The organism is Rossellomorea sp. SC111 (genome assembly GCF_024733565.1).
Classification (GTDB): Bacteria; Bacillota; Bacilli; order Bacillales; family Bacillaceae_B; genus Rossellomorea.
This window is the reverse complement of sequence record NZ_JANIOC010000004.1, coordinates 125,640-238,397: the sequence shown is the minus strand read 5'-3', so window position 1 is coordinate 238,397 and position 112,758 is coordinate 125,640. Positions and strand designations below refer to the sequence as shown.

At 44.4% G+C, this 112,758-nt stretch carries 129 protein-coding genes, 4 pseudogenes and 1 riboswitch (1 of these 134 cut by a window edge); of the genes and pseudogenes, 96 read left to right on the top strand and 37 right to left on the bottom strand.

All coding sequences use genetic code 11. The annotated features are described in order from the left end of the window. The 8 genes from NQ095_RS06935 to NQ095_RS06900 form a co-directional block, all read left to right on the top strand. Window positions 1–827 carry the 3' portion of a glycoside hydrolase family 32 protein gene (locus NQ095_RS06935; RefSeq protein ID WP_258262743.1) on the top strand. 679 nt of this gene lie to the left of the window's left edge, so 827 of the gene's 1,506 nt are visible here — the last part of the coding sequence; its start codon lies beyond the left edge, outside the window; its stop codon occupies window positions 825–827. A 4-nt stretch (window positions 828–831) separates the two neighbouring features. After that, a complete protein-coding gene (locus NQ095_RS06930) occupies window positions 832–1,791 on the top strand; it encodes a carbohydrate kinase family protein (RefSeq protein ID WP_258262742.1) in 960 nt (319 codons plus the stop codon). Between the two features lie 267 nt (window positions 1,792–2,058). Further along, entirely contained in the window at window positions 2,059–2,346 is a 288-nt protein-coding gene (locus NQ095_RS06925) for a hypothetical protein (protein WP_258262741.1), read from the top strand. 510 nt (window positions 2,347–2,856) lie between these two features. Then, the gene (locus tag NQ095_RS06920) at window positions 2,857–3,741 is read left to right on the top strand and encodes an alpha/beta hydrolase (RefSeq protein WP_258262740.1); all 885 of its coding nucleotides are present in this window, start codon (window positions 2,857–2,859) and stop codon (window positions 3,739–3,741) included. 219 nt (window positions 3,742–3,960) lie between these two features. Continuing rightward, window positions 3,961–5,457 (top strand): phytoene desaturase family protein, encoded by a 1,497-nt coding sequence (locus NQ095_RS06915; protein WP_258262739.1) that lies wholly within the window; start codon window positions 3,961–3,963, stop codon window positions 5,455–5,457. A 162-nt stretch (window positions 5,458–5,619) separates the two neighbouring features. After that, window positions 5,620–6,120 carry a glycosyl-4,4'-diaponeurosporenoate acyltransferase CrtO family protein gene (locus NQ095_RS06910; protein ID WP_258262738.1) on the top strand — a complete coding sequence of 167 codons (501 nt, stop codon included), beginning with the start codon at window positions 5,620–5,622 and terminating at the stop codon, window positions 6,118–6,120. 18 nt (window positions 6,121–6,138) lie between these two features. Continuing rightward, entirely contained in the window at window positions 6,139–7,692 is a 1,554-nt protein-coding gene (locus tag NQ095_RS06905; protein ID WP_258262737.1) for a phytoene desaturase family protein, read from the top strand. 33 nt (window positions 7,693–7,725) lie between these two features. Further along, window positions 7,726–8,832 (top strand): glycosyltransferase, encoded by a 1,107-nt coding sequence (locus tag NQ095_RS06900; RefSeq protein WP_258262736.1) that lies wholly within the window; start codon window positions 7,726–7,728, stop codon window positions 8,830–8,832. Window positions 8,833–9,169: 337 nt separating this feature from the next. On the opposite strand, the gene NQ095_RS06895 is transcribed toward NQ095_RS06900, so the two are convergent. The 4 genes from NQ095_RS06895 to NQ095_RS06880 all read right to left on the bottom strand — a co-directional run bounded on the left by NQ095_RS06895 (window position 9,170) and on the right by NQ095_RS06880 (window position 12,821). Further along, on the bottom strand, window positions 9,170–9,451 hold the full coding sequence (locus NQ095_RS06895; RefSeq protein ID WP_258262735.1) for a hypothetical protein: 282 nt from the start codon (window positions 9,449–9,451) through the stop codon (window positions 9,170–9,172). A 273-nt stretch (window positions 9,452–9,724) separates the two neighbouring features. Continuing rightward, the gene (gene menC, locus NQ095_RS06890) at window positions 9,725–10,870 is read right to left on the bottom strand and encodes an o-succinylbenzoate synthase (RefSeq protein WP_258262734.1); all 1,146 of its coding nucleotides are present in this window, start codon (window positions 10,868–10,870) and stop codon (window positions 9,725–9,727) included. Between the two features lie 2 nt (window positions 10,871–10,872). Then, window positions 10,873–12,003: a M20 peptidase aminoacylase family protein gene (locus NQ095_RS06885; RefSeq protein ID WP_258262733.1), complete on the bottom strand. Its 1,131-nt coding sequence runs from the start codon at window positions 12,001–12,003 to the stop codon at window positions 10,873–10,875. A 14-nt stretch (window positions 12,004–12,017) separates the two neighbouring features. Beyond that, a complete protein-coding gene (locus NQ095_RS06880; protein WP_258262732.1) occupies window positions 12,018–12,821 on the bottom strand; it encodes a MurR/RpiR family transcriptional regulator in 804 nt (267 codons plus the stop codon). Between the two features lie 113 nt (window positions 12,822–12,934). Here NQ095_RS06880 and NQ095_RS06875 point away from each other — a divergent pair, with 113 nt between their 5' ends. Continuing rightward, the gene (locus NQ095_RS06875) at window positions 12,935–14,353 is read left to right on the top strand and encodes a YfcC family protein (RefSeq protein WP_258262731.1); all 1,419 of its coding nucleotides are present in this window, start codon (window positions 12,935–12,937) and stop codon (window positions 14,351–14,353) included. Window positions 14,354–14,490: 137 nt separating this feature from the next. Here NQ095_RS06875 and NQ095_RS06870 read toward each other — a convergent pair. Continuing rightward, window positions 14,491–14,607 (bottom strand): annotated as a pseudogene (locus tag NQ095_RS06870) (autoinducer 2 ABC transporter substrate-binding protein LsrB); the annotation flags it as partial. A gap of 277 nt (window positions 14,608–14,884) precedes the next feature. On the opposite strand from NQ095_RS06870, the gene NQ095_RS06865 reads away from it, so the two are divergent. From NQ095_RS06865 to NQ095_RS06850, 4 genes are all read left to right on the top strand, one after another. Next, window positions 14,885–16,246: a right-handed parallel beta-helix repeat-containing protein gene (locus tag NQ095_RS06865; RefSeq protein ID WP_258262730.1), complete on the top strand. Its 1,362-nt coding sequence runs from the start codon at window positions 14,885–14,887 to the stop codon at window positions 16,244–16,246. Window positions 16,247–16,415: 169 nt separating this feature from the next. Continuing rightward, complete coding sequence (locus NQ095_RS06860) at window positions 16,416–16,799, top strand: hypothetical protein (RefSeq protein ID WP_258262729.1); 384 nt, start codon at window positions 16,416–16,418, stop codon at window positions 16,797–16,799. Between the two features lie 26 nt (window positions 16,800–16,825). Beyond that, window positions 16,826–17,920: a sensor histidine kinase gene (locus NQ095_RS06855; RefSeq protein ID WP_258262728.1), complete on the top strand. Its 1,095-nt coding sequence runs from the start codon at window positions 16,826–16,828 to the stop codon at window positions 17,918–17,920. A gap of 4 nt (window positions 17,921–17,924) precedes the next feature. Then, window positions 17,925–18,527 carry a response regulator transcription factor gene (locus NQ095_RS06850; protein WP_258262727.1) on the top strand — a complete coding sequence of 201 codons (603 nt, stop codon included), beginning with the start codon at window positions 17,925–17,927 and terminating at the stop codon, window positions 18,525–18,527. A 407-nt stretch (window positions 18,528–18,934) separates the two neighbouring features. Here the strand turns inward: NQ095_RS06850 and NQ095_RS06840 are convergent, their stop codons facing one another. The 3 genes from NQ095_RS06840 to NQ095_RS06830 all read right to left on the bottom strand — a co-directional run bounded on the left by NQ095_RS06840 (window position 18,935) and on the right by NQ095_RS06830 (window position 21,311). Next, window positions 18,935–19,450 carry a hypothetical protein gene (locus NQ095_RS06840; RefSeq protein WP_309137620.1) on the bottom strand — a complete coding sequence of 172 codons (516 nt, stop codon included), beginning with the start codon at window positions 19,448–19,450 and terminating at the stop codon, window positions 18,935–18,937. Window positions 19,451–19,826: 376 nt separating this feature from the next. Then, window positions 19,827–20,291, bottom strand: coding sequence for a hypothetical protein (locus tag NQ095_RS06835; protein WP_258262726.1), 465 nt, complete (start codon window positions 20,289–20,291; stop codon window positions 19,827–19,829). Window positions 20,292–20,300: 9 nt separating this feature from the next. Beyond that, window positions 20,301–21,311, bottom strand: a complete 1,011-nt coding sequence (locus tag NQ095_RS06830; protein WP_258262725.1) for a DUF3231 family protein — start codon at window positions 21,309–21,311, stop codon at window positions 20,301–20,303. A 90-nt stretch (window positions 21,312–21,401) separates the two neighbouring features. Here NQ095_RS06830 and NQ095_RS06825 point away from each other — a divergent pair, with 90 nt between their 5' ends. The 7 genes from NQ095_RS06825 (at window position 21,402) to NQ095_RS06795 (ending at window position 28,530) form a co-directional block, all read left to right on the top strand. Further along, window positions 21,402–21,743, top strand: coding sequence for a TRAP transporter large permease subunit (locus tag NQ095_RS06825; protein WP_309137619.1), 342 nt, complete (start codon window positions 21,402–21,404; stop codon window positions 21,741–21,743). Window positions 21,744–21,755: 12 nt separating this feature from the next. Then, window positions 21,756–22,061, top strand: a complete 306-nt coding sequence (locus NQ095_RS06820; RefSeq protein WP_258262724.1) for a cupin domain-containing protein — start codon at window positions 21,756–21,758, stop codon at window positions 22,059–22,061. 686 nt (window positions 22,062–22,747) lie between these two features. Next, window positions 22,748–24,229: an Lsa family ABC-F type ribosomal protection protein gene (locus NQ095_RS06815; RefSeq protein WP_258262843.1), complete on the top strand. Its 1,482-nt coding sequence runs from the start codon at window positions 22,748–22,750 to the stop codon at window positions 24,227–24,229. Between the two features lie 179 nt (window positions 24,230–24,408). Continuing rightward, on the top strand, window positions 24,409–25,716 hold the full coding sequence (locus tag NQ095_RS06810) for a spore germination protein (protein WP_258262723.1): 1,308 nt from the start codon (window positions 24,409–24,411) through the stop codon (window positions 25,714–25,716). After that, window positions 25,709–26,782, top strand: a complete 1,074-nt coding sequence (locus NQ095_RS06805; RefSeq protein WP_258262722.1) for a spore germination protein — start codon at window positions 25,709–25,711, stop codon at window positions 26,780–26,782. The genes NQ095_RS06810 and NQ095_RS06805 overlap by 8 nt, the downstream gene beginning before the upstream one ends. Beyond that, window positions 26,779–27,852 (top strand): Ger(x)C family spore germination protein, encoded by a 1,074-nt coding sequence (locus NQ095_RS06800; protein WP_258262721.1) that lies wholly within the window; start codon window positions 26,779–26,781, stop codon window positions 27,850–27,852. The genes NQ095_RS06805 and NQ095_RS06800 overlap by 4 nt, the downstream gene beginning before the upstream one ends. A gap of 225 nt (window positions 27,853–28,077) precedes the next feature. Further along, on the top strand, window positions 28,078–28,530 hold the full coding sequence (locus NQ095_RS06795) for a GNAT family N-acetyltransferase (RefSeq protein WP_258262720.1): 453 nt from the start codon (window positions 28,078–28,080) through the stop codon (window positions 28,528–28,530). A gap of 74 nt (window positions 28,531–28,604) precedes the next feature. On the opposite strand, the gene NQ095_RS06790 is transcribed toward NQ095_RS06795, so the two are convergent. Beyond that, window positions 28,605–29,465 (bottom strand): STAS domain-containing protein, encoded by an 861-nt coding sequence (locus tag NQ095_RS06790; protein ID WP_258262719.1) that lies wholly within the window; start codon window positions 29,463–29,465, stop codon window positions 28,605–28,607. Between the two features lie 15 nt (window positions 29,466–29,480). On the opposite strand from NQ095_RS06790, the gene NQ095_RS06785 reads away from it, so the two are divergent. Continuing rightward, window positions 29,481–29,618, top strand: coding sequence for a hypothetical protein (locus tag NQ095_RS06785; RefSeq protein ID WP_258262718.1), 138 nt, complete (start codon window positions 29,481–29,483; stop codon window positions 29,616–29,618). A gap of 95 nt (window positions 29,619–29,713) precedes the next feature. Then, window positions 29,714–29,813: riboswitch (purine riboswitch) on the top strand. 53 nt (window positions 29,814–29,866) lie between these two features. Next, entirely contained in the window at window positions 29,867–30,883 is a 1,017-nt protein-coding gene (add, locus tag NQ095_RS06780) for an adenosine deaminase (protein ID WP_258262717.1), read from the top strand. A gap of 44 nt (window positions 30,884–30,927) precedes the next feature. Here the strand turns inward: add and NQ095_RS06775 are convergent, their stop codons facing one another. Beyond that, window positions 30,928–31,110 carry a CsbD family protein gene (locus NQ095_RS06775; RefSeq protein WP_258262716.1) on the bottom strand — a complete coding sequence of 61 codons (183 nt, stop codon included), beginning with the start codon at window positions 31,108–31,110 and terminating at the stop codon, window positions 30,928–30,930. 166 nt (window positions 31,111–31,276) lie between these two features. Then, window positions 31,277–31,639, bottom strand: coding sequence for a VOC family protein (locus NQ095_RS06770; protein ID WP_258262715.1), 363 nt, complete (start codon window positions 31,637–31,639; stop codon window positions 31,277–31,279). Between the two features lie 209 nt (window positions 31,640–31,848). Here NQ095_RS06770 and NQ095_RS06765 point away from each other — a divergent pair, with 209 nt between their 5' ends. The 6 genes from NQ095_RS06765 (at window position 31,849) to NQ095_RS06740 (ending at window position 35,800) form a co-directional block, all read left to right on the top strand. Then, window positions 31,849–32,253 carry a DUF4181 domain-containing protein gene (locus NQ095_RS06765; protein ID WP_258262714.1) on the top strand — a complete coding sequence of 135 codons (405 nt, stop codon included), beginning with the start codon at window positions 31,849–31,851 and terminating at the stop codon, window positions 32,251–32,253. Window positions 32,254–32,427: 174 nt separating this feature from the next. Further along, entirely contained in the window at window positions 32,428–32,769 is a 342-nt protein-coding gene (locus NQ095_RS06760; RefSeq protein WP_258262713.1) for a PadR family transcriptional regulator, read from the top strand. Continuing rightward, on the top strand, window positions 32,766–33,752 hold the full coding sequence (locus NQ095_RS06755; RefSeq protein WP_258262712.1) for an HAAS signaling domain-containing protein: 987 nt from the start codon (window positions 32,766–32,768) through the stop codon (window positions 33,750–33,752). Before NQ095_RS06760 ends, NQ095_RS06755 begins: the two co-directional genes overlap by 4 nt. 100 nt (window positions 33,753–33,852) lie before the next feature. Next, entirely contained in the window at window positions 33,853–34,272 is a 420-nt protein-coding gene (locus NQ095_RS06750) for a DUF4181 domain-containing protein (protein ID WP_258262711.1), read from the top strand. 597 nt (window positions 34,273–34,869) lie between these two features. Next, complete coding sequence (locus NQ095_RS06745) at window positions 34,870–35,388, top strand: SRPBCC domain-containing protein (RefSeq protein WP_258262710.1); 519 nt, start codon at window positions 34,870–34,872, stop codon at window positions 35,386–35,388. A gap of 31 nt (window positions 35,389–35,419) precedes the next feature. After that, window positions 35,420–35,800, top strand: coding sequence for a VOC family protein (locus NQ095_RS06740; RefSeq protein ID WP_258262709.1), 381 nt, complete (start codon window positions 35,420–35,422; stop codon window positions 35,798–35,800). A gap of 70 nt (window positions 35,801–35,870) precedes the next feature. On the opposite strand, the gene NQ095_RS06735 is transcribed toward NQ095_RS06740, so the two are convergent. Both NQ095_RS06735 and NQ095_RS06730 read right to left on the bottom strand, forming a co-directional pair. Then, the gene (locus NQ095_RS06735; protein WP_258262708.1) at window positions 35,871–36,113 is read right to left on the bottom strand and encodes a hypothetical protein; all 243 of its coding nucleotides are present in this window, start codon (window positions 36,111–36,113) and stop codon (window positions 35,871–35,873) included. Between the two features lie 106 nt (window positions 36,114–36,219). Continuing rightward, window positions 36,220–36,843: an HNH endonuclease family protein gene (locus tag NQ095_RS06730; RefSeq protein WP_258262707.1), complete on the bottom strand. Its 624-nt coding sequence runs from the start codon at window positions 36,841–36,843 to the stop codon at window positions 36,220–36,222. Window positions 36,844–37,187: 344 nt separating this feature from the next. Here NQ095_RS06730 and NQ095_RS06725 point away from each other — a divergent pair, with 344 nt between their 5' ends. The 4 genes and pseudogenes from NQ095_RS06725 to NQ095_RS06710 all read left to right on the top strand — a co-directional run bounded on the left by NQ095_RS06725 (window position 37,188) and on the right by NQ095_RS06710 (window position 39,187). Then, window positions 37,188–37,580 (top strand): hypothetical protein, encoded by a 393-nt coding sequence (locus tag NQ095_RS06725; protein WP_258262706.1) that lies wholly within the window; start codon window positions 37,188–37,190, stop codon window positions 37,578–37,580. Window positions 37,581–37,596: 16 nt separating this feature from the next. Continuing rightward, window positions 37,597–38,103 (top strand): annotated as a pseudogene (locus NQ095_RS06720) (GNAT family N-acetyltransferase). A 163-nt stretch (window positions 38,104–38,266) separates the two neighbouring features. Continuing rightward, the gene (locus NQ095_RS06715; protein ID WP_258262705.1) at window positions 38,267–38,626 is read left to right on the top strand and encodes a VOC family protein; all 360 of its coding nucleotides are present in this window, start codon (window positions 38,267–38,269) and stop codon (window positions 38,624–38,626) included. A gap of 200 nt (window positions 38,627–38,826) precedes the next feature. Beyond that, a pseudogene (locus tag NQ095_RS06710) lies at window positions 38,827–39,187 on the top strand (Lrp/AsnC family transcriptional regulator). 143 nt (window positions 39,188–39,330) lie between these two features. Here the strand turns inward: NQ095_RS06710 and NQ095_RS06705 are convergent. Continuing rightward, the gene (locus tag NQ095_RS06705) at window positions 39,331–40,344 is read right to left on the bottom strand and encodes a hypothetical protein (RefSeq protein WP_258262704.1); all 1,014 of its coding nucleotides are present in this window, start codon (window positions 40,342–40,344) and stop codon (window positions 39,331–39,333) included. Continuing rightward, window positions 40,337–41,221: an ABC transporter permease subunit gene (locus tag NQ095_RS06700; RefSeq protein ID WP_258262703.1), complete on the bottom strand. Its 885-nt coding sequence runs from the start codon at window positions 41,219–41,221 to the stop codon at window positions 40,337–40,339. Before NQ095_RS06700 ends, NQ095_RS06705 begins: the two co-directional genes overlap by 8 nt. Window positions 41,222–41,335: 114 nt before the next feature. Between NQ095_RS06700 and NQ095_RS06695 the strand changes: the two genes are divergently transcribed. Next, window positions 41,336–42,010, top strand: coding sequence for a hypothetical protein (locus tag NQ095_RS06695; protein WP_258262702.1), 675 nt, complete (start codon window positions 41,336–41,338; stop codon window positions 42,008–42,010). Here NQ095_RS06695 and NQ095_RS06690 read toward each other — a convergent pair. Then, on the bottom strand, window positions 41,958–42,305 hold the full coding sequence (locus NQ095_RS06690; RefSeq protein WP_258262701.1) for a hypothetical protein: 348 nt from the start codon (window positions 42,303–42,305) through the stop codon (window positions 41,958–41,960). The genes NQ095_RS06695 and NQ095_RS06690 overlap by 53 nt on opposite strands. 22 nt (window positions 42,306–42,327) lie before the next feature. Then, window positions 42,328–43,977, bottom strand: a complete 1,650-nt coding sequence (locus NQ095_RS06685) for an ABC transporter substrate-binding protein (protein WP_258262700.1) — start codon at window positions 43,975–43,977, stop codon at window positions 42,328–42,330. Window positions 43,978–44,077: 100 nt separating this feature from the next. On the opposite strand from NQ095_RS06685, the gene NQ095_RS06680 reads away from it, so the two are divergent. Further along, window positions 44,078–45,331, top strand: coding sequence for an MDR family MFS transporter (locus NQ095_RS06680; protein WP_258262699.1), 1,254 nt, complete (start codon window positions 44,078–44,080; stop codon window positions 45,329–45,331). 96 nt (window positions 45,332–45,427) lie between these two features. Next, window positions 45,428–45,760: an NIPSNAP family protein gene (locus NQ095_RS06675; RefSeq protein WP_258262698.1), complete on the top strand. Its 333-nt coding sequence runs from the start codon at window positions 45,428–45,430 to the stop codon at window positions 45,758–45,760. 34 nt (window positions 45,761–45,794) lie between these two features. On the opposite strand, the gene NQ095_RS06670 is transcribed toward NQ095_RS06675, so the two are convergent. From NQ095_RS06670 to NQ095_RS06660, 3 genes are all read right to left on the bottom strand, one after another. Further along, window positions 45,795–46,256, bottom strand: coding sequence for a hypothetical protein (locus NQ095_RS06670; protein ID WP_258262697.1), 462 nt, complete (start codon window positions 46,254–46,256; stop codon window positions 45,795–45,797). 78 nt (window positions 46,257–46,334) lie between these two features. Continuing rightward, on the bottom strand, window positions 46,335–46,808 hold the full coding sequence (locus tag NQ095_RS06665) for a GNAT family N-acetyltransferase (protein WP_258262696.1): 474 nt from the start codon (window positions 46,806–46,808) through the stop codon (window positions 46,335–46,337). A gap of 11 nt (window positions 46,809–46,819) precedes the next feature. Continuing rightward, window positions 46,820–47,065, bottom strand: coding sequence for a hypothetical protein (locus tag NQ095_RS06660; protein ID WP_258262695.1), 246 nt, complete (start codon window positions 47,063–47,065; stop codon window positions 46,820–46,822). A 151-nt stretch (window positions 47,066–47,216) separates the two neighbouring features. Between NQ095_RS06660 and NQ095_RS06655 the strand changes: the two genes are divergently transcribed. The 14 genes from NQ095_RS06655 to NQ095_RS06590 all read left to right on the top strand — a co-directional run bounded on the left by NQ095_RS06655 (window position 47,217) and on the right by NQ095_RS06590 (window position 54,226). Then, window positions 47,217–47,774 carry a class I SAM-dependent methyltransferase gene (locus NQ095_RS06655; protein ID WP_258262694.1) on the top strand — a complete coding sequence of 186 codons (558 nt, stop codon included), beginning with the start codon at window positions 47,217–47,219 and terminating at the stop codon, window positions 47,772–47,774. 16 nt (window positions 47,775–47,790) lie between these two features. Further along, a complete protein-coding gene (locus NQ095_RS06650; RefSeq protein ID WP_258262693.1) occupies window positions 47,791–48,477 on the top strand; it encodes a response regulator transcription factor in 687 nt (228 codons plus the stop codon). Beyond that, complete coding sequence (locus NQ095_RS06645; protein ID WP_258262692.1) at window positions 48,474–49,544, top strand: HAMP domain-containing sensor histidine kinase; 1,071 nt, start codon at window positions 48,474–48,476, stop codon at window positions 49,542–49,544. The genes NQ095_RS06650 and NQ095_RS06645 overlap by 4 nt, the downstream gene beginning before the upstream one ends. A 122-nt stretch (window positions 49,545–49,666) precedes the next feature. Next, window positions 49,667–50,158 (top strand): GNAT family N-acetyltransferase, encoded by a 492-nt coding sequence (locus NQ095_RS06640; protein WP_258262691.1) that lies wholly within the window; start codon window positions 49,667–49,669, stop codon window positions 50,156–50,158. Then, window positions 50,148–50,687 (top strand): GrpB family protein, encoded by a 540-nt coding sequence (locus NQ095_RS06635; protein ID WP_258262690.1) that lies wholly within the window; start codon window positions 50,148–50,150, stop codon window positions 50,685–50,687. The genes NQ095_RS06640 and NQ095_RS06635 overlap by 11 nt, the downstream gene beginning before the upstream one ends. Beyond that, window positions 50,684–51,292 (top strand): hypothetical protein, encoded by a 609-nt coding sequence (locus NQ095_RS06630; RefSeq protein ID WP_258262689.1) that lies wholly within the window; start codon window positions 50,684–50,686, stop codon window positions 51,290–51,292. Before NQ095_RS06635 ends, NQ095_RS06630 begins: the two co-directional genes overlap by 4 nt. Before the next feature lie 10 nt (window positions 51,293–51,302). Then, entirely contained in the window at window positions 51,303–51,584 is a 282-nt protein-coding gene (locus NQ095_RS06625; RefSeq protein ID WP_258262688.1) for a hypothetical protein, read from the top strand. A 175-nt stretch (window positions 51,585–51,759) separates the two neighbouring features. Next, complete coding sequence (locus NQ095_RS06620) at window positions 51,760–52,032, top strand: hypothetical protein (RefSeq protein ID WP_258262687.1); 273 nt, start codon at window positions 51,760–51,762, stop codon at window positions 52,030–52,032. Window positions 52,033–52,089: 57 nt separating this feature from the next. Further along, window positions 52,090–52,263: a hypothetical protein gene (locus tag NQ095_RS06615; protein WP_258262686.1), complete on the top strand. Its 174-nt coding sequence runs from the start codon at window positions 52,090–52,092 to the stop codon at window positions 52,261–52,263. A gap of 17 nt (window positions 52,264–52,280) precedes the next feature. Next, window positions 52,281–52,442, top strand: coding sequence for a hypothetical protein (locus NQ095_RS06610; protein WP_258262685.1), 162 nt, complete (start codon window positions 52,281–52,283; stop codon window positions 52,440–52,442). 72 nt (window positions 52,443–52,514) lie between these two features. Next, complete coding sequence (locus tag NQ095_RS06605; protein ID WP_258262684.1) at window positions 52,515–52,718, top strand: hypothetical protein; 204 nt, start codon at window positions 52,515–52,517, stop codon at window positions 52,716–52,718. Between the two features lie 55 nt (window positions 52,719–52,773). Further along, window positions 52,774–53,121, top strand: coding sequence for a hypothetical protein (locus NQ095_RS06600; RefSeq protein WP_258262683.1), 348 nt, complete (start codon window positions 52,774–52,776; stop codon window positions 53,119–53,121). 192 nt (window positions 53,122–53,313) lie between these two features. Then, window positions 53,314–53,784: a DUF1648 domain-containing protein gene (locus NQ095_RS06595; protein WP_258262682.1), complete on the top strand. Its 471-nt coding sequence runs from the start codon at window positions 53,314–53,316 to the stop codon at window positions 53,782–53,784. 25 nt (window positions 53,785–53,809) lie between these two features. Beyond that, entirely contained in the window at window positions 53,810–54,226 is a 417-nt protein-coding gene (locus tag NQ095_RS06590; RefSeq protein ID WP_258262681.1) for a DUF3021 domain-containing protein, read from the top strand. A 252-nt stretch (window positions 54,227–54,478) separates the two neighbouring features. On the opposite strand, the gene NQ095_RS06585 is transcribed toward NQ095_RS06590, so the two are convergent. After that, on the bottom strand, window positions 54,479–54,769 hold the full coding sequence (locus tag NQ095_RS06585) for a DUF4190 domain-containing protein (RefSeq protein WP_258262680.1): 291 nt from the start codon (window positions 54,767–54,769) through the stop codon (window positions 54,479–54,481). Between the two features lie 211 nt (window positions 54,770–54,980). On the opposite strand from NQ095_RS06585, the gene NQ095_RS06580 reads away from it, so the two are divergent. From NQ095_RS06580 to NQ095_RS06565, 4 genes are all read left to right on the top strand, one after another. Beyond that, a complete protein-coding gene (locus tag NQ095_RS06580; RefSeq protein WP_258262679.1) occupies window positions 54,981–55,451 on the top strand; it encodes a MarR family winged helix-turn-helix transcriptional regulator in 471 nt (156 codons plus the stop codon). Then, window positions 55,448–57,172, top strand: coding sequence for an ABC transporter ATP-binding protein (locus NQ095_RS06575; RefSeq protein ID WP_258262678.1), 1,725 nt, complete (start codon window positions 55,448–55,450; stop codon window positions 57,170–57,172). The genes NQ095_RS06580 and NQ095_RS06575 overlap by 4 nt, the downstream gene beginning before the upstream one ends. Beyond that, window positions 57,169–59,028 (top strand): ABC transporter ATP-binding protein, encoded by a 1,860-nt coding sequence (locus tag NQ095_RS06570; RefSeq protein ID WP_309137618.1) that lies wholly within the window; start codon window positions 57,169–57,171, stop codon window positions 59,026–59,028. Before NQ095_RS06575 ends, NQ095_RS06570 begins: the two co-directional genes overlap by 4 nt. A 246-nt stretch (window positions 59,029–59,274) precedes the next feature. Further along, entirely contained in the window at window positions 59,275–60,648 is a 1,374-nt protein-coding gene (locus NQ095_RS06565; RefSeq protein ID WP_258262677.1) for an MDR family MFS transporter, read from the top strand. Between the two features lie 445 nt (window positions 60,649–61,093). Here NQ095_RS06565 and NQ095_RS06560 read toward each other — a convergent pair whose 3' ends face one another. Together NQ095_RS06560 and NQ095_RS22495 are read right to left on the bottom strand one after the other, a co-directional pair. Beyond that, window positions 61,094–61,495 carry a hypothetical protein gene (locus tag NQ095_RS06560; RefSeq protein WP_258262841.1) on the bottom strand — a complete coding sequence of 134 codons (402 nt, stop codon included), beginning with the start codon at window positions 61,493–61,495 and terminating at the stop codon, window positions 61,094–61,096. After that, the gene (locus tag NQ095_RS22495) at window positions 61,495–61,698 is read right to left on the bottom strand and encodes a hypothetical protein (protein WP_309137617.1); all 204 of its coding nucleotides are present in this window, start codon (window positions 61,696–61,698) and stop codon (window positions 61,495–61,497) included. The genes NQ095_RS06560 and NQ095_RS22495 overlap by 1 nt, the downstream gene beginning before the upstream one ends. 450 nt (window positions 61,699–62,148) lie before the next feature. Here NQ095_RS22495 and NQ095_RS06550 point away from each other — a divergent pair, with 450 nt between their 5' ends. The 3 genes from NQ095_RS06550 (at window position 62,149) to NQ095_RS06540 (ending at window position 64,764) form a co-directional block, all read left to right on the top strand. Continuing rightward, window positions 62,149–62,967 carry an STAS domain-containing protein gene (locus tag NQ095_RS06550; RefSeq protein ID WP_375162821.1) on the top strand — a complete coding sequence of 273 codons (819 nt, stop codon included), beginning with the start codon at window positions 62,149–62,151 and terminating at the stop codon, window positions 62,965–62,967. A gap of 146 nt (window positions 62,968–63,113) precedes the next feature. Beyond that, entirely contained in the window at window positions 63,114–64,355 is a 1,242-nt protein-coding gene (locus NQ095_RS06545; protein WP_258262675.1) for an ATP-binding protein, read from the top strand. A 70-nt stretch (window positions 64,356–64,425) separates the two neighbouring features. Next, window positions 64,426–64,764, top strand: a complete 339-nt coding sequence (locus NQ095_RS06540; RefSeq protein WP_258262674.1) for an avidin-fold protein — start codon at window positions 64,426–64,428, stop codon at window positions 64,762–64,764. 90 nt (window positions 64,765–64,854) lie between these two features. On the opposite strand, the gene NQ095_RS06535 is transcribed toward NQ095_RS06540, so the two are convergent. Beyond that, complete coding sequence (locus tag NQ095_RS06535) at window positions 64,855–65,526, bottom strand: hypothetical protein (protein ID WP_258262673.1); 672 nt, start codon at window positions 65,524–65,526, stop codon at window positions 64,855–64,857. Between the two features lie 104 nt (window positions 65,527–65,630). Beyond that, window positions 65,631–66,260, bottom strand: a complete 630-nt coding sequence (locus tag NQ095_RS06530) for a lysozyme inhibitor LprI family protein (RefSeq protein ID WP_258262672.1) — start codon at window positions 66,258–66,260, stop codon at window positions 65,631–65,633. A 146-nt stretch (window positions 66,261–66,406) separates the two neighbouring features. Between NQ095_RS06530 and NQ095_RS06525 the strand changes: the two genes are divergently transcribed. The 3 genes and pseudogenes from NQ095_RS06525 (at window position 66,407) to NQ095_RS06515 (ending at window position 68,590) form a co-directional block, all read left to right on the top strand. Next, complete coding sequence (locus NQ095_RS06525) at window positions 66,407–66,760, top strand: DUF3862 domain-containing protein (protein ID WP_258262671.1); 354 nt, start codon at window positions 66,407–66,409, stop codon at window positions 66,758–66,760. 39 nt (window positions 66,761–66,799) lie between these two features. After that, a pseudogene (locus tag NQ095_RS06520) lies at window positions 66,800–67,576 on the top strand (aminoglycoside phosphotransferase family protein); the annotation flags it as partial. 141 nt (window positions 67,577–67,717) lie between these two features. Next, complete coding sequence (locus NQ095_RS06515; RefSeq protein ID WP_375162820.1) at window positions 67,718–68,590, top strand: serine/threonine-protein kinase; 873 nt, start codon at window positions 67,718–67,720, stop codon at window positions 68,588–68,590. Window positions 68,591–68,857: 267 nt separating this feature from the next. Here NQ095_RS06515 and NQ095_RS06510 read toward each other — a convergent pair whose 3' ends face one another. Genes NQ095_RS06510 through NQ095_RS06500 form a run of 3 tightly spaced genes read right to left on the bottom strand, consistent with a single transcriptional unit; the run spans window position 68,858 to window position 72,247 of the window. Further along, entirely contained in the window at window positions 68,858–70,261 is a 1,404-nt protein-coding gene (locus tag NQ095_RS06510) for a sensor histidine kinase (RefSeq protein ID WP_258262670.1), read from the bottom strand. Further along, window positions 70,251–70,955, bottom strand: coding sequence for a response regulator transcription factor (locus NQ095_RS06505; protein ID WP_258262669.1), 705 nt, complete (start codon window positions 70,953–70,955; stop codon window positions 70,251–70,253). Before NQ095_RS06505 ends, NQ095_RS06510 begins: the two co-directional genes overlap by 11 nt. 53 nt (window positions 70,956–71,008) lie before the next feature. Continuing rightward, entirely contained in the window at window positions 71,009–72,247 is a 1,239-nt protein-coding gene (locus NQ095_RS06500; protein ID WP_258262668.1) for an FG-GAP repeat domain-containing protein, read from the bottom strand. Between the two features lie 174 nt (window positions 72,248–72,421). Between NQ095_RS06500 and NQ095_RS06495 the strand changes: the two genes are divergently transcribed. Both NQ095_RS06495 and NQ095_RS06490 read left to right on the top strand, forming a co-directional pair. Then, entirely contained in the window at window positions 72,422–73,399 is a 978-nt protein-coding gene (locus tag NQ095_RS06495) for a polysaccharide deacetylase family protein (RefSeq protein WP_258262667.1), read from the top strand. A gap of 20 nt (window positions 73,400–73,419) precedes the next feature. Beyond that, window positions 73,420–74,292, top strand: coding sequence for an LCP family glycopolymer transferase (locus NQ095_RS06490; protein WP_258262666.1), 873 nt, complete (start codon window positions 73,420–73,422; stop codon window positions 74,290–74,292). 185 nt (window positions 74,293–74,477) lie between these two features. Here NQ095_RS06490 and nagZ read toward each other — a convergent pair whose 3' ends face one another. Next, the gene (gene nagZ / locus NQ095_RS06485) at window positions 74,478–76,178 is read right to left on the bottom strand and encodes a beta-N-acetylhexosaminidase (protein WP_258262665.1); all 1,701 of its coding nucleotides are present in this window, start codon (window positions 76,176–76,178) and stop codon (window positions 74,478–74,480) included. Between the two features lie 307 nt (window positions 76,179–76,485). On the opposite strand from nagZ, the gene NQ095_RS06480 reads away from it, so the two are divergent. The 4 genes from NQ095_RS06480 (at window position 76,486) to NQ095_RS06465 (ending at window position 80,714) form a co-directional block, all read left to right on the top strand. After that, complete coding sequence (locus NQ095_RS06480) at window positions 76,486–78,003, top strand: spore germination protein (RefSeq protein ID WP_258262664.1); 1,518 nt, start codon at window positions 76,486–76,488, stop codon at window positions 78,001–78,003. After that, the gene (locus NQ095_RS06475) at window positions 77,996–79,072 is read left to right on the top strand and encodes a Ger(x)C family spore germination protein (RefSeq protein WP_258262663.1); all 1,077 of its coding nucleotides are present in this window, start codon (window positions 77,996–77,998) and stop codon (window positions 79,070–79,072) included. Before NQ095_RS06480 ends, NQ095_RS06475 begins: the two co-directional genes overlap by 8 nt. Next, complete coding sequence (locus NQ095_RS06470; RefSeq protein WP_258262661.1) at window positions 79,069–80,160, top strand: GerAB/ArcD/ProY family transporter; 1,092 nt, start codon at window positions 79,069–79,071, stop codon at window positions 80,158–80,160. Before NQ095_RS06475 ends, NQ095_RS06470 begins: the two co-directional genes overlap by 4 nt. Window positions 80,161–80,228: 68 nt before the next feature. Beyond that, entirely contained in the window at window positions 80,229–80,714 is a 486-nt protein-coding gene (locus NQ095_RS06465; RefSeq protein ID WP_258262660.1) for a CBO0543 family protein, read from the top strand. A gap of 101 nt (window positions 80,715–80,815) precedes the next feature. Here the strand turns inward: NQ095_RS06465 and NQ095_RS06460 are convergent, their stop codons facing one another. Then, entirely contained in the window at window positions 80,816–82,945 is a 2,130-nt protein-coding gene (locus NQ095_RS06460) for a peptidoglycan D,D-transpeptidase FtsI family protein (RefSeq protein ID WP_258262659.1), read from the bottom strand. A gap of 192 nt (window positions 82,946–83,137) precedes the next feature. Here NQ095_RS06460 and NQ095_RS06455 point away from each other — a divergent pair, with 192 nt between their 5' ends. The 5 genes from NQ095_RS06455 to NQ095_RS06435 all read left to right on the top strand — a co-directional run bounded on the left by NQ095_RS06455 (window position 83,138) and on the right by NQ095_RS06435 (window position 88,699). Further along, a complete protein-coding gene (locus NQ095_RS06455) occupies window positions 83,138–84,409 on the top strand; it encodes a S1C family serine protease (protein WP_258262658.1) in 1,272 nt (423 codons plus the stop codon). A gap of 208 nt (window positions 84,410–84,617) precedes the next feature. Beyond that, a complete protein-coding gene (locus NQ095_RS06450) occupies window positions 84,618–85,505 on the top strand; it encodes a peptidylprolyl isomerase (RefSeq protein ID WP_258262657.1) in 888 nt (295 codons plus the stop codon). 85 nt (window positions 85,506–85,590) lie between these two features. Then, complete coding sequence (locus tag NQ095_RS06445) at window positions 85,591–86,448, top strand: hypothetical protein (protein WP_258262656.1); 858 nt, start codon at window positions 85,591–85,593, stop codon at window positions 86,446–86,448. Window positions 86,449–86,598: 150 nt separating this feature from the next. Then, window positions 86,599–87,306 carry a response regulator transcription factor gene (locus NQ095_RS06440; protein ID WP_258262839.1) on the top strand — a complete coding sequence of 236 codons (708 nt, stop codon included), beginning with the start codon at window positions 86,599–86,601 and terminating at the stop codon, window positions 87,304–87,306. Further along, window positions 87,296–88,699: a sensor histidine kinase gene (locus NQ095_RS06435; RefSeq protein WP_258262655.1), complete on the top strand. Its 1,404-nt coding sequence runs from the start codon at window positions 87,296–87,298 to the stop codon at window positions 88,697–88,699. Before NQ095_RS06440 ends, NQ095_RS06435 begins: the two co-directional genes overlap by 11 nt. 74 nt (window positions 88,700–88,773) lie before the next feature. Here the strand turns inward: NQ095_RS06435 and NQ095_RS06430 are convergent, their stop codons facing one another. Beyond that, window positions 88,774–88,974: a hypothetical protein gene (locus NQ095_RS06430; RefSeq protein WP_258262654.1), complete on the bottom strand. Its 201-nt coding sequence runs from the start codon at window positions 88,972–88,974 to the stop codon at window positions 88,774–88,776. Between the two features lie 54 nt (window positions 88,975–89,028). Then, complete coding sequence (locus tag NQ095_RS06425) at window positions 89,029–89,736, bottom strand: DUF421 domain-containing protein (protein WP_258262653.1); 708 nt, start codon at window positions 89,734–89,736, stop codon at window positions 89,029–89,031. A gap of 180 nt (window positions 89,737–89,916) precedes the next feature. Here NQ095_RS06425 and NQ095_RS06420 point away from each other — a divergent pair, with 180 nt between their 5' ends. The 10 genes from NQ095_RS06420 to NQ095_RS06375 all read left to right on the top strand — a co-directional run bounded on the left by NQ095_RS06420 (window position 89,917) and on the right by NQ095_RS06375 (window position 98,502). After that, window positions 89,917–91,239, top strand: a complete 1,323-nt coding sequence (locus NQ095_RS06420) for a HAMP domain-containing histidine kinase (protein ID WP_258262652.1) — start codon at window positions 89,917–89,919, stop codon at window positions 91,237–91,239. Window positions 91,240–91,425: 186 nt separating this feature from the next. Further along, complete coding sequence (locus tag NQ095_RS06415) at window positions 91,426–91,638, top strand: hypothetical protein (RefSeq protein ID WP_258262651.1); 213 nt, start codon at window positions 91,426–91,428, stop codon at window positions 91,636–91,638. 175 nt (window positions 91,639–91,813) lie between these two features. Then, window positions 91,814–92,812: a DUF1835 domain-containing protein gene (locus NQ095_RS06410; protein WP_258262650.1), complete on the top strand. Its 999-nt coding sequence runs from the start codon at window positions 91,814–91,816 to the stop codon at window positions 92,810–92,812. Between the two features lie 227 nt (window positions 92,813–93,039). Continuing rightward, window positions 93,040–93,384 (top strand): hypothetical protein, encoded by a 345-nt coding sequence (locus tag NQ095_RS06405; RefSeq protein WP_258262649.1) that lies wholly within the window; start codon window positions 93,040–93,042, stop codon window positions 93,382–93,384. Between the two features lie 237 nt (window positions 93,385–93,621). Continuing rightward, window positions 93,622–93,786 carry a hypothetical protein gene (locus NQ095_RS06400; RefSeq protein ID WP_258262648.1) on the top strand — a complete coding sequence of 55 codons (165 nt, stop codon included), beginning with the start codon at window positions 93,622–93,624 and terminating at the stop codon, window positions 93,784–93,786. A 189-nt stretch (window positions 93,787–93,975) separates the two neighbouring features. After that, a complete protein-coding gene (locus NQ095_RS06395; RefSeq protein ID WP_258262647.1) occupies window positions 93,976–94,365 on the top strand; it encodes a VOC family protein in 390 nt (129 codons plus the stop codon). Between the two features lie 230 nt (window positions 94,366–94,595). After that, window positions 94,596–95,789, top strand: a complete 1,194-nt coding sequence (locus tag NQ095_RS06390) for an MFS transporter (protein ID WP_258262838.1) — start codon at window positions 94,596–94,598, stop codon at window positions 95,787–95,789. Continuing rightward, window positions 95,786–96,625, top strand: a complete 840-nt coding sequence (locus NQ095_RS06385) for an MBL fold metallo-hydrolase (RefSeq protein WP_258262646.1) — start codon at window positions 95,786–95,788, stop codon at window positions 96,623–96,625. The genes NQ095_RS06390 and NQ095_RS06385 overlap by 4 nt, the downstream gene beginning before the upstream one ends. A gap of 107 nt (window positions 96,626–96,732) precedes the next feature. Continuing rightward, the gene (locus NQ095_RS06380; protein ID WP_258262645.1) at window positions 96,733–97,356 is read left to right on the top strand and encodes a DUF421 domain-containing protein; all 624 of its coding nucleotides are present in this window, start codon (window positions 96,733–96,735) and stop codon (window positions 97,354–97,356) included. A 12-nt stretch (window positions 97,357–97,368) separates the two neighbouring features. Continuing rightward, window positions 97,369–98,502: a zinc-dependent alcohol dehydrogenase gene (locus tag NQ095_RS06375; protein ID WP_258262644.1), complete on the top strand. Its 1,134-nt coding sequence runs from the start codon at window positions 97,369–97,371 to the stop codon at window positions 98,500–98,502. A 119-nt stretch (window positions 98,503–98,621) separates the two neighbouring features. Here the strand turns inward: NQ095_RS06375 and NQ095_RS06370 are convergent, their stop codons facing one another. Further along, the gene (locus tag NQ095_RS06370; protein ID WP_258262643.1) at window positions 98,622–99,137 is read right to left on the bottom strand and encodes a DUF3231 family protein; all 516 of its coding nucleotides are present in this window, start codon (window positions 99,135–99,137) and stop codon (window positions 98,622–98,624) included. Between the two features lie 170 nt (window positions 99,138–99,307). Continuing rightward, window positions 99,308–100,012: a DUF421 domain-containing protein gene (locus NQ095_RS06365; protein ID WP_258262642.1), complete on the bottom strand. Its 705-nt coding sequence runs from the start codon at window positions 100,010–100,012 to the stop codon at window positions 99,308–99,310. Window positions 100,013–100,154: 142 nt separating this feature from the next. Here NQ095_RS06365 and NQ095_RS06360 point away from each other — a divergent pair, with 142 nt between their 5' ends. From NQ095_RS06360 to NQ095_RS06290, 15 genes are all read left to right on the top strand, one after another. Beyond that, the gene (locus NQ095_RS06360) at window positions 100,155–100,382 is read left to right on the top strand and encodes a spore coat associated protein CotJA (RefSeq protein WP_258262641.1); all 228 of its coding nucleotides are present in this window, start codon (window positions 100,155–100,157) and stop codon (window positions 100,380–100,382) included. Beyond that, entirely contained in the window at window positions 100,382–100,642 is a 261-nt protein-coding gene (locus NQ095_RS06355) for a spore coat protein CotJB (protein ID WP_258262837.1), read from the top strand. Before NQ095_RS06360 ends, NQ095_RS06355 begins: the two co-directional genes overlap by 1 nt. 27 nt (window positions 100,643–100,669) lie before the next feature. After that, window positions 100,670–101,239, top strand: a complete 570-nt coding sequence (locus NQ095_RS06350) for a manganese catalase family protein (protein WP_258262640.1) — start codon at window positions 100,670–100,672, stop codon at window positions 101,237–101,239. A 421-nt stretch (window positions 101,240–101,660) separates the two neighbouring features. After that, window positions 101,661–102,527, top strand: coding sequence for an ABC transporter permease subunit (locus NQ095_RS06345; RefSeq protein ID WP_258262639.1), 867 nt, complete (start codon window positions 101,661–101,663; stop codon window positions 102,525–102,527). Next, window positions 102,524–103,534, top strand: coding sequence for an ABC transporter permease (locus NQ095_RS06340; protein WP_258262638.1), 1,011 nt, complete (start codon window positions 102,524–102,526; stop codon window positions 103,532–103,534). The genes NQ095_RS06345 and NQ095_RS06340 overlap by 4 nt, the downstream gene beginning before the upstream one ends. Before the next feature lie 82 nt (window positions 103,535–103,616). Further along, on the top strand, window positions 103,617–104,552 hold the full coding sequence (locus NQ095_RS06335) for an alpha/beta hydrolase family protein (RefSeq protein WP_258262637.1): 936 nt from the start codon (window positions 103,617–103,619) through the stop codon (window positions 104,550–104,552). Between the two features lie 120 nt (window positions 104,553–104,672). Beyond that, window positions 104,673–105,080, top strand: coding sequence for a YbaN family protein (locus NQ095_RS06330; RefSeq protein ID WP_258262636.1), 408 nt, complete (start codon window positions 104,673–104,675; stop codon window positions 105,078–105,080). 19 nt (window positions 105,081–105,099) lie between these two features. Continuing rightward, on the top strand, window positions 105,100–105,279 hold the full coding sequence (locus NQ095_RS06325) for a hypothetical protein (protein WP_258262635.1): 180 nt from the start codon (window positions 105,100–105,102) through the stop codon (window positions 105,277–105,279). Between the two features lie 139 nt (window positions 105,280–105,418). Then, window positions 105,419–105,622, top strand: coding sequence for a helix-turn-helix transcriptional regulator (locus NQ095_RS06320; protein ID WP_258262634.1), 204 nt, complete (start codon window positions 105,419–105,421; stop codon window positions 105,620–105,622). Between the two features lies 1 nt (window position 105,623). Then, a complete protein-coding gene (locus NQ095_RS06315) occupies window positions 105,624–106,043 on the top strand; it encodes a hypothetical protein (RefSeq protein ID WP_258262633.1) in 420 nt (139 codons plus the stop codon). Window positions 106,044–106,214: 171 nt separating this feature from the next. Further along, window positions 106,215–106,538, top strand: a complete 324-nt coding sequence (locus tag NQ095_RS06310; protein ID WP_258262632.1) for a PadR family transcriptional regulator — start codon at window positions 106,215–106,217, stop codon at window positions 106,536–106,538. A 2-nt stretch (window positions 106,539–106,540) separates the two neighbouring features. Then, window positions 106,541–107,311 (top strand): HAAS domain-containing protein, encoded by a 771-nt coding sequence (locus NQ095_RS06305; protein WP_258262631.1) that lies wholly within the window; start codon window positions 106,541–106,543, stop codon window positions 107,309–107,311. A gap of 213 nt (window positions 107,312–107,524) precedes the next feature. Further along, entirely contained in the window at window positions 107,525–108,175 is a 651-nt protein-coding gene (locus tag NQ095_RS06300; protein WP_258262630.1) for a lysoplasmalogenase, read from the top strand. Between the two features lie 154 nt (window positions 108,176–108,329). Beyond that, window positions 108,330–108,869, top strand: a complete 540-nt coding sequence (locus NQ095_RS06295; protein WP_258262629.1) for a sigma-70 family RNA polymerase sigma factor — start codon at window positions 108,330–108,332, stop codon at window positions 108,867–108,869. Continuing rightward, window positions 108,862–109,500 carry a hypothetical protein gene (locus NQ095_RS06290; RefSeq protein ID WP_258262628.1) on the top strand — a complete coding sequence of 213 codons (639 nt, stop codon included), beginning with the start codon at window positions 108,862–108,864 and terminating at the stop codon, window positions 109,498–109,500. The genes NQ095_RS06295 and NQ095_RS06290 overlap by 8 nt, the downstream gene beginning before the upstream one ends. 41 nt (window positions 109,501–109,541) lie before the next feature. On the opposite strand, the gene NQ095_RS06285 is transcribed toward NQ095_RS06290, so the two are convergent. Further along, window positions 109,542–109,733, bottom strand: coding sequence for a hypothetical protein (locus NQ095_RS06285; protein ID WP_258262627.1), 192 nt, complete (start codon window positions 109,731–109,733; stop codon window positions 109,542–109,544). Window positions 109,734–110,406: 673 nt separating this feature from the next. On the opposite strand from NQ095_RS06285, the gene NQ095_RS06280 reads away from it, so the two are divergent. Next, on the top strand, window positions 110,407–111,060 hold the full coding sequence (locus NQ095_RS06280) for a hypothetical protein (protein WP_258262626.1): 654 nt from the start codon (window positions 110,407–110,409) through the stop codon (window positions 111,058–111,060). A 400-nt stretch (window positions 111,061–111,460) separates the two neighbouring features. Here the strand turns inward: NQ095_RS06280 and NQ095_RS06275 are convergent, their stop codons facing one another. Together NQ095_RS06275 and NQ095_RS06270 are read right to left on the bottom strand one after the other, a co-directional pair. After that, window positions 111,461–111,784: a hypothetical protein gene (locus tag NQ095_RS06275; RefSeq protein WP_258262625.1), complete on the bottom strand. Its 324-nt coding sequence runs from the start codon at window positions 111,782–111,784 to the stop codon at window positions 111,461–111,463. 111 nt (window positions 111,785–111,895) lie between these two features. Beyond that, window positions 111,896–112,036, bottom strand: coding sequence for a hypothetical protein (locus NQ095_RS06270; RefSeq protein WP_258262624.1), 141 nt, complete (start codon window positions 112,034–112,036; stop codon window positions 111,896–111,898). Window positions 112,037–112,758: the final 722 nt, after the last annotated feature.

The following is a 112,758-nucleotide window of genomic DNA, read 5'->3' as shown; positions in this document are numbered from 1 at the left end:
TGAAATGGGTGATGCTGGTGAGCATTGGTGACAATCCCGATTTCAAGGAAGGGTCGAGGACACAGTACTTTATTGGGGACTTTGACGGCAAGACGTTCATTAACCATCACGGTGAGGACACCATTCTCTGGCTTGATCACGGGAGGGACAATTATGCCGGAGTGAGCTGGTCCGATATTCCTGAAAAGGACGGGAGACGCATCTATATTGGGTGGATGAACAACTGGAGATATGCAAACCAGGTTCCGACTGAAACGTGGAGAGGAGCCATGACGCTGCCTCGGGAATTGACCTTGATTTCTACTAGAGATGGTGTTCATCTTTTACAAAAGCCCGTAACCGAGTTGAATGGAATCAGAAAAGAATCAAAGGTCACGAAAGCGATAGAGCTGACGGAAGATGCATACGTAATGGATGTGAATCATGAATTAGTGGAAGTAAACCTGGCTGTAACGTTGAAAGAGGCAGAGGAGTTCAGTCTGACGATCCACCATTCATCCGATGAGAAAACGAGTATCCGGTACAATCGAATCAACCACTTGTTATCAGTTGATCGGACTCAGTCAGGAAAACATCAGTTTTCGGATTCATTTCCGGCAACTTCCAAATGTCCTGTGGCATTATTGGACGATACAATCAGTCTTCAATTATTCTTGGACTCGTGTTCCTTAGAGATATTCGCACAGGGAGGACGGGGAGCATTAACCAACCTGATTTTCCCACAGGGAACGAATCACACCCTTTCCCTCACTTCCCTTGGCGGGGGTGCCAAGGTAGAAGATCTCTCGGTTACCGAGCTTTCATCTATCTGGGGAAAGGAAGTTTGAGCATATGAATGAACCGTCAATCCTGTGCATCGGTGAACTGCTCATCGATTTCTTTTGTACCGATATTAATACAGACCTAGCTCAGGGACAACATTTTTCCAAGCAAGCAGGAGGGGCTCCCGCCAATGTGTGTGCCACCATTACCACACTTGGGGGGCGCGCCAGATTCCTGAGCAAAGTAGGAAATGACCCGTTCGGCCATTTCCTAAAAAAGACCATGAAAGATCTTACCATTGATGATTCTTCCATTCTTCTTGATGAGCATCATCCTACGACTCTGGCATTTGTATCATTGAAAGGAGATGGGGAAAGGGATTTCGTGTTTAATCGTGGGGCGGACGCCTATCTGAACAAGGAAGAGCTTCATGAAAGCAGCTGGAGGGAATCTTCCATCATTCACTTTGGATCGGCTACCGCCTTACTGGATGATCCCTTTAAATCCGCGTACGTATCCTTCATCCAAACGGTCAAAGAAGCAGGGAAATTCGTCTCCTTTGACCCGAACTTTCGAAGCGATTTATGGAAAGGGAGAGAGGTGGACTTCATAGGGGTGACGGAGCAGTGCATCAATCAAGCAGACTTCGTCAAAGTAAGCGAAGAGGAATGTAAGATCATTTCTGGTTCCGCCCATCTATCAGATGGAGTCGAACGTTTTCATAGACTGGGAGCAAATACAGTTGCCGTCACCCTTGGGAAGGATGGAACACTCGTTTCAAATGGAAAAAAATCGTGTATCGTCCCAAGCATTCCCGTTCATTCCATTGATTCAACGGGAGCAGGAGACGCATTCGTTGGGGCGACACTGCATCAACTCAATCACTATCCAGATCCGAAAGCCCTCCTGGAGGATTTCAAACAATTAAAGAACGTCATTTCAACCAGCAATCGCGTAGGAGCAACTGTCTGTACAAAAATAGGAGCGATCAGCGCAATAAGAGAATTAGAGGGACGGACCTCTAATTGATGATAGCTATACATTAGTGCACTAGATTGGTGCCTGATGCCCAGCATGGTAAAGTTTTAGCGTGCTGGGGGTCAGGCACCTTTATTTGTTGGGTGTGGTGGAGGATGGGGGATTGATTGGGAGGGAGAGGGTTAGTGGGGGGAGTTGGGTAAGGATTTAAATGGATGAAATGGAAGCAGGAGAACCGTCCCTGTGCTTCTCATTAATTTTTGAATCAAGGGAGGAGATTTCTCCTCCCTTGTGAAATAGTTAGAAAGGGGTGATGAAGTGGTTAAACGATTCTTAAAATTCAATTTGAAATTATCTCCAGCTTACTTGGTTCTGGCTATTGTTTTTGTTGTGGGTATAATGCTTACTGGGGATGCAGAAACCTATCTAAGAGACATGATTGCGATAATAGCACAAATTACGCTAATACTTTTCATCCCTAACATAATCTATATGTTTAAACACAGAAAAAGGGAGGGGAGTGTATTGGGTTTATTAAGTACGATTCCGTTAATTCCAATCCCGTTTGCTCTTATTGCGGTAATTATGAAAGTGATTTATTTGTAATACACTTCTTTATTTATTCCTTTTTCGGTTGTAAAACTGTTTGGGGTTTTCCTACCAAAGCAAGTCCTCGTGGTTTCCTTCATATTTCTTTATCCATTTTACTAGGTCAGTTCAACAGTTTCTCTTCTTTAGGCGTGTATCCCGGACTGGAAAGAGTGGGTACAGTGTCCACTCATCTCTTCACCTATTCCTAAGAGATGAATCATCTAAAACAAAAGTCTTCACCCAAGACGTGTGTCACCGAACCTATCAGAAAATAGGATAAGAACTGTCCCCAGCTCGTTCATAAAAAAGGGTTATGCCACTTTTTGTTGAATTCTACATAACAGAATGCCTAACGATCCTTCTCTTTTTATATGCGAATCTCTACAAACTGTAATATCGATCCTTCCTAGTTTTTCCGGGAAACAAACGGGGAATAGTGAAAAGAGTGTAATAGACAGAAGAAAGACGGACTTGCTCTGTTTAGTAGAATGCTAGATACTCTATTCATAAAGAGAGGTTACGTTTATGTTCCCCACCATTATCGCAAAATTACTGCGCCTCTATTCTAATCAATCAAATAAAACACCTATGATCCCCCGGCAGAAAGTAAAAATGAAAAAAGATATGTTAGTAGAAACATCTGTCGGACCCACTTCCGTTTCCTTCTATTATCCTTTGGCAGCAAACCAGAAAAAACGCCCTGTCTATATCAACTTCCATGGCGGAGCGTTCATTATGAATGACAAGGAGCTGGATGATCCCTATTGCCGCTATCTTGCGAATCAGGCAGAGTGTATTGTTCTGAATGTCGAATATGGCAAAGCACCCGAGCATCCTTTTCCGAAAGCCATTGAACAGGGCTATGAAATTATTCAATGGGTGAAGGGGAGAGCGGAGGAATTGGGGATTGATGCAGAAAAGGTCATGGTTGGCGGACAAAGCTCAGGTGGGAATATTGCCGCAGCCCTTTGTCTCTATCTTGAAGAGAAAGGGGAGCGTCAGCCGCTGCTCCAAGTGCTATCGTGCCCGATGCTTGATTTTGTCACCCCTCATGCGGAGAAGCCGGAGCCGGGCAAGTGGCGTTCGCGCTTTCCCAGAGTAGCCCATTTTATCCATAGGTGCTACGTCCCAGTCAAGGGACAAGCGGGGCATCTTCTCGCTTCCCCTGTCCGTGCCGAGGTTAGTGGCCGCTTAGCCTCAGCCCTGGTTCTCATAGCTGAGTCCGATGCATTCAGGCCGGAAGCCGAATGTTACGCGGAGAAATTAAAAGCAGCAGGGGTGAACGTTCAAGAGGAGTTATTCAGGGACTGTTCCCATGCGTTTACCCATCTGGGACCAAAAGAAAGAGCCGAAAAGGCCTGGCAATTGATCGCAGGGAAAATCAAGGCTGTGGCTGAAGACCCCCACTAGTGAACATTGATCAGCACATCCAACGTTTCCCTTTAGAGGGCGCAAGGGTATAAGATAAGGAAGAAGGGTACAGACTTGATTCATTGGAAGTAAGTCTGGCCCCACCTAAGTTCAAAGACCCAGAAAGGGAACTGCCACGAAGGACAGGCGGATGTTGAATGTGTTTTAGAAAACATACATGCTCCAAACAAGATTTCGGAACGGGAGGAACGGTAACCATTGAAAAATAAAACGGTACTTATCATTGGAGGCGGGCTCGGCGGGGTGTCGGCTGCCATAACACTCGCACAGGCGGGGTACGATGTATCCTTATATGAAAAAAACGATCACATTGGTGGAAAGTTGAACCGGCTGGATCAGGATGGTTTTGGTTTTGATCTTGGGCCGTCCATTTTGACGATGCCGCAGATTTTTGAGAAATTGTTCGCGGCCAGCGGAAAATCCATGAAGGATTATGTCCCGATTGAGAAGCTGGATCATCAATGGCGTTCCTTTTTCCCCGATGGAAATGTCATAGACTTATATGAAGATGTGAACGACATGCGAGAGAAGAACAGGTCTCTCAGTGAAAAGGACATTCGTGAATATCAGAGTCTGCTGGATTATTCGAAAACCCTCTATGATATGACGGATAAAACATTATTTAAGCATGGGGTTGATTCGACGAGAGGAATGATGAAGCATACGGGACTGTTCTCGGCCTTGAAGAACTTTGACCTGTTATCTACTGTACATAGATCCCTCGATAAGCGGATCAGCAATGAGCAGTTCCGCGATATGCTCTCCTATTTTATCAAGTACGTGGGTTCGTCCCCTTATGATGCGCCGGCCGTGATGAATATGATGATCTACATGCAGCATGACCAGGGAGTATGGTATGTTCCCGGCGGTTTACACAAGCTCGCGGACGGTCTCGTGAAGCTGGCGGAAGAAGTGGGGGTAACTTTCCACCTTGGAAGGCCGATCGTCAAACTTGAAAAGAAGGATGGCGAAATTACCGGAGCCGTTTTGGAAGACGGGACACGCCTCACGGCAGATTACTTTGTTTCCAATATGGAAGTCATACCGGTATACGAGCGATTGCTGGAGGAAGACAGCCACTATATTAAAAAATTAAAAAAGAAATTCGAACCGGCGAGTTCCGGTCTCGTCATGCATCTCGGCGTGAAGAAGAGTTATCCGCAGCTGCGCCATCATAATTTCTTTTTCGCCGAAAATATGAAGCAGCAAATGCAATCGATTTTCCATCGCCGTGAATTGCCTGAAGACCCGGTCATTTATCTCGTGAACGTCAATAAGACCGATTCGACACAGGCGCCTGAAGGACATGAAAATATTAAAGTGCTGCCTCATATTCCCTTCATCCGGGATGAAAATCCGTATACTCAAGCCGATTATGAACAATTCGCTGAGCGGGTCCTGATCAAATTGGAGAAAATGGGCCTCGATGGCTTGCGTGACAACATTGTCACTCGTGATATGTGGACACCGGAAGATATCAGACGCACGTATGGCTCCGACCGCGGTGCGATTTATGGGACCGTCTCGGACAAAAAGAAGAATAAAGGGTTCAAGCATCCGAAACAGAGTGAACGCTATGACAATCTCTATTTTGTCGGGGGGACGGTGAACCCGGGAGGCGGAATGCCTATGGTTACCTTAAGCGGGCAGCTTGTAGGCGAGCAAATCGTGGAGAGGGATTCATCCCTTGCCTGAAGGTGATCATGCCTTTCTGGAGACTTTGCCGGAAAGGCTGGTTTTCTTCGATTACAGAGCGTATCTACGTTCATGTTCAGGGGAAGTTCCCGCCGTCTTCGAAAGCATTTAAGGAAGTGGCTATTTTAAACCATTGTACCTTTTAAAATAAGGAGTTATGTCATGATCGTATCACTGCCTGTCCATTGGATCATTATCATAGATGTGCTTGCCTGGATGTTCTTTCATCTCGCCATTTCGGCCTTCTGTTTGAGACTGCCTTTGAGCTGGTTTATGAAAGACCACTTCTGGTTTCAGACGTTCCCTTTTGAACAATCGGGAAAGTTGTGGCAGCGGTTATTCCGGGTGAAGACGTGGAAGGGATTGATCCTGGATGGCACGATTTTTTTCAAAAAGGGATACAGTAAAAAGGGGTTGCATGGGACGAAGTCGAGGGAGTTGCTGGTCTTTGCGGCGGAAACGAAACGCGCGGAACTCACTCACTTGCTCTCCATTCTCCCTGCCCCTCTGTTCTTCATATGGAATCCAGCATGGGCAGGATGGGTGATGATCCTGTATGCCCTTGTCTTCAACCTTCCGATTATCGTGGTTCAACGGTACAATCGCGGGCGAATATCGGCGATGATGTCAGGACTTGGCAGGAAATCAAGCAGACTATTGTAAGGAAACGAGGGAATGCACATGAGTAAGAAGGTGATTGTCGTGGGGGCAGGTGTTGCGGGGCTTGCCAGTGCCATACGGCTTCAGCACGCAGGGTACCAGGTGGAGTTATTTGAAAAAGGACCCACCCCCGGGGGCAAAATGAATCGAATTGAACTGGACGGCTACACATTTGATCTGGGGCCAAGCATCGTCATGATGCCGGAGCTGTACCGGGAATTGTTCGAATTATGCGGCCGTGATCCGGATGATTATATTCCGATGGAAAAGTTGGATCCGATTTACCGGGCTTATTTCAGTGATATTCCCGACAAGCCTTTTGATATCTCGACAGATCTTATCCAAATGACAAAGACGATTGAATCGATCAGCGAAGAGGATACGGAAGGGTTCTTCCTCTATCTGCATGAAATTTACAAACGTTTTGTCATCGCGAAGCAGCATATTCTTCAAAGACCATTCCGCAAGAGGTCTGATTTTTATAATTTCCCCCTATTGAAGGAAGTGTTGAAACTGAAACCATACGACACGGCCGACTCTTTTATGGGGAAATTCATTAAGAATGAAAGGCTGAAGCAGTTAATCAGCTTTCAAACGTTGTACATAGGCATTTCCCCTCTTAAAAGTCCATCTTTCTATACGATGATCCCGATGATTCAATTTTTATATGGCGTGTGGTTCATCAAAGGCGGTATGTATACGATGGCCTTGGCCATGGAGAGGCTCTTCAAGGAACTGGGAGGAACGATTCATTACAATAAGGCTGTAGAGGAAATTTCCATTCGAAATCGTAAGGCGGAAGGGATTATCGTGGACGGCCAGAAAGTTCCTGCGGATTACGTGGTCTGTAATGCAGACTTCCCTTATGCCATGAAACACTTGGTAAAGGAAAAGACTGCTAAGGGCAAATTTACGGATAAAAAGATCGAGAGCATGCACTACTCCTGTTCGTGTTTCCTGATGTATCTCGGGATGGACAGGAAGTATGAAGAGGTCGATCATGTACATACATTTATTTTTAACGAAAAGCTGAATCAGAACCTGGAGGATATTTTTGATGGGAAGAAATTGACGAATGCCTCCTTTTATGTGTACATCGCTTCCAAGAAGGATCCATCCCTTGCACCTGAGGGGAAGGACGGCCTGTACATTCTGATGCCGGTTTCCAATGTAGCGGCAGCCGATTATACATGGGACGAGGAAACCATTTCTTATTATCGAAGCTACATTTTAAATGAATTAAAGAAGATCCGCGGCTTTGAAAATGTCGAAGATGAGATTGTCACCGAAACGTATACGACACCACTGGATTTCGAGTCGAAATTCAATGCCTATCGCGGGGCCACATTCGGCTTGCAGCCAACGCTGGATCAAAGCAACCACAAACGTCCACAGAGCAAGGCGAGCCACTGTGAGAATTTGTATTTTACCGGAAGCAGCACACATCCCGGCGCCGGTGTCCCGATCGTGCTGTTATCAGCGAGGATCACCGCACAGGAACTGATCCAGGATGATACAGGCAATCTGTACGATTATTCAGCTAATATAAAGCCTGAACGGGGATTGTCACATTAGTGAAGTCACCCGTAGAGGAAGGAGGCAGGTTACATGGCAGCTTCAGAAGTGATCAATCTCATCCTGGGTGCCCTGGGGGTTACGATTGGCATCATCGTGTTTTGGTCATTGCCGGTCCCAGGATTCACCTCCAAAAATACAGCGGGGTTGCCGTTTCTGTCCATCATTATCCCTGCCAGGAATGAAGAAGGCAGGATCACTCCGTTATTGAAGTCCTTGCAGGAGCAGCGATTCAAATCGTTTGAAATTCTGCTGGTGGATGACGACTCAACGGATCAAACCGTGGCTGTTGCTGAAAGCTACGGTGCAACGGTCCTTGAGAATAACGGGGCAGGAAAATCGTCTGCCTGTTGGCGCGGTGCCAAGGAGGCAAAAGGAGCCTGGTTACTATTCCTGGATGCCGATACCAAATTCACCAGCGTGGATGGATTACGTAATCTTCTCCATTACTACCAGGGAAAAGGAGCCAGGGGGATCCTTGCCTTGCAGCCCTATCACACAGTAGTGCGTGTGTATGAGCATCTCTCCATTATCTTTAACATCATCGTCGTGGTGGGTATGAATCTATTCACTGTCTGGGGATCACGGTTCAAAGCGGCGGGCTCGTTCGGTCCATGCATTCTATGCAATCGAGACGATTACTTCTTATCCGGAGGGCATGAAAAAATCGAAGGGGCCATCATGGATGATCTGGCACTGGGAGAGGCCTTTCTTGACCAGAACCTTCCCGTTCGCTGCCTTGGCGGCAAGGGGATCATTTCGTTCCGTATGTATCCGGAAGGCTTCGGTAGCCTTATCGAAGGCTGGTGCAAAAGTTTCGCCGTTGGTTCGAAGTCCACTCATCCAGTGGTCATGTTGATGGTCATCCTCTGGATTACCGGCAGTTTAACCACCGCGTCTGCATTGATCTCTTCGATTATCGAGGAAAGAACCGCCGCTATGATCGTCAGCGGGGCATTGTATATCCTCTATGCGGTTCAAACGGCATGGTTTGCCCGCAGGGTCGGGGATTTCAGATGGTGGTATTTCCCTTTTTACCCTTTGTTCTTTTTATTCTTCGCCGTGATTTTCCTTTATTCTTTTGTTCGGGTGAATGTTTTTCATTCTGTGAAATGGAAAGGGCGGAAGATAAAGGTGTGAGGGGATTGGACCATGGGGATTTTCCCCTGGCATTCGCATTTATTTTAGGTCATGAATAATCCCTTCTTACATAGTGAGTGGGGGTTTTTTTATATTGGTAGATTGGAATTTCATTGCTATTCACCGTCATGTAACAATACGAGTTTACTAGAATGAACAATGGTTGAATGAGTCGTGAAAAGAAGATGACAGACCCCAGTAGGTCAGACACTTTTCTGTTTGAAGATGGAATGGTCTAACAAAAGAAAAATCGAAGAAATGAAATGTGGATCATGGTGAGAGGGAACGGAGAGTAGGTGTAAGAAAATCGCCATAAAGTTATATTGAGAAATGACGATTACCCTTCAGCTCGATTCTCAAGGGTGAAAACCCGTTTATCAATATCAGTGATTCTTGTGTTCAGATAATGAAAGTCTGTTACAGAACGTTGCTTGCCTACTTTAAACATAGCAATGACATCTTCTCTCTGCGATGTATCAATTCTATTGACCGTTTCCTTTACCTCTTTCAAATCATTTCCGAATTTTTTCAGTTTATGATCGAACTCTTTCATGTTACTATCTAAATCCTTAACGTTCTGTTGAATATCGGATAACATGTTCACGATTTGTTTGTCCATATTTCTCACCTCCTGCCTACTATTATAGTGGAAATGAATTGATGATACTACGGTGTTATTGTGTGTGAACTGGGATGGAGAGGGAGAAGGTACCGCGGCTTTCTTCGTTTTGGGAAAATAGTGGAGGTATCAGTCTCTTGTTTTTTACTGAAGCTCTTTAAATAATGAAGCGAGCTCGTCCTGGTGTTGGATGAGCTCGTTTTTTTGTTAATTGGTACTACGGTCAAAAGGACGGGTTTCGTGGCTCTTGATGGTTTGGACACAGTCTAACTTTTAAACTGGAATCGGATGTGCAGAGTAGGCACTTTGAAAGGATTCCCTGTGAATGAGTTTCTCTTTCAGGGAGGTTCTGCAGACTACTGAACCAATACCATCCCCTTTAGGAATACTTATGTACCCTTCGTCCATTGCGATATCTTCCGTAATAATGTCTTCTTCCCAATAGTGGGAGGAGGGGGCAGTGTCGCCGGGAATCGTAAAATTTGAAAGGGTAGTCATGTGAAGGTTATGAGACCTCCCGACACCGGTTTCAAGCATTCCTCCACACCAGACAGGTATCTTGTGTTCTTTGCACAAGTCATGAATTCTGATGGATTCATGAAGTCCACCGACACGGCCGATTTTGATATTGATGATTTTACAGCTGCCCAGTTCAATTGCTTTTCTGGCGTCATCATATGTGTGAATACTTTCATCAAGACAGATCGGCGTTGATAATTCTTTCTGAAGAATACTGTGGTCAATGATGTCATCGTGAGCAAGTGGCTGTTCAATCATGAGTAAATGAAATTGATCCAGTTGTTTCAAATGCTTCGTGTCTTTTAGTGTATAGGCAGAGTTGGCATCTGCCATTAGGTTGATATCGGGGAATTCTTCTCTGACTTTCCTGATATAGTCGAAGTCTGCACCTGGGGCAATTTTAATTTTAATTTTTTGAAAGCCCTCGTTTACATATTGAGCGACTTTTGAAACCAATTCTTCAGGGGACTTCTGAATGCCAATACTTTTTCCTACAGCAATGGGCTTCTTTTCTCCCCCCAATAGTTCATATAGCGGTTTATGGTTCTTTTTACTGAAGGCATCCCAAATCGCTGTTTCGATTGCTGATTTGGCGATGTGATTCCTGCGTACGAAGGAAAGCATAGGGTGAACTTCCTTCGGGTGGCTGATTTCTTTCTTGATCAATTTAGGAATAAGGAAGTCTTTCAGGATATACCTTGCCGTTTCGGTGGTTTCTTCATTGTAATATGGTTCATCGCTTGTGACGGTTTCTCCCCATCCGGATATACCGGAATCATCTATTACTTCTACCAGGCATACCTCCTTTGTCTGAAGGGTTCCGAAGCTTGTTGTAAAAGGTGATTTTAGAGAGACATTGATTGTATGAAGAATGACTTCTTTAATAAAAACAGGTTTCATTCTTATCCATCCTTCCTTGAATGAAGATTCACAATTTCAGTCAAAATCTCAATGCCATTAAACAATGAATCCTTCTCAAACTCCATATCGGGATGATGGAGACCGGGTTGTAAATCACAGCCAAGCCCTACCATAGTGGCTTTAAGATGTGGTTTCTTAATGGTATAAAAATGGAAGTCGTCCCCGCCGGGCGTCACGAGTGGAGGGTTTGCTTTCTCTTCACCCAGGACATTCACGATGGCCTGATGTGCATAAGCCTGTGCGTCTTCACTTACCTCAGCCGCAGCTATACCGTAATCCTTCGTTACTTCAATGGGCACTCCATATAATTCACTGGTGGTATGAAGGATCTCGGTTACCCTCTCATGCAGTTCCTCCATGAGTTCATTGGTCTGGGAACGCAGGTCAAGACCGATGGAAGCACTGCCTGGAATGATGTTCAGGTTCTTTCCTCCCGCATGAAATTTCGTCACTTTGATTGAGTGGGCAATGCTTGGGTTTAAATGAATCGTATTTAAAGCATTCAGGATGTGATTCCCGATCTCAATGGCATTGTGAGTCAGGTGAGGACGGGCTCCATGGGCATCATCCCCTCGTATTTCAAAAGCCAATGAACCTGTTGCACCGTGGAGGATCGAGGGAGTAGCGAAGCCATTCACCGTCTCCTGAATCGGACGCAGATGAATCCCGTATAGGTAGTCGATGTCATCTGCAGCTCCCTTTTCGACCATTTTCAGTGCGCCAGCCCCTACTTCTTCAGCAGGTTGAAAGATAAAGCGGATGCCAATCTTGTCTTTTAAATCTTTATCCCCCTGAATGTTCCACAGGACCCCAAGTACCATGGTCATATGGGCGTCATGTCCGCAGGAGTGATTGGCCTGCAGCTCGCCGTCGACCTTCTGCCATAGGGCATCGATATCTGCCCTGATGCCAATGATCGGAACGTTTCCACTAAAGTTTCCATAATCCCCGATTACCCCGGTACAGTCTTCGAATGTTTGTACGCGGCAACCGGCTTTTTTAAGGGTGTTTTGGATATAGATGGTGGTATTCGTTTCCTCCCAGCTTATTTCAGGATGTGTATGCAGGTAATCAAAGGTATTCTGGATCTTCTCTTTAAATGGTGCTTTCATTATGCTTTCTCCTCTCACTTTATATAATAGGTGTTGGCTGGATTGACAAAGTCCATTTTTCCTGTCTTCTGAGCAATGTGCAGAAGCAATGCGTTTAACACTGAAAACGTGATGGGGCCTTTCTCAAGTATTGATTTCTTTGCCGAATGAATAGTGAGGACATAATCACCATATTCAACTATGGGGGAGAGCTTGGAATCGGTGATGATGACGATCGTATTCCCTTTTTCTTTTGCCTCCTTTGCAAGTCGAATCCCTTCTAAGGCATACCGGTAGTAAGAAAAGATGATCACCGTATGTTCGCTTCCTTTATTCGTGAAGCCAATATCCGTTTCCGGTCGGTAAAGTGATGTGTTATCTATTAAATGATGCAGAAGGAAATAGAACCAGTGCGCATAGGAAAAAGAGTGGTAATAGCCGACTATGCTGGTGGACTTGGATTGAACGAGACAATCGACAATTTGTCTGGCAACTTCCCAATCTATGTTGAGAGAGGCGTTATGGATGTTTTCTTCATCCGATTGCATGATCCGTTCAAATGAATTTACTTGATCGTGTCCGTTTTCCCTTTTGGGCGGTTTTAATGATAAAAGACTTTGTTGGACATCCTTTTGCAATTCCCCATATCCTGCGTATCCAATTGCTTTGCAAAAGCGGATGACCATTGTTTCACTAACATCAATGATTTCCGCTGTTTTTTTCGCAGGATGGGTGGCGAACAGAACAGGATTTGTACGTAAAGATTCTGCCACCTTTTTAAGACCTTTCGTTAAGTGGTGATAGTTTTTCTGAGTGTTTTCTAAATAAGCCATCATCATATCTCCATTAAAATAAAGTATTTAATTTATTGTTGTTAAATTAAATTGTATGATTTATTATGGTGATAGTCAACAGAATATTCAGAAGATTAAAAAGAAGGAGGCAGAAAACGATGGAAGTTCAAACAGTCACGTCAAAAGAGAAGAAACGGAAGTGGGGAATCCCGGATGCTTATGTTATCTTGTTCGGGATCCTCGTATTGATTGCAATCATGACTTACATAATCCCTGCTGGAGAGTTCGCGAGAGAAGAAGTGGACGGCATTACGATGGTAGTTCCGGATAGTTATCAGAAAGTGGATTCATCTCCTGCTACCTTGATGGATGTATTCTTGGCCATTCAAGAAGGGATGATCAGCTCTGCGCCGCTGATTTTCTTGGTACTGATCATTGGAGGAGCCTTCGCTGTCATCGAATCAACTGGAGCGATTGATGCCCTTATTTTTAAAACCATTGAGAAGACGAGGAATAAAGAATTACTATTGATTGCGGGTGTCAGTATATTATTCTCTGTCTTTGGAGCGCTCGGTATCATCGTTAATGCAGTTATTGCGTTCATACCCATTGGAATCATCCTTGCCCGTTCCATGAAGCTTGATGCCATTGTCGGGGTGGCCATTATCTATTTAGGAGCATATGCAGGTTTCAACACTGCTTTCTTAGATCCTCTGACTACAGGAACAGCTCAACAAATTGCCCAGCTTCCATTGTTTTCTGGTATCGGCTATCGAATTGTCATTTACCTTGCTATCTTGATTTCAACAGTAACGTATGTGGCTTGGTACGCTAAGAGAATTAAAAATGATCCTTCCAAAAGTGTGTTAGGGAAGAAGCCATTTCCGAAAATTGATGAACAGGAAGAAGTTTCGGAGAAGCAGGAAATAACGGTACTTCATAAACTTGTCCTGGCATGGTTGGTTGTAGGAATTGGCATTTATGTTTTCGGTGTGTTTCAGTATAAATGGTCATTAAATGAAATGGCAGCCATCTTCCTGATTATTGCAGCCGGTACAGCCATTCTTACGAAAATGACTCCAAATAAACTCGTATCTGAATTCTTTGAGGGTGCGAAAGGATTAGTATACGGGGCATTGATTATCGGGATGGCCCGCTCCATCGTTGTCATCCTGGAAGACGGAAGGATTCTTGATACCGTCGTTGAAGGGATGGCCACCATGATGACCCCTTTCACAAGCGTAATGGGAGCATTGGTCATGTTCGTAGCCAATTTAATCTTTAATATTCTCGTTTCCTCAGGGAGTGGCCAAGCTGTGATCGTCATGCCGATTATGACACCTCTTGCAGACTTAATGGAAATCCCCCGCCAAGTAGCCGTTCAAGCTTACAAAATGGGTGACGGATTCACGAATACGATTACACCAACCTCTGGAATCCTTATGGCAAATCTGGCGATAGCCGGAATCTCCTGGACTAAGTGGATTCGCTTTATGATGCCTTTGTTGTTGATATGGATTGTGCTTGGTTCTATTTTTCTAACCATTGGGGTTATGATGGACTGGGGGCCGTTTTAGGGGCATGACAATTTAATCATTTTGTGTTGTTTAAAGTTGAAAGGTAAAGATACAATGATTATAAAAAGGTTTGATAGAGTGCCAGTAGGCAAAAACTATCAAACCTTTTCTTAATCCAATTAAGATACGTACCTGTATTAAAAATCATACTCATCAATATGATCCTTCGTAAACACCACACGCTCAGGCAATAGAATAATCCCACTATCTTGAGCTTCATAATCATACCGCAGAATGCTATATGGCTCGATTTTTTACCTTGCCGATTTCAAACCAGTCATGAAAGGAGATTTTGTTGGAGTCATAGTATGAGCACTGATCATGTCCTTATACGATTAAATATTACAGATTATCATATAGGAGAGAAGAGTGGAATTATTTCTGCTCTTTTTTTTTTGTGGATGTAGTCGAATGGAAGCTGTCATTCGTTCACTGCAAGTGCCCCTCTGGTAGATTACTGGTCTTTTAGTCCAAGCATTGGTGAAAATTCAACATACAATTACATTAAAGATTGTTTATAGGGGTGAAAAAATGTTTAATAACAAGCGAATTCAGTGTGATCTTAAAAATATACTACCGCCTAAGGGGTGTGACTTTTACCCACCTCCGCCAGGGCCACCGGGACCACCGGGACCACCAGGACCACCGGGACCCCAAGGACCAGCAGGACCACCGGGACCGGCTGGGCCACAGGGACCGGCTGGACCTCAAGGACCTGAGGGACCACAGGGACCAGCCGGCACTCCCGTTTTGACAGGGGTGGGATCGCCAACCTGTGACATCGGCAATGATGGAGATCTTTACATTGATCTCTCCACGGGGAATCTTTATTACAAGGAACAACAACCTGTTCCCCCGACCACAAGGACGGTCCCTTCTCCAACAGGAAATACCCTGCTTGTAGGCTCCACTCGGACCTTTACGACGATTCAGGCTGCTTTGACTGCGGCAGGAAACGGGGACAGGTTATTACTCGATGCCGAAACCTTTATCATTAACGCCAGCTTGATTGTAAACAAGTCGGTCACAATAGAAGGGCAAGGGAAGGGGGCAACGACGGTCATTACGTCGAATAATGCTGTCACGTTCTTGTTCAATGTCACGGTATCAAATGTTGTTTTCCAGAACATGACCCTCGTTCAAAATTTCCCATCCATCGCATCTACTGAATCGGTCATTCGAGTGGGGAATTTATCAGCCACTGGCATTTATGTGGATAATTGTGAGATCACTGTATGCGAATTCGGTGTATCACTGATCGCCACTGAATTCCAAATTACCAATTGCGACTTTAATTATGCCACTGGGGCAGCGGCAAACAATAACTATCGGTATATTAGTATTTCGTCTACTTCAGGGCAGAGTATCATTGACACCAATACGTTTGTCTCGGATTCAGGGCCAGTCAGGTGCAGCTTCATCATCATCACGAATGTAGCAGCCAGTTCTGGTACGCTGAAGGGAGATTTAGTCGTAAGAAATAATACACAATTAACCTCTCCTTTTACGCTGCGCCATCTTCTTCTCATGGAAGAATTCACAGGTGCCAATTTTGGTTTGTATATCATCGATAATACGACGATTAGCGAAGGGAATGTCCCTGTTTTATTTAATGTTGCCAATTTTAATATTTTTAAATTTATCGCTTTTTATGGTAATACGGTTCAAAATACGGCTGGAAAAGGACTCTCTGGCATTGATACGAGCTATATAGGAACGACAGACATCTTCAGCACTGATAATACCATCGTCAATGAATCGTTCACCGCAGGATGGGCATCTGCCACAAATCCGGCAAGTTTTATCGTGGGATACAATACAACCGTTATTCCAGTACCGCCTAATCTGCCGCTAAATCCTTGCTATTGGTTATTGTTGAGTGATTTTATTTAGAAAGGGACTGCTTCTTGGTTCCTTTCTTTTTTTGGGGGAGGAAAGGAAGGGAACGGAAGCAGGAGAACCGTCCCCACGCTTCCAAACAAATGATATTTATCACTATTTCCACCTATTCCCACATGCTACGATGTAAGCAGATTTTCAGTTAATGAGAGTAGGTGCATGTATGAAGAATAGTGTAAAGGTTGGATGTATGGTGGGGGCGATTTCCGGGGTGGCCGCAATCGTGGTGTATTACTTGCTATGCTTTGTGTTAGACGTTACATTTGAGAAGATAACGCCGGTGTCGATTTTCTTGGTGTCGATTGCCGTGAATATGATCGGGGCCTTAATTTATGCGAAGTTAAAGAAGCATAGTACGAGACCGCGATGGGTGTATGCGTTCATCACGATTGGGGTGGCATTGGCCCTTTCCCTATTTGATTGGGCGTTCCCTGCAGAGCCGGGTATCGCAGGTGTAGCGAATACGTTACATGGATTTGTGGCGACTCTTTCCATTGCATGGCTTCCGGGCTGGATGGATCGGACGGTCAGAAGAACAAAATCTTGAGATTTGTAGAGGGAGGGGGATGACAGATGCCGACAATCGCAAAGTTTCCTTGGTGGAGGCTGCTCATCATTCCTTCTTTCTATATGCTGCTCCTGCCTTTTGGAGATAAGTGGTATGGGTATGTTCTTTTTCTGTTGCTTGCCCTTGCCTTTTGGGGAAGTACGTCACACGTGAAATATCGTGAACCAGGCATTGCGATGCAGCATATGTGTGTGATGGGATTGATCGTCCTCTTTAATCCATGGAATATCTGGTTCGGTCTGTACCCTGCTATTGTGACCGGATTCCTTCCTTCGTTTAGAAGGATCACGGTCTATACTGGATCGATGGTCGCCTTGTATATCGCGTCTGTATGGTATCATGTGGAATTGGACTTAGGAACACAGGATTTGTCCTGGATACCGATCCTCATTCTTCTCATTGGGTTGCCGTATTTCCTCCGTAATCAACAGATTTCAAATCAAATCAAATCAGAGCTTTTCGGTGCGAATGAAGAAATAGCCCGCCTTATCAAAATCGAGGAAAGAGAACGGATTGCGAGAGACCTACATGATACGCTCGGACATACTTTGTCCCTTTTAACGTTGAAGGGGGAGCTGGTGGAACAGCTCGTCCGGCGAAATCCTGATGAGGCGATTCAGGAGGTCCGCGAGCTGCAGGACATTTCCCGGAATACTTTGATGCAAGTGCGGAAATTGGTCAGTGACATGCAGTCTGTCAGACTATCAGAAGAAGTGGTTCAGGCATCGCAATTCCTTCAATCAGCAGGTATAGATGCACATCTGAATTCGTTGGATTTGGAGAAAATACCCCTCGTGAATGGCAAAATACTCGGTTTGTGCCTTCGGGAATGTGTGACAAATATCGTGAGGCACAGTCAAGCTGAAAATTGTTGGATGACCATTTATGAAAATAGCGGTTCTTTCATCCTGGAGATTGAAGATGATGGAGTAGGCATGGAGAGTGCGAATAGAACTCATGATGGGAGCGGTTTGATGGGGATGAAAGAGCGGCTCCGCATGATTGAAGGGACGTTAGAATGGACATCTAATGCCGGTAGAGGAATGAACATAACCATTTCAGTACCAAAAATTGAGAAGCCAATAAGTGAAAAGAGGTGAGAGTATGAGAATCATCATCGCAGAAGATCAAGGGATGGTGAGAGGGGCGATTGGGAAGCTCTTGTCCTTAGAACCGGATATTGAACTGGTGGGCGAAGCGGAAAATGGTGAAGAAGCCTTGCTTCTCATCCACCAGACTTCACCCGACATCGCCATCCTGGATATAGAAATGCCCATCGTAAGCGGCCTTGAAGTAGCGGAGACATTGAAAGATGAGGCGCACCCCTGCCGCATTGTGATCGTGACAACCTTCGCACGAAGCGGCTACTTGCAGCGCGCCATCCAGGCGGGAGTCTATGGCTATCTCCTGAAGGATTCCCCCGTTTCCCAATTGGCTGTGCATTTACGAACCATTCTGACAGGTCAAAAAGTATTCAGTCCGCAACTCTCCCATTCTATGTTCGAAGAATTGAATCCGCTTACGAAAAGGGAACAAAACATCCTCACCCATCTTGAAGAAGGCTACTCCGTAAACGAAATGAGTAAACTCTTATTTCTCTCTCCTCCGACCATACGAAATTACATTTCAGAAATCATCCAGAAAGTAGAAGCGAAAAACCGTCTCGATGCCGTGAAGATTGCGAGGGTGAAGGGGTGGCTTAATTGAAGATGACATGAATTACCCATGACAGGAAGAGCAATGATTTGGATCTTCTTTTTATTATTTCTTTCAAAATAGTGATCTATGTAGAATTTTGCTTATATGGTGATGAGTGCGTTGGCTTGGATCTTATAATGGTCTGATGGCGGATCAGGTGAACAGTTACCTTCTGCCACTCTTTATATGTGGTAAATGAGCCATTTGTTTTTCTTCTAGCTGATCTGGACAATGCACCATGGGCTGCTATATTCGGAATGGTCCCTGTATTTGCCTCCATGGTAATCGCAGGTAATCGCAATCTTTGCCGCTGTTCTGCAATTTAACTTCTTGATGATAAAAAAAAGATAATCTAAACAAATGCCCTCTACTTAAAGGTAGGGGGCAATTTCAAAGCCTCAAATCATTGTAGCTTATTAACCAGCTGTAGCAATGGCACTAAAACTTTCAGGGCCCCTTCTGACAGTTCCAACGGCCGTAGCGCTAATCAATGCAGAGTAGACCAGTGGTCCACTAACAGGCTTTGGTGGGTTGAAGTCTGCCCCAGAAAAGGTAATGAGTTGAGGGCCAAGAATGGATAACTCTAATGCTTCTTCTGCTGAATAAACCGTAGTGAATCCCGTTTGCTCTGTTCCACGAACAATTCGAATATTAATACTGGTTGCAAGAGGTACAAGAGGTAATTGCACTGCAACAGTCCCATTAAATTGTACTCGGATCTGCCCCACTGTGGCTTTGGTTACATCAAGTCCAATAATCCCAAATAATTCTTCACTCCCGACAAGGATTGGAGTGGTGATGCTATTCGCTAAGCTAGCATTTTGTGAGGTCCTTCCGTCTAAATAAATACCCAAGGTTTTTTCCTCCTTTCTGTTTTGATATTTCATTTTATGCATAATATGGTAGATTGCTTGTACTACCGCACAATTCATAGTAATAAAATGGTAGAAGAGGGCTTTTGAGTGAATTTACTTCTTTATTAAGACCAGTCACGTCGGTGTAAGTTCACTTTTTGAGAATAGAGTTTTTGTAAAGGTACAAAATTTGATGAAACGTATACCCGTATCCTTTTAAGAATGAAAAACGTTCTATTGTATGACTGGAACTATTGGAAGCGATTAAAATGAATGGAGGATAAGTATGAATACATTAATACTGGGGGGCGTTTTTGGTGGGGATTGGAAATTGTTGAGTGGCGAAGGTTATGATATTGTTAGTTGATTAATTATTGAGTAAGGTTTTTCTGTTCACCTGCTTTTCGTTGTCCTAATAGGAAGCACAAGAACCGTCCCTATGCTTCCGCTCAATCTATCTATGCTTTTTGTTTAATATTATTTTTAAAGAAAATCCAATTATCAATCCAGGAATGACACATAACATGGGAAACCACACCGACCCCAATACTATTCCGAAGATTTTGGCTTGTGCTGAATACATAATTCCTACTGTCACAAGGAATGCGGAACTGACGAATGGAAGATAGGAATAAGGTTCTTCCCCGCCACCTGCGTCCTTAAAGGCATCCCACATCGCGAAGAAGTATAAACAAGGATAAAACATAAGCCACTGATAATTTGTATGTGAGACGACATCCTCTATATTTCCAATGAAACTCAAGCGGATCATTTCATTAAAGTTTGCCATGACGTTTACCATAATCTCCAAACCCACAAAGAGAATTCCTTTTATAAGCCGGCCATTTAATAATTGAGAAAATCCAGGCAGGGCGATACTCCATACTATACTCTCAATGATTTTATCTTTTTTTTCCATCACTCTACATCATTTATTTTTTGCCAAGGCTTTATGATCTGTTGCCAGAGGAGGCTGTTCCATCCACTCATTTTCTATTAGTAGATTCATGCCGTCTTCACCTAACAGTCCAATTTCTGCAATCATTTTAGCATAACTCACCGCTAAATCCCTTCGTTGGCTTATCGACATTGCTTCACCGTAATAACCAATGGCAGAAGAGAGTAGAGTAGTTACATGAAACAACATAAGCTTGTCTGAAAAAGGAGGAGTGGTTGAATCAGTCACCTCCGTCTCATATGTCCTGGGGATGTGTAAATTATCTTCAATTAACATAGAAGATAGTACTTTAAAGTGATCGTTACAGAGCTGCCTGGCCCGTTCCATGTAATTCCTGACTTCTTTAGATTTAGCAACTTGACTGAAGCCTAATTCAAGGACTGTCTTCACCATTGTTTTCTGCAAATTCAGATAGGTGCCGCTTATTTCTACTGCATTTATCGGTCTGCGTTTTCCAAGCCAACCTGTTAAGAAATTTTGTTTCTTTATAAACTCAACTTTTTGGTGATTGTTCAAACTAGGTGGTTTGCTAATAATACCTTTATGTGTAAGGACTTTAGTAGACCTATCATACAATTCCAACGTTTCCTTGATAACTCCAATAAAATAGTTCCTCTGATCTTCCCGAGTGACATTGCCAATTGCACCTGCATATCTAGTGAGCCCGTGAATCGCCATGATATGTAGATAAACAATGATATAGCTGTCTGTAAATAATGGGGGTGCATCTACGGTAACATCTTCATCTGTAAATCCTTTTGGTATTGGATACCCTTCTATTGTTAAAAATTCTTCAACCTTTTGAAGGTGTCTTTCCGTTAGCTCAAAGGCATATTCAAGAACCTGAATAATATCTGTATCTTGAACATGATGAAGGAAATAACGAAACATACAGCGTGCTAAGCTATCATTCACATATTGTGTCCAAAGGTTTGCGAGTTCTGATGCACTTATCTTAGGGTGGTGATTACTAAATTCCATTTAAATACCTCCTGTCATTGGTCTAAAATAGTTTATCCCAATGGATCTTGTTTATGAGTACATAAATCGGGAAGCATGGGGACGGTCATCTTGATCATCATTGCATTCTTCCTGTTCGTCGGTACGTTCATGGACGCAATCCCGGCCATGATCTTATTCGTACCGGTCATCCTGCCGACAGCCAATCTATTCGGAATGGAGCCAGTGCATCTTGGACTGATCGTGGTCATGACGCTCGCCATCGGACTCGTCACCCCACCTTACGGGTTATGTCTCCTGTTGGCAGCGAAGATCGGTAAGCTCAGCATCGAGAAATCCTTCTCTGCTGTCATGCCGTATATCTTGATTGTCCTCGTCGTGTTATTATTCGTCGCATTTTTACCGGAAGTGGCATTTTATCTTCCGAAATTAATAAACCCAAGCCTATTCTGAGGAATCAGCTAGATGGAAAAAGGAGAGTCGATCGCAATGGTAAAAAGAGAAGTGTTAAGCAGTGAAGGTTCCATGATGCTCGTGAAGGTGGAGCTCTCGGAAGGATTCGTCGGTGATATCGATCAGCATCCGGAAGAGCAATTGAGCTTTATTGAAAAAGGACAAGTAGAATTCGAAGTCGATGGAGAAAAACGAATCCTGAAGCAAGGGGATACGCAATATATTCCTTCGAGCATCCAGCATCGGGTGAAGGTGCTCGAGGAGTGCGTGATCTTGGATATGTTTTCGCCGATTCGGAAGGATTTGCTGCAGGGATAAAAAAGAGCTTCACCCCATTATTCTGGGTGTGAAGCTCTTTTTTTATTGTAAACTGGTTTTCGATGCTTTTTCCTTTTAAATGGGTGCCAAGGTGCCTGTCCCCTTAGGTCCTGAGTGGGGTGTTACGTTGGATAAGTGAAAAGGAAGCACGAGAACCGTCCCCGTGCTTCCCAGGCAGGGAACATTCGTGATATACTTAAGTTCGAAAAATGAATGTTTCATTTTTCTCTGAGACGTGGATAGATGATGATACTTTAAATCAATACGAGAGAGCTGATGAATGAACAATGATTAACTAATCTATATTTTGTGTGAATCGAATAAAAGTTCGAACATGTAAGTATAGGATTAGTCTGTTCATTTTTATAAACTTGTTTATGTCTTATTGGTTATGGAGATCATTTCCATCCCATGAAAGACGTATCCAATATGAGTGTATGACAATCCTTCCAATAACTATGGGGGGATTTTTTTATTCTCTCATTGATGCGAAGTATACTTTTCATCATTCTATCCACACTCTAATTGGTAAAGGAGAGATGAGATGAGTACCGACACAAGTGTTGTGCATGATCCACTCCGTATAAGTCGTTCCTGTCCATCAAACTTATACGGAGTAAAATAGAATCGATGGATAAGTCGACTTTGTATATCAGGAACATGCAATATACAAAGGAGGAATTATGATGTCAATGATTCAAGTGCAAAACCTGACTTTTTCTTATCCAAGCAGTTTTGATCCTATATTCGAAAATGTAAACTTTCAAATAGATACAGATTGGAAGCTTGGGTTTATCGGACGAAATGGAAGAGGGAAGACCACATTTTTTCATTTGTTATTAGGAAATTATGAGTATAGCGGGAAAATCAATTCTTCGGTTGAATTTAATTATTTTCCTTATCCGGTAGCCGATAAAAGCAAATACACTCATGAAATTTTAGAAAGCATATGCCCTCAAGCAGAAGACTGGCAGTTCCTTCGGGAGATTTCGTATTTACATGTCGACGCCGAGGTAATGTACCGTCCATTTGAGACGTTATCCAATGGGGAACAAACGAAGGTGTTGCTTGCTGCACTTTTCTTAAATGAAGGTCAATTTCTGTTAATCGATGAGCCAACCAATCATTTAGATACGAATGCCCGAAAGATGGTTGCAGACTATTTAAGCAAGAAAAAAGGATTTATCTTAATTTCACATGATAGGCATTTTGTGGACGGGTGCGTTGATCACATTTTGTCTATCAATAAAACAAATATAGAAGTTCAAAGTGGAAATTATTCTTCCTGGAAGCTGAATTTTGATAGACAACAGGAACATGAAGAAGCCACAAACGAACGCCTGCAGAAAGACATCGGGCGGCTACAACAGTCTTCGAAACGGTCAGCGGGTTGGTCAAATCACGTGGAAGCGTCCAAAAGAGGAACCACGAATTCTGGTTCTAAATTGGACAAGGGTTTTGTAGGTCATAAAGCAGCGAAGATGATGAAACGATCTAAAAACCTCGAAACAAGACAGCAAAAAGCCATTGAGGAAAAATCAAATTTGCTGAAAAATGTAGAAAAAACAGAGGCATTAAAAATAGAGCCATTGGAACTTCATTCGAAAGAATTGGTGAGTCTGACGGATGTGTCCGTTATGTACGATGGTAAAATCGTGAATAAACCGATCAGCTTTAACCTGGAACAAGGAGATCGCGTCATCCTTGATGGGAAGAATGGAAGTGGGAAAAGTAGTATTTTGAAACTGATCTTAGGAGAGCCCCTTCAGTACAGAGGGACAATGAAGGTAAGTTCGGCTCTTGTTATATCGTATGTACATCAAGACACTTCTCATTTGAAAGGCATGTTATCTGACTTTATTGACGAGCACCTGATTGATGAGACGTTGTTTAAATCCATTCTACGGAAGATGGACTTTGACCGGATTCAGTTTGAAAAGGACATTTCTCATTATTCTGGTGGACAAAAGAAAAAATTGCTTATAGCGAAAAGCTTATGTGAGAAAGCCCATTTGTACATTTGGGATGAGCCATTAAACTTTATTGATATTTATTCACGCATGCAGATTGAAGAGCTTATCCATAGCTTCAACCCAACCATGCTTATGGTGGAGCATGATCAGGCATTTCAACAAAATGTTGCCACGAAAAAAATATCTATGGAGTGAGGTACATTATAAAAGTAGATTTGATTCTATATGAGTACGATGAAAAGCGGTGACCGGATTTCCCGGTCACCGTTTTTGTGTGGAAGGAAGCAACAGAACCGTCCCCGCGCTTCCTGAATAAAATATCCACGATATGGATAAGTTGTTTTTAATGATGTATTTAGAGGAGCTTCCCTTATATGGATTCTATTTTAAAGGAAATCAAGGATGTGCTTGGTAGTAACGATGACTTTTTCATGCTGGAGCAAATCATTGATCATAAACACTTTGTATTGCTTGGTCTGGATAGCCTCATCGATATGCCCAAAACGATACAGGCTCTCGAGAAACATTTTCATCTGAGTGGTGAAGGGGAGTTTTTACATCAAATTGAAGAGAAGAAAGAGCAAAGCGATCTTATTCAAACAATAGTAGAAGGCAAACTGCTTATTTATATAAAGAGTCAAAATGCTGTGATTCCTTTTGTTGACACGGTCGGCAGGGAATTGAGCCGGGGAATCGAGCCACCTACGAATGACAATATTCTACAAGGTCCTTTACTTGCTTTCACTGAGGATCTGACCACGAATATCGGCGTGATCCGCAAAGAGATTAATTCCGTTAATTTGAATGTGACGGCCTATTCATTTGGTAAGGAGCAAAAGAAGAACGTTTCGCTCCTATTTCGTACGGATAAAGTCAATGCGAAGCTGAAGGATGAAATCATTTCCAGAATGGAAAGAAATAAGCACTTAGAGTTAAACAACTTACAAGATATCTCGAACATGCTGGGATTTCCAAAAAGAAATGTGATCTCGAGTTTTAAAACGACTGAAATTCCTTTAGAGGTTTATAGAAGCCTGGAAAGAGGGAAGATTGTATTACTTTTAGACAGATTCCCATTCGCTCTAATCCTTCCCAATGTATTTTCAGATCTGTTTTTTCTGGAGAATGACCGAAACTATTCATATCCGATCATGTTCGCCATGAGACTGCTTAGAATAACGGGAGCTCTTATTGCCGTGATTCTTCCTGGATTATATGTAGCATTGGTTTCAGTGAATCCGGAAATGCTCAGAATAGAATTAGCATTATCTGTTGCCCAGTCTCGAGAAGGGGTACCATATCCTGCGTTTATAGAAACGATGTTAATGCTCCTTATTCTGGAGTTAATATTGGAGGCGAGTTTAAGACTTCCAAAAAGCGTTGGCCCAACGATTACCATGGTAGGAGGGATCATCTTGGGACAGGCGGTTGTAGAGGCAAGATTAGTCAGTAATCTGCTAATCATCATTTTAGCTGCGACAACGATCGCCAATTCGACCATCATTGGTTTCGCCAATTCCCTATTCATTCGAATCTTTAAGTATCTCCTATTGATACTTTCCGCCATATTTGGTGTATTTGGATTATTTGCAGGCATATTTTTTGTTTCTGCCTATCTAGCCGGTTTTAACACGTTAGGGATGCCTTATATTACGATGAAAGGAGAAAATAATAGTGGATAGAAGCCTGTATGTCAGTATATTGTACATATTAACTCATGTGGGACTCATCCTTTTCTTGTATCCGGCCAATATTATAATGAGTACAACTCAAGGACACTGGATTCCGATTATGATTGGAGTCACTATCCATTTCATCTTACTCTATTTATTGTTGAAGGGGATCAGTCGTTTTCCTGACAAAGACATCATTACCATTTACAAGGACAAAGGGAAGGTTCTCACATTTATTTTTCTTGCGCCAACCTTTATTTACTTTCTAATGGCAAACATCATTTCTGTGCGAGCCTATTCCGAGATTGTTTCCATCGTATTCCTTTCAAAAACACCTCTATGGGCTATTATGGCTCTTATCATGACGGTTGCATGCTACTTAGCACTTAAGGGGATTGAAGGGATAATCAGAACCGGCTACTTAATTTTCCTGCTATTGTTTCCTATCCTTTGTTTTATTATGATTTCCTCTTTTCAAAATGTGGATTGGCGCTATATCTATCCCCTATTTCCCCATGATTTCTCCTTCTTAACCAAAGCTTCTTATTTAAAAAGCTACTTTGCCATTGGTGGCTCTTTTCTGTTTCTGGGCTTTATTCACCCATTGGTTCCGTTCAAAGGAAGAAAGATTATGTGGACAGGAATTGTTCTTATACCAATCTTCCTGTTATCTGTTTATGTACCTGTTCTTACTTTCGGACAAGCAACGACTTCCCATTTCATATTTCCGTTTGTCATGACGGTAGACGCTATTCATTTGACCTGGATTATGTTTGATAGGTTAACGGTGTTCTTCTTACTTAGCGTTGTCATTTTCACCCTCCTGTACATTTCATTAGTATTATGGATGCTTGAGAGAATCATTCGCATGTGTCTATGGCCAAGTGCCAAGTCGTCATTGCTTATTATTGGACTATCTATATTTATCTATTTGGTGTGCTTATGGATTGATAATTGGGAAGGTGTGGAGATGCTGTTCAAATGGAATACGATCATACGATTCATCGTCATACTTGGTGTCCCAACCTCAATCTATTTCCTTGGTGTGAATGAAAGAAAGGGGGAGAATGTGTGAGCAAGAAGAACGTAAGGAAGGGGATTTCCCTCTTGTTAACCGTTGTATTATTAAGCGGATGCTGGGATAACAGGGATATTAACCATCGGGTCATGCCAGTTGTGTTGGGAGTTTCGAAAGAGATGGAAAAATATAAAGTCTACTTGCAAATCCCAGAACCTCAAAATGGCACGATTATGACCCGGGTGGTGATCGGGTATGGTGAAACAATCAATGAAGCAGTGGAGAAGATAAGTACCAACATAGAACAAGATGTCGATTTATTACATGTAAAGGTTATTGTATTGGAGAGAAGATTAGCGGAAGAAGGGGTAGAAGATCTGATTTCTGGAATTATGAGATCAAGAGATATCTCTGCCAAAGCACTCGTTGCCATATGTGATGACAATATAGGGGATTTCTTTGCCAGCATGGAAAAGGATACTCCTCCCAGTGGCACCAGTCTCTTCGGTTTTTTTGAGAAAAATGCTGGATGGGATCCGGAGATTGCTTTAACAAGGGTGTGGCAAATCTACAGGAGTATCCATTCCTATACAAGAGATGTTGCCGTACCTCTTCTTCGACGTGGAGAGACTACCCTGGTAGAGTACAAAGGGGCGGGGGTAATCAAAAACGGAAGAATGGTAGAAGAAATCAGTCCCGATGAAACGTTATTATATAATGCATTTAATGGGGAAAGCACTCAAGGGAAAGTAGAAGTAACCAATGTAGGAAGTGTATTAATTCTTGACGACTCAATGTCTCATAAGAGTACCTTCATTCATGATCGGCCATCTTTAGTAACCAACATGAACTTTGTTATCATGGTATTAGAAACAAAAGGGAACCCTTCAGAAAAAGCAATAAAAGAGGATTTCGAAAAAATTGTGACGAACAGGTTTGAACAGATGGTCACCAAACTACAAAAATCCGAAGCCGATATTTGGGGACTGGGTCAACTGTTTCGAAAAGAAATACCCCGCCAAAACTTAAAAGACTGGCGTTCAAAGTATTACCCTGAATTGAATGCATCATTTATCATCAAAGTAGAAATTCAAAACACAGGGAATTTGAAACTGACCAATGAATAGGGAAGCATGGGGACGGTTCTGCTGCTTTGTTTTTGACTAACTAGGAAGCACGGGAACCGTCCCTGTGCTTCCTTCAAAACTGCTATAATAATCTCATTGAATCTTATCATCTATGTCAATAAGCCACGGAGACAGGCGACTTTCTTGCCCGTTTTAGGAAAACTGGCCAAGGTCCCTGTGCTCTTTTAAATACTAACAATATAGATAGTAGAGGTGTCCTATACCATGAGCTGGAAGGTGAAAAGCTTTAATGAACTATCAACCCATGAACTATACGAAATTTTACAAGTAAGGACCCAGGTCTTTGTAGTGGAACAGGAGTGTCCGTATCTCGAAGTCGATGGGAAGGATCTGCACGCCCATCATCTTTATAAAGAAGAAAGCGGTGAGGTGGTCGCTTATGCGAGACTCTTGCCTGCTGGTATTTCTTATAATGAACCGTCCATTGGGAGAGTTCTCGTGAAGGAAACCTATCGCGGGAAAGGGTTTGCAAGCGAGCTGGTTAAAAGAGGATTGAGTTTCATCCATGATGAGTGGGGGGAAGAAACGGTGAAGATCCAGGCTCAGGAATATTTGCGGGAGTTCTATGGGTCATTTGGATTCAGGGCGATAACGGAAACCTATCTGGATGATGGGATCCCCCACATCGATATGGTGTTGCAGAACCCTACACGTTAAAACGTGCTAAACAAGCCATGTGGACAGATCCCGTGGCTTGTTTAAGTTGCCGATATGGGAGCATGAGAACCGCCCTATGCTTCTAAAAATTTCTCCAATGCCGTATGAAGGCTGGAGGTTACGGCGATGTTGGAAGAATCGATTCCGAGGTTGGTCATCGTCTGGGCGATCTCTGGTCTAATTCCGGATAGGGTGGTTTCGATTCCGATCAGGGATAAGGCATCCACTACCTTGAAGATGCGGTCTGCCACCATCGTATCGATGATCGGAACGCCGGATAGGTCAATCACCATGTACTCAAGAGATAATTCGTTCCCTTTTGAAAGTGCTTTATCCATCAGTTCCTGAGCTCTTTCTGTGTCAATGTCACCGATTAAAGGGAGAACTCCCACTTGCTTCGTTATTTTGATCACCGGGATGGATAACTCCAAGGCTGTCGCTTCTGCCGCATTGATCCGTGTATAAAATCTTCTAGAATACGACAGTGTCAGCCAATGCACGGCCCTGTCCACCACTGCATCAAATTCAGAGATCAGGTTATAAAATTGATCAAATGACATTTCGAATTTTGAAGCTTCCTCTTTAATGATTTGCCCGATTAAATTCCGGTAATCCCTCACTTCATCCAGGGCGACTTCCAAAGGAAGATTGAAGTTAACGAGTGTATCGACAGCTTCCGATCCCCACTCCTGTAACTGTCCGAAGGCCGTGTCCAGGCCACTCTCAAACGATTTCGCATAAATGTCGATGATATCCTCACGCCAGCTATGAAGCTTCGATTCTAAGTTGCGGTACTCGCTTGACCGTAGATTATCCTTTTGAACAATCAGCTCTTGCTTTTGGCTCAATACTTTATCACAGATTGCTTTCGTATACGTTTGTCTGCCTTGATCGATCATGGTACGTAACGCCTCTCCTTTCAATGTGGTTTCCAAATATATTTTAACATAATGGATGGTGAGCAGTGGAGTGGGAACGTCTGGGGTGGGGGAGGGGCCAAGCACGGGAATTGGGCTGATAGCAGGGATATCAAAGAGATCCGTGAAGTAATGTGGCTGATTTGCCACGTATCCTTGCCCGTTAAGTAGGGCTATTCCACCCTTGGTTCATCAGGAAAGTGGGGTGGGAACCGTCCCCGCGCTTCCCTTGACATTCAACCGGAATTTTATTATCTTTATAAAAAACCGAATACGTTTTTCACATTCGTATAACTCCAATAATATGGTTTGGAGGTCTCTACCAGGAACCGAAAAATCCTGATTACGAAGAAGATACTTTCACTTGTATTTTCTTCGTAATCAGGATTTTTTTTTATTGAAAATTGAGGAGGTACAACATGAATTATTCTACAATGCCAAAGATTGAACTGCACTGCCATCTGGATGGGAGTGTCAGACCTGAGACGATTATTGATTTAGCAAAGAAGGACGGTATCGATATTCCTTCCTTTGATAGAGGAGAGATGAGAGGGGAACTCATTGCCCCGTTGGATTGCGAATCATTGGATGAATACTTGGAGAAATTCTCGATCCCTAATGACGTGATGCAGTCGAAAGAAAATCTAAAGAGAATCACCTTTGAGCTTTATGAAGATGCAGCGGGGGAAAACGTGAAATATATGGAGGTACGGTTCGCCCCGCTGCTTCATACACGGAAAGGATTATCGGTCGAAGAGATCATTGGAAGTGTCATTGAGGGAATGAAAGAAGCGGAAGAACAATACGATATTAAAGGGAATATCATTCTGTGCTGTATGAGAACGATGTCTCCGGAAAGTGCCTTTGAGGTTGTGGAAAAGGGGAAGGGTTTCCTGGGAAGAGGCGTCGTCGCTATCGATTTATGTGCGTCGGAAGAGGAAGGGTTCTGCGGGAAATTCATCAAACCGATCGCATTGGCGAGAGAATATGGATACAGAGTCACGATCCACGCAGGTGAAACGGGAGTCGGAAGAAATGTACTCGAGGCGGTTGAATGGCTCGGGGCAGAACGAATCGGACACGGCGTCTATATTACAGAATGTCCGGAAGCGTATCAGGTTGTAAAGGATAAGGGGATCGTGCTTGAAATCTGCCCGACGAGTAATGTCCAAACGAAAGCCGTTAAAGAGTTCCGCGATCACCCGCTCTACGATTTTCACAGGGACGGAATCAAGATCACGATCAATACTGACAACAGAACGGTATCTGATACCACGATGACGAAGGAATGTGAGTTAGTGTGGGGTGAATTTGCCATGAGTGAGGAAGACTATCGAGAAATTTATATGAACAGTGTGGAAGCAGCTTTCGTAACTGAAGAGGTGAAGGAAGAGTTGAGGGGGAAGCATGGGGACGGTTCTGCTGCTTCCATATGACGTGAAAGGAAGCGCGGGAAAAGATCCCGCGCTTCCGGACTGCGTTACCAACTCTTTTTAACGGATTCCTTCACATCTCCAACTTTTTCTTGAATCTTCCCTTTATCTTTGTCGCGTTCGCCTTCTGCAATCGTAGAGTCGTCGTTTGTCAATTTCCCTAAACCTTTCTTCAAATCGCCCTTTGCCTGGTTTCGCTTTCCCTTTACTTGATCATGATTTTCGCTCATTTTTCACTACCTCATTTCTATAGTTTTAAATCTTATTATTCAATATCCAATGGGAGTGAAAATAAACCAAAAGGCAGTCGGGAAATAGTGGGAATTTGGTGATTGGGTACGGTTACGATTTAACTTTTTATAAAAAAAGCGGAGGAAATGGTTCTCCCCCTGCTTCTCAAACTGCTTGGATCATTTCCACCCGATTTCCGAAAGGGTCCCTGAATTCAAACCGTTCGAATCCGGGTATCGGTATCCCTTCAAGGATTTCAATGTTATGCTTCTCCAACATGTTTCTCCAAGTTGAAATATCATCGACCTGGTAAGCTAAATGGGCTTTCGTTTTGGAACGGTCGACCCCGTTTTCCGTGCCGACGTGAACATCTCTATCTCCAACCTTCAGCCAAAATCCACCCCGGCCTTTTAATGAGCCGGGTTTATCCACTTCAGGTAATCCGAGAATGCCGCAATAGAAGTCCTTCCCTTCTTTTTCAGAACCTTTTGGAATGGTGATCTGGACGTGGTGTAAACCTAGAATCATCGAATCTCCCCCTAATGTGAGTCGAACTTATACCGGTGAATATAACCTTAATCCAATCCTAGCTCTCCCATTTTAATAAGTAAATGACGATTACTTTATGATGTGTGATAAGATTTACTTATTATGGATAAATATGCTATTTGGAAAGGAAGGTCATTGAAAACTTCATTATTTGAAAATCGTCAAATAGATAAACAGGGGTGTGCTGAATGTTTTGGTTGAAATTTGTCTTCATTATGATAATTATGTTTGCACTTATTTCATTTGTTACATTCATTCTACGAAAAACGTTTAAGATTGAGAAAGTAAAGAAGGAGTTCTTTTCTAATCATTATATTAATGAGTTGCATCGTAAAGTAGACAAATGGGTGAGGCGTACGACCGGGATCTCCCTCGTTATACTCATTTTCGTTCAGATTGAAAATGAGGCTTTTGATTACTTGTTGATACTGGGAATGATTTTTTCCGCCATGTTGGAATATGGTGTGAAAGCATTCTTTGAGTATAGATATAGTGAAATCCCTAAGCAGGCGATCTTAACGTTAACTGAACTGTTCCTAGTGCTGACAGCCGTAGTTACAGTTGTTCAAATGGGATTGCTGGGTTCTTTTTAGGAAGCACGGGGACGGTTCTGTTGCTTCTTTTTTTATCAAAAAGGAAGCACGAGAACCGTCCCTTTGCTTCCTTGAAAAAATATCTTTCTTTTTTGCACGTCCATAGTGTATGATACATAGTATAAAGCATATAGTGTACGACACATAGTATAGATCAATCAAAGAGGTGAATATATGGATAAGTCACTGCTGACATCCTTGACGACGGAGCTGCGGAGGGGGACATTGACCCTGGCCGTATTAAGTCAATTGCGGACACCGCAGTATGGATATTCACTCGTCCAACTACTGGAGAAAAGCGGAATTTCGATGGAGCAGAGTACACTTTATCCACTGCTGCGCCGGTTGGAGAAACAGGAACTGGTCACAAGCAGCTGGGACCGTACGGAAAGCAGGCCGAGGAGATATTATGTGCTGAGCGAATACGGCACTGAGATCTTAGGACAGTTACAGACCGAATGGGAAAAGATGTCCGGGGAATTGGCCAGTTTATTAAAAGGGGATGAGGAAGGATGAAGCTTGTTGAACTCTATATTCAAGAAGTGATGAGAAGGCTGCCGGAGAAGAACCGGGACGATATTGCCTTGGAGTTGAAATCCACGATTGAAGATATGTTGCCGGAGGATTATACAGAGGATGATGTCAGAGAGGTCCTGACTTCACTCGGGAATCCGGCTGTGCTTGCCTCGAATTATCAAGACAGGCCGATGCACCTGATCGGGCCAAGATATTATGACCTGTATGTGACGCTCTTGAAGATCATTCTCCCGATTTCTGTAGCGATTACGTTCATTGTGTTCGCCGTTTCATCTGTCCTGGGCTATTCAGGGGAATCAAGTCCCATCGAGGTCTTCTTGTCTATCGCAGGAAATGGGCTGGGCGAGGCAATCGGAACAGCCATGCAGGTCTTCTTTTGGGTGACCCTCACCTTTGCCGTCATCGAGCGGACCGTTTCAACCCACAGTCAGCTTCCCATCACTATGAAAGGGAAAGAGTGGACGCCTGATGACTTGAAAGACATCCCGTATATCCCGAAAGAAAAACGAATTTCCAAGTTTGAGATTTTCGGGGGCTTGGCCTGGACGATCATTTGGTCAACCGGTTACTTTAAAGCGTCAAGTATCGTCGGATTGTATGAAAAGACTGACAGCGGAAGAGAATTCACTCCGCTCTTTAATCAGGAAGTGCTCATCGGGTATTGGCCGTTGATCGTGTTCCTGATCGGCTTGGAACTTCACCTGCTTTTTAGAAAATGGACAGTGGGGGTCTGGACCAGGAAGCTTGCGATCGTGAATGCAGTCTATCAGTTCATTCCTGTTCTAGCCTTTATGTTCATGTTCAGAAATATGGAGTTGCTGAATGCCGGATTCACAGATCGAATACAGGAACTGTTCAACGGCTCCTTCAACTTCCAGTGGCTCTACCTGACCATATCTGTTGGGTTACTAGTCGCAGCGGTGATCAACAGTTACGATGGATTTAAAAAAGCCTATAAATGAGCATGGGGACGGTTCTGTTGCTTCTTTTTCTGCAGCGGACATACCAACGTAACGTCTAGTGTATGGTTTTAAAAAATCTTTTTCAGAAAGGGGGAGGAAGATGGGACTCTTCTTCCTGAAAATAATTCTCATCATACTGATATACCTATTATTGATGTACACATTCCACCGCGGGATAAGCAGTTGGCTCGGAGTGAGCAAAAGGAAAATATTTTCCCATCATATCATCAATGAACCACATGAAAAAGCGGATACCATGCACAGGAGAATCATGATGGTCGCCTTGTTCTCTTGTGTTATTATCGATGTATTTTTTGATTTTAAGCACTGGTACCAAAATCCTTACTCATACATGCTGCTCCTTCTCATCAGCGGTTCATTCTTGAAAGCCTATATGGAATGGAAATATGTTGAGGATAAACGTGAATATAAATATACCGTAATGGAAACAAGTTTCGGTTTTGGTCTATTAATCTTGTTATTATCAGTGGGAATTAGTTTTTTAAACCATTCATTCTAAGAGCATAGGGACGGTTCTGCTGCTTCTTTTTTATTGAAAAAGGAAGCACGAGAACCGTCCCTTTGCTTCCCTTAAAGATTGTCTGTACTAATCCTTGGGGCTTCGGGTTCCAGTGAGGCAGCGGCTCTGGCGTTATCATTGTGTCGCTCGGTTTTATCGGGTTTTTCGGTTTCTTTGGATGGTTTCTTTTTGTCGGGCATCCTATCACCTCCTATGGATAATATGCTCAATTTCTACTGGAAAGATGAATATGGCAAGCCCATGAGGATTAAATGTGGTTCAATCCGGATCAATTCCGCAGCCGACTGAATTCCTTTTAGGTATTTCACTCCACATCCGGCAGCCGACACCCGTCTTTTTCTGGTGAAAAGCAGATGAAAGTGGGACAAATAAGCTGAGGGACCTGTCACCATGGCTCCTTCTCAATTAAAAATGGAAGCATGAGAACCGTCCCCTTGCTTCCCGAGAATCGGAATCAAGGAAGAAGGAGTTAGAGATTCTATGAAGAATACTACAATCAAATGCTTTTTTTAAAAAGGGCTTACCCACGTCTTCACATACGGTCATTCAACGTATAAAAAATGAGGAGGAAACGACATGTCCAACAACAATAAAATGCTTTCCAGAGTGGAAGATAACCGGGTACTTGTGCTGGAGAGAGTCTTCGATGCACCGCGTGATCTGGTGTTTAACATGTTCAAAGAACCCGAGCATCTTAAGACTTGGTGGGGACCAAGAGGCTGGGAGCTCCCAGTGTGCAATATGGATTTCCGGCCTGGAGGTGTCTGGCATTACTGTATGAAGTGCGCGGACCGGGGACAGGGACAATTCTACGGGATGGAATCCTGGGGGAAAGGGATGTATAAAGAAATCATCGAACCGGAGAAAATCGTCTACGTGGATGTTTTCTCAGATGCGGAAGGCCATACGAATGAAGACATGCCGGCAACGGATGTGACGATGGAATTCATCGACATGGGAAGTCAGACGAAGCTGATCAGCCGTTCTGAATATTCATCTGAAGAAGCCCTTAAGACCGTGATGGATATGGGGATGGAACAAGGGATCACGGAAACGTGGGATCGCTTGGAAGAATCTCTTCAGTTGCTAAAATAACATGAACGAATGTTAGAGGAGTGGAGAATCAATGATTACTAAAGTCGGTCAAATTATGTTGTATGTGAATAACCAAGATGAGGCAGTGGACTTTTGGACGGAAACAGTAGGATTTACAGTTAAGGCTGAGGAAGATAACGGCCAAGGAATGAGATGGATTGAAGTGGCACCAACGAAGGATGCCGAAACAAGCATCGTTCTGCACAATAAGGAATTCGTGGCGAAGATGTCACCCGGCCTCAATCTGGGCACACCTTCCTTAATGTTTTTCACCCATCAGTTTGATGAATTATATACCGGTTTATCCAATAAAAAGATCAAGGTAGGGGAGATCGTTGAAATGCCCGGGGGAAGGGTATTCAACTTTGCCGATCACGAAGAAAATTATTTTGCGGTGATGGAGAAAAAGTAGGCACGGGGACGGTTCTGTTGCTTCATCTCATCCGAAAAAGGAAGCACGGGAACCGTCCCCGTGCTTCTTTTTATGGCCGCTCCAACACAGCAGCAAGCATCTTATGCACAACCTCATGATCCCGCACATCATGCAGGCGATACTCCTCACCGGGCAGTGAATACCATTCCTCCGCCCCGACGTATGTGATCGATAGCGTAAGTGCACCATCCTCGTCACAAGTCGTCACCAGCTCAAGTTCTCCACTGATCACCCCGACTTCAGACGTCATGACTCCGTGGGTTGCAGTAAAAACAGTTGATTTCTTTTCCATATGTATCCCTCCGTTTTTGTGATAGTTGGAAGCACGGGGACGGTTCTTCTGCTTCCTATTGAGCAAAAAAGGAAGCACGAGAACCGTCCCCGTGCTTCCCTCTCATTCAGTAAATGCAGCTGTTGAGCATGCCTTGAAGGGCGGTTTTTTCTGAAGATTGGAGGCTTAGGCCCCATTTGTATTTCGTGCTGATCCACCATTTCGAGTAACCGCAGGCTGCGGCAGTACGCGGTGGCTGCCATGTGGATGGGTCCTGGTCTCCTTTGGAGCGGTTGGAGCTTGCGCTGACGGCAATCAGTTGTGGACCGCTCAAATCGTTGGCGAAGTCTTCGCGCTTTGCCGTCGTCCAGCTGCTGGCTCCGGAGCGCCATGCTTCCGCAAGAGGAACAACGTGATCGATATCAAGATCGGATGGATCGGTGAATGTGACCCCGTCGTAATAACTGTACCATGAACCGGATGTCACAGGGCAGCTGCCACTGTAGCTATCAGCGTCACGCTGCAAGACGAGCTGGCGTGCATCACATCCGCTCCCCTGGCCGATCCAATGGGGGAACTTATCACGGGAGTAGCCGGTCATAGAACCTTCCGTTTTCACCGTCAACGCGTTCAACTGTGATTGGGCCGTGGACTTGGACGGTGTGCCGGGTGGGAATGCCAGTGCAGAGGGCAGGAATAAAGCGAACGAGAGAAGTAGTGCAACAACAAACAACATGGATTTCTTTAGCATGGGAATGCCTCCTGTATGTATTTTTTTATATCAACATATCATTCCCTGGGAGAATGATATGTTAATAGCAAAACAATGTAGGCAGTGAGAAATGATTTTGACATGAGGACTTGGCATGAGTTGTGTTCGCTTCTACTTAAAATGATAGGGGATGGAATAAGCTTCTAACAAGTTAATATTTTGTAAATCAGGGTCTCATTAGAAAGATGAATCTTTATGCCTGTACCTTCAGAATCATATCTTCATCAGGAGTGAGAGATTTGTGTTACGTAATGACTAGTTGAAGAAATGTGTAGATATAATAGAGGTAATTTGAAATAATTGGATAATGGGAGGGGGGTACAATGAAAAGAATCTGTCTGCCTGTCCTTTTTGTCATTGTATTTGGGTGGATAAGTTATTCCGTGTTGTACAACGGTTTTTCCGGCGTGAAGAGTATGACCATACAAGAATATGATAGAACATTTGACGATGCTGAAAAGGTTACCGACCATGAAGTCATCTCAACCGTCACTGGAATTCTTAATCGATCGAATAAAATATCCAATTTGCATTATAAACTGGCAGTAGAGCCTACATACAAAATTAAATTGGAATATAAAGAGACGGAGGAAATTTTATACCTTCACGAAGGATTCGATATAAATAAAACGTTGATTTCAAGTGATAGCAGTGAACATTATTTTAAGGTCAATCAGAAACAAACGGATACAATCATTCAGCTTTTATCAAAGTGAAAATGGAGGATGAACCTTGATACATATCCAGAAAGCTAACCAGAGCCATGTAAAAGGGATAAAAAAAGTCTGTTCCGATGGGAATTGGGCAACATACCGCGATATATATGCAAAAGAATATATTGAGTGAGTGATAGAAGAATTTTATAACGAAGAACGAATCCTGAAAGAAGTGACCACATCGGACCGGGAGTGGGGTGGCTATTTTGTCGCGATTGAAAACGATGAGGTCATTGGTGCTGGTGGAGGCGGGATGATTAATGATACTGAGGGAGAACTGTATGTCTTATACCTGGATCCTTTGAGGCGCAATGAAGGGATTGGTACCCGATTGCTGGATGCCATCACCCAGCAGCAGAAGGAAGAATTCCATGCTGGGAAGCAGTGGGTGTCTGTACAAAAAGGGAACGAGAAAGGGATTCCTTTCTATGAAGCGAGAGGGTTTGTATATGAAAGCGAGCAGCCTGTTTATGGGAATGAGGAGGGGGAGTATCGGTCGTTGAGGTATGTCCGTTTCATTTGAGGGAGCATGGGGACGGTTCTGCTGCTTCTTCTTTACTCAAAAAAGGAGCACTAGAACCGTCCCCATGCTTACCTGTCTTTCCATGTCAAAAAAAGACAGGCTCCACATAGTGTCATTCTATATAATAAGCCTATAATCGAATGATGATTGAGGGGGAACTGCTATGTGGAAAAGAATCGAATGCCTTGCCATTTATACCGAGAATCTAGAGAAGTCCGTGACATTCTATCAATCGATGGGTCTCACCAAAGCTTGGGAAACCTATCAAGACGAGCAAGAAAAATGGAAATTGGTAGGAATGAGGTTTCCTGGTGGGGATGCAGAGCTGGTTTTAAAGAACAATCCGAATGTAACATTCGCTGAAACAGAGATCATGGTGGAAGATGTGAGGGATTTTTATGAAAGATTCAGAAGTAATCCAGAAATAAAGTGGATTCGCACGCCATTTCCAAATGCTTTAGGAGGGCACGTAGCCGTCATGAAAAGCCCGGAGGACACTATCTTTGTGATCCTTGGAAGCTAATGTCTTACATATAGGGAAGGTTGCCTGACCCCACTTTCGTAGCAGGGAACAAGTAACCAACCCCCTTTTCACTATGACTTACTATTATCTTATTGAAAAAAAGACCCTGTTTACAGGCTATTTCTTAGGGGTTTTAACTGTTTTTCTTAAATTATTAAGGAAATGATGGGTGTTTACATTAAGTCTGAAGGTGGAGAATCGTGGATAACATAAACCTTCATATATTGGACGTTTTACAAGTGAACGGAAGGATATCAATGACTGAATTGGGGGAAGGAAATCTCTATTTCCGTTCCTGCCGTCACAGAGAGAGTAAGGAAGCTGGAAGAGCAGGGAGTCATAGAGGGGTACAAAGCCATCATTAATCCCGAAAAGGTGAACAAACCGGTTAAAGCTTTTGTATTAATGAAAACCCATCGGTGTAAAGCCTTCAGAGCCTTTTGCAAAGAGCATCCACACGTTGTGGAATGTCACAGGCTTACTGGGGAATACAGCTACCTTATGAAGGTGATCACTGAAGATAATCGGTTGTTGGAAGCATTTATTGATGCATCCATGTAGTACGGAAAACCGTATACGATGATGAATCTTTCTTCATCGGTGAGAGGGAAGATTATCTGAACATGAAAAGGCAATGGCTGAATTTTTGGCCATTGCCTTTTCAGAGTATTAGAAGATAGGTTTAAACAATGCTTCCCCATGCTTCACCCCTTAAACGTAAACAATTCCTCAGAACGAACTGCTCGTTCGGTTGATTTCTTCTCTTCTTTTATCTTTTGTTTCAATGGCAGATCACTATCAATCAACGCCTTCTTTAACGTAGAGCTGATGGAATTAATGCTCAGGATCAGGATAGAGAACAGGATCAACGGCACAACCACGAGCATGGGGGTGGAGAACACTTGCTGGATGTTCATGCTGATGGTGGCAGCCCATTCGTTGGTTTCCGAAAAATAGACCGGGTTGCTTGGTTCAAATGGACCGATGGCGAATTCCGCCACTTTCATTCCGCCAAGGGCCATTAAGATGATGCCGAGCTGAATGAGCAGGGATAGGGCTTGTGATACCTGCTCGGAAAACAACACGATCGAGTGTCGAAGAAATTGGGGCAGGAGATGTTTTCGTATGAGATGAAAACGGCTTGCTCCCATGGTCTTCGAGACATCGACAAATTCCTGCTTCATAAAGAGCTTCATTTCTTCCCCCAGATAGATTCCGAGAGACGGGATGGTGATGACTGCGATCCCGGCAAGCTGGATGATGAAGTAGCGGCCGGAGGGAAGTGCTCCTACTTGAAAAGCTCCTTCTATCGGTGCCAGCAGTCCAAACACCACAATCGCAAGGGGAAGGTACTGAAACGATTCTCCCAACCCTTTCAATGGGCGTGTGAATGAACCCGGCAGAAACGTGTAAAGAAGGGCGAATCCAAATCCAAAGATCATCCTGAGGGCAGCAATGACAAGGGCTGCGAAAATCGTGAATTTCGCACCGGCCATCAGGAGTAAGAGGAAGTTCCTGCCCAATCGATCACTGCCGAGAAGCGGCATTTCTTCAGGCGTGAAAGGCGGTGCGGCTATTACCTTATTGTTTTCATCCGATAAATATTGGGTGATTTCCTCATAATCAGGATTCAGAACGGGAATCAGGAAGCTTGCCACAAGCAGACCCACAATGATCAACACGGGGAAAGCCAGTCGTTTGATGAGCGGCTTAGACATGGTATTCTCCCCCTTTCAGCCATTTTTTCAACAGTAAGGAACCGATCGTAAATACGATGTAGAACGGGACGAAGATCAGAAGCATCCCAATGAAAAAGGCAGGCGATGACGATGTGGCCGTTTCGAGCAGGACCGTCATGAAGCCTTTGATATTAAATAAAATCTCAATGACAAGAAGATTCGAAAGCATGAGCAGAAAGATCGGCTTCAAATGCAGGAAGAAGTGAATCCACACATTTCGGAATACATGAAACCAGATCGTATAGCTCTTTTTGAACCCTTTTGAATAGGAGAATTCTACATAAGGTTTATTTTCTTCTTCCTTCAGCTGGAATAAGAATTGTTTTACTAAAAACACCACGGGAAGGAACGAAAGGCAAATGACTGGCAGCGTATAGATCTTTTCCTCCCCGGTCGTATAGATGTCAAATAAGAGGAAGTCCGTTTTTTTGAACAACCAAATGATAAACAGCTGGAATAATACGACGAGGAATACATCCGGGATTCCATCAAGAACGTTGACCACTTTTTCTGAAGCACGGTAAAGCTTTCTTGGCATGAGCATCATCAGGTAACTTGTGATAACCGAAATCAGGATGGCGGCCACAAAAGAGATGAACAGGATGGTGAACGAATAGGGATAGGTGCTGAAAAAAATGTCGAACATCCCGTATTGTTTATTATCGACCCCCCATTGGACCATGATGGAAGAAGGGGAAGTGAGTTCGAGAATCGTCTGCCATAATCGTAACCCATATGCTCCCACATTGATGACGAGCTCTGTATCATAATCTAATAAAGCGCTGATTCCGCTGAGTAAAAACAAACCGATGAACACGATCACAAAATGAACAGGCGTGCGTAATACTTTATTCATAGAAATTCCCCTGCCTTATTCTAGAAAAATTACAATTTTTACTATATAAATGGTACAATAAAGAAATTCAATAGTAAACACTATTCAGAAAATATTGTCGAAGGTGATCTAAAAATGTATCGTAATCTTTTTGTTTTTATACTATTCATTTCATCCTGTCTGTTCCTTTCCGGCTGCAGGGTAGTCTTTGATCCATTCGCCCAAAACGCGGAGCAAAAGGAAATCCAAAAAGAACACCGTCAAAAAGCGGACGTGCAGGAGCAGGAGGAAGTCGTGCAGGAAGAGCCTGAAGAACCTGCGTTCAAGATTGATGCGACTCTAACATTGGATGGGGAGAATATGGTGTTATCAGGGAAAACGGACCTTCCGCCTGATACATATTTAAAGATTAATTTAATTCCATATAAGGGAAATGCAACGGCGGAAGAAATTAAGGAAAAAACCGCTGGGACTCTGAATGAAGTGCCTGCGAACACGGTGGGGATCGGACCTTCGGTTGAAGAAGACGGATCGCTCAAGGAGAAAACATACTACAGACCTGATTTATCGACCCGCTACCGATTTGAATTGACCTTTGAGCCAGAAGGACAAGAGGAAAAGATCAAGCAGCAATTGATCGAACAAGCGGGCAGTCTGGATGAACTGGCCGGACTCCAGGTGATAAAGGAAGCCGATCCCGATGCCTCCATGGTACATGGGGATGACCCGGTAAAGGGATACATCCAAACCGTCAACATCATGAAAGCCGATGAAAAGAATGGGGACGGAGTGACGTTGGAGTTTGAGTGAGCATGGGGACGGTTCTCGTGCTTCCAAATATAAAAGGAATGCTATCACTCTCAGCATTCCTTTTTTGTTTGTCCGGTTTCTGTATCATGGCATACGCAACATATCCGATCATTCCGATGAATACACCGTTTCCGCCGAAAATATAGATCATCGTAAATATCTTACCGAATGTGGTTTGAGGTTCAAAAGAAAGAGGGCAGATGAACTCTAATACTTCGAGCCGGTGAAACATGTTCTTGAAAATAAGCCACGGGACCCGTCCCCATGGCTTACCTCCGGCTGAAAAGCGAAGCACAAGAACCGTCCCCCCGCTTCCCTCACACCTCCGGCCGCACCCACAGTTTCGAAAAGTCTACATAGCCGAAATGCTTGATTTCGATATTCATAATGTCGGTGGAAAAAGGGATGTAGCGTTTCTCATAATAAAGTGGGATCATGATCGACTCTTTCATCAGCTTATTCTCCAGCTTCATATTCAACTCGGTCCAGTCCGCAAATGGTGTGTGACGAAATTCCTCTAAATGCGCTTTCCACTCTTCTTTTTCAAAAAGGGAATAGAGAGGTGAATATCCGTTTTTCAAAAAATGATAGAACGAGAAAGCCTGGTTGGATTCGAAAATCTCCCCATGAACGAACAGGTCTACATGCAAGGTCTCCGGCTGCCTCGTCAGTGTATCTGCGAAGGAGAACCACTGAAGTTCGACGGGAATACCTTCTTTTTCAAACATCTCCACGAGCCATTCGGTTGTTTTCGCTGTATGGTTGGCACAGCGGATCACGATCGGTTCGGTGAACAGGGGACGTTCAATCTCATTAATAACCATAGCCTGATCCTGGCCGATAAGGACGCTCTTCCCATTCGGTGTAAGACGTGGATCGAGGTCACGAAGACTGTGGCGGTTCTTCGCGATTACCCAGTGCAGATAATCACGTACGTTTTTTCTCTGAATCTGTGAATCCCGTCCAGGGACGGCGTTGATGACAACAATCCCGAATCCCGAGTCACTCTCGACTTCAACGGAAGACGATTGATTTTCCTCAATATGAGAATGGTAGATTCCTTTGAAGTCTTTCGGGACCTGGACGAATTCGACGGCATCTAATAGAGGTCTTTCCTGGAAGTGTTCTTTAAAAGCAACAAGAGTCGTCTTGGAATCGGTGTTTTCTTCAAGTGCAAAGCATCCTGTCCCGAAGGTCCGTCCCTTATTTTCTTTATAGATGCTCGCGCACATCATGGTGAGCATGGGGAGGATGTAGCTGCAGCCTCCAGGGTGGTGGATGTCGATGATGAGTGGTGCCTTGACTTCGATTCTTTCGATTGGTTCCCATAGTTCGTGATAATGATGGCAGGTCCTGAGTTGTTCGAGACAGTGGACGACATCTTTGGCGGTGAGGATGGAGCCGTCGTGGAACCGGACATCCTTTTTTAAATAAAGTCGCAGTCTACTAGAGGAAGCATCCCAGCTGTGTGCAAGTTCCGGGAGGATATCCCCTTTATCCGTGATGGAGACGAGGCGGTTAAAGACGTTCGCCACCAAATGGGCGCTCATGACGTCCGCCGCCTCCAACGGGTGGATCGAGAAAAAGGGATACCGCTTCGGCACGATCAGCTTATCCTTGGATTCCTTCACGAACCCGAGCTTACTGTGAAAATGATTCATCAGCCTCATCTTGCTGTCAGTGGACCAGTTGTACATGAGATACTTGCTGCTCTCATCAATCGGTTCTTTATCCATCAGCTTCACGACTTCTTCTTCAAACTCTTCCTCTACATCTTTCTTCCACTGGAGGGTCGAGACATTCCCACGTCCGCGGCCGGGGGTGAAGGCGATCCAGCCTTCTTCATTCCATTTTTTCAAATAGCGGGTTGTCTGTTTATGGCTTAATTGAAGGGTCTCAGAGATCTCCTCCACGCGGATGCTGCCGGAGGGATAGTACCTCCAAAGGGTAAGTAATTTGTTCTCCATAATGGTTCTCCTCCTAAAAGGGGACATCAATTTGAAAAGTGTCTATTTTTATAATGTTCCGTCTAGTTTACTATACAGTAAATAGAGGAGGGGGAACAACATGAAGTGGAAGGAATTACCTCAAAATATAAAAGTACGGATGATCACGTCATTCTTTAATCGTGCTGTTTCATCCGCCGTCATGCCATTCATGGCACTGTTCTTTGCACAGGAACTGAATAAAATCTGGGCAGGGATCTTCCTCATCGCCACCGTGGTGATCGGATTTTGTGTCAATCTGGTCGGGGGATATATTTCCGACCGCTTTCCACGGAAAAAGGTTCTGCTGACGACGTCGTGGTTAAACGCGTTGTTCTTTTTCATTATGACGGCCAGTCTTTTTCCGGAAGATAATTTGATCCTGCTGTTCGCAGGTGCGTATATTGGATTTATTATCACAAGCAGCCTTGGCCGTCCGGCGATGCATGCGATCATCATCGACTCGACGACGCCGGAGAACCGGAAAGCGGTGTATGCTCTGGATTACTGGCTCGTCAATCTGTCCATGGCGATCGGTGCGGCACTCGGTGGACTGCTGTACTTGAATCACCAAACCGAATTGTTCATGATGCTGACCTTCACGTCGACGACGATTCCCGTTGCGTATGGCATCTGGCTTCAGGACAATTTCAAGGACCAGCTTCAGAAAAAGCACGAGAATGTGTTCATCGATCTCGTCAACAATTACCGGATTGCCTTCAGGGATTCGGCATTCGTAAAAGTGGTGGCCGGTTCCACCTTCATCTTCGCGGCGGAATTTTCCCTGAACAGCTATATCGGAATCCGCCTGGCAGAAACATTCAAGGCAGTGAACATCGGAAGTTTTGAAATTGTCGGGGTGAGAATGCTCAGTATCCTGAACATCGAGAACATGATGCTCGTCGTATGCCTCACGTTCATCATTAACCGCTACACCGATCGCCTGAACAAGAAGAACGCTCTCCTGATCGGGCTCATCCTGTACGGCATCGGCTATGTGACTGTCACATCCGCCAACACATGGTACGTCCTGATCGCTTTCAACCTGATTGCGACAATGGGGGAGCTGATCTACTCCCCGATCCGCAACGCAGAACAGGCGAACATGATCCCAAGCGACAAACGTGGCTCTTACTCCGCTTTCTCCAACCTGTCCTTCAGCGGAGCGGACCTCGTGGCACGATCCACCATCATCATCGGAGCCTTCCTGATGCCGACCATGATGAGTGTCTATATCGGCTTCATCGTCATGCTGGGTACCGTTCTGGTTTACACGGGACTATTTGGCGGAAGCTGGGTGAAAGCGAAAGTATTGGGTGTAAGTGAAGGGAAGTAAGAGGGACGGACCTCCAAATCTTGAAATCGTTCCATCCAAAGCGAGGGGTGGAAGGTCCGTCCCTCAGTCTAAAAAAGGAAAAGGAGAGGAAGATTCATGATCTACCGCAGAAAAATGTACCGGGTTTCCCCGCGTATTATAGACGATTTCAACCTGCATTTTAACAAAACGCTGTTACCGACCCAGCTGAAATACGGTTCCAGATTGGTGGGAAGATGGATGACGCAACATGCCGATGAAGTCGAAGTGTTTGCGATATGGGAATATGATAGCTATGAAGAGTATGAGAGAATCGAAGCCAACGTCAGAGGTGACGAAGCACACGTGAAACGGGTGCAGGATTGGTTCGGAAAATGGGGAGGAAGAGAAAACCTGAAAGAACACTTTTATCACATCGATCAGGATTTTATTGATTCTACTGTGACGTGAGGAAATGGGGGCAGGCTTTGTGGCTGCCCCCCTTCTAAAACTCAATTTCCAGCAACTGCTTCAAGTCATCAAGCAGTTCTTCATGCCGTTCAACTGACATCCTTGGTTCTTGAGGGGAATTAAATTCACTATAGGAAAAAAAGAATGTCCCATCTTCCAACACATTAAATGCGAATGGTGCTGCTTTACCCAATTCTGTTTCATTACTTTCAGAAAAGACGAACATATACGTGTTGGATGACCTCATTTTATCCATCATTTGTTCCGAACGGATTTTTTTTACTTTAAGACCTTCTATCTTCCTCAATACCTCTTTGATTTGATCTTGATCAAGTACATCCTTGGTCAACTCTTCGGTGGAAGTATTGTTTTCGATTTTTTGAATGAATAGGGCAGTTGCTTTTTCTTTATGATCAATTGTAGCCACTCGCTCACTATCAGAACAGCCAGTTAGTCCAGATAGAAGGAAGACGAGACTTGCCAGTAGGCTTTTCACTATAATCGTAACCTCATTTCTTATTCCGTTTCCTTTTCCTTATTTCACCTTCAGGAGTGGACTTTGTATAGACTCACCTTACTCCCATTTCTTCGCCATAATGATAAAACGGTAGGTCTGCCCCCTGATATCGTTCTTGAATTCATCTCTCTTCCAGAATCCCTCTTTCTCATACACCCGGATCGCCCGTTCATTAAAATCCGCAACGGCCAATTCCAAGTGAGTGAACTTCAGCCGTTCACGTCCCTGTTCGATGATCGCTTTCACAAAGGCTGAACCGTTTCCCTTACCTGTCATGGCAGGGTTCATCTGAACGCCGAGGACCAGTATGTTTTTCCCGTCTTCTTCTACATCATAAAACTCACAATTTCCTACAAGATTTTCATTCTCATCCACGACTGAAAAGGCTCGTTCCAAATGGACGCTTTCTTTCAAGCCGTCGATTTTTTCTTTTTGGCTATTGTTATCATAAAACGAATAGATTCCGTCATACGTCCACGTTATGAATTCGTTGATGTCTTCCTGGTTTCTTCTTCTGATTGTCAGTTCCATGGTTTTCCCCCTTAGGATTCCTGCTTCTCGAGCCATGCTTTCATTTTTTCGCTAGTCCCATAGATTTCATGGACTTCAAACTGCTTTTCTGTGCCGTAGTAGGAGGTGGTGTTCTTTTGGACGATATACTGAGGAATCACGTCATCGATCTGCTGTGTCACCTGTTTATCTCCATCCGTCAGATTCATCTCTTTTCCATTACAGGCAGAAAGGAAGATTGCGATTGTGAGAAATAGAAATATTCGTACCTTTGTCAAAATGGTCATGGCTCCTTATATAAGATTTGATTTAATATTACCATATAATTCCTTGTTATTTCTTAAGAAACCTTAAGAAATACTACCCCTGATTCTTAAGATTTCACGACTATTCTACTTATAGAGCATCATAATAAGGAGTGAATGGCATATGAAATCTACCACGTTTTTTCTTCAATATCTGTTATTTCCCAGAAAGACTGGGGCTGTGCTGCCGAGTTCTGACTATCTGGCTGAGAAGATGGTGGAATCCGTCGATTTCCAAACCGCCCGATGTATCGTGGAGTATGGGGCAGGTACGGGTGTGTTTACAGATAAAATCCTGAAGTACAGGAAGCCGGATACCGTCATCCTTGTATTCGAGAGTAATCAAGCGTTTTATGACTTGTTAAAAGAAAAGTATCAAAAAGAGCCGAATCTACTTATCCTGAACGATACGGCAGAGAAGGTCGATCACTACTTGAAAACCTATGGGATCCAGTCTATCGACTATGTCATCTCCGGATTGCCTTTTGCCAGTTTGCCCAAGCCTGTTTCGAATGCTATCTTAAATAAAACAAGGAAATGGTTGAAAGCAGAAGGGCTCTTTATTACGTTTCAGTACAGCCTTCTGAAAAGGACGCTGTTTGATCAATATTTCGGGTACATGGACGTGAAGCTTGAATACCGGAACGTTCCGCCTGCTTATGTGTTATGCTGCCGAAAATAAAGGTGAGGGGATAAAGATGAACACAAAAATCTTAGTTGTGGATGATGATCCAGACATCCGAAATCTGATCTCTGTCTATTTAGAGAACGAAGGGATCAAAACCGTTCAGGCTGAATATGCGGTGGATGCCTTGAAATTACTTTCTACAGAGGATGTGGACCTGGTCATTCTCGATGTGATGATGCCGCAAATGAGTGGCATAGAAGCCTGCATGAAGATCAGGGAAGAGCGTCATATGCCGATCATTATGCTGTCGGCAAAATCAGAGGATATGGACAAGATCCAGGGGCTCGCTTCCGGTGCGGATGATTATTTGACGAAACCTTTTAACCCCCTTGAGCTCACCGCACGCGTGAAGTCCCAGCTCAGGCGCTACAGAAGATACAATGGTGGTGCGGAACGAAATCAAAGCACGATGGAGATTGGGAATCTGACTGTAGACACGGGGACACGTCAAGTGTTCGCAGGGGAGAAAGAGATAAGACTAACCCCGAAAGAATTCGCGATTTTGGAGCTCCTTGCGAGGAACAGGGGCAAGGTGTTGAGTGTCAGTCAAATCTACGAAGGCGTCTGGAAGGAAGCGTTCTTCAAATCGGATAACACGGTCATGGTCCACATCACCAATATCCGTGAGAAGATAGAGGAAGACCCAAAACGTCCGGTGTATATCAAAACCGTGTGGGGAGTGGGCTATAAACTATGAAGAAAACGGGTGTCCGGTTGAAGAATTCGTTATTCGTCAAGCTGCTTGCGGCAGTGGGGATCAGTTTTCTGTTAGCTTATGGGGTGCTGGTCCTTATTTCCATGGGTCTTTTTCATTTTTATAATCAAAACTATTTAACGGAATTCAGTGTGGCAGGCTACAACTTTGCCTTGATTCTTGTGGTTGTCATATTTGTCATGACATTCTTATTACTCGTGCGGAAAAGAATGATCTACCTGAAACAGATTACAGATTCTGTCCATGAGATGGCCAATGGGAAGCTGGGACTCACCATTGATATACAAGGGCGTGATGAATTAAGTAAACTTGCTCAGAATATCAATTATCTGTCAACGGAGCTTGAAAGCAAGTTTGAGTATGAACGTCAGTTGGAGCTGTCGAAGAATGAACTGATCACGAATGTTTCTCACGATTTGCGTTCGCCTTTGACGTCCATCATCGGTTATTTGGATCTATTGAGAAAGGGGAACTATTCGGATGATCAGCTTATAGACTATCTTGACACGTCGTACGGTAAATCCAAGCGTCTCGAATCCCTTATTAATGAACTCTTCGAATACACCCACTTATCAAGTCCGGACGTTCAGTTGGATGTTCAGGAAACGGAGTTAACCGGCCTGCTTGAGCAGTTCATTGGAGAGTCCATTCCCATGTTTGAAAAAGAACGGTTAACCGTCGTAACGTCCATTCCATCTAAAGAAATACCAGTCAGAATGGATGTTGAAAAAATGGTGCGTGTGTATGAGAATCTGCTGATGAACGCCCTGAAATACAGCTTGAGACCTTCTGACATCCATATTTCATTGAAAGCGGAGGATTCACTGGCCATCTTGAAGATTTCAAACCGGACAGAATTTCCTCCAGAGACCGATCCGGAAGCGTGGTTTGAACGATTTTATACGGGGGACAAGGCAAGAAGGAATCACCGGGGCACTGGCCTTGGCCTTGCAATCTCAAAGAGGATTGTGGAATTACACGGCGGGCACATCCGTGCAGAATATAAGGGAGGATGGATCACATTCAGCGTGGAACATCCGGTAACATAACGGCTTGTGGATTGGATTCCATAAGCCGTTTTTTTTGCTCGATGAATTCTTGTTTTTTCCTTTTTTTACAATTAAATCTATGGTATCTTCCAATAGAGTGCCTGGAAAAGGGGAGAGGATGAATGAAGATTGTATCATTGGGGGAATTACCGAAACAGCTGATCACCGATTTTTTTCACCGTCATTGGGGAAGCACGAAGATGGTCATTTCAAGTGGAGTTTATGAGTGTGACACGTTAGACGGCTTTGCTGTTTTAAATGAAACCAGCGAAATTACAGGTTTGATTACATATATGTTGAAGGGCACAGAATGCGAGATTATCTCACTTGATAGTTTGGAAGAAAAGAAGGGGATCGGCACCACTTTAATGAAAGAAGTAGAAAAGGTGGCAGCCGAGAACGGGTGCACACGCATCACGTTAATTACGACGAATGATAATTTGCTTGCGCTGAAGTTTTATCAAAAGAGGGGCTTTAGGATATCGATCATCCACCGGGATGCCGTGGAGAAAGCAAGGCGTATAAAGCCGGAGATTCCGTTGATCGGGAATGACGGGATACCAATCAGGGATGAGATTGAATTGGAGAAGGGAATGACGGGGAATGGAAAATAGTGATTGGCCGAAATGGGCTGTGGAGTCGATAGAGGTCGTGCCTCCAAATCCGAAATGGATCGAGGCGGGAAGAGCGGAGGTGAAGGAACTCATGCAGCATTTGAGTCCCTTTGGAGTCGAGGAAGTCGAGCATGTTGGAAGCACTTCGATCTGCGATCTTCCTGCAAAGCCGATCCTTGATGTGATGGCAAAGATTCCGTCCTATGCTGAAGTGGACGAGATCGCGGGAAAATTTGCGGGGGATCAATGGCATTATGTCCCGACGGAGCTTGACAATCGGCCGTGGAGAAGGTTTTTCATAAAGGTGGAGAATGATAAGAGAGTTGCCCATCTGCATCTCATGTTGGAAGGGGAACCGCGGTGGGAACAGCAGAGGATATTCAGGGACCGGTTGAACGGGGACCCTTCTTTGAGGGAAGAATACGCAGAACTGAAAAAAAGTCTGGCAAACCAATTTCCTGACGACCGGGAAGCGTATTCGGAAGGGAAAGCAACATTTATAGAAAGAGTACTGGGGGAAGGGAAATGAAGAAACGTATACTGATAATCATGATACTCGCGATAGGATTTCTTTTAATGGCCTGCAGCGCTGGAAAACAACAGGTGGTGGAACAGGCACAGCCTGACCAGGAAAGCGAAAGCGGGGATGTTGCATCAGGAGAGACGGAAGAAGAAGTCGATTCGGTGGATTTGGCAGAGGCAACTTCTCAAGATCAAGGTCAAGAAGAATCGGGCGCCACGGAGGATCCACTTGCTGCCTATCCTTCAGAAAAAATCGAGTATGCCCGTGTCTGGCTCCAGGTCATCGGGAATGGAGACGTTGAAGAATTGAACGTCAAACATATTTCAGCCGGTGAGCAGCTGAATCCTTATGATGACAAGAGCGTCGCGTATCCGGAAGACGTCATCGTATTAAGCGGCAAAGCGATGGTAGATGGATTTGTTACCTATAGTGGCAATGGGGACGGCACCATCAATGTGTATGATGTTCCATCTCACTGGCCGACGAGTGAACAGATAGAGGAGTCGATGGAAGAGTATACGAAGGGGATTGTGGAAGGTACGGAGAAGGTATCGGTTGATACGGGGGATGAGGAAGAGGTTGTGGAGTTGATTGGGAAGATTAGTGGATAGGGGGATCATATTGAAGAGAGAAGCTTCAACAAAAATGTGGAATACGCTGCGGAACACCACTCTGGTTATCATCTTCTTCATTTTTATAAGGTATTTATTTGATGAGGATCCTTATAATGACCGCATTGGATGGTCTGTAATGATTGTTTTTTGGATTTCTAAGGGTTTGTTTGATGCGATGGAAGATAAAAAGAAGGGGAATAAGAAGTCAATGGTTGCCAATATTGTCTTTGTCATTGCTGGCTTTGGGATCCTCTGTTGGCAGGGGCTGCAAATGATCTCTAGATCCTGAGGGACGGACCTCGACACACAGATGCAGGGGGAAAGCACGTGAAATATTAAGTGATTTTTCCAATGAGAATAGAGTGTATGATGAAAAGATGTGCATTCATGACCCTACATTCTGGTGCTGCAGTTTTATATAAGCCTGTGTACCTGTCCCCATGGGCTCGCGGAAGGAGGACAAAATGAAGAACGAAAAGTCATCAAAGCAAAGAAAAATTCTTCGAAACGCTCCCCTTGTGATCCTTCTCCTTATTTCCACAAAGTATGTATTTGATAAAGATCCGTTTAATAACCATAAAGGCTGGTTTGTGATGATCGGGTTCTATATGTATATGGGCTTGTTTGATTTAATCATAGCAATCCGAAATAGAAACACGGTTTCGATGTTTTGGAATAGTATCTTCGTTGTCGCTGGATTAGGAATCCTTTTTTTATACATGACTGAATATGATTAAACTGAAACTTCTTTCGCACACGTTTCGTATATAGTAAAAAAGAAAGGAGCTGATAGGATGTCTACAGGAATCCTTTCCTTGCTGACCACCCTGATTTGGCTGGCGGCGATCCAAGAGTTTTTGAAACCGGACAATAACCAGAGCAATCGGAAAATAATGATTTTCACGTCAGCAGGCACCGTGTTGACGTTGGTTTTGACAGTTTCTCTCTTTCAAAGTCTCTACTCATGAAGACAGGGGATGGTAAGATGAAAAGGGGACTCATCTTTACAGGAGCCCTGATTTTAACTGGATTCGGGACCGCCTTTCTCATTCGGTTCCTGCGGGATGGTGATGTGTACCTTGCAGAATGGGGTATGAAAGTGATTGGTGTCGGCATATGTATGAAAATAAGTGGGATTTTCAAGTGATGCAAGGGCTAGCCTATTGGTATGATAAAATAAAAGGAATACATATACCTGCATAAAAGGAGCGAATGCAAATTGGCCATCATCACCTTTCTACTCATCGCATGGATCCTCACTTGGTTTAAGTTCCAACACTTATTCATTCAAGCCTTCAAAGAACTCTTTAAACGGGAGATCACGAGTGCGAGTTATTATTTTGTTTTCTTCTGTATCGGTTTGTTCGGGGACCTTATTTTGTTTATTCAAGGTTCTTATGAAATGATCTTGATTGACGGATGATTCTCATACAGATGGGGGATTCTTCTTAATAGGAACGGAAGGTAGGAGTGGACGTATGAAATTAGACGATAAGAGGTTAAAAGATAAGGCACGTGCAGCCATGCATAAGTTGAAGGATAATGTGAAAGGGACGTACTATTCGATGGCAGATATCCCGTCATCTTCCGTACAGGAGCTTGCGGTTTTTATTCAGCTGCATCCTGAGTCCCACGTAACGAAGAAGAATCTGCTTGGGAACGCATTTTCACTTTTTAGACTGAATCTGAATAGGTATGATTTCTACCTGGAAACCAGGTCTGGCCGTATTTTGCAGCTGGACGGGTCTAAAGACGGAAAGAGATTCGTTTCCTATAGGTCCTACCGGGATGCTGATGATTTACACTCCCCGGTGAAATTGAGTTGAGGATTGAATGGAGGGCTTTCTTATTGAAGAGGGCCTATTTTTTATTTGATAAAGAGAAAAAAGAACGAAAACCTACTTACCCTTGCTGCTGCCGCCGAAAAAAATGAAACGAACACCTTAAGTTAATCGTATCTTTTCTATATACAAAAATTTGAAATGGATAAAGCTGTTGAATCAATGGGGGCAGATTGAATGAGAAATGAGCTTCTTAAGTGTACTCTTATCATTATCTCAATTACTATTCTTTTTTATCATATCGTTCATTTGTTTTCTCTGTGGTCAGAGGTTCCAAGGACAATCCCTATCCATTTTAGTAAAGGAGAACCTGATCAATGGGGTTCAAAATATTTGCTATTCATCATGCCGGTTGTAAGTATATTAATCTGGTTTTTTATGGGTTTGTTAGCCAAAAGACCAGAGAAGTTGAACTATGTTAATTTAACAGAGGAAAACAAACACAGACAATATGTAAAAGCTGAAAAGGGAATGGTGGTCATTCAGTACCTTAGCTTGATGATTTTTGAGTTTGCGAATGAAGCATTTTTGAGAAATGCAGTTGGGATGGATTCAAGTTTGCCTTTTTCAATCGCACTCGCATTAATGGCCATTTGTTTTTTGGCACCAATTTACCATTTATTTTGGGCGGCAAGGTTGAAAAAGTAGAAGGTATATAGAGAGGGATTATACAATGATTCTAGCAAAAAAAGGACTCACTAGAGGCGTCATCCCATTACTGTTTTTCTCCATCCTATTGCTTTTATGGACTCAATTTAAAGGGGAATCAGCGATTTCAAACACTCTCTTATTTTACGGTGTGATCGCTTTTTTCCTGGGTGTGGCGAGCGTCATTTATGAAATGGAACGATGGCGCTTCATCCAACAAATTATCGTTCATTATCTGGTCATGCTGGTGACGGTTTTCCCAACGTTGCTCCTGAGCGGTATTTATCCAATTGATTCGTTTAGGGATGTAATGAATGTTTATTTCCTTTTTAATAAAATGGGGATGATCTTGTTTTTGGCTACATACTTTATTTTCAAATGGCGAAATCGGGGTTATGTGAAAGCACAGGAAGAAAATTCGACACCCAGGCATGATTATTGAATTTCCCGCATGAATCTTCTTTATCCCGCATGATTCCTGCTGGAGGGGCATGATTATTCCCTTTCCCGCACGAAAATCGCATGAATCTTACGTATATCCCAATTTCAGAACTTGAGCTTAAAGGGTTGAACCCTTGATAATGGATAGAAAACGTCCCGTGTGGCATATCATGGGACGTTTTTTTGACGTGATGGACAGGTTTAGGGAAAAAAAGCCGCAGTACCTGTCCCTATGGCACGTAATAAATGTACGTCAAGAAGATACAGTGCTCGTAAAAGTCATATAAGACATGACCACCCACATAATCGAGAATGAAATCCCCATCAGACTGAAAATGATCCCAGTGATGGCGAGATTTCTCCCCTCCCGGTTATCACGCTTGACTTCTTTCAGTCCCATCATCCCCAGTATGGAACCGACCACCCCCAGAATAAAGCCGACAAACGGAATGATCACAATCACAATGGACATGTTACCTAAAAGAAGAGAGGAGACCGCTTTTCCATTCAAACCTTTCCTCTCTGTCCGGTGTTCTTGATTCATTGGTAAATCCCCCTTTTGACATACTATATGTGTCTATCTTCATAAAGCTCCTCATAAAATGGACGTTTTTCCTCCTTTCATCAAGAGACGTTCTCCCACTATGCATGTTGTCGAAACCATCCCTTTGACTATCCCCCACAAAAGGAATACACTAAGATAGTTCCATTACGAACAGTTCATTATATTAACCATTAGAAATGAGGGCATATCAATGGAAAATCAGCAGATCACTCCTGCGCTGCAATTATTGCGTTCATTTTCAAGAGTGAATAAGACGATGATGCGGTTTGTCCAGAAAACGGCGGCAGATAATGGATTATCTGTCCCGCAATATACGATATTAGTGACGATTGCCCCTGAGAAAGAGTTGACTCAGAAGACAATCGGAGAAAGGACATTTCTTCCGAAAAGCACGTTGAGTCAGGCCGTGGATGGGTTGGTTCAGGCAGGATTCCTTCACCGGCAGCAAGTGGAAGACAATCGTCGGGAAATGCTTCTCTCCCTCAGCAGTAAAGGGGAGATGATGTTAAAAGGGATTCATAAACAGGAAGGCAGCATTCATCAGCTGACGGCAGGGGCTGTCGAGACTTTAACAGAAGAAGAGTTTGCCGGTCTCCTGCAGGTACATGAGCAGATTGCCGACTTCTTTGATCAGAAAGCGAATGAGGAGGATGCCACATGATCAAGCTCTTAAAACACTTATCGGCGTATAAATGGATGGTTGTCGGGATCTTCGTGCTGATCTTCATTCAGTCCATGTCGACCCTCTATTTACCTACGCTCATGTCTGACATCATCGACAAAGGGGTCGTCGCCGGGGACATCCCGTATATATGGAAGATTGGCGGATTCATGCTGGTCGTTTCCGCTTTCGGTGCGGTGGCTTCCATCATTGCAAGCTTCTATTCTTCTAAAGCAGCCATCGGATTGGGACGCGATGTCCGCCGGAAACTTTTCTATCATATTGAGAAATTCTCGTTGCAGGAATTCGATGAAGTGGGGACCGCTTCACTGATTACGAGAACGACAAACGATATCACGCAGGTGCAGCAGGTCGTGATCATGCTGCTAAGGATGATCATCAGTGCACCGATCATGCTGGTCGGCGGGATCATCATGGCGGTTTTGATGGATGCGAAGCTATCCCTGGTCATTATCCTGACAATGCCGGTATTGGTCGGATCGATCCTGCTGATTCTCTATAAAGGGATTCCGTTGTTTCAAACCGTCCAGAAAAAGCTGGATCAATTGAATCTTGTCCTGCGTGAGAACTTGACCGGTATCCGGGTCATCCGTGCGTTCAACCGGGAACCGGAAGAGAAGGAACGTCTGAAACGGACGAATCAGGAACTGACGGATGTGTCGATTAAAGTAAATAAAATCATGGCCTTTATGATGCCGGTCATGATGCTTGTCATGAATATGACGGTTGTGGCCGTGATTTGGTTCGGTGGGATCCGGATCGATAACGGCGGAATGCAGATCGGGGACTTAATGGCATTCATTCAATATGTCATGCAGATTATGTTTGCCCTGGTCATGGCGTCCATGATGTTCGTCATGGTCCCACGTGCCGATGTATCGGCGAAACGGATCAACAAGGTACTCGAAATGAAGCCTTCTTTTGACGATAAAGGGACGAAAGCAGCAGCCGTTAAGCAAGGGACGCTGGAATTTGATTCTGTCACCTTTCACTATCCTGGTGCCGAAGAGCCTGCACTGTCTGATATCAGTTTTACCGCGAATCCCGGAGAAACGACAGCCATCATTGGCGGTACCGGATCAGGGAAAACAACGCTTATCAACTTGATCCCACGATTTTATGAAATCGCGAGCGGTACCATCCGGGTCAATGGTGTGGATATCAGGGAAGCTTCCCAGGAAGAAGTCAGGTCGAAGCTTGGACTCATCCCACAGAAGGCGACCCTTTTCACAGGAACCATTGCAGAGAATATCCGTTTTGGAAAAGAAGATGCCAGTGATGAAGAAGTGGCGGAGGCTGCCCGGATCGCTCAGGCGGAGGAATTCGTCAGCCGGATGGACGGGGGATTCCAGGCGGAAATCGAACAGGGCGGATCGAATCTCTCCGGAGGTCAGAAACAACGATTGTCGATCGCAAGAGCCCTTGTGCGGAAACCGGATATTTATTTATTTGACGACAGTTTCTCAGCCCTCGATTACAAAACGGACGCCAGACTCCGTGCCACTTTGAAAAAAGAAACCGGTGATGCCACGGTGCTCATCGTTGCCCAAAGGGTCAGCACGGTCGTCGATGCCGACCGGATCATTGTGCTCGAGAAAGGAAGGGTCGCCGGGATCGGTACCCATCAGGAGCTGCTTGAAACGAATGAAGTGTATCAGGAAATCGTCGCATCACAGCTTTCAGAGGAGGAATCGGCATGAGTAAGGAACGAAAACCTCAAAGAGGCGGAGGTCATGGAGGATTCGGACCGGGCGGCGGCAACATGATGATGATGGGGCAGAAGCCGAAGAATTTCAAGGCGACGTTAAAGCGCCTGCTTGGTTATCTTAAGCCGCGCCGCGGACAGTTGATCGCTGTTCTGTTTGCCGCGATCTTAAGTACGGTGTTTGCCATCATCGGTCCGAAAATCATGGGGAATGCCATCACGGAATTATTCGAAGGTGCCTATGCAAAATTTAAAGGAGTGCCCGGTGCCGGGATCGACTTTGGGAAAATTGGTGAGATCCTGTTGCTGCTTGCAGGGTTATATGTGTTCAGCAGCATCTTTAATTTTATCCAGCAATACATCATGTCGAGCGTCGCCCAGCTGACGGCGTATGATTTAAGGGAAGATGTGAATCAAAAGATCGAGAAGCTTCCCCTGAAGTATTATGACGGCCGACCGAACGGGGAGACCCTGAGCAGGATGACGAATGATATCGATACAATCAGCAGTACACTGCAACAGAGTCTGACTCAGTTCATCACGTCGATTGTGACGATTGTCGGGATCATCATCATGATGCTATCGATCAGTCCTTTGTTGACGCTGATTTCGGTTGTCAGCTTACCTGTTTCTGTGTTTGCGATCCGTCCGATCCTGAAGAGGTCCCAGAAACACTTTGCCGATCAGCAGCGGACGCTTGGGCAGCTGAATGGACACATCGAGGAAATGTTCACGGGACATCAGGTCGTGAAAGCCTTCGGTCATGAAAAGAAGGCAGGCGTGGAGTTCGATTCGGTGAACGACGAATTGTATGAAGCGGGAAGCAAAGCCCAGTTCATCTCCGGGATCATCATGCCGATCATGATGTTCATCGGAAACATCAGCTATGTGCTGATCAGTGTCGTCGGAGGGATCCTCGTTACAAACCGGGCGATTTCCATTGGGGATATTCAAGCTTTCATCACCTATACTCGCCAGTTCACCCAGCCGATCACCCAGACGGCGAACATCGCGAACATCGTTCAGTCAACGGTGGCAGCGGCGGAACGGGTATTTGAGCTTCTGGATGAGGAAGAAGAAGTGAAGGAAGAAACCGTGGCTCACCTTTCCCGTCAACAAGGCGAGGTTGTGTTTGAACATGTGGACTTCGGATATGGCGAACAGCTGTTGATCAACGATATGAATATTAACGTGAAGCCCGGCCAGACGGTTGCCATCGTTGGACCGACCGGAGCGGGGAAAACGACTCTGATCAATCTGCTCATGCGTTTTTACGAATTGAATGATGGAAAAATCATGATCGACGGCATCGATACGAGGTCCGTCCCTCGAAGTGAATTGAGAAAAAGCTTCGGTATGGTGCTGCAGGAAACGTGGCTCTTTAAGGGGACGATCAGGGAAAATATTGCGTACGGGAAGACGGGTGCGACGGAAGAGGAGATCATGGAGGCGTCCGAGATGGCCCATGCCGATCATTTCATTCGCACGCTGCCCGACGGCTATGACACCGTCCTGAATGAGGAAGCATCGAATATCTCACAAGGTCAGAAACAGCTTATGACCATCGCGAGGGCGATCCTTTCCGATCCACCGATCATGATCCTGGATGAAGCGACCTCAAGTGTTGATACCCGGACCGAGCTTTTGATCCAGCAGGCCATGAACCGCTTGATGGAAGGGCGAACAAGCTTCGTCATCGCCCATAGACTTTCGACGATTAAGGATGCAGATTTGATTCTCGTCATGGACCAGGGATCTGTCATCGAACAGGGATCTCATGCAGAATTGCTGAGAGAGAACGGTTTTTATGCGGATCTGTATAATAGTCAGTTTGGGGAAGTGGCTGGATAGGGGTCAGCCGCTTTCTGGATATGGGTGCCGGACCCTTTGATAGACTTATCGGGGTTCCGGGACCTTTTTCTATTTGCATTAAAGGGGAAGCAAGGGGACGGTTCTCCTGCTTCCAAAAGTAAGGGTGTCCCTCCCTCGAATTCTATCGTCTGCCTCTCCGTCATTTAAGTGGTAAGATAGAGAGTGAGATTTTCAGCTATTAGTCTAGTATTTCCGGAATATAGATATAAGAAAGGGTCAGACAAAATGAATCAAGAAACCAAACAAAAGTCTGTTGTTTTTGCACTATTGATTGCCACGTTTCTCACGGCTATAGAAGGAACGATCGTCAGTACGGCGATGCCGAAGATTGTAGAGGATTTGGGAGGAAGCGAGCTGTATACGTGGGTCATCTCAGTCTATCTATTAGCCATTGTGATCAGTACACCAGTGTTTGGGAAGCTGGCTGATTTATTCGGAAGAAGGATTATGTTTACGATCGGTGTCAGCATCTTTTTAGCAGGTTCCATGCTCTCAGGATTATCGCAGTCTATGGAGCAGCTCGTCCTGTTCCGCTTGATTCAGGGTATTGGAGCAGGGGCATTGACGACGCTGCCGTTTACGATCATCGGCGATGTGTTTACATTTGAAATGAGGGCCAAAATGCAAGGATGGATGAGCAGTGTCTGGGGGATCGCCGGAATAACAGGGCCGCTTGCAGGCGGTTTTATTGTCGATACGATTTCATGGCATTGGATCTTCTATATGAATCTTCCCTTTGGTATTCTATCACTCTTCCTATTATGGACGTCATTAAAGGAGAATATCGAAAAGAAGAAACACAGAATCGACTACGCCGGGATTTTTACTTTTGCCGTCAGCATAACCGCTTTTCTGTATGCTTTGACGTTATTAAAGGAAGAAGAACACGTGACGAGCGGTATTCTGTCTTTACTGATTGTGGCGGCCATTGGGATCAGTCTGTTCATCTGGATTGAATCGAAGGCCGATGAGCCCATGCTTCCACTCACATTATTCAAGAATCGCTTTATTACGATTTCCACGATTGCCGGTTTTCTCCTTGGTTTCATACTGGTAGCCGTAACATTCTATATCCCTTTATGGGTCCAGGGTGTCACCGGTTTGAATGCCACCATGTCCGGTGTGACGATGCTGCCGATGTCCATTACCTGGCCGTTCGCTGCAGTGCTGTCAGGGAAGTTGATGGCGAAAACCTCCATTGGACGAATCACTGTGATGGGGATATCCGTCATTACAGCGGGATGTCTCGGATTGGTTTTATTTACGGAACATACGATCGTTCCGTTGATGATGGTGGTCACGGCCATCATCGGCTTTGGTTTCGGCTTATCCCTTACTGCCTTCACCGTGGCTGTTCAGTCATCTGTTGAATGGAAGGTCCGGGGAGCCGCCATGGGTACGTTCAATTTAATGCGAAACCTGGGACAGTCCATCGGAATCGCGGTGTCAGGCCTGTGGCTGAGCGATCAGTTAAGCGGTCACGTGTTAGAGACAAGCCTTCACACAGTGTTTATCATCTTGATAGTATTAGCCCTATGCGCCATCGTGACAGCGGGAATGCTCCTGGGTGAAAAGGGGAGACAACTTTCACTGAATTAGAAATTCCCGTACCTGGCATGATGATTAAGGTGGTATGATGACTTTGTGACTATACCAACTGATGTCCAGTTAACTCTAGTGTTAAAGAGGGTATAGATGAAATATCTAAAGAAGAGCTAGAAGAGGTACAAGAGCTAAGGGGATTAGAGCATCATTAGATATAGAGGAAAAGCATAGATATAAAGAATAGTGAAAAAAATTGATCCGATTTTCAGAGTGCTAAAGGAAAAGCCCACAAGTCAACAGGTGGCTACCGGATGCTTCAATTGATATGCTTCTATGTAAAGAGCCTTACCCTCTGTGATGGGTGTGAGGCTCTTTCTTTTGTATCATGTCATACAATGGACTCAGGAATCTTCATACCCAAGCTTAAGATATTCTTTTTAAACTTAATTAATAGAAAATGATCTAAGATTTGGTCTAAAGGAACGAATTTTCCTTTCGTCTATTGGAGACGAGTGATAACCAGGTGGGCAGAAACAGGCTCTGTCCCACCAGCGACAGGAGTAATGGTTAACGCCGTGGGATTATCAGCAGGGTTTCGAACCGTGAGTATTGAATTTACGACTGTTGTTTCAACGATGGCAATTCCTACAATTTGAGACGTACCCGTTGCTCGACCAACTACTGTATAGGCGAGTTCAATTGCTCCTCCTCCTGAATCAAGGGTTAAAACCAGCTGACCTGCTTCGTCGACACTTACCTGAAACAAAACCTGATAAAAGCCAATTGCAGACAAGTTAAACGTATCGGCACCAGTACGGAAGATTCCACCACTTTGAGGTCCATCCTGCGGGAAATCCACATCGCCACCTGGTGGAACTGGTGCAGCATTATCAGGAGGCATCAAAGCAAAGAAATCTGCAAATTCAGAGACTCCTGCAGGACCTGGAGGCCCCTGTGCCCCGGTTTCGCCCTGAATACCCTGTGGGCCCTGTGCCCCGGTTTCACCTTGAACACCCTGAGGACCTTGAGGGCCAGTATCACCTTGAGGCCCTTGTGGCCCAGGAGGACCCGGAGGACCTGGAGGACAATCACAATCACAATCACATTGAATCGGGAAAAAAGAGCATTGTTTCGGTGGTAATACATCATTAAAACAAATTTCTAAGTCTGTTTTTTCTTTTGACCCTCCTAAGCCCTGCGGCTTCCTCAACCTGGAGTTCCTGAGTTTTTTATTGTATTGGTTCCATTTATTTATATCCATATTTTCACCCCCATTTAGTTGTCCTTATAGAATATAAAATAATGGATTGAATTGTGCTTGTCCTCTTCGTCCACTTCAAGAATAGGCTTCATTTGGAAGCAGTTACAGAACTCTACCCAAACGATTTAATTAAGATTCTTCCTTTAGTCAATTTTCATTGGAATCACTGAATCTGACTATTCACTTTTCAAAATGTCCATTAATGAAAATGGAATTTCATTTCCTCAATAGAAGGATTTTCATTCATAGAATCGAATAAGGGATATATTCAGATGAAAAAGGAGCGAATCATGATGAGTAACAATTACCTTGAATGTGTAACGGATTTCCTTAAGGTTAATAGAGAGGATTTTCAGCAGAGACTCTTATCTGAAGCTGTAAATGTCAGCAGCAAAATCAATGATATTCTTGAAAAAGGAAACATTGATTTGTTAAAGAATGCAGAAATGGTCGCCCACTATATCGTTGAAAACAGAGAAGAAGAGCTGATTGAATTTGCGAAAGTGGAGGGGGTTGCCTGGGCACAGCATTCTCTTACACTTGCATTCAAGCTGGAATGGGTCCATGCCATAAGGAGAACACTATGGCACTTCCTTTATCAATTTGATAAGCAGAATGAAGAGACTGAATCTCAACGAAAGACATTCTTTGACTTGGAAAAAAGAATTAATGACAATGTGGATCAATTCCTGAATAATTTCTTTATCCGTTACTCGGATTACAAAGATGCACAGCTTTTGTCGCAGAAAAAACTGGTGGAAAATCTATCAGCACCGATCATCCCGATCGATGACTCCATTGCAGTGCTGCCTTTAATAGGAATGATTGATTCTTACCGCATCAATGCATTGGAAGAGAAAGTGTTGATGGAAATCAGTTCGAAGAAGATCCAAACCATTATTATCGATTTATCGGGTGCTGCCGAAATGGAAGTGGATGTCATTTTTCAATTTAAAAAGATTCTATACGGAATCAATATGATGGGGTGCAAAGCGATCCTCACAGGGCTGCGGATACAAATTGTCAGAAATATAGTGGATTCAGGCGTCGGATTTGACAATTTGGTAGAGATAAAGGGTACATTACAGCAAACGCTGAAAGAACATTTGTAAAAGCAGAGGGACGGACCTCGTGCTTCCAAAAGGGAAGCACAGGAAACGTCCCTCTGCTTCTTGTCGAACCTCCACGTCATAGAGAGGATTTCCCGGGAAAGTGTCGAAGAATTAGAGTAGATATTTTTTCCAGAAGGAGATTCTGTATGGTAGAGACTGTCCATCATTTAATTCTACATGTGGTATTTATCCTGTTTACGATTCTTCTTTTTCAAATGTTCACGAGTGAATCGGATAGGGATAATAAAGTGTTTCCCGTCCCTTTTTTTCTGATGAATCTCATTGTTTTAGTGGTTACGATGGCATTTCCGGAGGTTTATTCAAGGGGATATGTGTACGATTTTAAAGTGATCCCTGTGATTCTTGCCTTTCTCTATGGAGGGAAGAGGGTGGGATTCAGTACGTTCTTCGCCATGCTCGTCATTGGCTGGTTTACAGACCATGTGTGGATATTTTTAGTGGTGAATTATGGAATTTACAGTCTGTTACTGATTCCATTATCTACGTGGTATAAGAGATTGGCATGGAAGAATAAAATGCTCCTGATTTCCGGTTTTTATTTGTTCATTCCCGTTACAAGGTCCCTTTATTTACTCACGCATCATGAACCGGAACAGCTTCTGTTTATGGTAAGCTCCACATTCATCATATGGATCACATTGATCCTTTCGATTTATCTGATTGAAAATCAGCTGGAACAGGTCAGGGTCAAAAAAGAGCTCATCAAGGCGGAAAAGTTTAACGTGGTGAGCGAACTCGCAGCATCTGTTGCCCACGAAATCCGGAATCCGATGACGACGGTAAGGGGGTTCATGCAGCTTCTGCAGAGAGAAACGTTAACGGATCAGCAAAAGAGCTTTATCGATATTTCCATCCAGGAACTCGATCACGCCCAGGACGTCATCAATCAATACCTTTCCCTGGCAAAGCCCCAGACGGAAGAATACGAGGTGTTCAGTCTCACCGCCACCATGAATGAATCCGTTGACGTCATGTCTACGTATGCCGTGATGAACAGTATAAAAATCAATAAAGATATTGAAGAAAACATGATGATCAGGGGAATGAAGTTAGAGGTGAAACAGGTCCTCCTCAATCTTCTGAAAAATGCCATCGAGGCAATAAAGGAAAACGGGGAAATCACGGTAGCTGCGAGTCGCCATCCTGACGGCCGAATGATGATCATCGTTCAGGACAACGGAACCGGCATGCCTCCGGAACAACTTAAAGTACTAGGGAGGCCCTATTATTCCACGAAAGAAAAAGGGACGGGACTCGGGCTGACGGTGAGTTATCAGATTGTGAAGAGGATGAAGGGTGAGATCAAAGTGGAAAGCGAGCCAGGTGTGGGAACGACATTCAGGGTCTTTTTTCCAGGTAGTACATAAGAGGGACGGACCTTGCTTCTTCTAGGCAAGGTCCGTCCCTCTCCAAACATTCCATAAGGAGGAATAGTTGATGATCAATTATGACGGGCGTACATTCGTTTCCATTGAAAATACGGCAAATGGGGAGGTGTCTTCAAAGACCGTGTTTGATTATAAGCAGGAAGGGCAGATTCTTTCAGCCACGTACAGTGGGGGAGATATCCTGAAAGGAACTCTGATTGGCATTGTGAAAGACGATGGCAGCTTAGTGTTTAGATATAATCATGTGAACGTGAATCATGAAATCAGGGGAGGGCAATGTACCTCTGTACCAGAAAAGCTGGATGGCGGCAGAATCAGATTACATGAAAAATGGAGATGGATGGACCGTGATGAAAGCGAAGGGGAATCGATTGTAGAGGAGTGTTGAGGGGAGGAGCAAAGGGTAGGTTCTCGTGCTTTTAGAAGAGAAGCATGAGAACCGTCCCCTTGCTCCCTGCCCTTGCTCCCTGAGAGTTCCTCAGTCATTCATCTGTTTTCCAATGAGCGATTGAATCTCTTCTACTGAAGGGACCGGTTCGATTTGTGACACCGGAAATCTTACGTCACTTTTCGAAGCTTCTTGGTTTGTCTTATTTTTATAGAGGGAGGGGTAAGCTGTGGATCTGAATATTATCACGGTTTCTAGCTCATTTCCCGTCTTTTCAAGATTCTCCTTCACCTTTTCAATGACTGGAATGGCATCGTGAAAACGCTTGGCGTCCGATGCGGCCATCCCTTGATCCAGGTACAAAAAAAGAGCCGTATTTAAATCGTGCAATTTCCTCTCATCGGTCCCGTAATAATGGGTCACATGAGAATGGTGAAATCCCAGTTTATCGAGTGTCTGATATTCTTCTGAAACGGCCAGCTGTTCATTGAAGTCATGAAGGATTTCCGCTTCAACGTAATTATCGCTTTCTTCATTGGAGGAGACAAACTCGATGGTGAACACATCTTCCGGTCTGTCTTCCCGTTTGACGAGGTACTCAGTGGAAGGAGCGTCTTTATCATCGATGATTTCTACATGAAAGCCATATTTTTCATTGGTGTATTCATTGAGCCCCTTTTCGGGATCCGCTTCAAGACAACCAGTCAGCCATAAGGTGGATCCCAATAATACAGCGGTAACAAGCAATCGTCGTTTTGTCACAACGAGCACCCCTTATTCGAATGATGACTATAAACTATACTCTTAACAAGAAGCATGAGAACCGTCCCCGCGCTTCCTGGACGGCCTACCCGTATTTCTAACTCTTATTCTGTCATATACTCCTCCACCAACTCATAACACCGTTCCTTCGTCGACTCATATAACGAGATGTACCACGCAACATTTTCGAACGTGCCGCCTTCATATTTCAGTCTTTCTTTCTCTGCTTTCGCTTCTTTTTCCTCGATCCATTTCACCTGCTCCGCCTTTAGCTCTGCCATGACTTCTGGAGACAGCTCTTTTTTCAACAGGGCATAAATCTCATTCAAGGCGTCGTCATACTTTTCATAAGACACTCCGTAGTAGCTTTTCATCGCGTTGGTGACGCCTTTATCTGAATCCTTCTTTTCCGGCATGGCATCGAGTTCTTTTTGGATGTTATCCAATTTTTCTATGTACGCCTGTTTTCCTTCTACCTTTGTGACGGCAGGATCTTGTTCCGGACTATCAGGACTAGTTTCTTCAACAGTTGTTTCATCTGACTGATCCATCTCATTTTCGTCGGAGGCAGCAGAATCTTCCGCCTGTGAATCATCCGAATCTGTATTTGCTGCAGTCGCCTCGGATTCAGGCTTTTTAGCGGCATCCTCATCCGAATCTTGACTACAGGCGGATAATCCCATGAATAACGCAGTGGATAAAGTCGTGACGATCAACCAATTCCTTTTCTTCATTGTGACAGCTCCAATCTTTTATTAAAAATCGTTCACTTGGATTATTTTAACATACCCAGATATATCCTTCTAACTTACTTTCCCTGGTATGAAAATGAAACTTTTTCCAGTTTGGTCCGTATATGTTAAAAAAGGGGGAAGGGTATATGAGGATAAAAAAAGTCAGTATCATCCTGTTACTCGTTGTGGGTTTTTCTACAGTCATTCTGTGTGGCTGCCGAATTGGGGGGCCAACAAATGAAGCAAAAGAAACCATTGTAGAAGAGGAGCAGGAGGAAACGCCAGTGGCCACACTGGAAAAGTATAATCAACTGGAAAAAGGGATGAGTTATGAAGAAGCAACAGATATCTTGGGCTTTCCTGGCAATCCCATGTCTGATGAGAGTAGTGATAGTAACCATAAAACCTATGCATGGGACGGAGAGCAGCCAAAATCCTTTCTTACGGTTACCTTCTTGAAAGGAAAGTTGTCAACGAAGCAACAGGTAGGGTTGCAGTAGTATTCCCATTTCAAACCATCTTCTGGTAAAATCAGGTGTATGAATCTAGTAAACTTAAATGGTGCCAAGGGACCTGTCCCCATGGCTCACTGGAGGTGCCACATGTTTGATATCAAAATGGATTACGTGTTTAAAAAGATCGACCTGATCTCGAAAGGCTGGTCGAGTGATAAGAAATATTTTGTGGAAACGGAGACGGGGGAAAGGCTGCTGCTCAGAACGGCGGATCGTTCTGAGTATGAGAGTAAGAGAGACGAGTTCGAGGCGATGAAACGGTTGGCAGAGCAGGGGATTCCGATGTCCAAGCCCCTTGAGTTCGGAATGAGTGACGATGGCTCTAGTGTGTATACGCTCTTTACGTGGTGTGAAGGGGAAGATGCTGCTGACGTGCTGCCTAAGCTGACGGAGACGGAACAATATGTGCTCGGCATGAAGTCGGGGCGTTATCTCCGGGAAATCCATTCCACTCCTGCATCGCCTGATGAAGAGAAGTGGGAAACGAAGTTCAATCGCAAGGTGGACAAGAAGATTCAGCAGTATCAGGATTGTCCGATTAAGATCGAAGCCGGCGATCTCATCTTAGAATACATAGAGAGAAACAGGCATCTTCTGAACGGACGTCCCCAAACATTCCATCACGGTGACTACCACGTAGGGAATATGGTCATTTCAAATGAAGGGGAGCTTTCCGTCATCGACTTCAACCGCCATGATTTCGGGGATCCGTGGGAAGAGTTCAACCGCATCGCCTTCAGTGCGTCGGCGAGTCCCCATTTTGCCACGGGACAGCTCAATGGCTATTTCAACGGCAGGCCACCGGAGGATTTCTTCAAGCTCATGGCCTTTTACATTAGCAGTAACATGCTGTCGTCCATCCCATGGGCCATGAAGTTCGGTGAAGAGGAAATCGGCGTCATGAAGAAGCAGGCGAAGGAAGTACTTGGCTGGTTCGACGGGATGAAGAATCCGGTGCCGACGTGGTATGTGGAGGACTTTTATATTCAGTACACCGATGGGCTTACGTATAAATTGAAGTCTCCGTTCGATTTTTCTTTTTTACAGAAGTACGGAGAGGTCTTCAAGGTTTATGACGATCAAGACTCGGGCAATATCTGTTTCGGGGTCAGAGACGATGACGAGAAACTTTTTATCAAATTCGCTGGTGCTAACACCGCGCGATATGATGGCAAACCGGAAGAGGCGATCGCCGGGTTGAAGTCTGCCGTGAAAGTGTATGAAGATCTGCGCCATTCAAACCTGGTCAATTTGATCCGTGCGGAGGAAGTCGGTGGTGGGTTTGCTGCCATCTTTGAATGGACCGACGGGGAATGCATGGGGAAGATGTATCCCTTGTCCAGGGGGAAATTCATGCAGCTTCCGGACAGTACAAGGGTTGGCGTCTTCCGTGATATCCTCGACTTTCACATCCATGCAGCGGAACAGGGATATGTGGCCATCGATTTCTATGACGGAAGTATCCTTTATGATTTTTCAAAAAAAGAGACGTTGATCTGCGATATCGACCTTTATGCTAAACGGCCCTATATTAATACGATGGGCAGGATGTGGGGTTCGTCACGCTTCATGGCGCCGGAGGAATTCCAGAAGGGCGCCGTGATTGATGAAATCACGAATGTGTTTGTGATGGGGGCAACCGCCTTTGCCTTGTTTGGTGGGGAGAAGGATCGTTCTAGGGGAAAATGGAGATTGAGCGACGGGTTATATGAAGTGGCGCTGAAAGCTGTGAGTGATGACAGGGAGGAGCGTCAGGCGTCTTTGGTGGAGTTGAAGAGAGGGTGGGACAGGGCGACAGGTTCAGTGTCCTGGTGATGAGCCAGGGGGTCTGGCATCCATTATCCATTTAATTAGGATAAATACACATTTCGAACTTCATCATATTCGAGGGATAGTCGTTTGTAAAAGTCCAACGTGTTCAAGGAAATCCCTTCTTTATTCGTCTATCTTTCTATTTTAATTGTTAACATTAATTAACAAATTAGAGAGGTGCGTTGTCCACGTCTTCAAAGGATCATGAGCCAAGGTACATGTCCCCCTGGTTACCACAATTAAAGGCAGACCCATTCAGAGCCTGCCTCTTCACTGCCCATCAATCTTTCCCACATTCAGCGGCATCGTAAACCCAACCCTCGTCCCTTTCTGTTTGTTACTACTAATCAATAGCTGACCATGATGGTGTTCGATAATTTGTTTGCAAATCGCCAATCCAAGTCCGACGCCGTCTGTGTTCTCGTTGGCTTTATAAAACAGGGTGGACACATGCTGGAGGTGCTCTTCTTCAATTCCCTCGCCCTCATCTTCGACTTCAAACGTCAGATCATGTTCTCCCTTCTCATATCGAACGGTGATGGTGCTGTTTCGACCAGAATACTTGATGGCATTCTCGATAAGGTTGAGGAGTACCTGACGGATTCTGTTTTGATCAGCCACCAGTTTCAGGGGTTCATCATGGATCACGATGACTTCCTGTTCTTTTTGCCGGCGCTTTTTATCCAGCTGCAACACGACTTCCTTCACAAGCTGGTCAAAATGAAAAGGGGACGGGTTGATTTCAAATGTACCGTTCTGATAGCGGGAGAAGTCCAGCAGCTCCTCGACCATGTCGATCAGTCTGTCTGTTTCTTTCGTGATGATGGAGAGTCCTGTTTTGGTTTCTTCCACATTCTCCGGGTCCCCTGTTTGCAATGTCTCGCTCCAGCCCTTGATGGAGGTGAGGGGGGTCCTCAGTTCATGGGAGACGGAAGAGATGAATTCATTTTTCATTTTTTCCGTTTGGAGGAGTTCTTTCCCCATATTGTTAAATGTCTGGCTAAGGGTGTGGAATTCATCTTTATAATGTCCATCCACCCTCGCTTCAAGATCGCCTTCTGCCATGCGGTTTGAGACGTTCGTCAATTCGATGACGGGTTCCGTGATGATCCGGGAGAAAAAGGTACTGACCACAAAGACAATCGCGAGGATCCCGATCCCAATCGCGGACAGGGCGATCAGGATCGTTTGAAAGTTATTATCTAGGCCTTCAAGTGATGTGACGAAGCGGAGGATACCGATCGTTTTATCACTGGATTCCAATGGGACCGAGACGGCGAGGATACGTTCGCCTGTTGCGGGATTGGTGCCGAACCAGGTCCCTTTTCCTTTTGAGAAAGCATCCTTCACATCGGGATATTCCATTTTCCCCCCTGGAATGAATCCGGTGGAAGACGATAAGATTCTCCCGCTTCCACTCAAAATTTGTGTTTCTGCCTGATCGATGGAGAAGTTGCTTTGAAGATCCTGCAGATTCTCCCTCAGGTTGTAGGTCGATAAATGGCTGTAGCGCTTCGCGAATGAGGCCGAGTTCTGTGCATGATTTTGCAAAATTTCAGCCGTACCGTTGTAATAATAATGATAGATGCCGGAAGTGACGATGCCGAGAAACAATAGGATCGTCATGGTGATCAGCGTCAGATTCTGTATGAGTAGCCGTCTTCTAATTCCCATTATGCTTTCCTTCCCCGGATTCATCCCAGCGATATCCGTACCCCCATATGGTTAACAAATAACGGGGGGAGGAGGGGTCTGCTTCAATTTTACGCCGGATCCGCCTGATATTAACATCGACGATTTTCGGGTCCCCCATATAATTGATCCCCCACACCTGGTCCAAGAGGTCGTGGCGGCTGATGGCTTTCCCGTTTGCTTTCAGGATGGTGCTGATCAGCTCATATTCCACCGGGGACAAATCGACTTCCTTTCCCTTCAACTTAAGGAGGCGCCTGCTTTCATCTAAATAGATCGATGGAGCAGGCTTTTCAGGTTCAACAGGACGGATCCTTCTCAGCAACGCTTCAATCCTTGCGATCAATTCATTCGGACTGAAAGGCTTCGAAATATAATCATCGGCCCCGTTCATCAATCCATGAACTTTATCCATCTCCTGCACTTTCGCCGTCAACATGATGATGCCGATGGACCGGTTCCATTCCCGGATCTCTTTGCACGCTTCAAACCCGTTCATTCCGGGCAGCATCACATCGAGAAGGACGATGTCGACAGTCGTCTTCTCCTGCTTCAACTGCTCGATGCCGGACTCTGCATTGTCCGCCTGCAGCACACTGTATCCATATCGCTTTAAATTGATTTCAATGAAGCCCCTGATAGATTCTTCATCTTCAATGATCATGATTCGTTTCAATCTTAACACCTGCATTTCATCTTGTTAAAAGTAAGGTCGGTCCCGATACTCTATTAAGAAGACAACAAATGAACATATTTCTTGAATTCCGACACCGGTGATTTTGTCAAGTATACGAACTGATTACTTTCCATCAGGACATTCCATCCTTCGAGTGAATCCTTATCGTCTTTGTCCGCGACATACACATCAAAAAGGAGGGAGCCATCATCTTCTGAGAGGAATTTGACATATCTCCGTCCGTCGGATGCTTCGATGATGATATCAGGCCAATCTTCCGGCAGCACCAGTTCATACTGATACGGATAGTTCTGATAGGAACGCAGGGTGAACTGCGGTTGGCCGTCATCGGATAATTGATAGTATTCATGTATGAATGGCATGTCCACATACGGTTTGTCCGGGTTCGCCTCGATTAGGAGTGGAAACTCCAGGATTCCGTCCCCGTTTTTGTCTTCGCTGTTGGCGGATGTTGCCCGAAATAATTGATCTTTGAATTCTTTTGGGACGAGTTCCACGAGTTTCTTATTTCTCACACCGACGATGAACGAAGTCGAGGAATGGGCACCTACAGTGGAATCGAATATCGCCCCTTTGACGGACGGGGTGACATAGCCCGATGCCGAGTTATAGTAAGGATAAACATATGGATCGAGCTCCAGTTCATCCACCTTCTCCGATTTTCCTTTTGGAAAGGCATAAAGGGAGACCGTATGCTCCTGATTCGGTATCAAGGAAGAAAGCAGCAGCTCGGCCTTGCCGTCTTCATTGTAATCATCCGCGAAGAATGCGCTGTATTGGGACTCGAAAAGTTTAGCAGGCTTTTTCCCTTCCAAATCATAAATGACGAGAGCGGAGTCAGACGCTTCTGCAGCATAGGAAAAGCCGATCAGGAGTTCCTTCGTTCCGTCCCCGTTTAAATCAGAGGCTTCCACCTTCATCAATTCCCTCCCGATATCTTTGATTCCGGCCACCTTCGTCCATTTTCCATCTTTATTCTCAAGGATGATTCCTTCCATTTGAGAGGTTTCTTCTGGGAGGCGGTAGAAGACGATCAACTCTTCTTCCCCGTCTCCATCGAGATCCGTCTCTTGGATGGTGTCTGCCGTTTTATCTTCGTTTGGAGAGAGCCACTCCGCCTGAGGAGGGACGAATGCTTGAATGGCATGCTTCAGTTCTTGCTGTTCGACAGGAAGCTCCGGAGGCTTCATTAAAGAAGAATTGGACTGAAATAACGAACAGCCGCTTGTGACAAACAGGATCCCGATTAAGAGAAAGATCATTTTTTTCATCTATTGTTCACATCCTAGCCTTTGCTTTCAATAGTATAGTGTAAATCCATTCGACAAAAGTAACAAGAAAGTAACAAATTTCGCCGTCTCATTGTAACCGCCTAGTAACCCTTTTCAAGCATTTTTCTCTTACGATAAATATAGAACAAAACAGCCGGAGGAAAGGTGAAAAGCATGCGGAGAATGAAAAGACGATTAAAGAAAAGTGTGCGGGTGACATTCGCAGTGATGTCAGCCCTCTTCATCCTAGTATCGACCATTTGGGTGATGGATATAGGGGAAGCGAAAAGTAATGAAGGACAGGAAAACTTAGAAAAGGTAATGGCAAAAGAAACCGGAGAACAGCAGCCTGTCAAAAAGCAAACCGATGAAGTGAAAGAGAAATCGTCAGAGGAAAGCGGCGATCTTCCTGATCAAGAGGGTCAGGAAGATGAACCAGTCGATTCTGTAACGGTTGATGCGCCGCTTCCACAAGAGGAATCGACGGTTGATCAGCCTGGAGTGGATGCTTCATCCGAGGATAAACAAGCTCAGGAAGAACAAACCGTTCAAGATGAACAACAGTCCGTTTACCTCACATTTGATGACGGCCCGAATGAAAACACAGAAGGCATCCTGAACGTCCTCGAGCGCTACGATGCCAAGGCGACATTCTTTATGCTTGAGCCGAATATGAGAAGATTTAAAGATTCCGTAAAGGATATGGCGGCAGAAGGTCATGCAGTCGGCATGCACGGTGTGACCCATGATGCGGCGGCATTCTATCAATCTAGTCAATCGGTTGTGGGTGAAATGAAAAAGGGACAAGAGACCCTGGAGTCGATCACCGGAATTCACAGCAATCTGATCAGGGTCCCTTACGGATCGGTGCCGAATATGAAACCAAGCTACCGAAAAGCTGTTGATCAAGCAGGATTCCATATGTGGGACTGGAACATCGACAGTGAAGACTGGCGGCTCTTGAGCCAGGAATATGTTCCGAATGTGATGGAACAGATCAACGCGTTTCCTTATAAACATTCACCGAAAATCATTCTGCTTCATGAGAAAGATGTGACCCTTGAATATTTGGAAGAGCTTCTCATCGACTTGACCGAAAAGGGATACCGCATGAAGGCGCTGACAGACCAGATGGATCCAGTAACATTTTAACGAAAGAGGAGCTGTAAAGGATGAATAAGAAATGGAAAGTAGGCATCACCGTCCTGATTGGATTGGTGGTCTTATCAGGTGGACTTCTGTTCTTTGTTTTTTCAAAAGTGGGGGCGTTCTTCGATGAGACGTATGAGCCGATTGACGTTCCTGACGCAGGAGAAGAAGAGAAAGAACCTGCCCCAGACGATAAAATCCACATCCTGCTGATGGGAGTCGATGAACGGCCACATGATAAGGGAAGGCCGGATGTCATGATGGTAGTGGAAATTGATCCGAAGTCTGACAAAACCAAGGTCGTCAGCCTGCCCAGGGATACCAGAGTATCCATCACGGGACGTGATGAAAGCACCAAACTGAATCATACGTACACATATGGAGGGACCACCCTCACCGTACAGACCGTCCAACAGCTATTGGACATCAACATTGACTACTATGCGAAAGTAAATATGAACGGATTTGAAGAAGTCATAGAAGAAGTCGGTGAACTGACCATTGATAATGAATTGGACTTCACGTTTGATGGATACCACTTTGCACAAGGAGAATTGACGTTATCTCCGGACGAAGCACTCGCTTATGTCCGAATGAGAAAACAGGACCCCATGGGCGATGAGGGCCGGAACGAACGGCAGCGGAAAGTGATCAAGGCATCCGTCGAGAAGCTACTGAAACAGAACAATTACGGCAAAATCCTTGAGATGCTCGATACGGTCTCTCCCTATCTCCAATGGAATATACAAGAGAAGGACTTAAAGGAGTTATACATCCATTACTCACACGCCATGAAACAGATGGAATCGTCGGAACTGCCGGGTGAAGGAAGGCTTGCAGAAGATGGATTATGGTATTTCATTGCTGATCATCCGGAGGAGATATTTGCGGACTGAACTAAATTAAACAAAAAAGTAAGAGCATTGAAAACACTTCAATGCTCTTATTGCTGTTCACGCATATCCTTTTCAGGAGATCCCTACATCTTTATTTGTCTTTCCAGTTGGTATTGAGTGAATGGGTAAGGAGTTTAATGGAACAATCAAAGGGAAAGGGGCATTCCCTTTAAAGAAAATATTCATTAGTGTAGCCGTCCCGAGTTTAACTGAGTAATTGATTCATTAAGTTTAGTTATGTTAGGGTCATCGGACTGTAAATCAGCTAAATGGTATTGTTGTTTTAAATGAATGATTCTTTTAACACTTTCATTGATTCGGTTTTCCGAAATTTCTCCGCTGCGTACAGCTTCCTTTAAAGAATTAATCGCCTCAATTGCATTGTTCTCATCATGAGCCACTAATATAAGATCACAACCAGCTTTGACCGATTGTACTGAAGCTTTGCCAATGCCGTAATGGTCTGTTATGGCTTTCATCGTCATGTCGTCCGTTATGACGGCTCCGTTGTAATCCATATTCTTTCTTAGAAGATCTGTAATAATACTTTTGGACATGGAGGCAGGGTAGGAACGATCCAATTTAGGTAGTAAAATATGCGCAACCATCACTAAATCGGCTTCATTTTTGATCGCTTGTTGAAACGGTAAAAGCTCCAGTTCTTCAAGGGTGTCAAGGTCTTTATTCACAACAGGCAGCTCTAAATGGGAATCAACATCTGTATCTCCATGTCCGGGGAAATGCTTTACAGTGGATATAATCCCCTGGGATTGAATACCTTCCATCGTTTGAATGCCCAAATGACTGACGATTTCAGGGTCACTTGAATAAGACCTATCCCCGATCACGGGATTATTTGGGTTGCTATTTACATCAAGTACTGGCGCAAAATCCAGGTTGAATCCAAATTCTTTTAATTCTCTTCCAAGAAGGACTCCTTCTTCATAAGAGTACCCCGGTGAGTTGAATTTCCCTATCTCTTCATTGGAAGGGAAGTTAATCAGTCCTCCAGGCAGTCTTGTCACTCTTCCACCTTCTTGATCAGTGCTTAAAAAGAGGGGGAAAGGATTATTGTTATTTGCTGACTTCATTCTATTAAGGAACTGAACGGTTTGAGGGGCATCGGTCATATTATTTGAGAAAAAAATGAATCCCCCGATTTTATACTTTTGAATTAAATCTTTGGTGGATTGACTAAATGTGGTACCGCTGACACCCGCTATGACCATTTGGCCAATTTTGTCCTCTAAGCTCATTTGAGAAAGGATTTTGGATGCACCTTTATCTACGACGTGAATTCCACCTTCTTGGTCTATATTAGATTTATCCAGGGCAAGGACAGCGATATGATCCACTTTGGGATTGGTATTATCCGTCGTTGCTTTTGGGAATATCCATTTTAGTTGATACAGTGAATTGACGTTATAAATCAGAATAATTTGATCATGTGTCTTATCTTGATAGTATTTTACTTCATCTGGATCTCCGCTAAATCCTTTAACCTGATTTAGGTGGATTTCTTGTATACCAGGGTCAAATGATCTCACATCATATACGGTGTTTTCTGAGACTCCAACTGTCACTCCATGGTGTATGAAATCATGGTAGCTGTCATTCTGTATTTGAACCGAATGATCAGGATTCCCCCACATCTCTGTTACCTCTTCCATTCTAGTTTGACCTGAGACGATAGGTACATTAGGAACCCTTCCTTCCTTTGCACTTGAAATTACATTATGAATGGATTCCTTTTGCGTAGAGGGAATATCAGCAGGTTGAACGGTTTGATCTGATGAAGTGATGCCGGTTTGGGTTTTGTTATCACTGGATTGACCGGGGTTCAGGTGTTTATTAAATACTATAAAGCTTAATAACGTTAAAGACATTACGAGGAAAATAATGAAAAAAGTTCTCTTTATCATGCTTAGGTTCCTTTCTATTCAGTCTCTTGTTGATGCCGCTTACATTTCCTTTAACAAACTTAACATTTCGTGAAGCGAAATAAAAGGCTTTCCTGTTATGCAATCATTTCATAATTAGTCTTTCCTTCCCATTCTCGCTAATCACGATCTTTAGTTAAAAGCTGCTTCATTCCTGCTCATTCATCTTTCAATCCTCATAATTTTGAATAAACCGGAGAGATGTACACCATCATAACAGTACATCATCAATACGCCTTTAGGGAGTCGCTCTATGTTCAAAGAAGACATGATAGATAAAAGTATGCTCATTCATCACACGACCTATGAACAACTCATTGATTCTGCGAAAAAGTCAAAAGACTTCGTGGAGAGCAAAAGAGAAGTAAGCACATGTGACATTATCATTCAGTATTTCACTACGTTAATCGACCACGACACGATGCAGAGATCGTTGCTTACGCCTTTAAGTAATGTTGACCCCAATATGGTGATTAGATCATTACGCGATATTGAAGCCTGCATTCCCATAGAGGGGATTACGATTACCGGTGAAGTGAAAGAGATTGAAGACAAATTATATAACGGGTTCGTAGTGTTATCCCTTGGAAACGAAAAAAGTGAATATATGTTGTTAAACATGAGCAACTCCCAAGCGGGATTAAGGCAATTTAATGAATCAGAAAATGAGTTCAGTGTGATTGGACCTAAGATGGGCTTTGTAGAAAGTTTAGATATTAACATGTATTTATTGCGCCGGAAAATTAAATCCCCTGCATTGGTGATTGAAGAATTATCTATGGGATCCATGTCCAAAACCAAGGTCATCATTGCCTATTTAGATGGGATAACGAGTGACAAGCATATTAATAGCATGAGACAGAGATTATCGGATGTGGATTTTGATATTGTGTGGGATACAACGGCGCTGGAGCAGATCATCAGTGATCAATCTAATTCTCCTTTTCCATTATTCTTATCAACCGAACGAATCGACAGAGTGGCTTATGCACTAGTTAGCGGCCAGGTAGCTGTTATGTCAGATGGATCACCCTATGTGATGTCCGGTCCTTCTACATTACTGGATTTCTTTATTTCACCTGAGGATTACTACTATAACTGGGTACTGGGCTCTTTTTTTCGATTGGTACGATTGATGGGAGTATTCTTCTCTATCTTTTCTTCTTCTTTATACGTTTCGGTCATGACCTATCATTATGAGGTTATACCTATGGAGTTATTAGAACCATTGTTGGAATCAAGAGCCAATGTTCCCTTTCCGCCTTTCATGGAAGTGATCTTTCTAGAGATTACGATTGAATTATTAAGAGAGGCCGGGGCACGTCTCCCTACTAAAGTGGGCCAGACATTGGGTATTGTAGGGGGGATCGTAATAGGCCAAGCAGCCGTATCTGCAGCATTAACCAGTAATGTCTTATTAATTATTGTTGCTTTATCTGCTCTGGCTTCTTTTACCACACCTATCGTGACGATGTCGAATACGATTCGATTATTAAGGTTCCCATTTATCTTGATGGCTTCTTTTTTAGGAGGACTGGGGATTATGATTGGATTTGTTTGTCTCTTATGTCACCTGTTTAACTTGAAATCGTTAGGTACCCCATATGTTGTGCCTCTTTACCCATTTAGAAAAGAGTCCTTTGCTGATAGCTTTGTTCGCTTACCATTTAGATTGATTAATAAAAGACCTCTCTATCTTGATACGAAACAGCGATTGAAATTTAATCCAGGAAAGGAGAAGAGAGGGCGAGGGGAATTGACGGATGAATAAGAGATCTCTATATTTATTTTTACTATTTCCTGTTTTTCTCACTGGATGCATTGAACAGAAAGTTGTAGATGAAATAGGTATCATTCATAACGTTGGATTTGACTACGAAGATGGAGGGTTGTTGGAAACTGCAGTGCTTCCAGAATATACGGATACAGACCGGACAAACTTGATAAGCGCAGAGGAACACAGCCCCATTCAACTTAAATCAAGCTTAAGTAAAGCCTCGCAATATGATATTCAATATGGTCAGATAAGGGTTCTAGTGTTAGGAAAGGAATTAAGTGAAAAAGGTATTACTGAAATCATCGAATCCATTTGTAAAGAACCTTCATTAGGAAACGTGAGAATTGCTACCGCAAACGAACGTGCAGCAGACATTCTGAAGGCAACCGTTTCTCTCCGTCCCCTTTACCTTATGGAATTGGTGGATAATGGTGTATTAAGGGAGGGGGTGCCTGACACCTCACTACACACACTGTTAGATCAATTCTATGGACAGGGGCTTGACGTATATATTCCTAATTTAAAGGTGGATTCCTCTGGAATACTTAAAATCGACGGGCTCAGCATCTTCAAAGGAGATAAGTTAAAGCTAGCGATATCAAACCAAGAAATGTATTTATTCAAGCTTATGAATGAAAAAAACAAGAAAGGTACATATGAATTCACATTAGAAAAAGAGGGGAAGGAACAAATAATTGGAATTGAATCGTTATACGGAAAACATGACATCGTACTTAAAAGAAAGAATGAGGGAGTGGTTGCCACCATCAATCTTAAGTTGGATTTAGAATTAAATGGATTACCGACCTGGATGGATATAAAGAAAGGGGAAGATAGGGAATATCTGAAGAATTATATAGAACGTACCTATTCTAAAGAAATTCATGAGTTGTTGACCAAGTTCCAGACAAACCAAGTGGATCCCCTCGGATTGGGCATCATCTTCCGTGCAGGTGAAAAAGGGTGGTCTGAACATGATTTCTATCAAAACGTCTATCCTGATATGAAGTTCAAAGTGAATACGGATGTTATTATCCGTCAAAGTGGGGCTGGTAAGTCTTGAGCAAGCTAGTAAAAGATCAATACCTTGTTTCTTCCTTTTTTACTTTTTTCTTAATACACTCATCCCAAATTGGTGCAGGTATACTTGGATTTCAAACCTATATCAGCAAGGATGCAAGACAAGATGCCTGGATTCCTCTGCTCGTAGCGGGAGGGACGATCCATCTTATTATCTGGCTGTTATATAAGACGCTGGATGAGGAACATATTGATTTGATTGCCATCCATCACTATTGTTTCGGAAAAATCATTGGCAATCTTTTTTCCATTTTTGTCATGATTTTTTTTCTGTTTGAGACGCTCACTGTGTTCCGGACGTATATCGAAATCATTCAAGTATGGGTATACCCTTACGTGAAGACCTGGCAACTAGGCATTATTTTTGCCTTGGTGATGTACTATTTCGTCTCCAGTGGTTTCAGAGTATTGACCGGCTTCAGTTTTTGGGGAGTCATTTTGCCGTCCATTCTTTTGATCACGCTTTATTTTCCTCTTCAACATGCAAAGCCTTTGTATCTGTTTCCTATGTTTGAACATTCCATGAAAGATCTATTTCTTTCGTTTAAAGCTTCGACCTACTTATTTTTAGGGTTTGAATGGATTCTACTGTACTACCCATTTATCAAAGACCGCGAAAGAAGCAGTAAGTATGCACACTTTGGAAATCTGTATTCAACGATTCTCTATCTTATCGCCGCTTTGGTTTCCTTTGTTTATTTCAATCAAGAAGTGTTACAGGAAATACCATGGGCTACGCTTCAAATGGTTAAAATTGTTATGTTTCCCTTCATTGAACGATTTGAATATATTTTTATTTTCCTTTGGCTCCTGGTTATCATTTCTCCCCTATGTATATCAATATGGTCATGTACGAGAATAGTAAAGAGAATCACCCCGGTTCACCCTAAAGTGATTCTGATTACTCTTCTATGTATTGTCTTGGTATCCGCAAGCGGGATAAAAGATTGGGATGAGGTAGAAATGTTGGGGGGGATTACCTCTGCGACAGGATTTTATTTCATTTACCTGTATATCCCCTTATTATTTTTAATCAAACAATTAAAGAAGGGGGTAAGTAGAGCCAGATGAGGGATAATGTATGTAAAAATAGGAAACGGTATGTGTATAGTAAAATCTCTTTAGAAAGGACCCGTTGCATGGAGAAAAAGATGTTGAACAGTCTGCAAATGCTGTGTATCGTTTCATTGCCACTGTTATTTAAAGGCTCCAAGATGAAAGAAAATGTATTGATTTTTTTTGCAAAAGGGCTTTTGGCCCTTCTTGTTGACGCCTATGTAGTAGGAACGAAGCGAATCGAGTATCCCATTAGACCTTTCCCAAAAATCTTCAAAACCAATATCATTTACGATGTATTGTTCTTTCCACTATTAAGTGTCATTTGGGTCAGAACCACTTATAACGACCGTTTAATAAAAATGGTACTGAAAAGTTGTATATTCAGTGTACCAATGAGCTGTGCTCAATGGTATTTAGAAAGGAACACTAAACTATTCAAGTGGAAAAAATGGTCTCCCCTACACACATTTGTAAGCGTCAATTTCACCTTGTTTACAGTCAGGGGACTCGTAGGACTGTTGAAGCTACTTGATAAAAAGAAGAAAGAAACAACCAGTGAACGTTAACCTCACCTCACTTCTTAAGGGTTATGTATGCGAATTACATACTTATGATCAAAAAAAGAGGCCGCCAAGTAGCACATTCTACTTAGGGGCCTCTCTTTCATTTATTCGCTCTCTTCCTTCTTCAATTCAAAATATTTATCCATCACCCGTTTGGAAATGACTTTATTGATGTAAGGATCATGTTCCTGATGGGACCATGGGACGACGGTCGAGAAGGCGATTTCCGGATTGTTGAATGGTGCGTATCCGATAAGGGTCGTGTTATAGGTTGGCTTCGCACTTTCCATGTCCGGTCCTTTGTAAAATGCCTCTGCTGTTCCTGATTTCCCGGCTGCATTGTACGGTGCATCTTTAAACAGATTGGCCGTACCTTCTGGACCGTGAAAGACCCGGTAGAATCCTTTCTGAACGTGTTCGATCTCTTCCCGTGATGCATCGATCCGGTTCAGTACCTCTGGTTCCTGCTTGTACACGACACTGCCTAACCGGTGTGACTGGTTGGAAGGTTCACGTACTTCTTTCAACAGATGGGGCTGAACGCGTTTTCCTCCGTTGGCGATACTGGATACGTATTGAGCCAGCTGCATCGGTGTGTAGGTGTCGTATTGTCCGATGGCAAAGTCGAGGAGCAGTCCCGGATGTTCAGCGGTTCCCTGATATCCAGGAGACTCCCCGGGAAGATCGATTCCCGTTGGCACACCAAGTCCCATCTGGGCGAAATGCTCCCTGAAGGTACGGAAGGCGTCACCTTTCAGCTCAATCGGTGCGTGAGGGACGTAGCGGTTACCGGCAATACGGAGAGCCACTTTCCACATATACGCGTTAGAGGATTTCTCCAGGGCATAGAGATCACTGATCGGACCCGTTTGATTACCCCATACGTTGAACCAGGACGTTTTCTTCGGCGTTCCTTTAATATAGAGGGGTTCATCCACAATCCTTTCCCCTGGTTCGATATGATCCGTCATATAACCGGTCAGGAGGGTGGCGCCTTTGACAACGGAGCCCGATTCATAGGACGTCGTGTATGTCCCTAATGAATAATCTTCGAATTCGATTTCCCCGTTCGGATGGATTTCCTTCACTTTCTGGCCGACCATCGCTTCGATTTCCCCTGTGTGAGGATCCATCATGACGACAAAGGCACGGTCCAGATAAGGAGATCCTTTTGTACCGATGTGTTTCGACAGTTCTTCCTGGACGATTTTCTCGATCGCTTTTTGCAATTCGACATCAATGCCGAGTACGAGATCTTTCCCGCTCTGACCCTGCTGGATGACCTTTGTACCAACGACCTGGCCGTCTTGTATGATGTTTTTTACCTTCTTTTTCTGACCGTTCAACAGGTCTTCATACTTTAATTCCAGGTAGCTTGTTCCAACCCGGTCATTTCGGTTATACCCTTCTGCCAGATATTCCTGGAGCAGATCTTTCGGGATCCCTTCCCTGGTCGACGACACGTCTCCAAGCACGGAACGGAGACTGTGGTCAAGGGGATATGACCTGGTCCAATCCGTAGTCACGTTCACCCCGGGCAGTTGATCGAGATGTGCGCTCACCTGTGCATATTCCGTGATGGTCACCCCTTTATTCTTCACGGTTTGAGGGGATAGGGCGTACCCTTTGGAAATAGTTTGGTAGATGGCGAGTATTTCATATTCTTCTTCTGAAAAAGAAGACCATTCCTTTTCACTGATGCGTTCTAGCTTCAGTTGATAAATCTTCTGATCGGCTTCTTTGGTTGAGAGAGCCTTCTCTCCCTGAATGCGTTTGATTTCTGACGCGGAGACCTTCTTCTCTGCCTTGGAAGGATTCATCAGGATCCAGAAATCCTTTTTATCCCGTGTGGTGAGTGAATCGGTCTCGACGTCAATCATGTCTGCGAGCTTCCTCGCCACCTTCAGCAATTCCTTCTGAGTGGAATCCGACGTCCGGGTGTAAGTGATGGCCCTCTGTGGTTTATTATCGACAATCAGCTTCCCGTTGCGGTCATATATGCTTCCCCGCGGCACGGGTGAATCCACCGTCAGGCTTTCCTTCTTCTCCACCGCCTTCTCATAAGACTGTCCATTCGCAATCTGAACCATCCCGAGCCTGACAATCAGCATGCTGAATAAGAGAAACACTGTGACAAAGAGAATCTTCATGCGCTTAGGCAGGACCATTTTTCTGGTTCGCTGTGTTCTGTTTTTTTCTTTCATATCATCACCATTTATTAGATTTGACTTCATTACAATTAAAACAAAGCCATGACAAAAACCCAAGAGATAAGAAAAATCTTTCACGAAATCGTTTCATTCAACCCTTATTCTAAAAAACTTCCCATCCTGTACACAGATTGTTAATAGTTTCGTAACATTTACCTTCTAAGATGAAATCAACAGCAAAGTTCAACAGGCAAAATCAATCGAGGAGGAAATAACATGTTTGAACATAACAATCAAAATGAAGAAATGAATCATACGGAAACAAACGATACAGACGTCACACCAAAAGAAGAGGTGCAGCGGACGCAGAAGCAGAAGAAGCCGTTTAAAGGAAGAGGCTTCCTGAATACCGTGGGCGCAGGGATCATCGGTTCGGTCCTGACGCTGACGGTGCTGCCTCAAACGGACTACTATCAGAACATCGCTCAGCCACGCGTCGAGCAGTCGGCAGACAACGGACAGACGAACAATTCGGGGAATTCAGGGATCACCCCAACGTCGGTTTCAACCAATGCCGGCGGAGATGTAGCGAATATTGTGGAGGATGCCTCTGAATCGATCGTCGGAATCGTCAACTATCAGAGTCAAAGCCGAATGGGAGCGGCAGAGGCCACTCCGGCAGGAACAGGTTCCGGCGTTCTTTTTAAAAAAGAAGGGGACAGTGCTTTCATCATTACGAACAACCATGTGATTGAAGGTGCGTCGAAGATTGAGGTCTCTCTCTATGATGGAGAAAAGACCGAGGGCGAGCTGATCGGAGCGGACCCCCTGACGGATCTTGCTGTCGTGAAGATTGACGGTAAATATGCAGACAACCTGTTGGAAGTCGGTGACTCCAGTGCCCTGCGCGCCGGTGAACAGGTCATCGCCATCGGGAACCCCCTTGGACTTGACCTTTCACGGACGGTGACACAGGGAATTGTCAGCGCCGTCGACCGGACGATTCCTGTTCAGACATCTGAAGGGGAGTCTGAACTCAACGTCATCCAGACCGACGCCGCCATCAACCCTGGTAACAGTGGTGGAGCGCTCCTGAATTCCAAGGGTGAACTGGTCGGGATCAACAGCGCGAAGATTTCAAACTCCGGTGTTGAAGGACTCGGGTTCGCGATTCCAAGCAAGGACTTCATGCCGATCGTCAGCGAAATCATTAAAACAGGGAAGGTAGAACGTCCCTATATCGGAATCGGGATGAAGAACCTCTCTGATATTCCACGTTCGTACTTACCGAATCTGCCTCAATCCGTTGAATCGGGTGTAGTCGTTGCCAACATCGACCCGACATCTGCAGCAGCGGACGCAGGTATCAAAGAAGGCGATGCGATCACCGAGATGAACGGAAAGTCTGTCGGAAGTGTCGCCGATCTGAGAAGGCAGCTGTACGGTGACCTGAAAGTCGGGGACAAAATCGACCTGACCGTCTACCGTGACGGCAAAAAGATGACGGTGAGCCTGAAGCTTACCAGTAATGCGATGATGAATGGGTAAGGGTTAGGTGGAGGTGGTGCCTGGTACAAAGTGAGTGAAAAGTACCAGGCACCAAACGAATGGAATGTACCAGGTACAAACAGTGTGAGTTGTAACCCAAACTGTACCAGGCACACACAGTACGAACTGTACCAGGGACAAACAGTAAAAAATATACCTGGCACCAAAACACCAGCCAAATAAATGAACAAAAAAGGAGTACGGGTTAGTGACTAAGAAAAAACAATCAATCACATTATGGAGCCTCATTGGAGGGGTCGTCCTCATCGGATCGCTGCTTGCGGTGTTTGGATTTTCGAAAGAAGATGCAGTCGCCAAAGTGGGAAGCGAGACCATCAGTAAAGAGGATCTTTATACGACGCTTGTGGATCAGTACGGGGATGGCGCCCTGGACACATTGATTGCCGAGAAGATCGTGAAGCTTGAGAGTGAGAAGAAAGATCTCACGGTGAAGGATAGTGAGATCAAGAAAGAATTGGAGAAGATCAAAGGACAGTATGACAGTGAAGAGGCATTCAATGAGGCACTCGCTTCAAGCGGGTCGGACCTCGATAGTGTCAAAGAAAATATCAAGACGTACTTGTTGACGGAGAAGTTGCTGAAGGATCGGATCAAGATCACGGATGACCAGATCAAGGAATACTTTGAAGCGAATAAGGATACGTTCGCCCAGGAAGAGCAGGTTGAGGCCAGTCATATCCTCGTGGACGATGAAAAAACGGCACAAGAAGTGAAGAAGAAACTCGATGAGGGCGGAGATTTTGCCGAGCTTGCGAAAGAATATTCCACGGATACCTCGAATGCCGAGTCAGGCGGAGAGCTTGGTTATTTTGGCAAAGGGGAAATGGTGGCAGAGTTTGATGATAAGGCGTTTTCTATGAAGAAGGGTGAAATCAGTGACCCGGTCAAGACGGAATTCGGCTATCACATCATCAAGGTGACGGGCAAGAAAGAAGCGAAAGAGGCTGTTCTTGCCGATCATAAAGATGAAATCAAAGATATCCTGTTTGATCAGGCGCTTCAGACGGAGTATGGCACGTGGCTTAGTGAGAAGAAAAAAGAGTATAAGATCGAAAATACATTGAAAGATTCATAAACCGGTCATGGTTTGTTCATGATTTGGCCATAATTTCTGGAAATAATGATAGAGCAGCTGCAACTTATAAAAAGGAGGACATCAAATGAAGAATAAGAGAGCACTGGCACTTGCAGGTGTATTAGCAATCGGGATCGCTGGATCACTTCCGGCATTCGCTGCTGAAGAGGAGGCAGGAAAAACAAATGACTCGGCAGTTGTCAGCAAAAAGACGGAAGGGTTATTTGGCGGCCATCACAGAGGGCCCGGGAAGTTCCACTTGAACGAAGATCAGCTGAAGAAAAAAGCCGATGAACTTGGAATCGACACCACCGATAAGGACACACGTGAACTCGCCAAAGAAATCATGGTTGCCGAACTTGAGAAAAGAGCGGAAGCATTGGGAATCGATACCGATGGGAAAAACCCCCGTGCTGTCATGGATGAAATCCGCCAGGCGGAGCTGAACAAGAAAGCGAAGGAACTCGGAATCGCAACGGATGGAAAAGACCAGGAGAAATTGGCTCAAGAAGTGAGAGAAGCCCTGGTGAAACAACAAGCCAAAGAACTTGGAGTCGAGACCGAGGGCAAGGATTTGAACGCACTGGCTGTTGAAGTCAGACAAGCAGCCCTTACGAAACAGGCGAATGACCTTGGCATTGAGACAGAGGGAAAAGATCATCATGATTTGCAGCAGGAAGTATTCGAGGCATCCATCCAGAAAGCCGCCAAAGAATTAGGCATTGAAACGGAAGGCAAAACGCCGAAGCAACTGATGAAAGAAATCATGACGGAACATGCCGAGGAAGCGAAGAAACTGGATTTCTTCCCTTTCAATAAGGAAGAGGGATTATTTTTCCTTATGGGTGGTAAGAGGGATCACGGTCCCGGGCAAGGAAAAGGGCCTCATGAAGCTCCTCAGAGTGATCAATCGATGGACAAATCTCAAAGTGAATCATTATAAGAACGGAAATCCCCGCCATATGAGCGGGGGTTTTTCAATTGCAGGATATTAATAGAAGGAATTGGTCAAAACGACTATAATTTAGATAGAGAGAAATCAAGAAGGGATGCGGGGGTGTCTGTCCCCGTGGCTCGGAAAGGAGCGATGGTCATGAACGTGTTGGTCGTAGAAGACAATCAAAGCGTCACAAGCATGCTTGAGATGTTTTTTTCAAAAGAAGATATAAAGGGTGAGTTTGTCCATGACGGAGCGGAAGGGTATCGTCGATATCAGGAAGGCAAGTGGGATCTTGTTATCCTTGACTGGATGCTGCCCGGGATGGACGGCGTGACGATTTGCCGGAAGATCAGGGAGGAAGGGTCGCAGGTTCCGGTCATCATGCTGACGGCGAAGGACAGTGAGTCCGATCAGGTACTCGGTCTGGAACTCGGTGCCGATGATTATGTGACGAAGCCTTTTTCACCTCTTGCCCTGATGGCGAGGATCCGGGCGGTGACCCGTCGCTACCAGGGTCAAGGGGAAAAGAAAAGTACGGGGACTCAGGATGTTGACACGTCCGATTTCCGGATCAGCAAGGAAACCCGTGAAGTTTTCCTGAAAGGCGTACCCCTTACGAATTTGACGCCGAAAGAGTTTGAACTTCTGTATTATCTTTCAAAGCATCCCCGTCAGGTGTTCTCGAGGGAGCAGCTTTTGGAACGGGTATGGGGCTATGATTTCTACGGGGATGAGCGGACGGTGGATGTGCATATCAAGCGGCTCCGGAACAAGATCGGAAGCAAGGACAAGCCTTACCTTCATACAGTATGGGGAGTAGGATATAAATTCGATGAGGCGGCGGCAGGGGATGAAGTTTAGGTATCTGTATCAGCTGCTGCTCAGTCATACAAGTGTCCTCATCATTGCCTTCGTAATCCTCGGCCTCCTGTTTTCCCATTATGTCGAAAACCTGGTGTATGAAAATAAGGTGACGGAGCTCCGGACGTACGGGGATAAGATTTTATCGGATCTTGAGAGGCCAAGTCCGAGACGTCCTCTTTATTTGGACGAATACAGTAACCTGCTTCATGCCCGGAATATTGATGTGATCACATTCAATCGTCAGGGGGAAGTATCTTTTTCAAGTGGAGGGGTCTATCCGCGTATCGAGCTCTCGAAAGAAGAATGGCAACAAATCGAGAGCGGTGAAACCGTGCCTTTGAAAAAAGATTTCGGACGCTTTGACCAGGCAGTATCCCTTGTCATCATGCCCCGGGTGGTCAATGAACAGCTGACGGGGGGACTGATCCTGATTTCCCCGATCAGCGGTTCAAGGGAGATGTTGAGTGAGATCAATCATTATTTGCTGTACATCGTCTTGCTGGCACTCGCCATCTCTGTGCTCGTCAGCTTATTCTTATCGAAGCTCCATGTGAAACGGATCCAGCGGATGAGGGATGCCACGTCAAAGGTATCGTCGGGAGATTACGATGTACATGTCCCAAGTTCCAACTTCGATGAAATCGGAGATCTTGCCGAAGACTTTAACGAAATGGTGACGAAACTCCGGGCATCGAAAGAGGAAATCGACGCCCTGGAAAACAGGAGACGACAGTTCATGGCGGATGTGTCCCACGAGCTGAGGACCCCGCTGACGACGATCCGCGGAGTTATCGAAGGGATCCGAAACGACATGATCCCCGAGGAACAGAAAGAGAAAAGCTTCGGACTTGTCAGTCAGGAAACGAAGCGGCTCATCCGCCTCGTGAATGAAAATCTGGATTATGAAAAAATCCGTTCCAATCAGGTGGTCCTCTCGAAAGTGACCCTGCCGTTACTCGATATTTTCGAAGTCATCAAGGATCAGCTCGATCTGCAGGCAGAAGAAAAAGGGAACACCATCACGGTTCTTGCCGATACGGATGCAGAGGTTCATGCCGACTATGACCGCCTCGTCCAAATCCTGATCAACATCACAAAAAACAGCATCCAGTTCACCACCGGCGGAACGATCACGTTGAGGGGATCTTCTTCAGGAAACGAAACGGTCATTGAAATCCAAGACAACGGAATCGGCATGGACCCCGAGGAAATCAAGTCCATTTGGCGCCGTTTTTATAAAGCGGACCTGTCCCGGACGAATAATCCATACGGTGAATTCGGCATCGGACTCTCCATCGTGAAGCAATTGGTCCTCATGCACGAAGGATCGATTGATGTATTCAGTGAGAAGGGTGATGGGACGAAGTTCGTGATCCGGCTACCGCTTTGACGGGAGAAAGGCACGGGGACAGGCACCTTCGCATTTTGAGAGGAGGCATCTGTCCCTTATTTTTCATCGGCCCACTACGGCTTGATCCCAAGGTATCTTTCAATGCGCTCGACCCTTTCCAGCAGTCGCTGCATTTTTCGATTCAACTGGGAATAGTGTGCTTCGATCATGTGCACATGGGTATCATACCCTCCTGTATACTGTCTGTGATGAAGATAGCACCTGGTATCAGGTGGATAGACAAAGTGATTCCCGGGTTTTCGGTAATGGAACATACAGTCACTCTCCCATTTCATTGGTACGTTCGGACGTACAGATACTATATGCTCTTATCTGTCCATTCGTTCACTGGAGAAATGATCTTTATAAAGGTCGATGAACAGGGTCCCATTGCTGTTGATCACGGCATAATAAATGTCATTCAATGTGATTCCTCTCTTTTTCGCTTCGGATTCCAGCCATTGTAACGTGTAGGGAGGGGTCAGATTATTTGAAATCGGCTTTCCCTCCATCATTAATTCGATGGGAATGGAAGCAGAGGGGGAAGGGTCCATCTTCATGTCTGCCTTGGTGAGTGGAAGGAAACGGTTTTTCTTTTTGATGGACAGAACCCCGCTCACTTCTAACAGGGCATATTCCACCTCGTTAATGTCAAACACACCAAGTTCCCGGAGATGCTGATTCAAGTCATCCATCGTAAACTTTAATTTCTTCATATTCTCTTCTAAAATTTTGCCCTCTTCCATCAGAATCGTGGGACGGCCTGTTAACCATTTTCTCAAAAGCCGGTTTTTCGAGGACAGGATCAACAGTAGATAAAATAATAGGACCAGTACTAAAAAAGAAATGAAAATATGGGAAAAATCAAGCTCCGTATCAAATCCCATATTGGCAATGCAGGAACCAACTGTGATCGACAGGGCGAAGCTGTAATGATTTTTGTGTGAGTTGATATGTTTGCCGATGGCTAATGCGACAATGACCAACAATAGAAAACTGATCACCGTTCTTCCGATTGGTATTAAGACTCCATCCATAGGGTATCTCCTTATTCAAAGCATTCATTTTCATTATGGACAAAGGATGAAGAAAGAAGACGAATGAAAGATTCCAGTCAAATAAAAATAAAACACAATTCGTTCATATGGGTTATAATAGAACGAAAGTATGATTTTTTTCAATCTTTTAAAATTACTGAAAGTAGGGAAGCCATACCGATGAATCATTCTGATTTATTGACCGGTCTACTTATTAATCTCCTTGCCATATTGATCATGATTTTACTGATAAGCTTTCATTATCTTTCCCGAAATAAAGTACATAAGCTTCACATTAAGCCCTTGTCGATCTATCTGGCCAGTTCGCTGCTTCTCTTGCTCAGTCTTGGGTTAAGTGTCCGATTGGAAGATGGATTTGTGTATGATCTGCGCTTCATTCCTTTTCTACTCGGGGGAATCTATGGAGGGAACCGTGTCCTGCCCTGGCTCGCTCTTACAATGATTGCAGTCCGTGCCCCCATGATGGGCCCTGGATTATGGGTGACCGTGGTGATGGCGGTTCTCTTTACATTACTCATTCTGTATATACGTCCGAGAATGGGGGGGAAAACCTGGTTGACGAGGGTGTACTGGTATACGCTCTTTGCATTCGGGTACTCTGTCCTTTCATTATGGATCCCGGCCGTGATCTTTCACTTCACGTATGATCACACGTTCCTGATTTATTCTGCCGTCCTCAGCGGGGCGACGTTCTTCGTCTTTTATCTGTGTGAAATCATCAGGACTATCTATATTCTTCAGCTTGAAGCAATCAAATACGAGAAGATGCAGGTGGTCAGTCACCTGGCGGCAAGCATGAGTCACGAAGTGCGCAATCCGCTCACCACGGTGAAGGGGTTCCTTCAGCTGATCCATGAAGATCCAACCAACGTCAGCACGAATAGTGAGCTGTCGAAGGTCGCCGTCAGGGAAATCGACCGGGCGACAGAAGTGATCAATCAATACTTGGACTTTGCCCGTCCACACCCTGAACTTGAGGTTGAAGTGGAAATCCGGGATGAAATGAATCGTTCCCAGGAAATCATCATGCCTCTGGCCGTGAAAAAAGGAATCATCCTGAAGGTCAACATTTTACACCATCACTCCATCAAGGGGGATCCCAACAAGCTCCAACAGATTCTCATCAACATCATGAAAAATGGTCTTGAAGCAATGGAAACGGGAGGGACACTCCGGATCTTCAGCTATCAGGAAAACGAAAAGGTATTCATTGTCATCAACGATACGGGAATCGGCATGACCAAAGAACAACTCATGCGCCTCGGAGAACCATACTTCTCCATGAAAGGCAAAAATGGGACAGGACTCGGCATGATGACCGCCTACCAACTCACAGAAGGCATGAAAGGCAACATCAATGTCCAAAGCAAGCCCGGCAAAGGAACCTCCGTCATCCTCTCCTTCCCCATCTACAAAGAAGAAGGAGGAGAAGGAACCCTTCCAAACCCGGCCCACCCAACAAAGGTCCGCCCCTCACTGTGAGAGGGACGGACCTTATTTTTTGAAGGGCGAGGGACGGACCTCTGTTTTCAGCTCATTTTTGGGGTGGAATCCATTGGATAAGGGGTTTGGAAGGGATTTTTAGAGGTCCGTCCCTCTCATCTTGAAACTTTTTACATGTCGGACCGTATAGATATGTAAGAGACATTCAGGAAGGGTTGAATTAAGATGGATGGTATTTTCTTGATTATTATAGTAGCGGCAATCGGTTGTGCCATCGTGGGGACGGTCTTTCTAGCTAATAAAGCACTCGGTCACTATATGCACAACCGCAAAGGGATTGACCAGCAGTCAGCGACCGTCATTTGTCCGCATTGCGGAGCGAAGAATAAGCGTCAGGTGAATGGGCAGCATTGCAAGGAGTGTTATGAGGCGTTTTAGTGGTGAGAAGTTGGAGCAAATGATACCCCGACCTTCTGACAGTTCTATCAGTTTGTGTTCGGGGACATAGCAAGAAAAGAAATGATGCTGTAATGAGAATTCTTTTAACCCTGTTGGGGAACTATCAGCGGCCATAGCTGCTAACGCCAGAAAAGATACGGAAGAAGTGAAAACGATGATAGATGAACTAAAAAAACAGCTTAATGATGCGACAGAAGAGGAAGTGAAATCCCTTTTATTCCACATGCTTTATCGGTTGAACATGAATGAGGGTCCGGATTCGCAAAAAATTCATGATGTAAAGAAGATGTCTGACAATTTCCAAGAATATAAAAAGTTACAATCAAAAGCGAAGAAAGAGACATTTGAGGTCACCCACATCCTATTTGGTGATTCAGCATCCGGCAGTTTAAAAATGGTTGTAAATGAAAGAGAGCAGGTGCTCTCTTTCCAAGACGTCTTTTCCACCGGTCCGGTTTGGCAATTGCATGAAGAAGAAGGGATTGACCGGCGATTCAAGTGGCTGGAAAACCATATACTCTTTGAATGGGATGAATGGGAAGAATATCGTCATCGATTCAATGAGACGATGATAGCAATGAATGAAATCCCAAGCCACATCCCAATCATGATTTGGGCTGGAGAGAATGCGCACGAACAAGTAGCCCTGCGCTATGTCCTTTATCAATTAAGAACGAAGCTGAACCCGATCGTTCTTGTCAACACGACTTATGAGGATAGGCTGCACACAGGAGAACTGTCATCAGAAATACTTCGAGGATTCTATGACAAGGAACATGAGCCTTTGGGCAGGGAGGAACGAAAAACATATGAAAAAGAGTGGTTGGAGTTGTCTTCGACAAGGGAAGTGCTGAGAATATGGGAGAAGGGAAGCATCAAAAGTGTCCCGGAAGATCATTTTGATAAGTACATCATCCGTGCAGCAGAGTCATTACATAATGAACAGGAGTGCCACGGGTTCATGAAATCCGCCCGGCTCATTGGGGAAGTGATTGGACATACAGAAAACTATATCGGGGACGGTTTTATCGAGTATAGAGTGAGACATCTGGTGATGAGTGGTGTCTTCCAACTATATGGAGTTCCGAAAGGGATGAGGTTTTACAGTGTAAAACTGAATGAAAGGGGCGCAGATGCACGCCCACCATCATAGGTCTAATTACGCAGTTTATCCAGTTTTGTTGATATGGACCGAAGAATTTCGTTTTTTTCTTTCTGGATCTTCAAGAATTTCAAGAGGAACCAGATGATAAATACAATCGGAGCCAAATAAAATAAAAGCGTTAAAAGCGGAAATATACTAAACAAAATATTATTAGACATAGAAGTTCTCCTTTCAAATTCTGGATAATTATAACATATATAAAAAGGAGGAAATGTATGAGTGTTACCACCGATTCTTTTGTCACCCTTTCCATTTTGTGGGGGATCCCCACTGCGTTGGTTCTTAGAGGATACTTGAAAATGAATGACGAAGAAAGGAAATCAGCGAAGCAAGACTTCAAATCCAAAGGATTCATCATGACGATGGGGTTTATGTTGATCGGTGCTTTCCTTTCACATGTAGGAATGGTATTTAATGTTTTGATCATAAAAGGAATTGGGATGACGCTGTTCACTCTGGGGGCAATCATTTCTGCCGTTGATATGTGGAAAGTTGGTAAAGTAAGGAGCGTGTTTCTGATTTTCCTTACCACTGTTGTCATTTGTGCCTGGTTGATGTGATGAATAAGAAATGGTGATCGATCATCTTAGACACTATAGTTGGAATTATGTTCGTTCTTATTATTTTAGGATTATGCTTTTCGGTTATGTACTGGGGTGGAAATTCTTTATGGAAAAAGTCTAAAAAGGCAAAACAAAACGGAAACGAAGAAATAAGAAGAGAAATAGAAGAATTAAAACAGCGGGTGGAGCTTCTTGAAAAGAACTGACCCATGTAATAGAAAGGAGAGCTCACACATGATCTGGTTATTTATCCTGATTCCAATCATTCTCGTCGCAGGCATGGCGATCTATTTTGAGAAAAAGTCAGGTATGACGCCCCCTGACCTGACAGACCACGCCATGAAGATTAATGAAGCGGATAAGAATAACAATGTGAACAAAAACTCAGGAGGCTCTTAAATAATGGTCAGCGGCAATACGTCCTGGCTATTCTCCGTTGAGGGACGGACCTCAATTTTCTGCCTGTTTTAATGGTGAAACCCGATAGAATCGGGTTTTGCATTGAAATTTAAGAGGTCCGTCCCTCTCGCCGAACGGCGGTTTCTTCTGTAGAATAAACAGAAAGACAAATAGAAGGAAGTGAGCCGATTGATCAAGTACGAATGTCTTCATCATGTGAGTTTGAATGTAACGGATCTCGAGCAGGCAAAAGCGTTTTACGGGAACATCCTGTGTTTAAAGGAAATCCCACGTCCGGATTTCGGTTTTCCGGGTGCCTGGTATGACATAGAGGGCCAGCAGCTTCATCTGATCGCGGACGCGTCTTCCCAGACGATCCGGAAAGACAAGCATCTATCCAGCCGTGAAGGCCATTTTGCCTTCAGAGTGGAGAACTACCATGCCACGCTTCAATGGTTAAAGGAAAAAGATGTGGAAATCTTAGAGAAACCCCATTCCAAAAGTGGCTTTGCCCAGATTTTCTGTGCAGATCCGGATGGGAATCTGATTGAATTGAATGTGGATCAAAAAGAGTTGTAAATGAATCAACAGGAGCATTTCCTTTACTTGGAAGGAAGCTCTTGTTGGTTCTTTTTTTACTTGATGATTTTCCCCTTTTCCCTTCATCTCAAATTTGCCAGTCTTTTCAGCGAATGTTCTTCCCCCCTTTTTCAAATACTGAATAAATAGCAAATCAATCCAAAAGGGTGGTTTAGTTGAAAGAACAATGCAAGAGCACGACGAAGATTAGTAATTGGTGTGTGGTGAGCATGGCATCGATTCCATTAGTGATGACATTGGGGAACTCCATGCTGATTCCTGTACTGCCGGTTTTTGAGAAAGAGGTTGGGATCACTTCTTTTCAGACCAGTATGATTATTACAAGTTACTCGATTGCGTCGATCTTTCTGATTCCAGTGGCTGGTTATTTATCCGATCGCTTCGGCAGGAAGGTGGTCATCCTGCCAAGCTTGCTGATTGCATTAATAGGCGGGTTGGTCGCAGGGTTTGCCTCATGGAAAATGGACGATCCCTTTACCTGGATCATTATCGGCCGTGTCCTTCAGGGGATCGGTGCTGCCGGGGCGGCACCGATCATCTTGCCCCTGGTCGGTGATTTGTATAAGGATGATGATGAAAAGACGAGTTCATGTCTTGGTTTGATTGAGACGTCCAACACATTCGGCAAGGTGCTGAGTCCCATATTAGGGGCTTTGTTTGCTGCGTATTTATGGTATCTTCCGTTCTTCTCTATTTCTGTATTCAGTCTCATTTCGATTGTTCTTGTTCTCTTTTTCATTAAAGTTCCCAAGAAGAAGGAAGAACCCGTGGCCCTGTCCGCCTTCATCCAGAGTACGAAAAAGATCTTCAAGCAGGAGGGAAAATGGATCTTTACTGTCTTTCTCGTCGGAATCTACATTATGCTCGTCCTGTTTGCCATCTTGTTTTTCTTGTCTGATTCATTGGAGAAAATCCATGGACTGTATGGGGTGAAAAAAGGATTTGTTCTCGCCATCCCCCTACTCGCTCTATGCATTTCTTCCTTTATTACAGGCAGGAAGATCAAGGGGGAGCTGAAGGTCATGAAAGTGATCATGACGATAAGTTTGATTCTGATGAGTGTCAGCGTTTCATTGATCGGATTTGTTGATCAGCGACTGGTTCTTCTCCTTGCTGTCTCAAGCTTCCTCGGTCTCTCGATTGGTGCCCTCTTACCGACGATGGACGCGTTGATCACTGAAAACATCGAGAAAGAAGAGAGGGGAACGATTTCCTCTTTCTATAGTTCATCCCGGTTCATCGGGGTGGCTGCCGGTCCGCCCTTGATGGCGGTATTGATGAAATCCCTCCTGAATGTAAGCCTTATTGGGGCGGGTGTTCTTGGTCTATTGATGTTTCTGCTTGTGTTAATTTTTATCAAGCCTGAAAAATCCGGTTCAACGGCAAAAGGAGGTAAACAATGAAGCATTTGGATAGCGATTTTTCCGATTCACATCTCCCTTTCTACAGTGTGAACAGTGGGAAGGGGAAGGAAGTACGAAATGATCTCTATTATTGGACAAACCAGATCGTAAATGTCTGTTTTTACGGGATTCCGGGAAGCAGGGAGTGGGTGCTGATTGATTGTGGGATGCCTCATTCTAAGCAGAAGATTATGGAGGCGGCAGAAGAACGGTTCGGTCATTCCGGTAACCCCCTGGCGATTGTGTTGACCCATGGCCATTTCGATCATGTCGGTTCGCTTGAGCCGCTTTTGGAGGAATGGGATGTACCTGTGTATGCACATGAATTGGAAATCCCTTATCTTAATGGGACAAAGGACTATCCAAAAGGAGATCCAACGGTGGATGGGGGATTGGTGAGCGAGTTGTCCCCATTGTATCCACATCACGGTATTGATGTTTCTGACAAACTTCAAGTCCTTCCGGCAAATGGCGGGGTCCCCTTTATGGAAGGATGGAAATGGATCCATACACCGGGACATACGCCGGGACACGTATCCCTGTACCGGGAGTCGGATGGATTATTGATTGTCGGGGACGCTTTTGTGACAGTGAAGCAAGAGTCCCAGTACAAGGTAGTGTTTCAAAAGAAACAAATCAGTGGGCCGCCGAAGTATTTCACGATGGATTGGAAAGCGGCCAGGGATTCGGTGGTGACCTTATCCAATCTTAATCCGAAGGCAGCAATCACTGGTCATGGAGAAGTGATGGAGGGAAAAGAGCTGGAAGAATCTTTGCGGTACTTACTCGACCATTTTGACGAAATAGCTCTTCCTGCTAACCGCAGGCTCCATTAACTCAATTGTCTGGATAATGTTGTACGAGTGGGGAAAAATAACAGACAAATACCTTTTCCCTCTTCAGCTGAAGAGGGATTTTTAACGGGTGAAAGGGAGGGATTGGAATGGATTTGGATTGGATTTGGAAAGCTATTCTCATTGTACTGGCAGGAACCTTATTGCTAAGGGTCGCTGGAAGAAAGTCGATCTCTCAGATGACGCTTGCGCAGACGGTGATAATGATCGGAATTGGATCATTACTCATTCAGCCGGTGGCCGGTAAAAATATTTGGACCACGATCGTTGTCGGATTGACTCTTGTCCTGACCCTCATCGTCATCGAATACCTTCAGGTGAAATCAGATCGAGTCGAACAGTTCATCACTGGAAGGTCAAAGATTCTGATGGAAAATGGCGTCATCGATGAGAAGAACTTTAAAAAGTTACGGATGACGGTGGATCAACTTGAAATGAAACTGCGGCAGCAGGGAGTAAGTCAACTGTCGGATGTCAAATGGGCGACCCTTGAGCCGAATGGACAAGTGGGCGTGGAGTTGATGCCAAATGCGAAGCCGGTCACGATGAAAGAGTTTGCACAGCTCCAATCAGAAGTACAGAGACTGATCAATATGCTTCAGGTTCCACAGACTGCCGCAAGACCACTCAGTCAAAATAGGGGAGGCGAGGATATCTTTAAAGAAATCAAGCAGAATTCTTCCGTCAATCCTCCCCCAAAACATCTTCAGTAAAGGAGGAAAACCATGAAAGCCGTCACATATCAAGGAAAGAATACTGTTGCAGTCAAGAATGTGGAGGACCCGCGCATCCAGGACTCCGAGGATATCATCGTCTCCATTACATCCACCGCCATCTGCGGATCTGATTTACATCTTTACAAAGGGAATTTCCCGCTGCCGATCGGGTATGTCATTGGCCATGAGCCGATGGGAATCGTGGAGGAAGTCGGGAAAGATGTGTCGAAAGTCAAAAAAGGAGACCGTGTGATCATCCCTTTCACCGTGGCGTGCGGTGCATGTCCCTATTGTGAGCAGCATTTGGAAAGTCAATGCGATCATTCGAACCCTCATTATGACTCTGGAGGATTGCTTGGGTATTCGGAGAAATTCGGTAATTACCCGGGGGGACAGGCAGAATATCTCCGGGTTCCATACGGGAACTACACCCCATTTTTAGTACCGGAGAGGTGTGAATTGGAAGATGAAGAGATCCTCTTATTATCCGACGTACTGCCGACTGCCTATTGGAGTGTGGAGAATGCCGGAGTGAAAAAGGGGGATACGGTCATTGTCCTGGGATGCGGTCCTGTCGGATTGATGGCCCAGCAGTTTGCCTGGAAAAAAGGGGCAGAGAGGGTCATTGCCGTGGATTATTTCGATTACCGCCTGCGTCACTCCAAAAGGATGAATCATACGGAAACCTATGATTTCACTCAGTACGATGATATGGGAGAAACATTGAAAGAGTTGACGAAAGGGGGAGCGGACGTGGTCATTGACTGCGTCGGGATGGATGGAAAGAAGTCTCCCCTTGAATTCATGGAACAGAAGTTGAAACTGCAGGGAGGGACGATCGGACCGATCCAGATTGCGACCAAAGCAGTCAGAAAGTGTGGAACGGTTCAACTGACCGGGGTATATGGCGGACTTTATAACATGTTCCCACTTGGAGCATTCTTCTCCCGTAACGTTACGTTGAAAATGGGTCAGGCGCCAGCGAGAGCCTATATGGCCCCACTTTACGAGCAAATCGTCAAAGGCGAAATCGACTCGACTTCCATCATTACTCATAAACTTAAGCTTGAAGATGCAGCAAAAGGGTATCATCTCTTCAATGAGAAAGAAGACGATTGCATCAAGGTGATTTTGAAGCCATAGGGCAGGGGAGATTTCTGGCCCCCTCCCAGAAATCTGAATGATGCTCCATATAAAATAAAAAAAGATTCTCAGGTCGACTGGAGAACAGTCACAACCTGAGAATCTTTCTATTTCATGGATTACTCACAATGTTCATTTTTGTTTTTATGAAGCGGTGGAGGAATCAACCATCCCTTTTCTTTGTGCAGCTTCAGGACTTTCGCACCCAATTGGGCTTTTTGCATATGAAATTGGCCGAACATCATTGCTACATCTTCACGGATGCTTTGTCCCATGATCGTGCTGCATGCCACTAAGCCTGAAGCGATATTCACAGACATTCCTGCTGCAATGGATGGATCCGGCATTCTGGCACCAGTCGGGATATCATCCAGGCACGCGTGTGGAGGCTCTGGGGGAGTGGGAGGAAGTCCGATCCCATTTTCCTTTAACAGTTTCTCTACTTGCTTGATTTCTTCCTGCCCGCCTTCGATGCTGTCTTTCAGTAATTTCTTCAGATCATCATCCCCGGCGTGATTAAGCTGCATCTGATACCCAGCCACAGTGGCTTTCGCCGTCAATAAATAGTTCCACGTTCCAAATACTTCACCATAATGCAATGGCTCTTCTTGTGGATTTCCACTTAAAATACCCATGATCATCCTCCTGATCGTCATATTGGTGTGCCACCTTTCGAAAACGATTGTACGAGCACAAGGAATATTTTTCTCAAAAAGGCAGGAAAGTATGTAATCTGTTGGTGATTCATTTGATTCGTTTTTTTTTATATAGCACAACCCGGGAAGTGGGTCACGCATCTTGTCAGTCAGTTCAGTACATCATTGTATCGATCTACCGCAAGTGTCCCGTCTTTTTGAATTTCTGCATAGAACACATCTGTCATGTCAGTGATGCCTTGTGAGGTTAATTGTTCCTTCAGCCAGCTTTCATCTAGGTGAAGCTCGCGAAGACTGTTCATCACAATGTTTCCATCTTCTATCAAGGCGGTGGGCATAGCCACCTGAGGGGTAGGGCTGAGGCTTGTGAAAGTCTGTTGATCCCCCTTTGTGAGAGGTTGATGTTTCTCCTTTTTCATCACAGACAAGGTCCCATCGGTTTCAAAGATGGCATAGTCCACTTCTTTGATGGAAAAAACATTTTTCTTTCTCAACAGGACGTTCAAAGCATCAAGGTCCAGTCGTACTTTGCTCAGTTCCGCATCCATCACTTCCCCTTTTCGGACGACAACCCGGGGCTTACCCTCAACCGCTTTTCTGAATGCTTTCGACTTAAGGTCAATAACCCCCATTGCGATGGTGAAAATGGTCCATCCCACCAAGGCAATCACACCATTGCGTACACTTATCGATGAGTCGATTGCAAGCGATGCTCCCAATGTCCCGATGGCAATGGCTGATACAAAGTTGAAGAAGGTCATCTGGGAAATCTCTTTTCTTCCCATGATGCGGGTAAGGGCAAGCAGCAGGACGAAGGAAAGGATGAGTCTGAATGAAAGCTCGATGATGGTCAATTTTCTTCACCTCTTCATTGTTTTGCTTCTTTAGTAGAATGCGCAATCTACAACAATTTATTTAAATCGGATAGCATAAGTCATGGGTGAAGCCTCTTCTGCATAACAATAGAAAGATATTGCCAAATCAGGAGGGAATACCTTGCATACGAACTATAAAGTGTATTATCCATACGTCAGTCCTTTTGACCCTTGTCCGCCGATCACGAAGAAGGTGTACTCGACACCGCCAAATCTTTATATGGGATTTCAGCCTGCCAATCTCGAGCAATTCACACCACAGGAAGCACTGCGGAAAGGGACGCTCTGGAAAGCGTTCTATGATCCATACTACAGCCCTTATGAACTGAATGGGGACGGTGATTCGTGATGAAACAGCTTCCTGCTCATTATTACGAGGTGATGGAGGAACTTCAGACCGTTGATTTCGTCATCGTCGAGCTTACCTTGTACTTAGATACTCACCCTGATGATTACGAGGCCATCAAGCAGTACAACGAATATGTACGAATGAGGAAAAAAATCAAAAAGAAATTCGAAAAGGAATTCGGTCCCTTGACCGGGTTCGGATACAGCTATTCAAACTATCCGTGGGACTGGAAAGACGCCCCTTGGCCATGGCAGGTCTAAAACGGAATAAAGGAGAGGATAGACACTATGTGGGTTTATGAAAAAAAACTTCAATATCCTGTACGGGTCAGTACGTGTAATCCGAAGCTGGCCAAATTCCTGATCGAACAATACGGCGGTGCCGACGGAGAGCTGGCGGCAGCCTTGAGGTATTTGAATCAGCGCTATACGATTCCCGATAAGGTCATCGGTTTGTTGACTGACATCGGTACCGAAGAATTCGCCCACTTGGAAATGATCGCCACCATGGTGTATAAACTCGTCAAAGGCGCCACACCACAACAAATGAAAGACGCAGGTCTCGACCCACACTACGTGAATCACGACGGCGCCATCTTTTACCAGAATGCGGCGGGGGTTCCCTTTACCGCATCATATATTCAGGCAAAAGGTGACCCGATCGCAGACCTCTATGAAGACATTGCCGCAGAAGAAAAAGCGAGAGCCACCTATCAGTGGATCATCAACATGAGCGATGACCCCGATTTGAATGATGGACTCCGTTTCTTAAGGGAACGGGAAATCATCCATTCCCAACGCTTCAGAGAAGCAGTGGAAATCTTAAAAGATGAACGGGATCGGAAGGTGATCTTTTAAATGAGGGAGAATGGTCAGAGGCATATTAGCCCCTGACCATTTTTGTTGTTTTAACTTCGGACATGACTTATTTTAAGCCACTTTCTGCAAAGAAGAGATTGTTTTTTCTCTTTTCGCATCGCTGACTGAAAGATGGACCGACCGGATCGAGGATGCCTTCCTTGTGTACACTAGATATGATCCGGTCCGGTAGTTTATGGTCCGGATTTTAAACATATGATCTGGAAATCTCTTTTATGATCCCCGGTCCCTAGTTATGATCTGGAAACCTCTTTTATGATCCGCCCCCGAAATAATCCAGAATTCTGATAAACGAGTTTTTTGTCGAAATATACCTATGACCGGCTAGGGTCTAATTGACAGAATTTTCAAATCTGGTATATTGGTAATGATTAGCAGCAATCATTACTGGAGGTACAAGATGAAACAACTGAAACAATCCGGCTTGGAAGCCGTTCTGATTATCATCGGCATCATTCTCGTCAGTGCCACATCCGGCCTGTTTAAAACACAGATGCTTTCCCTCGTTACATATGGTCAGGAATTAATGGCAGTATGCAGGGAATTGGTCGAGCCTCAACATCTCGTCTATACAAACCCCGTCTCGCATATCGAACGTCCTCTCTTTCCCATCATCCTGAAGGCTTTCATGAGCAGTGCACGCATCTTTTTCCTGGCACTGGGTTTGGCGTTAACGTGTTCAGTCTTAATGATAATCCTCTATTTTTCAGTGGGGAAAAGGATTCGGCAAGGGATGGAAGCCATCTCGTTTTATCTCGCATCGCTTCCTGATATTTTTGTCATCGGGAGCCTGCAGATGCTTGTGGTCTGGTTTTTTAAACAGACAGGCATTCTCGTCGTCGACATCGCATCACTCGGAGAAAATCAGGTCATCCTGTTCCCGGCGGTCACTCTCTCAATCCTGCCGACATTCTTTTTTCTGGGATCGATGGTGTCTTTTTTGAAAGAAGAAGAGGGACTTCCTTATGTGGAGCTTGCGAAGGGGAAGGGACTCGGCCGATTCCGGATCATGTTCATCCATATGATGCGGAATGTGCTCGTCAGTTTAACCTATCACGGCAAGCAGATCATCTGGATGATGCTGTCGAATCTATTAATCTTGGAATATCTATTCAATGTGTTCGGGGTCACGTCGTTTCTATTTTCCTATAACACGCCTGCGATATTCGCCATTACGTCGATCATGCTATTCGTTCCGCTCTATCTTCTATTAAAATTCATGCAGTTCGTGATTTCGAGAAAAATAGGCAGGGAGATGAGTCTATGAGAAAGTGGAATCGTCATCATGTCACCATTAGCATCTGCTTAGTGTTCATCATCGTGCTCGTCGGATGGAGTATGATCTTTAATCTGTCGGACGGAAAAATACCGAATACATATATCCTTTATGATGATGAGGCCAATATCATCGGGGACGCGCCGTTTCCCCCTTCAGCCGACTTTCCGTTCGGGACGGACCGGGAAGGGGACCACCTTTTTTACAAAGTATTGGAGGGTGCTCAGTATACCATTGGGGCGGCGATCGGCATTTCGCTCCTCAGTTTCATCCTTTCCTTCGTCGTCGGGGTGCTGGGAGGGTTTACGAAATCCCGGGCGAAGAAGTGGACACAGTCGATCTTCACATCCTTTTACTTCATCCCACAATCTATCATTGCCTACAATATGCTCTACCCCCTGCTATGGGAACCCAGGCAAGGATTTGAGACGAGTTTCACCGAACGGGTCATTTGGCAGGCGATCACCCTGGCCGTGATCACGGCCCCGACAACGGCGATTCTCCTCTCCAATGAAACCAGGCAGATACTTGACAAAGAGTTCGTGACGTGCGCCCGGGTCCTTGGCGGAAGTAAGACTTTCCTGTTCAGAAAACATGTGCTTCCACACTTGAAGCCGCGGCTCTTTATCATTTTTCCAAAGATCATGATCCAGGTGCTTCTCATCATAGCCCACCTTGGATTCTTCGATCTGTACTTCGGTGGAACCGATGTGTGTTACGGCCCCATGTGCCCACCGCCACAACCCTTTGTCCAGGAATGGGCGAGCATCATGTCCTTGAGCTTTGTCGAATTGACCAATGCCTGGTGGATCTTTATGATCCCGATGTTCTTTTTCGCCTTGACGATCCTGTCCTTGACGGGGATTGCGAGGGGACTGGAGGGATTGCTGGAGGAGGATGAGGTGAAGGGTAGTTCGGATAAAAAGAAGAAGTCTGAACGGAAGGAGAACGGTCCTTTGATGGAGGGTGATTTTAGATTGGTGGATCGGGAGTTGTGAAATGATTAATGAAAAGAATTTATAAGCCGCTTGAAACGTGTAAATTCAGCAAACAAATTTACCACATCAGGGGGAATATAAAATGAAGAGGACGAACGCTTTAATCCTACTAATCCTATGTCTTGTATTGACCTCTTGTTCAGCTGAAAATGAGAATACGGTTGCAGAAGATAAAACGAATGAGGTCGTAGCAGTTGATCCGATACAAGTGGAGGGTCTGAATGCCACCTTGCAGTCGTATAAAATGACTTACATGAGTGAAGGGGAAGAAGCAGTAGCGTATGTGTCCTTACCGAAGAAATCAGGGACGTATAATATTAATCTTGTTTTGCACGGCGGCTTTCCAGCGTCAAAAGACTTGTCCCATGTGTCAGATATGATGGGGATAACCTTCGATGAGAGTATGCTTCGCTATTCCGCATCCCCGGGCTTGATCAGCCTCGTGCCTTTATACAGAGGCTATGGGGAAAGCGGTGGGACCGTTCCCGGATTAAATGGAACCACTCTTGACACGAGTCATGCAATTGATGCATTAACGGCGTATCTCGAGAAGAACGAGACGCGAAAAAGTACGGGGAAGGTGTTTGTAATGGGGACATCGCTTGGTGGGGGAGTCGGACTGAAACTGGCCACGATCCGGGATGATATTGCCGATGTGGTGGCCATAAGCCCGTATGTCGGCCTGGACCCGGTCTACCCTTGGCTGTTGGAGAATCCAGATAAAGACATCGGTTTTCTGGAAATGTTCCAGGAAGCCTATGGTGACTATGACCAGAGCTCGAAGCAAACGAAGGAAGAATCCATTGATGTAAAAAAGATAGATGTACCGGTCCTGATCGTACAAGGGGACGCGGATCGTCATATCGATTGGCACCCGGTCAAGAGCTTCTATGATGGATTAAAAAAAGAGAATGACAATACGACATTTGAGCTCATTCCTGATGGGGATCACGGTCTCATGAATAAGCAGGAAGAGTTGAATGGAATCAATTCGGCATGGTTTGATAAGCAGTTTTGATGGAGAGGGTAATCGCAGCGGATCATGGATTAACAATAATCTCCTAACCCGTTACACCCACCTTTCTGCTATATTTATAGTACAATGAAGGAAAACGGTTGAGGGTAGGGGAGATGGATCATGACATTGAAAAAGATGAAGAGCATCCTGTTCATGCTGCTCGGGTTCATTGCCCTGGTGTGCGGGATTGCCGGCACAGTCCTGCCCGTTCTGCCGGGTGGACCGTTTTACCTGCTGGCGGTTTACTTCTTTTCGAAGAGCTCGAAGCGCGTGGATGCCTGGTTTAAAAACACGTATATCTATAAAAAATACGTGGTCTCCTTTCTCGAAAAAAAAGGTATGACCCTGAAAGAAAAGATCAGGATCAATCTGACCGCAGACTTCTTTATCCTGCTTTCCGTCCTGTATGTCGACATCCTTGCTGTCCGGATCATCCTTATCGGACTCGCATTTTATAAACACTATTACTTTATAAAAAAAATCAAGACGATTCAGCCGGAGTCGTATCAGGTGGAGGAAAGCCAGTAATCTACAGGCTTTAGTCAAAATGAAGAGATATCAATTAAAACGTGATTTCAGAGGAGTCAAAAAGGGATCCTGTTTCTATTTGGTCGTTGAATCCGAATATATCGGCATCAAGGAATATGTGGTACGAACGCAGGATTTCTCAAGGAGAATGATCATCTCTGAAAGGGAAATGGAGAAGTATTTTATCCGGATGACATAAAGGCCCGTCGAGAAGACGAGTCTTTTTTTTGTTGCCAAAAAAATGAAGTCGGAGGAGTCTGGGGATGCACTGTATGTAATGTATATATTGCATAATGACATATATATGTTACTATTATCTCAAGAGGTGTTGGATGTATATGGAAAACAAAGTGAAGCTTTCCCGTGTTGAAAAGAATTTAACCCAGCAGCAGCTGGCAAACCAGGTGGGTGTCACCAGACAGACGATCAGCCTGATCGAGAAGGGTTCATACAATCCATCCTTGAATTTATGTCTGGAAATCTGTTATGCCGTCGGGAAGACGCTGGATGAAGTGTTTTGGAATGAAAAGGGGGAGAATTAAGTTGAAGAAAATCACAGACGAGCGACTGAAACTACAAAACTTAAAAAATATTAGAGTACTGTTCCTGTTTCAGAACGCAGGCATCCTCGGGATCCTTGTCTATGACTTTATCACATCGGGACTGGACGGGATGACGGATAATCCTCTTTGGTTTCTATTTATTATGACGACCGTGGTATCAGCTTATTTGTCCATGAGCATCAGTGTGGATCATGAAGAAGAAAGGCATCCCCCCAAGAAGAGTTTGTTGATGGCCGTAGTGGTAGTGACCGTCCTGTCCGTTTTATTGGGCGTCATCACCTCTTTACCAGAAGGGGCCGATATGACAGATGGTTTAATCGTTGGAGGAGTTATTTTCGTATGCGGGCTGATCCCCGCCATCTATGTCTATTCCATCAGGAAAAAAAGGAACGAAGAGTAGGAAGGTCCGTCCCTCATAGTGGCCGACCTTCCGTTATGAGGGGTTGATTTGGTTTCCAGTATCTGCTAAGATGTATCTATATTGTATTACAAGACAGTTCAAATCCGGAATTTTTTTTGAGGGACTATATTGCTTTGCAATGTAGTTAGGGTGTAGAGAGGGGGAACGAGGGTGTCATCCAGTCAGTTATTGAAGGGGATCCTGGAAGGTTGCCTGCTTTCCATTATTTCAAAAGGTGAAGTGTATGGATATGAAATGATGGAGAAGCTTGCCACGAATGGATTCAAAATGGTCAAGGAAGGAAGCATTTACCCGTTGCTCCTTCGTATGAAGAAAGAAGGGCTCGTGACAGCCTGTCAGAAAGAAATGCCTTCCGGCGGTCCGAAACGGAAATATTATTACATCACGCCAAAAGGGGAAGAAGAGTTGGCGGATTTCAAAAAAAGATGGAGAGAAGTTTCTGTGAGCGTGAATCAACTATTGGAGGAGGAGTAAGCATGTCATTATCGAAAGAGAGTGAAGACTTTTTAGGGAATCTGAGAATCTATTTGATCTCAAGCGGGAAGAACGAAAAAGAAGTCGATGAGATTGTGGGGGAACTGGAGGACCATTTGGTTGAAACCGAGAAAAGGGGAAAGAGTGTAGCGGAGGTAACAGGTTTGACACCACGGGAGTATATGGATCAAATTTCGGGAGAGATGCCGATCGATTATAAAAGTATCTTCAAATATATTGTGATGGTATTGCTTGGCGCCTTGTCTTTTATCGTATTAGGTGACGCGTTAAGCGGGGACCTGGAGTATTCGCTGTTTGTATTAATTGGTTATCCCCTAGTCATTACGGGGTTTCTGTTCTGTACCGCAGCAGTATTTAAATACGTATCAAGTCACCCTGTATCAAAAGTACGGGAGTGGACATTATTTCTGATTCTTGGCGGAGTCCCGATGGTACTGCTAACAGGGCTTTTATTTCTAAGCCAGATCATCGATGCACCAACAGTGGCGATTGAAGGGGTTGGGGAGTTTTTTGCACTGGCACTAGCGATCGCTGTCCTGATTGGCGTTTCTCTTTGGTCGAAAACTTGGATGATGATCATTCTGGCGGTCCTCCTCAATGGACCGGAAATGCTCATTCAGCAAAGCTCTTTTTCTGAAGAAACGAAACTTATCTTGACCGGCATTTCTCTTCCTGTTTTTGTGGGAGGATACTTTGTCCTTCTTATATTGAAGGACAAAAAGAAGGAAAAGCAGTCACGGCCAGTGATGTAATAAAGCAGTTGGGACGTTCCTCTGGTAACGTCCTTTTTTGTTGTTCAAAAGAAAGAATAGTCGACATCTCCGAACGTTCTCCATCTTGATGATCGACTACATCGGTAAAACTTGATGGCGAGAGACGAAGGGACTTGCCTGAATTAAAGGGATTTCCTCCACATAACGAGTATATATACCAAAGGATAAATAAATCTCAGGATGTGAATGTTCATGAAATCATGGTTTTTTCCTGTGCTTATCGCCCTCATGGCGGCTCTTTACTTAGTCATCCCATCAGATCCTTTACCGGTCAAAGTCATTTTTAAACTCATCCCGATGATCCTGATCATGTTCTACGCCCGGGGTCAGGTTGCCTCCAAATCAGCAGGGGCCATACGTTTCATCCTTATCGGACTCGTCTTCTGCACGCTGGGGGATGCGTTCATCGCCGTTTCGTTTGTAGCAGGGCTTGGTGCCTTCCTTGTCGGTCATGTTTTCTACTGCTTGGGGTTTTTCAAAGTCTCCCGTATAAACAAGTGGAGGCTTGCAGCGATCATCCCGATCGCATTGTATTCTTTCACCATCGGCAGCGGGCTTATTTCAGCCCTTCGAACGGGAGGGGAGGGTGGTCTCGTCATCCCGGTCATTGCTTACATGGTGATCATTTCCTTGATGGCATTTTCGGCCATGATGACCGGAAACAGGTGGGCTATTTCAGGCAGCATTCTGTTTGTCCTATCTGACTCGATTCTGTCCTGGAATATGTTTGTGGCAGCAGTCCCATATTCAGATGTCCTGATCATGTCAACCTACTATTCAGCACAGTTCCTGATTGCGTCCAGTCTCGCGCATCTTCAACAAATAAAAGAAAGGATTGTCTGATCTTACATGTTTTGTCATAATGAAAACGAGAACTGCCTGATGAAAACCTGTGCGAGGAGACTCGACAGGTTTTATTTATGGATAAAACTGTAAAAATAAAACTTTTTCTATTTGAGATGCGTCTCATTAATGTTACATACAAAGCAGGTGAATTATGGAACAGCTGACGAAATACGAGAAGGACAGACTCCTTGAGGAAGCGATGACGAAATACGGAAATGATGTCTATTATGTGGTCTTCTCCTATGTAAAAGAACATAGCCAAGCTGAAGATCTCACCCAGGAGATCTTCATCAAGTTTTATCAAAAAATGGATACGTTCAGGGAGGATTCTTCCCTCAAGACTTGGATCATCTCTGTCGCTATTAACCACTGCAAGGATTATTTAAGGAGATGGGATACTAGAATGATCAGTATTTCCAATAAGATCAACGATATGGTGAAGGGAAAGATGGGTGCGCCGGAACAGACCGTGATCAAAAATGAGCAGAATTCTGAGCTGATTCAAAACGTCCTGGACCTTCCAGTTAAATATCGGGAAGTCATTTTCCTCTATTATTTTGAAGAAATGAAGCTTGCCGAAATCGGTGCAAGTCTCGACATCAACACGAATACAGTGAAGACCCGGCTGACAAGAGGCAAAGCCCTGCTCGGTTCCACGATCAAGCGAAGCGAGGTGTTTAAGAATGGATGAACTGAAATCTTTACGTGGATTGATGAAAGAAGAAACGTTCAAAGGCAGGGGATTTACCGAAAAGATGAGAGAGAATATCCTGAATGAAGTCCATTCTAAGCCATCCAAGTCGTTTTCCATTTCGAAAAAACCGGTTTTTGCCCCTGTCCTGTCTTTCCTATTCTTCGCCGCCTGCCTTTCGATCTTTGTGTACTTCGGTGGAACACAGCTGGGCATCATCGGGAACAATGCGAGCGCGCCGTTATATGAAGCAAGCGATCGTCCGGAATTCCTGGGAAAAGAGTTCAAATTCATCACCAAAGTTCCTTTCAACGTGAAAAATGTCAGCTCGGAAGCGAAGGAAGGTCCCTACGGAAACGCACAAATCGTCACTCTCATGGGTCCGGAAAAGCAGACGATCACGATGTCATTTCAACTTCTTGAGCCGGGAACGGATCTGTCCCTATCACAGGATCCAGTGAAAGTCGGTTCGTCTAAAGGGAGCTATACCGAATCAGAGGGTCCTTTAAAGACGAGTATACTGACATGGATAGACGGGGAAGCCTTGTATGAAATGAAATACATGCCGGCGCGGTCAGGCATCACCCTCACCAAAGACGACATGATCAAAATAGCGGAATCCTTCCGTTAATGAAAAAGGATGATGGTTCCTGCACCATCATCCTTTTCCTGTTAACTCCCGTAGACCACTTTCACGATTTTTCCGCTGTTGTCATATGTGACCCTTTTCCACTGACTCCCGCCGTTTGCGCTTATATATAAGACGATTGTATAACTGCCCGAAGTACTCCGGGAGGCAACTTTCCAGGTGACGCCACCCTGGCCCCCGCCGTCTTCAATGACTTTCGTTCCATCATTCATCATAGACCAACTCCTTTTGTTAGTGAATACCATTAATCTATGACTATCATACTATAAAACGTCTGAATGCATTTTCTTTTTATACAAGTATAGGATGGGGAAATCACCGGTAAAAATCGGGATAGCTTGCGAAATCCGGTCGACATATAAATATTTTAATAAAAGAGGTATAGAGGATAGGAGAAATAAAGGAAATTCGACAAGCTGGCATGAATGTTGATAATCCCGCACAAATTCATGAAAGGATTGTAAAACATTCATTTATTTGAAATAATTGGTAGTGTAATTAGCTATTGTTTTGCCAACGGGAAGCAAAAGGATGAAAGATTGATAGTGAAGTTGAACCAGAGGACGACAGAAAGGACGTGAAAATCCTTGAGCACAGATAAATCTTCCAAACCGGCCAAATGGAGTGCGAAATATGGATGTCTGGCTATTGCGATCTGTAATTTGTTTACATGCATTACAAGTTGGGGAGAGAACTGGATCCTTACAGTTCTTTTAGCAATGGGCGTATTAGTTTGTGGAACGATAGGTATTTTTGATCTTAAGCAACATATGAAAGGATAGACATTCTCTTGTTTACCAGGATTAATGATTAGAGTGACATTAGAATTTGTTCCTTCCAGCAACTACGGTTGATACATAGATTATTGAAAAAAAGGAAGTTGAAAACATGATTAAAAATAAAAAATATCTCATTGCTTCGTGCTTGATCCTGATTATTTGTATGTCGCTCTATTTCCCTTTTCCCAACCATCAAATGATTTTCGAGCGGATGACGTTCATGTCTTTTCCTATCAGTGATCAAGATGGATACAATGTACTTGCAATCATAGGATCTTTCTTATTTATCTTTGCCATCGTATTACTTGTGAAGGGGATTTCTAAATATCATATACGAACGGTCATCATCGTTTTATTTTCTTATTCGTTATTACCCTTGGGTCTGGTTATGTTATACCAGGAAACGTTTGCCGAAGGAATTGCAGCCATTTCGTATGATGGTACGGGGACGTGTGATTTCGAGCGGGTCAGTGAGGACGAATTAAACGGGGAATGTCATCTGCTGATCACCAACCATAGTGGTGATCCGGTCACATTCGACATCGAATTCCTGGATTCATATATTCCGGATGAGGATCACCGTAGGACCTCCCTGATGAATGAGGGTGGTCCTTATAGAATCACAGTAGAAGCCAATTGTGAAAAAATGGTTGAGGTCAAAGAGTTACTCGACTTATCAGATGTCCCCTATCATGTGGATGGGGGAGGTTCCATGAACGTTCACTTAAGGATTTCTGATGGGGAGAAGGAACGGGTTTTATAAGGGAGTCGGTATAGAAGATAGATAGTAAAATCCACAGAGGATGGATACTCTGTTGGCTTTTTATTAGTGTTCACGATCTTCTATAAATGGTAAAACGGAAATAAATTACATAACATGTCACGCTGGAAGGAGTCTCTTCATGTTTAAAAAAAGCATCCGGTTACCGCTGATCTATTTTGTCGTTAAGATCCTCTATCAATTCATCAAAAACGGAGAGATCAGGTGAATAGAAAATATCAGTATCTGCTTCTGCATTTTCTTATTTGTTTTGTTGTTTCATTGGGCAGATAAGCCTTATAAGTGGAAAAAAGATCGTTATTAGGGGGGAGCAAAGTACCAACGAAAGACGAAGAAAAAATGTGTGGGGAAGGGGAATGAGAGGGATTCATGCTGCAACATGTTACCGTTCCACCCGGTTCTCAAGGTTGAATACCCGTTTATCGATGTCTGTCGTTTTCGCATTCACATAGTGAAATTCGGAATCTATGGTTTGCTTCGTCACTTTTATTAAAGCAAGTACATCTTCGGTTTGTGAGGCTTCAATCCGGTCGACAGTTGCTTTGATGTTTTTTACGTCCGCTTGGGTCTGTTTCAGATCGGAACGGATGCTGCGAACATCAGCTTGAGTCGTCATCAGCTCACTTCGAAATTCCTTCATGTCACTGCGCACTTCTTTCATCTCGCCACGTAAATCCAACAGTATTTCAAGTATCTGCTTCTCCATTTTTCTCACCTCCTTCCCATTATTATAAAACATCTGAATGGGACATTCTACCTTGTATCATTTCCTTTTTGGAAGGAAAAAGGGGCGATGAGAACCGCCCCCTTTGCATCACTAATCTCGCATGGCTCCCGCTTCCCGGGAAGTCATGGCACCTTGCCCTGCAGCTACGTCTTTTTGAATTTGCTTTTTCACCTGTTGTGGGTCCGTCCCTGATGTCGTGGATTTCATATTCGTTTGATTAGGCTTTTTCATAAACAAATAACCTCCAAGTTGATTTAGGCTCTTAGTATGAGCCGTGCGTGTGACAGATATAAATTCTCCCCTTGTCCAAAAAAAGGAAGAGAGATATAATTAAAATGAATCTTACATACTAAAGGAGGGAATATCATGCATACGTTCACTGTAGACATCAAAAAGTACCGACTATTAATGATGTCTATTATTGGAATTTCAGCCGTCCTCGGGACAAGTCTGTCCTTTTTTAGCTGATTTTTCATAGTGTGAATGAGTGTATGATTTCCTATTATAGCGATAGCCATGGGGAATGATTCCCTGTGGCTTTTTTTGATTTTATTCAGCTCCGGCGGCTAGAGGCTCGAGGTCATAAGATAAACAGGCCAAAAAGGCAAAGAACGCCTTCTCGTCCTGTTTATCTTATGCTTGTCGCCTCTGGGCGAGCCGCATGCGCTTTTTCAATCCAGCTCCGGCGGCTAAAGGCTCGAGGTCATAAGCTAAACAGGCCAAAAAGGCAAAGAACGCCTTCTCGTCCTGTTCATCTTATGCTTGTCGCCTCTGGGCGAGCCGCCTGCGCTTTTTCAATCCAGCTCCGGCGGCTAGAGGCTCGAGGTCATAAGCTAAAGAGGTCAAAAAGGCAAAAAACGCCTTCTCGTCCTGTTTATCTTATGCTTGTCGCCTCTGGGCGAGCCGCCTGCGCTTTTTCAATCCAGCTCCGGCGGCTAGAGGCTCGAGGTCAT

Excerpts from the sequence above, each read along its gene's own strand:
- NQ095_RS06930 (WP_258262742.1), top strand. The coding sequence starts at position 832 with ATGAATGAACCGTCAATCCTGTGCATCGGTGAACTGCTCATCGATTTC.
- NQ095_RS06920 (WP_258262740.1), top strand. The coding sequence starts at position 2,857 with ATGTTCCCCACCATTATCGCAAAATTACTGCGCCTCTATTCTAATCAA.
- NQ095_RS06910 (WP_258262738.1), top strand. The coding sequence starts at position 5,620 with ATGATCGTATCACTGCCTGTCCATTGGATCATTATCATAGATGTGCTT.
- NQ095_RS06905 (WP_258262737.1), top strand. The coding sequence starts at position 6,139 with ATGAGTAAGAAGGTGATTGTCGTGGGGGCAGGTGTTGCGGGGCTTGCC.
- NQ095_RS06900 (WP_258262736.1), top strand. The coding sequence starts at position 7,726 with ATGGCAGCTTCAGAAGTGATCAATCTCATCCTGGGTGCCCTGGGGGTT.
- NQ095_RS06895 (WP_258262735.1), bottom strand. The coding sequence starts at position 9,451 with ATGGACAAACAAATCGTGAACATGTTATCCGATATTCAACAGAACGTT.
- menC (WP_258262734.1), bottom strand. The coding sequence starts at position 10,870 with ATGAAACCTGTTTTTATTAAAGAAGTCATTCTTCATACAATCAATGTC.
- NQ095_RS06885 (WP_258262733.1), bottom strand. The coding sequence starts at position 12,003 with ATGAAAGCACCATTTAAAGAGAAGATCCAGAATACCTTTGATTACCTG.
- NQ095_RS06880 (WP_258262732.1), bottom strand. The coding sequence starts at position 12,821 with ATGATGATGGCTTATTTAGAAAACACTCAGAAAAACTATCACCACTTA.
- NQ095_RS06875 (WP_258262731.1), top strand. The coding sequence starts at position 12,935 with ATGGAAGTTCAAACAGTCACGTCAAAAGAGAAGAAACGGAAGTGGGGA.
- NQ095_RS06865 (WP_258262730.1), top strand. The coding sequence starts at position 14,885 with ATGTTTAATAACAAGCGAATTCAGTGTGATCTTAAAAATATACTACCG.
- NQ095_RS06860 (WP_258262729.1), top strand. The coding sequence starts at position 16,416 with ATGAAGAATAGTGTAAAGGTTGGATGTATGGTGGGGGCGATTTCCGGG.
- NQ095_RS06855 (WP_258262728.1), top strand. The coding sequence starts at position 16,826 with ATGCCGACAATCGCAAAGTTTCCTTGGTGGAGGCTGCTCATCATTCCT.
- NQ095_RS06850 (WP_258262727.1), top strand. The coding sequence starts at position 17,925 with ATGAGAATCATCATCGCAGAAGATCAAGGGATGGTGAGAGGGGCGATT.
- NQ095_RS06840 (WP_309137620.1), bottom strand. The coding sequence starts at position 19,450 with ATGAATTGTGCGGTAGTACAAGCAATCTACCATATTATGCATAAAATG.
- NQ095_RS06835 (WP_258262726.1), bottom strand. The coding sequence starts at position 20,291 with ATGGAAAAAAAAGATAAAATCATTGAGAGTATAGTATGGAGTATCGCC.
- NQ095_RS06830 (WP_258262725.1), bottom strand. The coding sequence starts at position 21,311 with ATGGAATTTAGTAATCACCACCCTAAGATAAGTGCATCAGAACTCGCA.
- NQ095_RS06820 (WP_258262724.1), top strand. The coding sequence starts at position 21,756 with ATGGAAAAAGGAGAGTCGATCGCAATGGTAAAAAGAGAAGTGTTAAGC.
- NQ095_RS06815 (WP_258262843.1), top strand. The coding sequence starts at position 22,748 with ATGTCAATGATTCAAGTGCAAAACCTGACTTTTTCTTATCCAAGCAGT.
- NQ095_RS06810 (WP_258262723.1), top strand. The coding sequence starts at position 24,409 with ATGGATTCTATTTTAAAGGAAATCAAGGATGTGCTTGGTAGTAACGAT.
- NQ095_RS06795 (WP_258262720.1), top strand. The coding sequence starts at position 28,078 with ATGAGCTGGAAGGTGAAAAGCTTTAATGAACTATCAACCCATGAACTA.
- NQ095_RS06785 (WP_258262718.1), top strand. The coding sequence starts at position 29,481 with ATGGATGGTGAGCAGTGGAGTGGGAACGTCTGGGGTGGGGGAGGGGCC.
- add (WP_258262717.1), top strand. The coding sequence starts at position 29,867 with ATGAATTATTCTACAATGCCAAAGATTGAACTGCACTGCCATCTGGAT.
- NQ095_RS06775 (WP_258262716.1), bottom strand. The coding sequence starts at position 31,110 with ATGAGCGAAAATCATGATCAAGTAAAGGGAAAGCGAAACCAGGCAAAG.
- NQ095_RS06770 (WP_258262715.1), bottom strand. The coding sequence starts at position 31,639 with ATGATTCTAGGTTTACACCACGTCCAGATCACCATTCCAAAAGGTTCT.
- NQ095_RS06765 (WP_258262714.1), top strand. The coding sequence starts at position 31,849 with ATGTTTTGGTTGAAATTTGTCTTCATTATGATAATTATGTTTGCACTT.
- NQ095_RS06760 (WP_258262713.1), top strand. The coding sequence starts at position 32,428 with ATGGATAAGTCACTGCTGACATCCTTGACGACGGAGCTGCGGAGGGGG.
- NQ095_RS06755 (WP_258262712.1), top strand. The coding sequence starts at position 32,766 with ATGAAGCTTGTTGAACTCTATATTCAAGAAGTGATGAGAAGGCTGCCG.
- NQ095_RS06750 (WP_258262711.1), top strand. The coding sequence starts at position 33,853 with ATGGGACTCTTCTTCCTGAAAATAATTCTCATCATACTGATATACCTA.
- NQ095_RS06745 (WP_258262710.1), top strand. The coding sequence starts at position 34,870 with ATGTCCAACAACAATAAAATGCTTTCCAGAGTGGAAGATAACCGGGTA.
- NQ095_RS06740 (WP_258262709.1), top strand. The coding sequence starts at position 35,420 with ATGATTACTAAAGTCGGTCAAATTATGTTGTATGTGAATAACCAAGAT.
- NQ095_RS06735 (WP_258262708.1), bottom strand. The coding sequence starts at position 36,113 with ATGGAAAAGAAATCAACTGTTTTTACTGCAACCCACGGAGTCATGACG.
- NQ095_RS06730 (WP_258262707.1), bottom strand. The coding sequence starts at position 36,843 with ATGCTAAAGAAATCCATGTTGTTTGTTGTTGCACTACTTCTCTCGTTC.
- NQ095_RS06725 (WP_258262706.1), top strand. The coding sequence starts at position 37,188 with ATGAAAAGAATCTGTCTGCCTGTCCTTTTTGTCATTGTATTTGGGTGG.
- NQ095_RS06715 (WP_258262705.1), top strand. The coding sequence starts at position 38,267 with ATGTGGAAAAGAATCGAATGCCTTGCCATTTATACCGAGAATCTAGAG.
- NQ095_RS06705 (WP_258262704.1), bottom strand. The coding sequence starts at position 40,344 with ATGTCTAAGCCGCTCATCAAACGACTGGCTTTCCCCGTGTTGATCATT.
- NQ095_RS06700 (WP_258262703.1), bottom strand. The coding sequence starts at position 41,221 with ATGAATAAAGTATTACGCACGCCTGTTCATTTTGTGATCGTGTTCATC.
- NQ095_RS06695 (WP_258262702.1), top strand. The coding sequence starts at position 41,336 with ATGTATCGTAATCTTTTTGTTTTTATACTATTCATTTCATCCTGTCTG.
- NQ095_RS06685 (WP_258262700.1), bottom strand. The coding sequence starts at position 43,977 with ATGGAGAACAAATTACTTACCCTTTGGAGGTACTATCCCTCCGGCAGC.
- NQ095_RS06680 (WP_258262699.1), top strand. The coding sequence starts at position 44,078 with ATGAAGTGGAAGGAATTACCTCAAAATATAAAAGTACGGATGATCACG.
- NQ095_RS06675 (WP_258262698.1), top strand. The coding sequence starts at position 45,428 with ATGATCTACCGCAGAAAAATGTACCGGGTTTCCCCGCGTATTATAGAC.
- NQ095_RS06665 (WP_258262696.1), bottom strand. The coding sequence starts at position 46,808 with ATGGAACTGACAATCAGAAGAAGAAACCAGGAAGACATCAACGAATTC.
- NQ095_RS06655 (WP_258262694.1), top strand. The coding sequence starts at position 47,217 with ATGAAATCTACCACGTTTTTTCTTCAATATCTGTTATTTCCCAGAAAG.
- NQ095_RS06650 (WP_258262693.1), top strand. The coding sequence starts at position 47,791 with ATGAACACAAAAATCTTAGTTGTGGATGATGATCCAGACATCCGAAAT.
- NQ095_RS06645 (WP_258262692.1), top strand. The coding sequence starts at position 48,474 with ATGAAGAAAACGGGTGTCCGGTTGAAGAATTCGTTATTCGTCAAGCTG.
- NQ095_RS06640 (WP_258262691.1), top strand. The coding sequence starts at position 49,667 with ATGAAGATTGTATCATTGGGGGAATTACCGAAACAGCTGATCACCGAT.
- NQ095_RS06635 (WP_258262690.1), top strand. The coding sequence starts at position 50,148 with ATGGAAAATAGTGATTGGCCGAAATGGGCTGTGGAGTCGATAGAGGTC.
- NQ095_RS06630 (WP_258262689.1), top strand. The coding sequence starts at position 50,684 with ATGAAGAAACGTATACTGATAATCATGATACTCGCGATAGGATTTCTT.
- NQ095_RS06620 (WP_258262687.1), top strand. The coding sequence starts at position 51,760 with ATGAAGAACGAAAAGTCATCAAAGCAAAGAAAAATTCTTCGAAACGCT.
- NQ095_RS06615 (WP_258262686.1), top strand. The coding sequence starts at position 52,090 with ATGTCTACAGGAATCCTTTCCTTGCTGACCACCCTGATTTGGCTGGCG.
- NQ095_RS06610 (WP_258262685.1), top strand. The coding sequence starts at position 52,281 with ATGAAAAGGGGACTCATCTTTACAGGAGCCCTGATTTTAACTGGATTC.
- NQ095_RS06600 (WP_258262683.1), top strand. The coding sequence starts at position 52,774 with ATGAAATTAGACGATAAGAGGTTAAAAGATAAGGCACGTGCAGCCATG.
- NQ095_RS06595 (WP_258262682.1), top strand. The coding sequence starts at position 53,314 with ATGAGAAATGAGCTTCTTAAGTGTACTCTTATCATTATCTCAATTACT.
- NQ095_RS06590 (WP_258262681.1), top strand. The coding sequence starts at position 53,810 with ATGATTCTAGCAAAAAAAGGACTCACTAGAGGCGTCATCCCATTACTG.
- NQ095_RS06585 (WP_258262680.1), bottom strand. The coding sequence starts at position 54,769 with ATGAATCAAGAACACCGGACAGAGAGGAAAGGTTTGAATGGAAAAGCG.
- NQ095_RS06580 (WP_258262679.1), top strand. The coding sequence starts at position 54,981 with ATGGAAAATCAGCAGATCACTCCTGCGCTGCAATTATTGCGTTCATTT.
- NQ095_RS06575 (WP_258262678.1), top strand. The coding sequence starts at position 55,448 with ATGATCAAGCTCTTAAAACACTTATCGGCGTATAAATGGATGGTTGTC.
- NQ095_RS06570 (WP_309137618.1), top strand. The coding sequence starts at position 57,169 with ATGAGTAAGGAACGAAAACCTCAAAGAGGCGGAGGTCATGGAGGATTC.
- NQ095_RS06565 (WP_258262677.1), top strand. The coding sequence starts at position 59,275 with ATGAATCAAGAAACCAAACAAAAGTCTGTTGTTTTTGCACTATTGATT.
- NQ095_RS06560 (WP_258262841.1), bottom strand. The coding sequence starts at position 61,495 with ATGCCTCCTGATAATGCTGCACCAGTTCCACCAGGTGGCGATGTGGAT.
- NQ095_RS06550 (WP_375162821.1), top strand. The coding sequence starts at position 62,149 with ATGAGTAACAATTACCTTGAATGTGTAACGGATTTCCTTAAGGTTAAT.
- NQ095_RS06545 (WP_258262675.1), top strand. The coding sequence starts at position 63,114 with ATGGTAGAGACTGTCCATCATTTAATTCTACATGTGGTATTTATCCTG.
- NQ095_RS06540 (WP_258262674.1), top strand. The coding sequence starts at position 64,426 with ATGATCAATTATGACGGGCGTACATTCGTTTCCATTGAAAATACGGCA.
- NQ095_RS06530 (WP_258262672.1), bottom strand. The coding sequence starts at position 66,260 with ATGAAGAAAAGGAATTGGTTGATCGTCACGACTTTATCCACTGCGTTA.
- NQ095_RS06525 (WP_258262671.1), top strand. The coding sequence starts at position 66,407 with ATGAGGATAAAAAAAGTCAGTATCATCCTGTTACTCGTTGTGGGTTTT.
- NQ095_RS06515 (WP_375162820.1), top strand. The coding sequence starts at position 67,718 with ATGAAGAATCCGGTGCCGACGTGGTATGTGGAGGACTTTTATATTCAG.
- NQ095_RS06510 (WP_258262670.1), bottom strand. The coding sequence starts at position 70,261 with ATGGGAATTAGAAGACGGCTACTCATACAGAATCTGACGCTGATCACC.
- NQ095_RS06500 (WP_258262668.1), bottom strand. The coding sequence starts at position 72,247 with ATGAAAAAAATGATCTTTCTCTTAATCGGGATCCTGTTTGTCACAAGC.
- NQ095_RS06495 (WP_258262667.1), top strand. The coding sequence starts at position 72,422 with ATGCGGAGAATGAAAAGACGATTAAAGAAAAGTGTGCGGGTGACATTC.
- NQ095_RS06490 (WP_258262666.1), top strand. The coding sequence starts at position 73,420 with ATGAATAAGAAATGGAAAGTAGGCATCACCGTCCTGATTGGATTGGTG.
- nagZ (WP_258262665.1), bottom strand. The coding sequence starts at position 76,178 with ATGTCTTTAACGTTATTAAGCTTTATAGTATTTAATAAACACCTGAAC.
- NQ095_RS06480 (WP_258262664.1), top strand. The coding sequence starts at position 76,486 with ATGTTCAAAGAAGACATGATAGATAAAAGTATGCTCATTCATCACACG.
- NQ095_RS06475 (WP_258262663.1), top strand. The coding sequence starts at position 77,996 with ATGAATAAGAGATCTCTATATTTATTTTTACTATTTCCTGTTTTTCTC.
- NQ095_RS06465 (WP_258262660.1), top strand. The coding sequence starts at position 80,229 with ATGGAGAAAAAGATGTTGAACAGTCTGCAAATGCTGTGTATCGTTTCA.
- NQ095_RS06460 (WP_258262659.1), bottom strand. The coding sequence starts at position 82,945 with ATGAAGTCAAATCTAATAAATGGTGATGATATGAAAGAAAAAAACAGA.
- NQ095_RS06455 (WP_258262658.1), top strand. The coding sequence starts at position 83,138 with ATGTTTGAACATAACAATCAAAATGAAGAAATGAATCATACGGAAACA.
- NQ095_RS06445 (WP_258262656.1), top strand. The coding sequence starts at position 85,591 with ATGAAGAATAAGAGAGCACTGGCACTTGCAGGTGTATTAGCAATCGGG.
- NQ095_RS06440 (WP_258262839.1), top strand. The coding sequence starts at position 86,599 with ATGAACGTGTTGGTCGTAGAAGACAATCAAAGCGTCACAAGCATGCTT.
- NQ095_RS06435 (WP_258262655.1), top strand. The coding sequence starts at position 87,296 with ATGAAGTTTAGGTATCTGTATCAGCTGCTGCTCAGTCATACAAGTGTC.
- NQ095_RS06430 (WP_258262654.1), bottom strand. The coding sequence starts at position 88,974 with ATGTTCCATTACCGAAAACCCGGGAATCACTTTGTCTATCCACCTGAT.
- NQ095_RS06425 (WP_258262653.1), bottom strand. The coding sequence starts at position 89,736 with ATGGATGGAGTCTTAATACCAATCGGAAGAACGGTGATCAGTTTTCTA.
- NQ095_RS06420 (WP_258262652.1), top strand. The coding sequence starts at position 89,917 with ATGAATCATTCTGATTTATTGACCGGTCTACTTATTAATCTCCTTGCC.
- NQ095_RS06415 (WP_258262651.1), top strand. The coding sequence starts at position 91,426 with ATGGATGGTATTTTCTTGATTATTATAGTAGCGGCAATCGGTTGTGCC.
- NQ095_RS06410 (WP_258262650.1), top strand. The coding sequence starts at position 91,814 with ATGATAGATGAACTAAAAAAACAGCTTAATGATGCGACAGAAGAGGAA.
- NQ095_RS06405 (WP_258262649.1), top strand. The coding sequence starts at position 93,040 with ATGAGTGTTACCACCGATTCTTTTGTCACCCTTTCCATTTTGTGGGGG.
- NQ095_RS06400 (WP_258262648.1), top strand. The coding sequence starts at position 93,622 with ATGATCTGGTTATTTATCCTGATTCCAATCATTCTCGTCGCAGGCATG.
- NQ095_RS06390 (WP_258262838.1), top strand. The coding sequence starts at position 94,596 with ATGGCATCGATTCCATTAGTGATGACATTGGGGAACTCCATGCTGATT.
- NQ095_RS06385 (WP_258262646.1), top strand. The coding sequence starts at position 95,786 with ATGAAGCATTTGGATAGCGATTTTTCCGATTCACATCTCCCTTTCTAC.
- NQ095_RS06380 (WP_258262645.1), top strand. The coding sequence starts at position 96,733 with ATGGATTTGGATTGGATTTGGAAAGCTATTCTCATTGTACTGGCAGGA.
- NQ095_RS06375 (WP_258262644.1), top strand. The coding sequence starts at position 97,369 with ATGAAAGCCGTCACATATCAAGGAAAGAATACTGTTGCAGTCAAGAAT.
- NQ095_RS06370 (WP_258262643.1), bottom strand. The coding sequence starts at position 99,137 with ATGGGTATTTTAAGTGGAAATCCACAAGAAGAGCCATTGCATTATGGT.
- NQ095_RS06355 (WP_258262837.1), top strand. The coding sequence starts at position 100,382 with ATGAAACAGCTTCCTGCTCATTATTACGAGGTGATGGAGGAACTTCAG.
- NQ095_RS06350 (WP_258262640.1), top strand. The coding sequence starts at position 100,670 with ATGTGGGTTTATGAAAAAAAACTTCAATATCCTGTACGGGTCAGTACG.
- NQ095_RS06345 (WP_258262639.1), top strand. The coding sequence starts at position 101,661 with ATGAAACAACTGAAACAATCCGGCTTGGAAGCCGTTCTGATTATCATC.
- NQ095_RS06340 (WP_258262638.1), top strand. The coding sequence starts at position 102,524 with ATGAGAAAGTGGAATCGTCATCATGTCACCATTAGCATCTGCTTAGTG.
- NQ095_RS06335 (WP_258262637.1), top strand. The coding sequence starts at position 103,617 with ATGAAGAGGACGAACGCTTTAATCCTACTAATCCTATGTCTTGTATTG.
- NQ095_RS06330 (WP_258262636.1), top strand. The coding sequence starts at position 104,673 with ATGACATTGAAAAAGATGAAGAGCATCCTGTTCATGCTGCTCGGGTTC.
- NQ095_RS06325 (WP_258262635.1), top strand. The coding sequence starts at position 105,100 with ATGAAGAGATATCAATTAAAACGTGATTTCAGAGGAGTCAAAAAGGGA.
- NQ095_RS06320 (WP_258262634.1), top strand. The coding sequence starts at position 105,419 with ATGGAAAACAAAGTGAAGCTTTCCCGTGTTGAAAAGAATTTAACCCAG.
- NQ095_RS06305 (WP_258262631.1), top strand. The coding sequence starts at position 106,541 with ATGTCATTATCGAAAGAGAGTGAAGACTTTTTAGGGAATCTGAGAATC.
- NQ095_RS06300 (WP_258262630.1), top strand. The coding sequence starts at position 107,525 with ATGAAATCATGGTTTTTTCCTGTGCTTATCGCCCTCATGGCGGCTCTT.
- NQ095_RS06295 (WP_258262629.1), top strand. The coding sequence starts at position 108,330 with ATGGAACAGCTGACGAAATACGAGAAGGACAGACTCCTTGAGGAAGCG.
- NQ095_RS06290 (WP_258262628.1), top strand. The coding sequence starts at position 108,862 with ATGGATGAACTGAAATCTTTACGTGGATTGATGAAAGAAGAAACGTTC.
- NQ095_RS06285 (WP_258262627.1), bottom strand. The coding sequence starts at position 109,733 with ATGATGAATGATGGAACGAAAGTCATTGAAGACGGCGGGGGCCAGGGT.
- NQ095_RS06280 (WP_258262626.1), top strand. The coding sequence starts at position 110,407 with ATGATTAAAAATAAAAAATATCTCATTGCTTCGTGCTTGATCCTGATT.
- NQ095_RS06275 (WP_258262625.1), bottom strand. The coding sequence starts at position 111,784 with ATGGAGAAGCAGATACTTGAAATACTGTTGGATTTACGTGGCGAGATG.
- NQ095_RS06270 (WP_258262624.1), bottom strand. The coding sequence starts at position 112,036 with ATGAAAAAGCCTAATCAAACGAATATGAAATCCACGACATCAGGGACG.